The organism is Pseudomonas sp. 2hn, from assembly GCF_019646095.1.
In the GTDB taxonomy this organism is placed as follows: Bacteria; Pseudomonadota; Gammaproteobacteria; order Pseudomonadales; family Pseudomonadaceae; genus Aquipseudomonas; species Aquipseudomonas peradeniyensis.
Genome location: NZ_CP081016.1, coordinates 4,882,998 through 4,998,340, shown reverse-complemented (window position 1 = coordinate 4,998,340; position 115,343 = coordinate 4,882,998). Strand labels below are relative to the sequence as shown.

The 115,343-nt window shown below is 64.8% G+C and carries 94 protein-coding genes, 1 tRNA gene, 4 pseudogenes and 1 riboswitch (2 of these 100 cut by a window edge); of the genes and pseudogenes, 51 read left to right on the top strand and 48 right to left on the bottom strand.

The features are described 5' to 3' along the window. The 10 genes from K2O50_RS22535 to K2O50_RS22490 form a co-directional block, all read right to left on the bottom strand. On the bottom strand, positions 1-643 hold the 5' portion of the coding sequence (locus K2O50_RS22535; RefSeq protein WP_050703723.1) for a DUF2586 domain-containing protein. Its footprint begins 473 nt before the window's first position; only the first 643 of its 1,116 coding nucleotides appear in the window; it begins with the start codon at positions 641-643; its stop codon lies beyond the left edge, outside the window. A gap of 92 nt (positions 644-735) precedes the next feature. After that, positions 736-1,200: a phage tail protein gene (locus tag K2O50_RS22530; protein ID WP_050703726.1), complete on the bottom strand. Its 465-nt coding sequence runs from the start codon at positions 1,198-1,200 to the stop codon at positions 736-738. Positions 1,201-1,705: 505 nt separating this feature from the next. Next, on the bottom strand, positions 1,706-2,806 hold the full coding sequence (gene ychF / locus K2O50_RS22525) for a redox-regulated ATPase YchF (protein WP_016713314.1): 1,101 nt from the start codon (positions 2,804-2,806) through the stop codon (positions 1,706-1,708). Between the two features lie 23 nt (positions 2,807-2,829). Then, a complete protein-coding gene (pth, locus tag K2O50_RS22520) occupies positions 2,830-3,414 on the bottom strand; it encodes an aminoacyl-tRNA hydrolase (RefSeq protein ID WP_050703727.1) in 585 nt (194 codons plus the stop codon). Positions 3,415-3,493: 79 nt separating this feature from the next. Continuing rightward, positions 3,494-4,090 carry a 50S ribosomal protein L25/general stress protein Ctc gene (locus K2O50_RS22515; protein ID WP_011532196.1) on the bottom strand — a complete coding sequence of 199 codons (597 nt, stop codon included), beginning with the start codon at positions 4,088-4,090 and terminating at the stop codon, positions 3,494-3,496. A gap of 123 nt (positions 4,091-4,213) precedes the next feature. Further along, positions 4,214-5,155, bottom strand: a complete 942-nt coding sequence (locus K2O50_RS22510) for a ribose-phosphate pyrophosphokinase (protein WP_016391678.1) — start codon at positions 5,153-5,155, stop codon at positions 4,214-4,216. A 45-nt stretch (positions 5,156-5,200) separates the two neighbouring features. After that, positions 5,201-5,275 (bottom strand) — tRNA-Gln (locus tag K2O50_RS22505). 20 nt (positions 5,276-5,295) lie between these two features. Beyond that, the gene (ispE, locus tag K2O50_RS22500; protein ID WP_050703728.1) at positions 5,296-6,156 is read right to left on the bottom strand and encodes a 4-(cytidine 5'-diphospho)-2-C-methyl-D-erythritol kinase; all 861 of its coding nucleotides are present in this window, start codon (positions 6,154-6,156) and stop codon (positions 5,296-5,298) included. Positions 6,157-6,160: 4 nt separating this feature from the next. Further along, positions 6,161-6,778, bottom strand: a complete 618-nt coding sequence (gene lolB / locus K2O50_RS22495) for a lipoprotein insertase outer membrane protein LolB (protein WP_050703729.1) — start codon at positions 6,776-6,778, stop codon at positions 6,161-6,163. Positions 6,779-6,781: 3 nt separating this feature from the next. Further along, entirely contained in the window at positions 6,782-8,503 is a 1,722-nt protein-coding gene (locus tag K2O50_RS22490) for a tetratricopeptide repeat protein (RefSeq protein ID WP_050703730.1), read from the bottom strand. An 851-nt stretch (positions 8,504-9,354) separates the two neighbouring features. Between K2O50_RS22490 and hemA the strand changes: the two genes are divergently transcribed. Genes hemA through murI form a run of 5 tightly spaced genes read left to right on the top strand, consistent with a single transcriptional unit; the run spans position 9,355 to position 14,081 of the window. Beyond that, entirely contained in the window at positions 9,355-10,632 is a 1,278-nt protein-coding gene (gene hemA / locus K2O50_RS22485) for a glutamyl-tRNA reductase (RefSeq protein ID WP_050703731.1), read from the top strand. Continuing rightward, positions 10,629-11,711, top strand: a complete 1,083-nt coding sequence (gene prfA, locus K2O50_RS22480) for a peptide chain release factor 1 (RefSeq protein WP_028691144.1) — start codon at positions 10,629-10,631, stop codon at positions 11,709-11,711. The genes hemA and prfA overlap by 4 nt, the downstream gene beginning before the upstream one ends. Beyond that, positions 11,712-12,542 carry a peptide chain release factor N(5)-glutamine methyltransferase gene (prmC, locus tag K2O50_RS22475; RefSeq protein WP_220689941.1) on the top strand — a complete coding sequence of 277 codons (831 nt, stop codon included), beginning with the start codon at positions 11,712-11,714 and terminating at the stop codon, positions 12,540-12,542. After that, positions 12,536-13,291: a molybdopterin-synthase adenylyltransferase MoeB gene (locus K2O50_RS22470; RefSeq protein ID WP_050703732.1), complete on the top strand. Its 756-nt coding sequence runs from the start codon at positions 12,536-12,538 to the stop codon at positions 13,289-13,291. Before prmC ends, K2O50_RS22470 begins: the two co-directional genes overlap by 7 nt. Further along, the gene (murI, locus tag K2O50_RS22465) at positions 13,284-14,081 is read left to right on the top strand and encodes a glutamate racemase (protein WP_050703733.1); all 798 of its coding nucleotides are present in this window, start codon (positions 13,284-13,286) and stop codon (positions 14,079-14,081) included. The genes K2O50_RS22470 and murI overlap by 8 nt, the downstream gene beginning before the upstream one ends. Positions 14,082-14,090: 9 nt before the next feature. On the opposite strand, the gene K2O50_RS22460 is transcribed toward murI, so the two are convergent. The 5 genes from K2O50_RS22460 to K2O50_RS22440 all read right to left on the bottom strand — a co-directional run bounded on the left by K2O50_RS22460 (position 14,091) and on the right by K2O50_RS22440 (position 19,149). After that, positions 14,091-14,771, bottom strand: a complete 681-nt coding sequence (locus K2O50_RS22460) for an SDR family oxidoreductase (RefSeq protein ID WP_050703734.1) — start codon at positions 14,769-14,771, stop codon at positions 14,091-14,093. A gap of 3 nt (positions 14,772-14,774) precedes the next feature. Next, entirely contained in the window at positions 14,775-16,211 is a 1,437-nt protein-coding gene (gene phrB, locus K2O50_RS22455) for a deoxyribodipyrimidine photo-lyase (RefSeq protein ID WP_050703735.1), read from the bottom strand. 11 nt (positions 16,212-16,222) lie between these two features. Next, positions 16,223-17,098 (bottom strand): MerR family transcriptional regulator, encoded by an 876-nt coding sequence (locus K2O50_RS22450; protein WP_050703736.1) that lies wholly within the window; start codon positions 17,096-17,098, stop codon positions 16,223-16,225. Further along, positions 17,088-18,056: a DUF523 and DUF1722 domain-containing protein gene (locus tag K2O50_RS22445; RefSeq protein ID WP_050703737.1), complete on the bottom strand. Its 969-nt coding sequence runs from the start codon at positions 18,054-18,056 to the stop codon at positions 17,088-17,090. Before K2O50_RS22445 ends, K2O50_RS22450 begins: the two co-directional genes overlap by 11 nt. 106 nt (positions 18,057-18,162) lie before the next feature. Further along, positions 18,163-19,149, bottom strand: coding sequence for an NAD(P)/FAD-dependent oxidoreductase (locus tag K2O50_RS22440; protein ID WP_050703738.1), 987 nt, complete (start codon positions 19,147-19,149; stop codon positions 18,163-18,165). 186 nt (positions 19,150-19,335) lie between these two features. On the opposite strand from K2O50_RS22440, the gene K2O50_RS22435 reads away from it, so the two are divergent. Together K2O50_RS22435 and hemH are read left to right on the top strand one after the other, a co-directional pair. Next, positions 19,336-20,241 carry a TIGR01777 family oxidoreductase gene (locus K2O50_RS22435; RefSeq protein WP_050703739.1) on the top strand — a complete coding sequence of 302 codons (906 nt, stop codon included), beginning with the start codon at positions 19,336-19,338 and terminating at the stop codon, positions 20,239-20,241. Between the two features lie 13 nt (positions 20,242-20,254). Then, entirely contained in the window at positions 20,255-21,268 is a 1,014-nt protein-coding gene (hemH, locus tag K2O50_RS22430) for a ferrochelatase (protein WP_050703740.1), read from the top strand. Positions 21,269-21,380: 112 nt separating this feature from the next. On the opposite strand, the gene K2O50_RS22425 is transcribed toward hemH, so the two are convergent. Then, a complete protein-coding gene (locus K2O50_RS22425; RefSeq protein WP_050703741.1) occupies positions 21,381-22,655 on the bottom strand; it encodes a uracil-xanthine permease family protein in 1,275 nt (424 codons plus the stop codon). A 2-nt stretch (positions 22,656-22,657) separates the two neighbouring features. Further along, entirely contained in the window at positions 22,658-23,296 is a 639-nt protein-coding gene (gene upp / locus K2O50_RS22420; RefSeq protein WP_028691132.1) for a uracil phosphoribosyltransferase, read from the bottom strand. 165 nt (positions 23,297-23,461) lie between these two features. Here upp and K2O50_RS22415 point away from each other — a divergent pair, with 165 nt between their 5' ends. The 4 genes from K2O50_RS22415 (at position 23,462) to K2O50_RS22400 (ending at position 25,426) form a co-directional block, all read left to right on the top strand. Beyond that, complete coding sequence (locus K2O50_RS22415) at positions 23,462-24,019, top strand: hypoxanthine-guanine phosphoribosyltransferase (protein WP_050703742.1); 558 nt, start codon at positions 23,462-23,464, stop codon at positions 24,017-24,019. A gap of 2 nt (positions 24,020-24,021) precedes the next feature. After that, on the top strand, positions 24,022-24,495 hold the full coding sequence (locus K2O50_RS22410) for a WbuC family cupin fold metalloprotein (RefSeq protein ID WP_050703743.1): 474 nt from the start codon (positions 24,022-24,024) through the stop codon (positions 24,493-24,495). Between the two features lie 99 nt (positions 24,496-24,594). After that, positions 24,595-25,065: a hypothetical protein gene (locus tag K2O50_RS22405; protein WP_050703744.1), complete on the top strand. Its 471-nt coding sequence runs from the start codon at positions 24,595-24,597 to the stop codon at positions 25,063-25,065. Between the two features lie 70 nt (positions 25,066-25,135). Then, the gene (locus K2O50_RS22400) at positions 25,136-25,426 is read left to right on the top strand and encodes a PA4642 family protein (protein ID WP_050703745.1); all 291 of its coding nucleotides are present in this window, start codon (positions 25,136-25,138) and stop codon (positions 25,424-25,426) included. Between the two features lie 164 nt (positions 25,427-25,590). On the opposite strand, the gene mqo is transcribed toward K2O50_RS22400, so the two are convergent. Then, positions 25,591-27,096 (bottom strand): malate dehydrogenase (quinone), encoded by a 1,506-nt coding sequence (gene mqo / locus K2O50_RS22395; RefSeq protein WP_050703746.1) that lies wholly within the window; start codon positions 27,094-27,096, stop codon positions 25,591-25,593. A gap of 605 nt (positions 27,097-27,701) precedes the next feature. Beyond that, positions 27,702-27,935 carry a hypothetical protein gene (locus tag K2O50_RS22390; protein WP_050703747.1) on the bottom strand — a complete coding sequence of 78 codons (234 nt, stop codon included), beginning with the start codon at positions 27,933-27,935 and terminating at the stop codon, positions 27,702-27,704. 139 nt (positions 27,936-28,074) lie between these two features. Here K2O50_RS22390 and K2O50_RS22385 point away from each other — a divergent pair, with 139 nt between their 5' ends. Beyond that, positions 28,075-28,659 carry a YajG family lipoprotein gene (locus K2O50_RS22385; protein ID WP_011532230.1) on the top strand — a complete coding sequence of 195 codons (585 nt, stop codon included), beginning with the start codon at positions 28,075-28,077 and terminating at the stop codon, positions 28,657-28,659. A 145-nt stretch (positions 28,660-28,804) separates the two neighbouring features. Here K2O50_RS22385 and K2O50_RS22380 read toward each other — a convergent pair whose 3' ends face one another. After that, positions 28,805-29,011 (bottom strand): hypothetical protein, encoded by a 207-nt coding sequence (locus K2O50_RS22380; protein ID WP_050703748.1) that lies wholly within the window; start codon positions 29,009-29,011, stop codon positions 28,805-28,807. 158 nt (positions 29,012-29,169) lie between these two features. Between K2O50_RS22380 and K2O50_RS22375 the strand changes: the two genes are divergently transcribed. Next, positions 29,170-29,430: a hypothetical protein gene (locus K2O50_RS22375; RefSeq protein WP_050703749.1), complete on the top strand. Its 261-nt coding sequence runs from the start codon at positions 29,170-29,172 to the stop codon at positions 29,428-29,430. Between the two features lie 115 nt (positions 29,431-29,545). Here the strand turns inward: K2O50_RS22375 and K2O50_RS22370 are convergent, their stop codons facing one another. Further along, the gene (locus K2O50_RS22370) at positions 29,546-30,712 is read right to left on the bottom strand and encodes a 1-acyl-sn-glycerol-3-phosphate acyltransferase (RefSeq protein WP_050703750.1); all 1,167 of its coding nucleotides are present in this window, start codon (positions 30,710-30,712) and stop codon (positions 29,546-29,548) included. Between the two features lie 125 nt (positions 30,713-30,837). Here K2O50_RS22370 and K2O50_RS22365 point away from each other — a divergent pair, with 125 nt between their 5' ends. Genes K2O50_RS22365 through K2O50_RS22355 form a run of 3 tightly spaced genes read left to right on the top strand, consistent with a single transcriptional unit; the run spans position 30,838 to position 31,916 of the window. Then, complete coding sequence (locus K2O50_RS22365) at positions 30,838-31,020, top strand: CPXCG motif-containing cysteine-rich protein (protein WP_010225771.1); 183 nt, start codon at positions 30,838-30,840, stop codon at positions 31,018-31,020. Continuing rightward, complete coding sequence (locus K2O50_RS22360; RefSeq protein WP_050703751.1) at positions 31,020-31,280, top strand: putative signal transducing protein; 261 nt, start codon at positions 31,020-31,022, stop codon at positions 31,278-31,280. The genes K2O50_RS22365 and K2O50_RS22360 overlap by 1 nt, the downstream gene beginning before the upstream one ends. Before the next feature lie 15 nt (positions 31,281-31,295). Further along, entirely contained in the window at positions 31,296-31,916 is a 621-nt protein-coding gene (locus K2O50_RS22355) for an SOS response-associated peptidase (protein WP_050703752.1), read from the top strand. A 151-nt stretch (positions 31,917-32,067) separates the two neighbouring features. Here K2O50_RS22355 and K2O50_RS27010 read toward each other — a convergent pair whose 3' ends face one another. Both K2O50_RS27010 and K2O50_RS27005 read right to left on the bottom strand, forming a co-directional pair. Continuing rightward, positions 32,068-32,772: a methyl-accepting chemotaxis protein gene (locus tag K2O50_RS27010; protein WP_409077834.1), complete on the bottom strand. Its 705-nt coding sequence runs from the start codon at positions 32,770-32,772 to the stop codon at positions 32,068-32,070. A gap of 198 nt (positions 32,773-32,970) precedes the next feature. After that, a pseudogene (locus K2O50_RS27005) lies at positions 32,971-33,030 on the bottom strand (hypothetical protein); the annotation flags it as partial. Between the two features lie 1,331 nt (positions 33,031-34,361). Here K2O50_RS27005 and K2O50_RS22345 point away from each other — a divergent pair. Then, the gene (locus K2O50_RS22345; protein WP_050703754.1) at positions 34,362-35,177 is read left to right on the top strand and encodes a M48 family metallopeptidase; all 816 of its coding nucleotides are present in this window, start codon (positions 34,362-34,364) and stop codon (positions 35,175-35,177) included. Between the two features lie 80 nt (positions 35,178-35,257). Here the strand turns inward: K2O50_RS22345 and K2O50_RS22340 are convergent, their stop codons facing one another. The 3 genes from K2O50_RS22340 to K2O50_RS22330 form a co-directional block, all read right to left on the bottom strand. Further along, on the bottom strand, positions 35,258-35,842 hold the full coding sequence (locus K2O50_RS22340; RefSeq protein WP_177330817.1) for a TMEM165/GDT1 family protein: 585 nt from the start codon (positions 35,840-35,842) through the stop codon (positions 35,258-35,260). A 91-nt stretch (positions 35,843-35,933) separates the two neighbouring features. After that, positions 35,934-36,053, bottom strand: a riboswitch (yybP-ykoY riboswitch). A gap of 39 nt (positions 36,054-36,092) precedes the next feature. Then, a complete protein-coding gene (locus tag K2O50_RS22335; RefSeq protein WP_050703756.1) occupies positions 36,093-37,091 on the bottom strand; it encodes a class I SAM-dependent methyltransferase in 999 nt (332 codons plus the stop codon). A gap of 52 nt (positions 37,092-37,143) precedes the next feature. Then, complete coding sequence (locus K2O50_RS22330; RefSeq protein WP_050703757.1) at positions 37,144-38,109, bottom strand: 2-hydroxyacid dehydrogenase; 966 nt, start codon at positions 38,107-38,109, stop codon at positions 37,144-37,146. Positions 38,110-38,299: 190 nt separating this feature from the next. Here K2O50_RS22330 and K2O50_RS22325 point away from each other — a divergent pair, with 190 nt between their 5' ends. From K2O50_RS22325 to K2O50_RS22300, 6 genes are all read left to right on the top strand, one after another. Then, on the top strand, positions 38,300-39,982 hold the full coding sequence (locus K2O50_RS22325; protein ID WP_050703758.1) for a fatty acid--CoA ligase: 1,683 nt from the start codon (positions 38,300-38,302) through the stop codon (positions 39,980-39,982). Positions 39,983-40,313: 331 nt separating this feature from the next. Further along, entirely contained in the window at positions 40,314-42,236 is a 1,923-nt protein-coding gene (locus K2O50_RS22320; RefSeq protein WP_050703759.1) for a DUF1302 domain-containing protein, read from the top strand. A 25-nt stretch (positions 42,237-42,261) separates the two neighbouring features. Further along, entirely contained in the window at positions 42,262-43,626 is a 1,365-nt protein-coding gene (locus tag K2O50_RS22315) for a DUF1329 domain-containing protein (RefSeq protein WP_050703760.1), read from the top strand. Positions 43,627-43,838: 212 nt separating this feature from the next. Beyond that, complete coding sequence (locus K2O50_RS22310; protein ID WP_050703761.1) at positions 43,839-46,556, top strand: LuxR C-terminal-related transcriptional regulator; 2,718 nt, start codon at positions 43,839-43,841, stop codon at positions 46,554-46,556. 157 nt (positions 46,557-46,713) lie between these two features. After that, positions 46,714-48,321 (top strand): tetratricopeptide repeat protein, encoded by a 1,608-nt coding sequence (locus K2O50_RS22305; protein WP_050703762.1) that lies wholly within the window; start codon positions 46,714-46,716, stop codon positions 48,319-48,321. Beyond that, entirely contained in the window at positions 48,318-49,010 is a 693-nt protein-coding gene (locus K2O50_RS22300; protein WP_050703763.1) for a sensor histidine kinase KdpD, read from the top strand. Before K2O50_RS22305 ends, K2O50_RS22300 begins: the two co-directional genes overlap by 4 nt. Positions 49,011-49,079: 69 nt before the next feature. Here the strand turns inward: K2O50_RS22300 and K2O50_RS22295 are convergent, their stop codons facing one another. Next, positions 49,080-49,343, bottom strand: a complete 264-nt coding sequence (locus K2O50_RS22295) for a YebG family protein (protein ID WP_050703764.1) — start codon at positions 49,341-49,343, stop codon at positions 49,080-49,082. Positions 49,344-49,565: 222 nt separating this feature from the next. On the opposite strand from K2O50_RS22295, the gene K2O50_RS22290 reads away from it, so the two are divergent. Then, on the top strand, positions 49,566-50,036 hold the full coding sequence (locus tag K2O50_RS22290; RefSeq protein ID WP_050703765.1) for a phosphate-starvation-inducible protein PsiE: 471 nt from the start codon (positions 49,566-49,568) through the stop codon (positions 50,034-50,036). 3 nt (positions 50,037-50,039) lie between these two features. Here K2O50_RS22290 and K2O50_RS22285 read toward each other — a convergent pair whose 3' ends face one another. After that, entirely contained in the window at positions 50,040-50,339 is a 300-nt protein-coding gene (locus K2O50_RS22285; RefSeq protein WP_050703766.1) for a DUF3509 domain-containing protein, read from the bottom strand. A gap of 170 nt (positions 50,340-50,509) precedes the next feature. Here K2O50_RS22285 and K2O50_RS22280 point away from each other — a divergent pair, with 170 nt between their 5' ends. Both K2O50_RS22280 and K2O50_RS22275 read left to right on the top strand, forming a co-directional pair. After that, positions 50,510-51,988: an AAA family ATPase gene (locus K2O50_RS22280; protein WP_256205959.1), complete on the top strand. Its 1,479-nt coding sequence runs from the start codon at positions 50,510-50,512 to the stop codon at positions 51,986-51,988. 4 nt (positions 51,989-51,992) lie between these two features. After that, positions 51,993-52,886, top strand: a complete 894-nt coding sequence (locus tag K2O50_RS22275) for a hypothetical protein (protein WP_156329579.1) — start codon at positions 51,993-51,995, stop codon at positions 52,884-52,886. Positions 52,887-52,971: 85 nt separating this feature from the next. On the opposite strand, the gene K2O50_RS22270 is transcribed toward K2O50_RS22275, so the two are convergent. Then, the gene (locus K2O50_RS22270; protein ID WP_050703768.1) at positions 52,972-53,319 is read right to left on the bottom strand and encodes an HPF/RaiA family ribosome-associated protein; all 348 of its coding nucleotides are present in this window, start codon (positions 53,317-53,319) and stop codon (positions 52,972-52,974) included. 251 nt (positions 53,320-53,570) lie between these two features. Between K2O50_RS22270 and K2O50_RS22265 the strand changes: the two genes are divergently transcribed. Then, on the top strand, positions 53,571-54,674 hold the full coding sequence (locus K2O50_RS22265) for an NADH:flavin oxidoreductase (RefSeq protein WP_050703769.1): 1,104 nt from the start codon (positions 53,571-53,573) through the stop codon (positions 54,672-54,674). On the opposite strand, the gene K2O50_RS22260 is transcribed toward K2O50_RS22265, so the two are convergent. Further along, the gene (locus K2O50_RS22260; protein WP_050703770.1) at positions 54,643-55,854 is read right to left on the bottom strand and encodes a glycosyltransferase family 1 protein; all 1,212 of its coding nucleotides are present in this window, start codon (positions 55,852-55,854) and stop codon (positions 54,643-54,645) included. The genes K2O50_RS22265 and K2O50_RS22260 overlap by 32 nt on opposite strands. A 56-nt stretch (positions 55,855-55,910) precedes the next feature. Here K2O50_RS22260 and K2O50_RS27000 point away from each other — a divergent pair. Next, a pseudogene (locus K2O50_RS27000) lies at positions 55,911-56,756 on the top strand (PAS domain-containing protein); the annotation flags it as partial. Positions 56,757-56,918: 162 nt separating this feature from the next. Next, a complete protein-coding gene (locus tag K2O50_RS26995) occupies positions 56,919-57,350 on the top strand; it encodes a methyl-accepting chemotaxis protein (RefSeq protein WP_371923703.1) in 432 nt (143 codons plus the stop codon). A 78-nt stretch (positions 57,351-57,428) separates the two neighbouring features. On the opposite strand, the gene cysZ is transcribed toward K2O50_RS26995, so the two are convergent. After that, positions 57,429-58,157 carry a sulfate transporter CysZ gene (gene cysZ / locus K2O50_RS22250; protein WP_050703772.1) on the bottom strand — a complete coding sequence of 243 codons (729 nt, stop codon included), beginning with the start codon at positions 58,155-58,157 and terminating at the stop codon, positions 57,429-57,431. Between the two features lie 316 nt (positions 58,158-58,473). Here cysZ and trxB point away from each other — a divergent pair, with 316 nt between their 5' ends. Beyond that, positions 58,474-59,430 (top strand): thioredoxin-disulfide reductase, encoded by a 957-nt coding sequence (gene trxB / locus K2O50_RS22245; RefSeq protein ID WP_050703773.1) that lies wholly within the window; start codon positions 58,474-58,476, stop codon positions 59,428-59,430. A gap of 167 nt (positions 59,431-59,597) precedes the next feature. Here trxB and nadC read toward each other — a convergent pair whose 3' ends face one another. After that, positions 59,598-60,446, bottom strand: a complete 849-nt coding sequence (gene nadC / locus K2O50_RS22240; protein WP_050703774.1) for a carboxylating nicotinate-nucleotide diphosphorylase — start codon at positions 60,444-60,446, stop codon at positions 59,598-59,600. Positions 60,447-60,690: 244 nt separating this feature from the next. Between nadC and K2O50_RS22235 the strand changes: the two genes are divergently transcribed. The 5 genes and pseudogenes from K2O50_RS22235 to K2O50_RS26985 all read left to right on the top strand — a co-directional run bounded on the left by K2O50_RS22235 (position 60,691) and on the right by K2O50_RS26985 (position 66,468). Further along, entirely contained in the window at positions 60,691-62,835 is a 2,145-nt protein-coding gene (locus K2O50_RS22235) for a DUF1631 domain-containing protein (RefSeq protein WP_050703775.1), read from the top strand. Positions 62,836-62,929: 94 nt separating this feature from the next. Then, positions 62,930-63,496, top strand: a complete 567-nt coding sequence (ampD, locus tag K2O50_RS22230; protein ID WP_050703776.1) for a 1,6-anhydro-N-acetylmuramyl-L-alanine amidase AmpD — start codon at positions 62,930-62,932, stop codon at positions 63,494-63,496. Next, on the top strand, positions 63,493-64,323 hold the full coding sequence (gene ampE, locus K2O50_RS22225; RefSeq protein WP_050703777.1) for a regulatory signaling modulator protein AmpE: 831 nt from the start codon (positions 63,493-63,495) through the stop codon (positions 64,321-64,323). Before ampD ends, ampE begins: the two co-directional genes overlap by 4 nt. A gap of 165 nt (positions 64,324-64,488) precedes the next feature. Next, positions 64,489-65,562 (top strand): annotated as a pseudogene (locus K2O50_RS26990) (methyl-accepting chemotaxis protein); the annotation flags it as partial. Then, positions 65,539-66,468, top strand: a complete 930-nt coding sequence (locus K2O50_RS26985; RefSeq protein ID WP_409077833.1) for a methyl-accepting chemotaxis protein — start codon at positions 65,539-65,541, stop codon at positions 66,466-66,468. The pseudogene K2O50_RS26990 and the gene K2O50_RS26985, both read left to right, overlap by 24 nt. A gap of 49 nt (positions 66,469-66,517) precedes the next feature. Here the strand turns inward: K2O50_RS26985 and K2O50_RS22215 are convergent, their stop codons facing one another. From K2O50_RS22215 to cra, 4 genes are all read right to left on the bottom strand, one after another. Further along, positions 66,518-66,952, bottom strand: a complete 435-nt coding sequence (locus K2O50_RS22215; RefSeq protein ID WP_082337630.1) for a hypothetical protein — start codon at positions 66,950-66,952, stop codon at positions 66,518-66,520. Then, positions 66,936-67,574, bottom strand: coding sequence for a DUF6036 family nucleotidyltransferase (locus K2O50_RS22210; protein ID WP_050703779.1), 639 nt, complete (start codon positions 67,572-67,574; stop codon positions 66,936-66,938). Before K2O50_RS22210 ends, K2O50_RS22215 begins: the two co-directional genes overlap by 17 nt. Before the next feature lie 156 nt (positions 67,575-67,730). Beyond that, complete coding sequence (locus K2O50_RS22205) at positions 67,731-68,507, bottom strand: TatD family hydrolase (protein WP_050703780.1); 777 nt, start codon at positions 68,505-68,507, stop codon at positions 67,731-67,733. Positions 68,508-68,509: 2 nt separating this feature from the next. Then, the gene (cra, locus tag K2O50_RS22200; protein WP_028689822.1) at positions 68,510-69,505 is read right to left on the bottom strand and encodes a catabolite repressor/activator; all 996 of its coding nucleotides are present in this window, start codon (positions 69,503-69,505) and stop codon (positions 68,510-68,512) included. 296 nt (positions 69,506-69,801) lie between these two features. Between cra and ptsP the strand changes: the two genes are divergently transcribed. The 3 genes from ptsP to K2O50_RS22185 are packed head-to-tail and all read left to right on the top strand — an operon-like array spanning position 69,802 to position 75,319. Continuing rightward, a complete protein-coding gene (gene ptsP, locus K2O50_RS22195; RefSeq protein ID WP_050703781.1) occupies positions 69,802-72,651 on the top strand; it encodes a phosphoenolpyruvate--protein phosphotransferase in 2,850 nt (949 codons plus the stop codon). After that, the gene (pfkB, locus tag K2O50_RS22190; protein WP_050703782.1) at positions 72,651-73,598 is read left to right on the top strand and encodes a 1-phosphofructokinase; all 948 of its coding nucleotides are present in this window, start codon (positions 72,651-72,653) and stop codon (positions 73,596-73,598) included. The genes ptsP and pfkB overlap by 1 nt, the downstream gene beginning before the upstream one ends. Further along, a complete protein-coding gene (locus K2O50_RS22185) occupies positions 73,598-75,319 on the top strand; it encodes a PTS fructose-like transporter subunit IIB (RefSeq protein WP_050703783.1) in 1,722 nt (573 codons plus the stop codon). The genes pfkB and K2O50_RS22185 overlap by 1 nt, the downstream gene beginning before the upstream one ends. Before the next feature lie 143 nt (positions 75,320-75,462). Here the strand turns inward: K2O50_RS22185 and K2O50_RS22180 are convergent, their stop codons facing one another. Continuing rightward, a complete protein-coding gene (locus K2O50_RS22180) occupies positions 75,463-75,684 on the bottom strand; it encodes a DUF3820 family protein (RefSeq protein WP_050703784.1) in 222 nt (73 codons plus the stop codon). Positions 75,685-75,888: 204 nt separating this feature from the next. Here K2O50_RS22180 and K2O50_RS22175 point away from each other — a divergent pair, with 204 nt between their 5' ends. Further along, the gene (locus K2O50_RS22175; protein WP_050703785.1) at positions 75,889-76,365 is read left to right on the top strand and encodes a PA2169 family four-helix-bundle protein; all 477 of its coding nucleotides are present in this window, start codon (positions 75,889-75,891) and stop codon (positions 76,363-76,365) included. Positions 76,366-76,518: 153 nt separating this feature from the next. Here K2O50_RS22175 and K2O50_RS22170 read toward each other — a convergent pair whose 3' ends face one another. From K2O50_RS22170 to K2O50_RS22140, 7 genes and pseudogenes are all read right to left on the bottom strand, one after another. Beyond that, the gene (locus K2O50_RS22170; RefSeq protein WP_050703812.1) at positions 76,519-78,015 is read right to left on the bottom strand and encodes a diguanylate cyclase; all 1,497 of its coding nucleotides are present in this window, start codon (positions 78,013-78,015) and stop codon (positions 76,519-76,521) included. A 212-nt stretch (positions 78,016-78,227) separates the two neighbouring features. Continuing rightward, positions 78,228-79,538, bottom strand: a complete 1,311-nt coding sequence (locus K2O50_RS22165; RefSeq protein ID WP_050703786.1) for an OprD family porin — start codon at positions 79,536-79,538, stop codon at positions 78,228-78,230. Positions 79,539-79,742: 204 nt separating this feature from the next. Continuing rightward, positions 79,743-79,967, bottom strand: a complete 225-nt coding sequence (locus K2O50_RS22160) for a hypothetical protein (protein WP_050703787.1) — start codon at positions 79,965-79,967, stop codon at positions 79,743-79,745. Positions 79,968-80,097: 130 nt separating this feature from the next. Continuing rightward, on the bottom strand, positions 80,098-81,513 hold the full coding sequence (locus tag K2O50_RS22155; RefSeq protein ID WP_050703788.1) for a heavy metal sensor histidine kinase: 1,416 nt from the start codon (positions 81,511-81,513) through the stop codon (positions 80,098-80,100). 141 nt (positions 81,514-81,654) lie between these two features. Then, the gene (locus K2O50_RS22150; protein ID WP_050703789.1) at positions 81,655-82,326 is read right to left on the bottom strand and encodes a heavy metal response regulator transcription factor; all 672 of its coding nucleotides are present in this window, start codon (positions 82,324-82,326) and stop codon (positions 81,655-81,657) included. Positions 82,327-82,335: 9 nt separating this feature from the next. Then, positions 82,336-85,428, bottom strand: a complete 3,093-nt coding sequence (locus K2O50_RS22145; RefSeq protein WP_050703790.1) for a multidrug efflux RND transporter permease subunit — start codon at positions 85,426-85,428, stop codon at positions 82,336-82,338. Positions 85,429-85,568: 140 nt separating this feature from the next. Then, positions 85,569-86,690 (bottom strand): annotated as a pseudogene (locus K2O50_RS22140) (efflux RND transporter periplasmic adaptor subunit); the annotation flags it as partial. 222 nt (positions 86,691-86,912) lie between these two features. Here K2O50_RS22140 and K2O50_RS22135 point away from each other — a divergent pair. After that, on the top strand, positions 86,913-88,496 hold the full coding sequence (locus K2O50_RS22135; RefSeq protein ID WP_050703791.1) for a PAS domain-containing methyl-accepting chemotaxis protein: 1,584 nt from the start codon (positions 86,913-86,915) through the stop codon (positions 88,494-88,496). A gap of 132 nt (positions 88,497-88,628) precedes the next feature. Here K2O50_RS22135 and K2O50_RS22130 read toward each other — a convergent pair whose 3' ends face one another. Continuing rightward, positions 88,629-89,363, bottom strand: a complete 735-nt coding sequence (locus tag K2O50_RS22130) for a YkgJ family cysteine cluster protein (RefSeq protein ID WP_050703792.1) — start codon at positions 89,361-89,363, stop codon at positions 88,629-88,631. Further along, positions 89,360-89,665, bottom strand: coding sequence for a hypothetical protein (locus K2O50_RS22125; RefSeq protein ID WP_050703793.1), 306 nt, complete (start codon positions 89,663-89,665; stop codon positions 89,360-89,362). Before K2O50_RS22125 ends, K2O50_RS22130 begins: the two co-directional genes overlap by 4 nt. 182 nt (positions 89,666-89,847) lie before the next feature. Between K2O50_RS22125 and K2O50_RS22120 the strand changes: the two genes are divergently transcribed. Continuing rightward, on the top strand, positions 89,848-91,575 hold the full coding sequence (locus K2O50_RS22120) for an anti-phage dCTP deaminase (RefSeq protein ID WP_082337631.1): 1,728 nt from the start codon (positions 89,848-89,850) through the stop codon (positions 91,573-91,575). 381 nt (positions 91,576-91,956) lie between these two features. Here the strand turns inward: K2O50_RS22120 and K2O50_RS22115 are convergent, their stop codons facing one another. Then, positions 91,957-92,856, bottom strand: coding sequence for a chemotaxis protein (locus K2O50_RS22115; protein WP_050703794.1), 900 nt, complete (start codon positions 92,854-92,856; stop codon positions 91,957-91,959). 240 nt (positions 92,857-93,096) lie between these two features. Further along, positions 93,097-94,647 (bottom strand): nitric oxide reductase transcriptional regulator NorR, encoded by a 1,551-nt coding sequence (gene norR, locus K2O50_RS22110; protein ID WP_050703795.1) that lies wholly within the window; start codon positions 94,645-94,647, stop codon positions 93,097-93,099. Between the two features lie 154 nt (positions 94,648-94,801). On the opposite strand from norR, the gene hmpA reads away from it, so the two are divergent. From hmpA to K2O50_RS22060, 10 genes are all read left to right on the top strand, one after another. Then, positions 94,802-95,980 (top strand): NO-inducible flavohemoprotein, encoded by a 1,179-nt coding sequence (gene hmpA / locus K2O50_RS22105; RefSeq protein ID WP_050703796.1) that lies wholly within the window; start codon positions 94,802-94,804, stop codon positions 95,978-95,980. 516 nt (positions 95,981-96,496) lie between these two features. Beyond that, positions 96,497-97,003: a disulfide bond formation protein B gene (locus tag K2O50_RS22100; protein ID WP_050703797.1), complete on the top strand. Its 507-nt coding sequence runs from the start codon at positions 96,497-96,499 to the stop codon at positions 97,001-97,003. Between the two features lie 559 nt (positions 97,004-97,562). Then, a complete protein-coding gene (gene cyoA, locus K2O50_RS22095; protein ID WP_028689802.1) occupies positions 97,563-98,507 on the top strand; it encodes a ubiquinol oxidase subunit II in 945 nt (314 codons plus the stop codon). A 3-nt stretch (positions 98,508-98,510) separates the two neighbouring features. Continuing rightward, complete coding sequence (gene cyoB, locus K2O50_RS22090; RefSeq protein ID WP_050703798.1) at positions 98,511-100,529, top strand: cytochrome o ubiquinol oxidase subunit I; 2,019 nt, start codon at positions 98,511-98,513, stop codon at positions 100,527-100,529. A 3-nt stretch (positions 100,530-100,532) separates the two neighbouring features. After that, positions 100,533-101,156 (top strand): cytochrome o ubiquinol oxidase subunit III, encoded by a 624-nt coding sequence (locus tag K2O50_RS22085; protein ID WP_023629875.1) that lies wholly within the window; start codon positions 100,533-100,535, stop codon positions 101,154-101,156. Then, positions 101,156-101,488, top strand: coding sequence for a cytochrome o ubiquinol oxidase subunit IV (gene cyoD, locus K2O50_RS22080; RefSeq protein WP_023629876.1), 333 nt, complete (start codon positions 101,156-101,158; stop codon positions 101,486-101,488). Before K2O50_RS22085 ends, cyoD begins: the two co-directional genes overlap by 1 nt. Positions 101,489-101,499: 11 nt before the next feature. Next, a complete protein-coding gene (gene cyoE / locus K2O50_RS22075) occupies positions 101,500-102,387 on the top strand; it encodes a heme o synthase (protein ID WP_028689798.1) in 888 nt (295 codons plus the stop codon). Positions 102,388-102,704: 317 nt separating this feature from the next. Next, positions 102,705-103,913 (top strand): alanine transaminase, encoded by a 1,209-nt coding sequence (alaC, locus tag K2O50_RS22070; protein ID WP_050703799.1) that lies wholly within the window; start codon positions 102,705-102,707, stop codon positions 103,911-103,913. 284 nt (positions 103,914-104,197) lie between these two features. Further along, a complete protein-coding gene (locus K2O50_RS22065; RefSeq protein ID WP_050703800.1) occupies positions 104,198-104,581 on the top strand; it encodes a YkgJ family cysteine cluster protein in 384 nt (127 codons plus the stop codon). Positions 104,582-104,958: 377 nt separating this feature from the next. After that, positions 104,959-115,343, top strand: partial view of an autotransporter-associated beta strand repeat-containing protein gene (locus tag K2O50_RS22060; RefSeq protein WP_262974256.1) — the 5' portion only. It continues 4,900 nt past the right edge of the window; the window shows 10,385 of its 15,285 coding nt (coding positions 1-10,385); its start codon is at positions 104,959-104,961; the stop codon falls past the right edge of the window.

The following is a 115,343-nucleotide window of genomic DNA, read 5'->3' as shown; positions in this document are numbered from 1 at the left end:
CCTTGTCCGCGGGCACCGTGCCCAGGCCCAGGACAGGGCCGCTGGCGACGCGCATCGGGGTATCGGCGATGCTCCAGGCGGCGTTGGCCAAGCGCCCGGCGAGCACGCCCAGGTCGTTGCCGTGCAGCTGCGGCACCACCACGACACGTGGCGCGGCGATACCGTCGGTGAGCGCCTTCTGCTCGAGCAGGTAATCCGACCAGGTCACGGTCGGCAGGATGCCGGCGGACGCGGCCAGGACGAACGAACGTCGGCCATAGCGGGCGTTCAGCTGTTCGGCGGCGGTGTGCATGGCCAGCAGTTCCGCGCCAGCGGTCGCCGGCTTGGTGATGACGATGCCTTCGACCGAGTAGCCGTGTTGCTGGGCGTACTCCAGGGCGCTTGCCCAGTCGCCTTCGGCGCCGATCGGCGCGGCCAGGCAGGCCCAGCGGTCGCCACCGTTGGCCCGGGCGGCGATCAGTTGGGTCTTCAGGTCGCTGGCGGTCACGCCCAGCTCGTTGTCCAGGTCGCTGTCCGTGTTCAGGGTCAACAGCTTGCCGACGTTCTTGGCGGCGGGGCCGATGAAGAGGAAGTAGCGTTCGATCTCGGTCACGGCACCCTGGCCGAGGTTGAGATTGTTCACGCTGATTTTACCGAGTGCCATAGGTTGCCTCGTTAGCGGGGTGATTGAAGGGGTGTGCCAGGACCTGCCGATCAGGTTGCTGGCGGGGCGGGCGTTACAGCCCGGGTAATGGGTCAGGGGAGGGGGCTGCCCGGCAGGGCGATATCGCCTTGCTCGGCGACCCACAGGTCGTAGGGCTGGAATGACCAGGTCTTGCCGAACACCTCGATCTCGCCGGCCGTGTCCTCGGTCAGGTAAAGCGGCTCGACGAACTCCAGGACCAGCGACACATCGAGCAGGTCGCTGCCCGGGACCTTCTGCTTGACGGCGAGGGCCGGTGCCGGCAGGGCGAACAGGTGACGCCCGGGGTCGTTGGCTTCCAGCCAGCTGCCGGCGAGCGCCATCAGCCGCCCGGGATGACCGCTGAAGTCGTCGAAGTCGAACAGGGCGCGGTAGCGCAGGTTGCCCATGTGCAGGCCCAGTTCGGTTTGCGTCCAGGCCAGTTGCAGGTCCAGCTGCTGGGCCCAGGCGTGCAGTTGCCCGGCAGGCACCAGCTTGCGTTCGAGCAGATAGGTGGTGAGTGCTTTCAACTGGTTCATGGGGAGGCCTCCTTACAGGGCGAGGTGGCTGAGAAATGCATCGTTGAGTACGTGGGGGGATTGCCCGCTTCCACAGGGTTCGGAGAACCGCCGAAGTCATGCTCGGCATTCCAAAAAGCCCGCCATGCAGGCTTTTCAGTAATGCGTTGTCCAACCGCTGGCCACGACTGGTGACGCCATGCGGTTGCGCTTCGAATTGGTGACTCCGACCGCGGCCGTCTGCCCGCCGGAAAACTGATCGTGGTGCTTTACGCTGCACACCCGGGCCAGTTGCCAACCCTCTGAACAGTCGAGGCCTGTTCATCGCTGCCTGTGTAACAACCGGTTGCTGTCCGGCTCGAGACACAGGTTATGCATGTATGCATATGCAGTCAATGCATTTGTGGAAATATTTGGGCATGCAAATTTGCCGATATGCATGTCGGTCTTTGCTGGCGCGGGGTGTAGGGCTTTTCTGCAGGCGAAAAAAAACCCGCCGGAGCGGGTTTTTTTCAGGAGCGGGGCATCAGACGTTGAAGCGGAAGTGCATCACGTCACCGTCCTTGACGATGTAGTCCTTGCCTTCCAGGCGCCACTTGCCGGCTTCCTTGGCGCCGCTCTCACCCTTGAACTGGATGAAGTCGTCGTAGGCCACCACTTCGGCGCGGATGAAGCCTTTCTCGAAGTCGGTGTGGATCACGCCGGCTGCCTGTGGGGCGGTGGCGCCCACGCGCACGGTCCAGGCACGTACTTCCTGCACGCCAGCAGTGAAGTAGGTCTGCAGGTTGAGCAGCTCGTAACCGGCGCGGATCACGCGGTTCAGGCCAGGTTCTTCCAGGCCCAGGGCCTCGAGGAACATGTCTTTCTCTTCACCGTCGTCCAGCTCGGCGATCTCGGCTTCGATCTTGTTGCACACCGGCACCACCACCGCGCCTTCTTCCTCGGCAATGGCCTTGACCACGTCCAGGTGCGGGTTGTTGTCGAAGCCGTCTTCGGCGACGTTGGCGATGTACATGACCGGTTTGCTGGTCAGCAGGTGGAAGCCGCGGATCACCGCCTTGTCTTCGGCGCTCATGTTCTTCATCAGGCTGCGCGCAGGCTTGCCTTCGGTGAAGTGGGGGATGAGCTGCTCGAGGATGGCCTTCTGTGCCAGGGCTTCCTTGTCGCCGCCCTTGGCGTTGCGGGCGACCTTCTGCAGTTGCTTCTCGCAGCTGTCGAGGTCGGCGAAGATCAGTTCGAGGTCGATGATCTCGATGTCGCGCTTGGGGTCGACGCTGTTGGAGACGTGGATCACGTTCTCGTCTTCGAAGCAGCGCACCACGTGGGCGATGGCGTCGGTCTCGCGGATGTTGGCGAGGAACTTGTTGCCCAGGCCTTCACCCTTGGAGGCACCGGCGACCAGGCCGGCGATGTCGACGAACTCCATGGTGGTCGGCAGGATGCGGTTCGGCTTGACGATCTCGGCCAGGGCGTTGAGGCGCGCGTCGGGCATCGGCACGATGCCGCTGTTCGGCTCGATGGTGCAGAAGGGGAAGTTCTCCGCCGCGATGCCAGACTTGGTCAGGGCGTTGAACAGGGTGGACTTGCCGACGTTGGGCAGGCCGACGATGCCGCAATTGAAACCCATGGGTATTCCCCTTTCGTAAAGTGTCAGGCCTTCTGGCTGTGCAGTTCGCGCATGGCCTTGGCGAAGTCGCCGGCCAGCACGTCGGGCATCACGCCGAGGGCAAAATCGATGCTGGCGTCGAGCTTCTCCTGCTCGGCGCGTGGCGCCCGGCCCAGGACGAAGTTGGAGACCAGTTTGGCGTCGCCCGGGTGGCCGATGCCAAGCCGCAGGCGGTGGAAGTCGTTCTGGTTGCCGAGCTGCGCGATGATGTCGCGCAGGCCGTTGTGCCCGCCGTGGCCGCCGCCCTTCTTGAGCTTGGCGACGCCGGGAGGCAGGTCGAGTTCGTCGTGGGCCACCAGGATCGCTTCCGGCTTGATGCGGAAGAAATTGGCCAGAGCCGCCACGGACTGGCCGCTACGGTTCATGTAGGTGGTGGGGATCAACAGGCGAACATCGTTGCCCTGATGGCTGAACTTAGCCGTCAGGCCGAAATACTTTTTGTCAGCGGACAGCGAAACACGCTGGGCGCTGGCGAGGCGTTCAACGAAAAGAGCCCCTGCGTTATGCCGGGTCTGTTCGTATTCGGGGCCGGGGTTACCCAGGCCGACGATCAACTGGATGGCGGTCACGTCAGGGGCTCTTCCTTGGAGTTGGTGGGTTACGGTGCGCGCGGCACTGTAACCCGATCAACGCCGGCGTGCGAGTGGATTACTCGGCAGCGCCTTCAGCAGCTTCAGCGGCAACGCGCGGGGCGTGGACGTTGGCAACAGCTTTGTCATCACCGTGGGCCAGAGCGACGAACTCTACGCCTTTCGGAGCTTTCAGGTCCGACAGGTGGATGATGGTGCCGACTTCGGCCTTGGACAGGTCGACTTCGATGAACTCAGGCAGGTCCTTGGCTTCGCAGGACACTTCGATCTCGGAAACGACGTGCGAGATTTCGCCGCCTTTCTTGATCGGGGCTTCTTCACCGACGAAGTGAACTGGAACCTTGGCGGTCAGCTTCTGGCCAGCAACGACGCGAACGAAGTCGGCGTGCATGATGAAGCCTTTGGCTGGGTGACGCTGCATGGCCTTGACCACGACGTTTTGCTTGGCGCCGTCGACGTTCAGTTCGATCACGTGGCTGAAGGCAGCTTCGTTTTCGAACAGCTTGGCGATTTCCTTGGCCACGATGGTCAGGGATTGGGCTTCTTTATCGCCACCGTAGACAACGGCAGGGATGTTGGCGGAGTGACGCAGGCGGCGGCTCGCACCTTTCCCCAGGTCAGTACGCGCTTGGGCGTTCAGGATGAAGTCAGTCATTTTGTTTCTCCAAATTAGCCTCCCGAAAGGCGTTTGCGACCAGCGCCAGACGGGGACGGCAAAAAAGCCCCGCCCCAACAACCAGTGTTGGGGCGGGGCGCTTTTCGTCAGCGAGTGTTCCGCTTAGCGGAACATCGCGCTGATCGATTCTTCGTTGCTGATGCGGCGGACCGCTTCAGCGACAACCGGTGCGATATCCAGCTGGCGGATACGGTCACAGGCTTGAGCAGCGGCGGACAGCGGCACGGTGTTGGTCACCACCAGCTCGTCCAGTACCGACTTCTCGATGTTCTCGATCGCGCGGCCCGACAGGACAGGGTGCGTGCAGTAGGCGTAGACCTTGGCGGCACCGTGTTCTTTCAGGGCCTTGGCCGCGTGGCACAGGGTGCCGGCGGTGTCGACCATGTCGTCTACCAGGATGCAGGTGCGTCCTTCGACGTCGCCGATGATGTGCATAACCTCGGAGTGGTTAGCCTTTTCGCGGCGCTTGTCGATGATCCCGAGATCGACGCCCAGGGACTTGGCGACGGCGCGAGCACGCACCACACCACCGATGTCCGGGGAAACGATCATCAGGTTCTCGAAACGCTGGTCCTCGATGTCGTCGACCAGTACGGGCGAGCCGTAGATGTTGTCGACGGGGATATCGAAGAAACCCTGGATCTGGTCAGCGTGCAGGTCGACGGTGAGAACACGGTCGATACCCACGACAGTGAGCATGTCAGCGACGACTTTGGCGCTGATGGCTACACGTGCCGAACGCGGACGGCGGTCCTGGCGGGCGTATCCGAAGTAGGGAATCACGGCGGTGATTCGCGACGCTGAGGAGCGGCGGAAGGCATCTGCCATCACGACCAGTTCCATCAGATTGTCGTTGGTTGGAGCACAGGTGGGCTGAATGATGAAGACGTCCTTACCGCGGACATTTTCATTGATTTCAGCACTGATTTCGCCGTCGGAGAACTTACCGACAGAAACATCACCCAGTGGAATATGCAGCTGACGTACGACACGCCGAGCCAGATCGGGGTTGGCATTCCCCGTGAAGACCATCATCTTGGACACGCGCAGTACCTGAAGGCTGAGGGTAACCTGGATGAGTATAAGAAATGGCAGGGGCGGCTGGATTCGAACCAACGCATGGCAGGATCAAAACCTGCTGCCTTACCGCTTGGCGACGCCCCTGTATCTGTTGCTGCGAATTCTTATGAACTCGACTTCTTGATCAGAACTTGCAGCTTGCGATGCAACATCGAAACATTGCTTCCTTTCGCCACAAACCCTGTTTGGGTCTCTGAAAGAAGGGCCAGAACTCTATCAGCTTCGGCTTTGCTTGGGAAGGCCCCAAACACACAACTTCCAGTGCCGGTCATTCGTGCTTCGGTGAATTTACCCAGTGAAATCAGCGCATTGCGAACTTCAGGATACCGTTGCTCTACTACCGGTTGGCAGTCATTTCGACTGTTTCCCTCGGGAACGGGGCGCATCTTAAGGGGGAGGGAATCACGTGTCAACTCCGGATGCGAAAAAATTTCCGCTGTGCTGACAGACACTTGCGGCACCAGCACGACATACCAGGGTTCCTCGGGGTCGACCGGGGTCAGCTGCTCGCCGACACCCTGGGCGAAGGCCGCGTGACCACGGACGAACACCGGCACATCGGCGCCGAGTGACAGGCCCAGGCTGGCCAGGCGGTCTTCATCCCAGTCCAGCTGCCACAGATGGGCGAGCGCCAGCAGGGTGGTGGCAGCGTCGGAGCTGCCGCCACCGATGCCGCCGCCCATGGGCAATACCTTGTGCAGCCAGATGTCGGCGCCGAGCGGGGTGCCGGACTGTGCCTGCAGCAGGCGCGCGGCGCGGACGATCAGGTTGCTGTCGTGGGGCACGCCTTCAATTTCAGTCTGCAGGCGGATCTGGCCGTCCTCGCGCAGGGCGAAGCTCAGTTCGTCGCCGTGCTCGAGGAACTGGAACACGGTTTCCAGCTCGTGGTAGCCGTCGGCGCGGCGGCCGGTGATGTGCAGCCAGAGGTTGAGCTTGGCCGGGGCGGGCAGGGTCAGTTTCTGCATTGTATTAATGCCCCAGCTGGCGTGGCTGCCAGTCCTTGACCACCAGGGTCACGTCGATGTTCTCGCCGTGCAGCTTGAGGCGCTCGGGCAGCCAGTAGCCGTTCTGCTCCACATAGCTCAGGTACTCGACCTGCCAGCCATCCTGGTGAAGGCTGGCCAGGCGACTGTCGCCGTCGAGGGTCAGCTGGCTCTTGCTGTCCGGAGCGGGCAGGCCGCGCACCCACCAGACCAGGTGCGACACCGGCAGGCGCCAGCCCAGTTGTTCTTCCAGCAGCGCCTCGGGGTTGGCGGCCTCGTAGCGGCCCTGGTTGGCCACTTCCAGTATCACGCCGCCGGGGCGCCCGGTCAGGCGCGCCGCACCGCGGCCCAGGGGGCCGGCCAGGCGGATGTCGTAGTAGTCCTGGCGTTGCAGCCAGAACAAGGTGCCGCTGCCGGAGTCGCGTGGGGCGCGGATGCCGACCTTGCCGTTGATCTGCCAGCCGTCGAGGCTGCCGAGCTGCTGTTTGTGCTCGCGCCACAGCTGCGGGTTGCCCTGGCCTTGTACGGCTTCCTTGCTGCCGAAACCGGCGCAACCGGCGAGCAGGGCGATGAGGGTAAAGGTAATGCAATGACGCAGGAACATGGTTTACAGGCTCTCGGATCCGGTCAGGCGCAGCAGGGTCTTGCGCAGGATGGGGCTGTCGGCCTGGGCTTCGAAGCCCTTGGCCCAGACTTGGCGGGCTTCGCGGCGTTTGCCGTTGGCCCAGAGGACTTCGCCCAGGTGGGCGGCGACTTCATGGTCGGGGAAGCGCTCGAAGGCCAGGCGCAGCTGGCGTTCGGCTTCCTCGAGGTTGCCCATGCGATAGGCCACCCAGCCCAGGCTGTCGAGCACCGCCGGGTCGTCGGGGGTGAGCTGGTGGGCCTTGTCGATCAGGGCCTTGGCCTCGCTGTAGCGGGTGGTGCGATCGGCCAGGGTGTAGCCCAGGGCGTTGAGGGCCATGGCGTTTTCCGGCTCGCGGGCAAGGATCGCGCGCAGGTCTTTCTCCATCTGCGCCAGGTCGTTGCGCTTCTCGGCGAGCATGGCGCGGGTATAGAGCAGGTTGAGGTCGTCCGGGTAGCGCTTGATCGCCTGCGCCAGCACTTGACCGGCCTGGGCCTCCTTGCCGTTGTTGCCCAGGCTTTCGGCTTCGATCAGGTACAGCTGGATGGCGTAGTCCGGCTGGGCCTCGCGGGCTTCGGCGAGTATCCGCGAGGCTTCGGCGCTGCGGCCGTTGGCGATGAGGATATCGGCCTGGCGCAGTTGCGCCGGCAGGTAGTCCGGGCCGGGGCCGACCAGGGCGTATTCGCGCAGGGCGGCGGCCGGCTGGCTGCGCTCTTCGCGGATGCGGCCCAGGTTGAGGTGGGCGGCGTCGACGTTGGCGTCACGCTCGACCAGTTCCTGCAGGTAGCCCTCTGCTTCGTCCCAGTGTTTGGTTTCCAGGCACACCAGGGCCAGCGAGTAGCGGATTTCGTCGTCTTCGGGGTACTGCTGCAGCAGGCTTTCGAATTCGGCCTTGGCGTCGTCGATGCGATCCTGCTCGACCAGGGTGCGGGCGTAGGTCAGGCGCAGGCGCTTGTCCTCGGGGTTGTCGCGGATCGCTCCACGCAGCAGTGGCAGGGCCTCGGGGCCACGGTCCAGGGCTTGCAGCAGACGGGCGCGCAGTAGTACCGGGGCGATTTCGCCGTTCTTCGGCGGATGGGCTTCGAGCAGGTCGAGGGCCTGTTGCGGCTTGTCGTCCTGGTTGAGCAGCAGGGCCTTGCCGAACACCAGCTGGCCGTTGTCGGGGTATTTCACCAGCAGGCGGTCGAAGCTCTGCAGCAGGCCGTCACGGGTGCTCTGGTCGGTCTCGGCGGCCGCCAGGGCGAGGAAATCGAAGTGGGTGTCGCCCTGGCCCTGCAGCACCTTTTCCATGTAGGTCATGGAATCGTCGTAGCGTCCGGCGCGGGCCAGCTGGATGGCCGCGGCGCGCTGGGCGTCGAGGTTCTGCGGATCGTTGCGGGCCCAGATCATCGCGGTGTCCAGGGCTGGCTCGTCGGCGCCGAGGTATTCGGCGATGCGATAGGCGCGCTCGGAGACGGCCGGATCCTGGGTCTTTTCGGCCTGGTCGACGTAGTTGGCCAGGGCGATGTCGAAGCGGTTGCGCTGGCCGGCCAGTTCCGCCACCAGCAGGCTGTACAGGGTGTCCTGCTTGAACGATCCGTACACCACGGGCTTTTCCGCGCTCTTGCCGGCGTCGACGGCGGGCGACTGGGCGTCCGTCTTCGGGGCCAGGCTTTGGCAGCCTTGAAGCAGGGCGAGGGCAAGCAGCAATGCGTAGGATTTGTTCATAGAGGCTTATTAAAGAGGCTAAACCGGCGGTCGGAGCATGATGACACAAGCGTGAGGGCAAACCCACCTGCGAAGGTCGTGGTGTGCAGCGGTGCTTCGGAGTATAGGGACAATGAGCCGGAGCGGTGGTTCGCAACCACTCACGGCATCCTGCCCTTGCCCTTGCCCTTGCCCTTGCCCTTGCCCTTGCCCTTGCCGTTGCCCTTGCCGTTGCTTTTGCTTTGCTTCTAAGCGCGCGGTAGTTCAGGCAACGCCAATTGCGACTTCAGGAGGCCGAACGCAGGTCTTGCGGAGGGAGGTGACGGGCATGGATGCCCGTCAAGCGCTGCGCCCCAGGATGGGGCGTTCAGCGCGGTCCTCCCGGGAGCAAGACCGGAGTGAGGGGACCCCGGAGCGAAGCGTAGGGGCCGGATGAACGGAGCGAGGATTTTTTGGTTCCTTTTTGATCCTTCAAAAAGGGACCCGCCGTAAGGGCGGAAAGGTGACTATGCGTCGCCATCGCCAATGAATGAACGTATAACTTTCAAAACCCACGCTCTGAAAATCAAAGTCAAAATCGGTCGGCGCAGGTTTCTACAGGTGCAAGCGCATTCATTTACGATGTCGACGCATAGTCACCTTTTCGCCCTTACGGCAAGTCACTTTTTGTCAAGCGCGTCTGTAGAGACCGGACACATCGCTGACACATGTGCGCATACATGGTTGACACATTATGGTCCGTAATCAGGTTTATTCACGTTGAGGGTGCGGGGCGATAGGCACGCCGCATCGCCACAATAGCGAACGGTGGTTGTTCTAAAACCTGCGAAGTAGGACAATTATCGGCTTCACGTCCCAACCAGCGACCTTGCATGGCCTTTCTTGCACTTGGTATCAACCATAAGACTGCCTCGGTAGACGTACGCGAGCGCGTGGCGTTTACGCCCGAGCAGCTGGTCGATGCCCTGCAGCAGCTCTGCCGACTGACCGCCAGCCGCGAGGCGGCGATCCTGTCCACCTGCAACCGCAGCGAACTGTATATAGAGCAGGACCACCTCGCCGCCGACGCCGTGCTGCAATGGCTGGCCGACTACCACCAGCTGAGCCTCGACGAACTGCGCGCCAGCGCTTACGTCCACGAGGAGCACGATGCGGTCCGGCACATGATGCGCGTGGCCTCAGGCCTCGACTCGCTGGTGCTCGGCGAGCCGCAGATCCTCGGCCAGATGAAGTCGGCCTACGCCGTGGCCCGTGAGGCCGGCACCGTCGGGCCGCTGCTGGGGCGCCTGTTCCAGGCCACCTTCAGCGCCGCCAAGCAGGTGCGCACCGACACCGCCATCGGCGAGAACCCGGTCTCGGTGGCATTTGCCGCAGTCAGCCTGGCCAAGCAGATCTTCTCCGACCTGGGCCGCAGCCAGGCGCTGCTGATCGGTGCCGGCGAGACCATCACCCTGGTCGCCCGCCACCTGCACGAGCAGGGCGTGCGCCGCATCGTCGTCGCCAACCGCACCCTTGAGCGCGCCAGCATCCTCGCCGAGCAGTTCGGCGCCCATGCCGTGCTGCTCTCGGACATCCCGCAGGAACTGGCCAACAGCGACATCGTCATCAGCTCCACCGCCAGCCAGTTGCCGATCCTCGGCAAGGGCGCGGTGGAAAGTGCGCTGAAGCAGCGCCGGCACAAGCCGATCTTCATGGTCGACATCGCCGTGCCGCGTGACATCGAGCCGCAGGTCGGTGAACTGGACGACGTCTATCTCTATACCGTCGACGACCTCCACGAAGTGGTCGCGGAAAACCTCAAGAGCCGCCAGGGCGCGGCCCAGGCCGCCGAAGAGCTGGTCTCGGCCGGCGCCGACGACTTCATGGTGCGCCTGCGCGAGCTGGCGGCGGTGGATGTGCTCAAGGCCTATCGCCAGCAAAGCGAGCGCCTGCGCGACGAAGAATTGCAAAAGGCCCTGCGCCTGCTGGGCAACGGCGGCAACCCCGAGGACGTGCTGATGCAACTGGCCCGGGGCCTGACCAACAAACTCCTGCACGCCCCCAGCGTGCAACTGAAAAAGCTCTCCGCCGAAGGCCGCCTCGATGCGCTGGCCATGGCCCAGGAACTCTTCGCCCTCCACGAGGGCTCGACGGACAAAACCCCGCAATGAAAGCGTCGCTGCTGAACAAACTGGACACGCTCCAGGATCGCTTCGAGGAACTCACCGCGCTGCTCGGTGACGCCGAAGTCATTTCCGACCAGACGCGTTTTCGCGCCTACTCCCGCGAGTACGCCGAAGTCGAGCCGGTGATCGCTTGCTATCAAGGCTGGCGCAAGGTCCAGGACGACCTCGAGGGCGCCCAGGCGCTGCTCAAGGACGCCGACCCCGACCTGCGCGAGATGGCGGTCGAGGAGGTGCGGGAAGCGAAAGAGCAGTTGGTGGGCCTGGAGTCGCAACTGCAGCGCATGCTGCTGCCCAAGGACCCCAACGACGGGCGCAACGTGTTCCTGGAAATCCGCGCCGGCACCGGTGGCGACGAGGCGGCGATCTTCTCCGGCGACCTGTTCCGCATGTACTCGCGCTACGCCGAGAAACGCGGCTGGCGCCTGGAGATCCTCTCCGAGAACGAAGGCGAGCATGGCGGCTACAAGGAAATCATCGCCCGGGTCGAAGGCGACAGCGTGTATGGCAAGCTCAAGTTCGAGTCCGGCGCGCACCGCGTGCAGCGGGTGCCGGAAACCGAATCCCAGGGCCGCATCCACACTTCGGCCTGCACCGTGGCGGTGCTGCCCGAACCCGACGAGCAGGTGGCCATCGAGATCAACCCGGCCGACCTGCGCGTGGACACCTACCGCGCCTCCGGCGCCGGCGGCCAGCACGTCAACAAGACCGATTCGGCGATCCGCATCACCCACTTGCCCACCGGCATCGTGGTCGAGTGCCAGGAAGAGCGTTCGCAGCACAAGAACCGTGCCCGCGCCATGTCCTGGCTGTCGGCGAAGCTCAACGACATGCAGACCAGCGCCGCGCAGAACGCCATCGCCAGCGAGCGCAAGCTGCTGGTGGGCTCGGGCGATCGCTCCGAGCGCATCCGCACCTACAACTATCCACAGGGCCGGGTCACCGACCACCGTATCAACCTCACCCTCTACTCCCTGGACGATATCCTCGCCGGTGGCGTGGAGGCCGTGATCGAGCCGTTGCTGGCCGAATACCAGGCCGATCAGCTGGCCGCCCTGGGGGATTGAATGACCATCATCGCCAGCCTGCTGCGCAACGCGCAGTTGCCAGACTCGCCGACCGAACGGCTGGACGCCGAACTGCTCCTGGCCGCGGCCCTGGGCAAGTCGCGCAGCTTCCTGCACACCTGGCCTGAGCGCATCGTCAGCAGCGAGGCGGCGCAGGTGTTCGCCGATTACCTCGAACGGCGTCGCGCCGGTGAGCCGGTGGCCTATATCCTCGGCCAGCAGGGGTTCTGGAAGCTGGACCTGGAAGTCGCGCCACATACGTTGATCCCGCGCCCGGACACCGAGCTGCTGGTGGAAACCGCGCTCGAGCTCGTGCCGCCCACGCCTGCCCGGGTCCTCGACCTGGGCACCGGCACCGGGGCCATCGCCCTGGCCCTGGCCAATGAGTGCCCGGGGTGGCAGGTCACGGCGGTGGACCGCATCGACGAGGCCGTGGCCCTGGCCGAGCGCAACCGCCAGCGCCTGGGCCTGGGCAATATCCAGGTGCGCGCCAGCCACTGGTTCGATGCCCTTGTGGGTGAGCGTTTCAACCTGATTCTCAGCAACCCGCCCTATATCCGCGCCGCCGATCCGCACCTGGTGGCCGGTGACGTGCGCTTCGAACCCAGCAGCGCCCTGGTGGCCGGCGAGGACGGGCTGGACGACCTACGGGTGATCGTCGCCCAGGCCCCGGCACACCTGCTGCCCGGAGGTTGGCTGTTGCTCGAGCACGGCTATGACCAGGCGCCCGCCGTACGCGACCTGCTGGCGGCGGCCGGCTTCATCGACGTCGCCAGCCGTGTCGACCTGGGCGGCCACGAACGTATCAGCCTGGGGCGCCTGCCATGCTGAGCGACCAGGAGCTGTTGCGCTACAGCCGACAGATCCTCCTGTCGCAGGTGGATATCGACGGCCAGTTGCGCCTGAAGCACGGCAAGGCCCTGGTCATCGGCTTGGGCGGGCTGGGCTCGCCGGTGGCGCTGTACCTTGCCGCGGCGGGTGTCGGTGAGCTGCACCTGGCCGATTTCGACAGCGTCGACCTGACCAACCTGCAACGCCAGGTGATCCACGACAGCGACAGCGTCGGCATGAGCAAGGTCGATTCGGCGATCAAGCGTCTGCGGGCGATCAACCCGGAAATCAGCCTGGTCGCCCATCGCCGGGCGTTGGACGAGGATTCGTTGGCCGCGGCGGTGGCGGCGGTCGATGTGGTGCTCGACTGCTCCGACAATTTCGGTACCCGCGAGGCGGTCAATGCCGCCTGCGTGGCTGCGGGCAAACCATTGGTCAGCGGCGCGGCAATCCGCCTCGAAGGTCAGTTGTCGGTGTTCGACGCCCGCCGCGACACCAGCCCCTGCTACCACTGCCTCTATGGCCATGGCAGCGAGGCCGAGCTGACCTGTAGCGAGGCTGGGGTGATCGGCCCGCTGGTGGGGCTGGTCGGCAGCCTGCAGGCCCTGGAAGCGCTGAAATTGCTGGCCGGTTTCGGCGAGCCGCTGGTCGGCCGCCTGCTGCTGATCGACGCCCTGGGCACCCGCATGCGCGAGCTGCGGGTCAAGCGCGACCCTGCCTGCACCGTGTGTGGCAATCGCCATGGCTGAGCGTTCGGCGCCGGTGGGCGTGATGGATTCCGGCGTCGGCGGGTTGTCGGTGCTGGCCGAGATCCAGCGTCTGCTGCCCAACGAATCCTTGCTCTACCTGGCCGACAGCGGCCATGTGCCCTATGGCGAGAAGTCCCCGGACTACATTCGCCAGCGTCTGCGGCTGATCGCCAGGTTCTACCATGAGCAGGGCGCCAAGGCATTGGTCCTGGCCTGCAACACGGCCACGGTGGCCGCGGTGGCCGACTTGCGCGAGCTCTACCCGGACTGGCCGCTGGTTGGGATGGAGCCTGCGGTCAAGCCGGCGGCTGCGGCAACCCGCTCCGGCGTGGTCGGCGTGCTGGCCACCACCGGTACCCTGCAGAGCGCCAAGTTCGCCGCCTTGCTCGACCGCTTCGCCAGTGATGTGCGGGTGATCACCCAGCCGTGCCCTGGGCTGGTCGAGCGTATCGAGGCGGGTGACCTGGTCAGCGAGCAACTGCGCCAGTTGCTGTCGGGCTATGTCAAGCCGCTGCTTGCGGCCGGTTGCGACACCCTGATCCTGGGCTGCACCCATTACCCGTTCCTGCGGCCCATGCTGGCCGAAATGGTGCCGGCGGATGTGGCGATCATCGACACCGGCGCTGCCGTGGCGCGCCAACTGCAACGCCTGCTGGGCGCCCGTGGGCTGCTCAGTGACGGACCGGCGCAGCCAACGGCGTTCTGGAGCAGTGGCGAGCCGGAGTGCTTGCGCAAGGTGCTGCCGCTGCTGTGGAACCAATCCGGCAGCGTGCAGCGCTTCCTGCCCTGAAGCCTAGGGTCAGCTGTTCTTTGGCAGCGGCCACAGTTCGCTTGGGTTGAGCACCTCCAGCACCAGATCGGCTTGGCGCTCCTCCAGGCGCGCCAGCAACTCCTGCGCCGCGCTTTGCGCCGTCCAGGGCTCCGGAATGGCCTGCACCGAGGTCACCGGGGCCTTCAGCGACTGGGGCGCCACCACTGTCAGGTCAATGCCCAGCGTGTGTAGGACGTTGCGCTGCTCTTTCAGCCACGTCGGCAGGCTGTTGCCGCCGTTGAGCGGCTGGTTCGGTTCGAACAGCTGCAATGCCGAGTAGCGGCTGATAATGGCCATGACCTGCGGCCTCTGGCCCTTGGCCAACAACGGCAGCGCGGCGTTCAGGCTCTGGTGCGTGGCTTGAAGGTTGCTGCTGACGATCTGTTCGAACAGGTCAGCATTCGCCATATTGTCCGGCAGGTAGTCGCAGCTCCCGGCATTTACCAGCAGACAATCCAGCGCCCCCCAGGCGGCCTGAAGCCGCTGGCCGGCATCCTGCAAGGGGCCGAAAAGCCGCTGCAAGCGTGCTCCGTGAAGCTCCCCCAATCTGTCGAGTTCCTGGCTATCCCTGCCACTGGCGGCCACCGTGTGCCCTTGTGCGAGCAACTGTTCCACCAAGGCCAGGCCGAGTCCGTGGCTGGCTCCTGTAACCCAGAAACGACGTGTCATGCTCTATGCCCCCTGATCCTGCCAGCTGGTCAAGCTTTTGAAGGCTTCCAATGCGCGTTGGCGACTACTATCGAGATCGACTATCGGGCCCGAGTAATTATTAGTAGCAAATAGGTCGGCGGATTTCACCGGGTAGTGAATCGATTTATCGTCTTTTCCCTCCAGTTCCGGCAACCACTGGCGGATGAACACCCCTTTCGGATCGAAGCGCTGCGACTGAGTGATGGGATTGAAGATCCGAAAATAGGGCACCGCATCGGTACCGGTCGAAGCGCTCCATTGCCAGCCACCGTTGTTGGCGGCCAGGTCACCGTCTATCAGGTGACGCATGAAATGCCGTTCGCCGTGCCGCCAGTCGATCAGCAGGTTCTTGCTGAGGAACATGGCGACGATCATGCGCAGGCGGTTGTGCATCCAGCCGGTGTGCAGCAGTTGGCGCATGGCGGCATCGATGAGAGGGAATCCGGTGCGGCCCTCCTTCCAGGCCTGCAGGTCGGCGGGCGCGTCGCGCCAGGGCAGCGCTTCGGTCTGCGGGCGGAAGGCGCGGTGCCGGGAGACCCGCGGGTAGCCCACCAGCGTGTGCTTGTAGAACTCGCGCCACAGCAGCTCGTTGACCCAGGTCTGTACGCCGACGCTGCCACTGTCGAATTCGCCTCGGTTGCTGGCCAGTGCCGCGTGCAGGCACTGGCGTGGCGAAATCACGCCGGCGGCGAGGTAGGGGGACAGCTGGCTGGTGCCGGCCTTGGCAGGCAGGTCGCGCAGCTGTGCGTAGTCGTCGATGGTTTCGTCGACGAAGCGCTGCAGCCGCCGCCGGCCTTCATCCTCGCCTGCCGGCCAGTGTTGGCGCAGGGTTTCGCAAGGGGGCGCGAATCCTTCGATCTGCTGGGGGACGGCGTCGCTGCCGATCCCGAGGGACTGCTGGGCCTGTACCGGTTGAGCCAGCGACGGGAGGCTGCGGTGCAGGTGTTCCAGACAGACACGTTTGAACTGGCTGAATACCTGGAAATACTGGCCGGTGCGGGTCAGCACGCTGCCGGGCCTGAACAGCAGCTGGTCGAGGTGGCCGGTGGCGGTGATTCCGGCTTGCTGCAATGCGTCATGGGTTGCCTGGTCTCGCCGGGCCTCGTTGATGCCGTATTCGTCGTTCCAGTGCACGGCCTCGATGCGATGTTGGCGGCAGACCTCGAGCATGCATTCAGGGACGTCGGCCCAGGTGTCGGTGGTGCGAATCAGCAGCGGAATGTTCAATGCCGCCAGCGACTGTTGCAACAGTCGCAGGTTGCGCAGCCAGAAGTCGACCTTGCAGGGCGCATCGTCGTGGGCCTGCCACTGCCCGGGGCTGGCAATCCACAGGGCCACGGTCGGGCCGCGCTGGCGGGCGGCCGCGAGGGCGGTGTTGTCGTCAATGCGCAGGTCGCTGCGCAGCCAGATCAGTTGCATGGGTAACAGGCTCAAGGTCGGGGTTGCTGGAGGCGGCGCAAGGCGGCCTGGGGGCTGTCGAACAGGTGCAGGTCAGGCAGTGACAGTGCGTGCAGTTCCGTCTCATGCAGGCTGACGGTATTACCACCCAGGAGTTTCAGTGTGTTGACGTCCTGCAATGCTCGACCGAGCACGGCGAGGTCGGGGCGACGACCGAGGTGCAGCAGCAGCGCTTGTGGCTGCAGTTGCTCGACGGCCAGCCGCAATTGGCGGGGTTCAACGGACCACTCGAGGATCTCCAGTGGGTAGCCGTTGCTGCTCAGCAGCCAGGCACAGAGCCAGAACTCGGCATCGAAGGCGCAATCGTCGGAGCGGGCGAGCAGCACGCAAGGGCCGCCTAGCGAGTGGCTGTCGTGATAGACCCGCGCCCCCAGCTTGCTGCGCAGCCAGCCCTGAAAGAACACCTGTTCCAGTCGGGCGTCGAAATGCGTTTGCCAGCGCTGTTCGAGGGCCTCGAGCAGCGGCAGCAGCAAGCGCTCGCAGACGGTCACGGCGGGGTAGAGGGCCATCACCTGGTTGATCAACTGGTCCAGTGGGCGTTGAGCAAGGCGAGCGATGGCCGCCATCAGCTGTTCGATGCGTTCGCCCCATTCGCCCTGGATCGGCGCCGTGGCGTGCGCGGTATTGTCCAGCAGTTCGCGCACTTGGCTTACCGCGGCGCCGCGCTCCAGCCAGCGCAGCACGGCCTGGACCCGCTGCACCTGGTCCTGTGGATAAAGGCGATGTCCCTTGGGTGTGCGCTGCGGCTTGATCAGGCCGTAGCGGCGTTCCCAGGCGCGCAGGGTGACCGGGTTGACACCGGTCAGGCGGGCCACTTCGCCGATGGGCAGCAATGGGTCAGATGGCATTGCGCAGTCCGAGGTCTTCCGGATGGGGTTGCAGGTAGGCCTGTTGCAGCAGGTAGGGATCGGGATGGCGGCGCAGGTGGTGCTTGAGCAGGGTCAAGGGTACCACCAGTGGCACCACGCCTTTCTGGTACTGGCCGATGACCTGCTGCAACTCGGCCTTGTCCGCCTGGCCCAGGTCGTTGCGCAGGTAGCCGCTCAGGTGCTGCAGCACGTTGCCGTGGGTGCCGCGGCTGGCGCAGCGGCGCAGGGCCTGCATCAGCTGGCTGAAGTAGCGCGGGCCGAGTTGCATCGGGTCGTCGTCGCGGCTCATGTTGCCGAGCAGGCGGCCGAGGCTGCGATAGGCCTGGGGGTTGTGTGCCATCAGCAGGTACTTGTAGCGGGCATGGAAGCGGATCAGCGCGCCGCGGCTCAGGCCCTGGCGCAGCAGTTGTCGCCAGTCGGCGTAGGCGTAGACGCGGGCGATGAAGTTTTCCCGCAGCACCGGATCGTGCAGGCGGCCTTCCTCCTCGACCGGCAGGTCCGGGCGTCGCTCGCAGAATGCCGCGGCGTAGGCGCCCCGGCCACCTTGGTGGGCCGGACGGCCGTCTTCCTGGTAGACCTTGACCCGTTCGAGGCCGCAGGACGGTGACTTCTGCATGAAGATGTAGCCGCAGATATCGTCGAGTTCGTCGGCCATCTGTGCGCCGTAGGCACGCAGCGGGCCGGCGAAATCGGTGGCGCTGTTGCGCGTGCCGGTGACGGCCGGATGCTCGGGGTCGCCTACCAGGCGGATGGGTTCACGGGGCGTGCCCAGGCCGATGGCGACCTCGGGGCACAGGGGGACCCAGTCGAAATGCTTGCCGAGCAGCTCGAGGCACAGGCTGGAGGCTTTGTGGCCGGCGTTGTAGCGCACGTTGCGGCCGGTCAGGCAGGCACTGATGGCCAGGCGAGGCTTGCCACTGTGTGGGGAAGCGTTCATCGCGGTCTCCGGAATGACTTGTACAGGCTGCACGGTTTGTACAAGTCTATTCCAGCACAGATGAAAACTTATACAAGTATAATTTTTTGTATATATTTTCCGTCGATTATTCCAGATGCTCCAGCAGGCGCCGGGCGGCTTCCTGGCCGCTGAGCCAGGCCCCTTCGACCCGGCCGGACAGGCACCAGTCGCCACAGGCGTACAGGCCCAGGTCGGCATCGGCCAGCGTGCCCCACTCGTGATTGACGGCAGGGCGCGCGTACAGCCAGCGGTGGGCGAGGGCGAAGGTCGGTGCGGGAACGACGCAGCCGACCAGTTCGGCAAATTCTCCCCACAGCTGCTCGATCACTTCCTCCTTGGGCAGGTCGATGTGCTGTTTGCTCCAGCTGGAGGTGGCATGCAGCACCCAGGTGTCGAGGTGTTCGTCGCGGCCCGGCTTGCTGCGGTTGCGGGCCAGCCAGTCGAGCGGGTTATCCTGCACGAAGCAGCCCTGCATCGGGGTTTCCAGCGGTGCCTGGAAGCCCAGGGCAATGGCCCAGGTCGGCTCCATCTGCACCCCGGCGGCAACCGCCGCGAGCTTGGGCGCGGCGGCCAGCAACGGGGTGGCCTGGGGCGCCGGTACGGCGATCACCACCTGGCTGAACGGCCCATGGCTGCAGCCTTCGGTGTCCTGCAGGTGCCAGTACTGCTTGCCGCGGAATACCTCGGTGATGCGACAGCCGAAGTTCACCGTGACATCCTTGAGCAGGCCGCGGGTGATGGCACTCATGCGCGGCACGCCGACCCAGCGGGTCTGTTCGTCGGGGGAGGGGGTCAGTTCGCCATCGCGGTAGTTGTACAGCTGCGGCTTCCACTGCGCGGCCCAGCCGTTGGCCACCCAGTGCTGGACCTGCTCGACGAAGCGCCGGTCGCGGGCGGTGAAGTACTGGGCGCCGAGGTCCAGGGCGCCGGCATCGCTGCGCTTGCTGGCCATGCGTCCGCCGCTGCCGTGGCCCTTGTCGAACAAATGAACGGTCTGCCCGGCCTTCTGCAAGGCCTGGGCGGCGGACAGGCCGGCGATTCCGGCACCGATGATGGCAATAGGTACTGTCATGATGGCCTCTTCGAACCTAGCTATACGCAGCCTACGCTGCCAGGCAAACCTGTACAATGCACAATGTTTGTATAAGGTTATTCCGCTCGATAGGCAGGTTGGCCTATGTTTATCCGAGAGCGTTCGGTCAAAAAAGTGCCTTGATCTTAAAAATAGACCACGGCCGCCCAGTGTGAGGACACAGCCATGCATATATTGCTGACCGGCGGTACCGGCCTGATCGGCCAACACCTCTGCCAGATGTGGCGCCAGCAAGGGCATCGCCTGACGGTCTGGAGCCGCCGCCCCGAACAGGTGGCGAAAATCTGCGGTACCGGCGTGCGAGGCGTGGCCCGACTGGAGGACATTGCCGATGACGACGAGGTCGACGCGGTGGTCAACCTGGCCGGCGCGCCGATCGCCGACCGGCCCTGGACCGCGACGCGGCGCAATCTGCTCTGGGCCAGCCGGGTGACCCTCACCGAGCAGTTGCTGGCCTGGCTGGAGCGCCTTGAGCGCCGCCCGCAAGTGCTGATTTCCGGCTCTGCGGTGGGCTGGTACGGCGACGGTGGCGAGCGTGAGCTCACCGAGGCTTCGCAGCCGGTGAAGGAGGACTTCGCCAGCCAGCTGTGCATCGCCTGGGAGGAAACCGCCCAGCGTGCCGAGGCCCTGGGGATCCGCGTGGTGCTGGTGCGCACCGGCCTGGTACTGGCCGCCGATGGCGGCTTTTTGTCGCGCCTGCGCCTGCCGTACAAGCTGGGCCTGGGCGGGCCGCTGGGCAATGGTCGGCAGTGGATGCCCTGGGTGCATATCGACGACCAAATCGCCCTGATTGATTTTCTCTTGCGGCACAACGAAGCCAGCGGTCCCTATAATGCCTGCGCGCCGGAGCCAGTGCGCAACCGCGAGTTCGCCAAGCGCCTGGGCCGCGCCCTGCATCGCCCGGCGTTCATGCCGATGCCGGCGCTGTTGCTCAAGGCTGGGCTCGGCGAGCTGTCGACGCTGCTGCTCGGCGGCCAGCGCGCGCGCCCGGTGCGCCTGCTGGCGGCGGGCTTCACGTTCCGCTTCAACGATCTGCAATCGGCCCTGGACAACCTGTCCAGCCGCCTCTGACATAGGACGCTGCATGACCGATCACGCCCTGCTGCTGGTCAACCTGGGTTCGCCGGCCTCCACCTCGGTGGCCGACGTGCGCCGTTACCTCAACCAGTTCCTCATGGACCCGTACGTGATCGACCTGCCCTGGCCGGTGCGGCGGTTGCTGGTGTCGCTGATCCTGATCAAGCGCCCCGAGCAGTCGGCCCATGCCTACGCCTCGATCTGGTGGGACGAGGGCTCGCCGCTGGTGGTGCTGACCCGCCGTCTGCAGCAGGCGATGATGGCCCATTGGCCCCATGGGCCGGTGGAGATCGCCATGCGCTATGGCGAGCCGGCTTTGCCGGAGGTCCTGGAGCGCCTGGCTGCACAAGGGGTGCGCAAGGTGACGCTGGCGCCGCTCTATCCACAGTTCGCCGACAGCACCGTGACCACCGTGGTGGAGTTGGCGAAGCAGACCATCGCCGAGCGCAAGCTGCCCTTGCAGACCCGCATTCTCCAGCCGTTCTACGATCACCCTGAGTACATCGATGCATTGGTGGCCAGCGCCCGCCCGTACCTGGAGCAGGATTACGATCACCTGCTGCTGAGCTTCCATGGTTTGCCTGAGCGGCACCTGAAAAAGCTCGACCCCACCGGCAACCACGACTTCCAGGCCGCCGACTGCTGCAAGGACGCCAGCGCCGAGATGCGTGCGGTGTGCTATCGCGGCCAGTGCCTGGCCACGGCCAGGGCATTCGCCGAGAAGATGGGCATCCCGGACGGCAAGTGGTCGGTGTCGTTCCAGTCGCGCCTGGGCCGGGCCAAGTGGATCGAGCCCTACACCGAGACGCGCCTGGACGAGCTGGGCAAGGCGGGGGTGAAAAAGTTGCTGGTGATGTGCCCGGCGTTTGTCGCCGATTGCATCGAGACGCTGGAGGAGATCGGCGATCGGGGCAAGGAGCAGTTCATCGAGGCGGGCGGGAAGGAGCTGGTGCTGGTGCCGTGCCTGAATGATCACCCGGAGTGGGTGAGGGTGTTGGCGGGGATGTGCGAGAAGGCTTGAGCGTGAGTCCGTGGTGCTTCGTGGGAGCGGGCTTGCCCCGCGATGGCGATGGCCTGGGCTGGCGTCATCGCGGGGCAAGCCCGCTCCCACAAAGGTGCTTCTACCTAGTCATTCAAGGCAGCTGATCATCCAGCTTCTTGTTCTTCCAGCCATCGTTGCCCGGCAGGATCAGGTTCAGGGCAATGGCCACCACGGCGCACAGGGCGATGCCTTTCAGGCCCCAGTCGTCCGGGCCGTCGCCGCTGCCGATCAGCACGCCGCCGATACCGAACACCAGGGTCACCGAAACGATCACCAGGTTGCGCGCCTCGGCCAGGTCGATCTTGTGGCGGATCATGGTGTTCATGCCCACCGCCGCGATCGAGCCGAACAGCAGGCAGAGAATGCCGCCCATCACCGGTACCGGAATGCTCTGCAGCAGCGCGCCGAACTTGCCGATGAAGGCCAGGGTGATGGCGAATATCGCCGCCCAGGTCATGATCTTCGGGTTGTAGTTCTTGGTCAGCATCACCGCGCCGGTCACTTCGGCATAGGTGGTGTTGGGCGGGCCGCCGAACAGGCCGGCGGCGGTGGTGGCCAGGCCGTCACCCAGCAGGGTGCGGTGCAGGCCGGGCTTTTTCAGGTAGTCGCGGCCGGTCACGCTGCCTACCGCGATCACCCCGCCGATGTGTTCGATCGCCGGGGCCAGGGCCACCGGTACGATGAACAGGATGGCCTGCCAGTTGAAGGCCGGCGCGGTGAAGTTCGGCAGTTCCAGCCAGGGGGCTGCGGCGATCTTGGCGGTGTCGACCACGCCAAAGGCGAACGACAGGGCGAAACCCACCAGCACGCCGGCAATGATCGGCACCAGGCGGAAGATGCCCTTGCCGAACACGGCGACGATCAGCGTGGTCAGCAGTGCCGGCATGGAGATCAGCATGGCGGTCTTGTACGGCATCAGCGCGGCACCATCACCACCCTTGCCCATCGCCATGTTGGCGGCGATCGGCGCCATGGCCAGGCCGATGGAGATGATCACCGGGCCGATCACCACCGGCGGCAGCATGCGGTCGATGAAACCGGTGCCCTTGATCTTCACCATCAGGCCCATGAAGGTGTACACGAAGCCTGCGGCCATGACGCCGCCCATGGTCTCGGCCAGGCCGAACTGGCCCTTGGCGAGGATGATCGGGGTGATGAAGGCGAAGCTCGAAGCCAGGAATACCGGGACCTGACGGCCCGTGACCAGCTGGAACAGCAGGGTGCCGATGCCGGCGGTGAACAGTGCCACGTTCGGATCGAGGCCGGTGATCAGCGGCATCAGCACCAGCGCGCCGAATGCCACGAAGAGCATCTGCGCGCCCGAGACGACCTGGCGCCAGAGCGGGTCGTTGAAGCCGTCCTGCATGATCAGGCGTCCTTCTGCTTGGTGCCGAAGATCTTGTCGCCGGCATCACCCAGGCCTGGGACGATGTAGCCGTGTTCGTTCAGGCGCTGGTCGATCGAGGCGGTGTAGATCTGCACGTCGGGGTGGGCTTTCTCCACGACGGCGATGCCTTCGGGCGCCGCGACCAGGACCATGGCGCGGATTTCCTTGCAGCCGGCCTTTTTCAGCAGGTCGATGGTGGCGACCATCGAACCGCCGGTGGCCAGCATCGGGTCGATGATCAGGGCCAGGCGCTGGTTGATGTCCGGCGCGAGTTTCTCGAGGTAGGTGTGGGCCTCGAGGGTTTCCTCGTTGCGGGCAACGCCCACGGCACTTACCTTGGCCCCTGGGACCAGGCTGAGCACGCCGTCGAGCATGCCGATGCCCGCGCGCAGGATCGGCACGACGGTGATCTTCTTGCCGGCGATCTTCTCGACTTGCACCTTGCCGCACCAGCCGTCGATCTCGTAGGTTTCGAGCGGCAGGTCCTGGGTGGCTTCATAGGTCAGCAGTGCACCGACTTCCTGGGCGAGTTCGCGAAAATTCTTGGTGCTGATATCGGCACGGCGCATCAGGCCGAGCTTGTGGCGGATCAGCGGATGGCGGATCTCACGAGTAGGCATAGGGGGAGGGCTCCGGGAGGCGGGCAAAAAAACCGCGCTAGATTAATCTATTCAGTCCTTGATGTCGTGCAGTCATTGTGCACGTTAGTCCATAAAGGCTTGATCTGGGACGAGCGGATGCGTACCTTTGCCCGCTTTTCCAAAACGCACCCCCTGGAGAGCGCCATGTCCGCCGATCTCGAGCATATCCGTCAAGTGATGCACGAGGCTGATTGCCTGTACAACGAAGCCGAGGTCGAGGCCGCCATCGCCGAGGTCGGCAAACAGATCTGCCAGGACCTGCACGACAAGAACCCGGTGGTCTTCTGCGTGATGAACGGCGGCCTGATCTTCTCCGGCAAGCTGCTCACCCACCTGCAGTTCCCGCTGGAGGCCTCGTACCTGCACGCCACCCGCTACCGCAACACCACCAGTGGCGGCGAACTGTTCTGGAAGGCCAAGCCGGAAGTGTCGTTCATCGACCGCGACGTGCTGATCGTCGACGACATCCTCGACGAGGGCCACACCCTCAGCGCCATCATCGAGTTCTGCAAGCACGCCGGTGCCCGCGCGGTGCACACCGCCGTGCTGATCGACAAGGACCACGACCGCAAGGCCAGCCCGGACCTGAAGGCCACCTACACCGGCCTGCCATGCATCGACCGCTACATCTTCGGCTATGGCATGGACTACAAGGGCTACTGGCGCAACGCCAACGGCATCTTCGCGGTCAAGGGGCTGTAATCATGCGCCAGCCCGGATTCCTCGATCAGTCGTTGTTCGCCGGGCTGGCAGAGCGGGCCACCGCCAGTCCGCGCGGTCGGCAGAACCACAACTTCCACGAGATGGAGGAGCCGTGCCACCGCATGGCCGTGGGGCTGCAGCCGCGGACCTACATCCAGCCGCACCGTCATCTGAGCGACGACAAGGCCGAAACGCTGATCGTGCTCAAGGGGCGCCTTGGCCTGCTGATTTTCGATGACCAGGGCGCGCTGACCGACAAGCGTGTGCTCGAGGCCGGTGGCGACTGCCTGGGCGTCGACCTGGTGCCGGGGGTCTACCATGGCCTGGTGGTGCTGGAGGACGACAGCATCATGTTCGAGTGCAAGGCCGGGCCGTACCGTGCGGTGGGCGAGGGTGAGCTGGCCGAGTGGGCGCCACGCGAGGGTGAAGCGGGCGTTGCCGAGTATCACGCCTGGATGCGCGCGCAGTTCGATTGAGCCTGCGCCCCTTGTCGTGGGGGGGGGCGGTTCGCCGCTGCGACTTGCCCCGCGACAGGGCCTGTGCGTAGAGTGCCTGCTCATGCCAAGGAGCCCCACATGCGTGCGATCGTCCCCCTCCTGCTGGCGGTGAGCCTGCCGCTTTCCGCTGCGCCGCTGCACAGCCAGTTCCTCCCGCCCGACGACCTCTCCCTGCGCCAGGAGGCTCCGGCCAGCCAGCAACTGCTGCAGGTCACCGACTACAGCGTGGTGGTGGGCACCCAGCGCCAGTCCGACCAGCAACCGATTCCGATCACCTCGTCCCTGCAGATGCGCCTGAAGGGCAAGCCGTTGAGCAAGGGTTCTACCATCGCCCAGGTGTTGCTCAACTTCGACGGCGAAGGCGGCAAGAGCTTGAAAAAGCCGGCCTATGACGACAAGAGCCGTACCCTGACCCTCAACTACCCGATGGCCGACTACCGGGTGATCATGGACTTGCTGCGCAACGAAACCCTGTACGTGCAGTTCCTTACCTACGCCAATGGCCACATCTGGGCCGACCTGCACACCGGTACCGTACGTACGCGTTGAGGGCCGCAGGTTTCGGGGGGTAAACTGCCGGCCTTCGAAAATGTCCGTGATGGTCCAGTTGGAGTCGGCGATGCGTAAAGACAAGAAACAAGTGATTGGTGACGAGATCAGCGACGAGTACATCAAGACGTTCCTGCAGTTCGAGCCGGCCGATGGCCTTACCTCGCCGTCGCATCACAAGCTGATCAAGGGTTATCGTGGCCTGCGCATCGATGATTTCGAGCGTTATGTGGGCTTCTTCGTCGCGGCTGGTTATGACCTGGACGGCAAGGACGAGCACGGCAAGACCTTCGTCGAGGTGATCGCCGACCAGCGCAATGCGCCGGAGTACATCGAGATCATCAATAAGGCCCGAGTTTGATCCGGAGCGTTGCGCGGGAGCGGGCTTGCCCCGCGATAACAGTGGTACAGCCATGGAGATGATCCGGTCTGCACCGGCCAGATCGCGGGGCAAGCCCGCTCCCACGAGGGATCTGCCCGCAAACAAAAAAACGCCCCGAGGGGCGTTTTTTCGTTTCAGCCGGATCAGGCGTAATGCTTGGCCGGGCTGCTTTCCACCAGCTCCAGCGCCACATCGTTGTCGGCGCTGATCTTGTGGTACAGCGCGGCATCGGTAGCCAGGACCTTCTCGCGGGCCGGAAAGATCTCCTTGAGCTTGGCGGCCCAGGCGCCCTTGGCCTGCTCGGGGAAGCAGCGTTCGATCAGCTCGAGCATGATCGACACGGTCACCGAGGCGCCCGGCGATGCACCGAGCAGCGCGGCCAGGCTGCCGTCCTGGGCCGAGACCAGCTCGGTGCCGAACTGCAGGATGCCGCCTTTCTTCGGATCCTTCTTGATGATCTGCACGCGCTGACCGGCCACTTCCAGGCGCCAGTCCTCGGCTTTCGCCTCGGGGTAGAAGCGGCGCAGCGATTCCAGGCGCTGTTCCATCGACTGCATCACTTCGCTGACCAGGTACTTGGTCAGGTCCATGTTGTCGCGGGCCACGGCCAGCATCGGGCCGAGGTTGCCTGCACGCACCGACAGCGGCAGGTCCAGGAGCGAGCCGTGCTTGAGGAACTTGGTGGTGAAGCCGGCGTACGGGCCGAACAGCAGCGACGTCTTGCCATCGACCACGCGGGTGTCCAGGTGTGGTACCGACATCGGTGGGGCGCCGACCGCGGCCTGGCTGTAGACCTTGGCCTGGTGCTGCTTGACGATTTCCGGGTTGTCGCAGCGCAGCCACTGGCCGCTGACCGGGAAGCCGCCGAAGCCCTTGCTCTCCGGGATGCCGGACATCTGCAGCAACGGCAGGGCCGCGCCGCCAGCGCCGAGGAAGACGAAGCGGGCGTCGACTTCACGGCTGCCGCCGCTGTTGACGTCCTTGATGCTCACGGTCCAGCCGCTGCCGTTGCGGCGCAGGCCGACGACCTTCTTGCTGTACTTGACCTGGGCGTCCGGGCTGTTGCCCAGCTGCTTGAGCAGCTTGTTGGTCAGGGCGCCGAAGTTGACGTCGGTGCCCTTCATCACGCGGGTTGCGGCGATGCGCTGGTCGGCCGGACGACCTGGCATCATCAGCGGCATCCACTCCTTCATCACCGCCTGGTCTTCGGTGTATTCCATCTCGGCGAAGGCGTGGTGCTGCTTGAGCAGCTCGAAGCGCTTCTTGAGGAAGGCAATGCCCTTGTCACCCTCGACGTAGCTCAGGTGCGGTACCGGGTTGATGAAGGCGCGCGGCGAGCCGAAGCCGCTCTTGCGGCTCAGGTAGGCCCAGAACTGGCGCGAGACCTCGAACTGGGTGTTGATGTGCACGGCCTTCTTGATGTCGATGCTGCCATCGGCGGCCTGCGGGGTGTAATTGAGCTCGCACAGGCCGGCATGGCCGGTACCGGCGTTGTTCCAGGGGTTGGAACTCTCCGCGGCCCCGGAGTCCATCGCCTCGACGACCTCAAGCTTCAGGGTCGGGTCGAGCTCCTTGAGCAGTACGGCCAGGGTGGCACTCATGATGCCCGCGCCTACCAGTACCACATCAACCGATTCGTTCTGCGCCATTAACGCGTCTCCACAATCTACAGCACCTAATTGACAGCATAGGATCCGTGGGGTGGCCCGGATCGCCATGTCCGACTCTTCGCAGTTCTTGCAACTTCCGCGGATACCGCCAATCAGTCTTGGGTGTTCGGCTATTGAACGCCCTTTGCCACGGGTGCGGCAATTCGACTTATGGTCAAGTGCTCCGTCGTGCGTTATGGACCGGCCTCAGAGGCTCATCGGGGATGAGCGCTTTTGCCGTCTGTTCAGGGCTGTTCGGGACACATCTGCCGCTCTTGCACATGCCAGACTGTTCATTTGCTCGCCACACTCTCGTGAAGTTGTGAAAAACCGTTTTTTCACGCTCTTTTGGAGTCGTGAACCTCAAAAGTGGACTGCGCGATGGCAACCCGCAGGTTCATGCGAAGCAGAAGGCCGGAAACAGCAGGCACGACAGCCAATGCAAGACCTGAGTGGAAGGCTCTCTGTGGGCGAAGCGTCGAGGGTGCCGGGGTGAAGCGGCGAATGCGGGGCCCGATCAGGAGACGTCCTTATAATCGGGGGGAGATTATAACGATGTCGCGGGCGGAAAGGGCGTACTTGTTGGGTTTTTATTGCAGCGTTTGTCAGGCGGACAGGGTGCGTTGCTGCCAACGCTGCGTTGCACGGGCGCAAATCCGGGCGCTGGCTGGCAGCGGGCGACCGAGCCAGGCCAGTTGCGCCTCGTTCACCTGTACCCAGCCGCCGTTACCCGGTGGCGTGGCGCAGTGCTTGAAACCGAGGCAGATGCCGTCGCTGTCGAGGCGGGCGTAGGTGGCGTGGCGCGGGCGGTGGAAGAGCAGGGTCCAGAGCGAGGCCATGGTGGTCAGTCCTGTGTGTGAGGGCTGGCGCCAGAGTAACCGGGGGGCATGAAACGATTGTGACACAGGGGCAGTTGCTGTTTGTGGCTTGCCGCTGGGTATACTGTGGGCCTTTGCCGCTTTTTCTGGAGAAACGCGCATGTTGCAACGTCTGTTGGTCGGTTTGTTCGCGGTGGCCAGCCTGAGCCTGGCCGGTTGTGCCCACAGCCCGCAGCAACTCAGCCCGCAACCCAAGCTTACCCAGCAACTGGCCCCGGTCGGCCACGGCCAGCCGGTGGTGGTCAAGGTCGTCGACGGGCGCGCCTCGCAGTCGCTCGGCACTCGCGGTGGCATGTACCCCGAGACCAGCACCATCACCGTCAATGGCAACGATGTCGTGCCCAAGCTGCAGGCCCAGGCCGAGGCGGCGGTGCGCCTGCTCGGCTTCACCCCGACGCCCAACGCCTACAACGCGCCGCAGTTGACCGTGACCCTGGCCGAGCTCAAGTACCAGTCGCCCAAGGACAAAATGTACGTGACCGAGGCGACCATCGGCGCCACCTTCCGTGCCGACGTTTCCAACGCCAACCGCCGCTACAGCGGCCGCTACGGTGCTTCGCTGGACCAGCGCTTCGGCATGGCGCCGAACCAGGAAACCAACACCAAGCTGGTGAGCGATGTGCTCAGCGATGCGCTGACCCGCCTGTTCAAGGACCCGACCGTCGGTCAGGTGCTGGGCGAGTAAGGCGTTTGCGATGAAGAAAACCCGCTGCCTGTGATCAGGCAGCGGGTTTTTTATTGTCTGTACTGGCCTATCGCGGGGCAAGCCCGCTCCCACGCACGTTGGGGGCTCTGTGGAGCGGGTTTACCCGCGAAGCAGGCAACGTAGATCAGGCAGCCTGCACATTGAAGTCCAGCAGGCTGATCCCGGTGTGCGGGTCGACTTCCGGCAGGTCCTGGTGGGCATGCCCGCCCAACGCGCAGTACACCAGCCACTGGCGGTCCTGGACATTGATCGCGAAGCCATCGATCAGCGCCTGCTGCTCGTCGCTCTGGGCGACAAGGTAGAGGCGGTCCTGGTTTTCGGCGTGCAGCATGACAAGCTCCGGTTCGGTAGAGGCCGACAGGGTGGCCTGCCTGGATGACGAGCGTGTGACAGATGAAATTAAATGACAGCTGGTCGCAAAGTGGCGGTACCAACCCCGAGCTTGGGTAGAATGCCGGGCTTTGCCGCACGTGATACCGAGGTCGCGCAATGTCGTTGCAAGTGTTCTGGGGCTTCCTGGCCGCCCATCCGGCCAAGCTGATCAACCTGCTGGCCCTGCTCATTACCTGCCCTGGCGGGCTGCTGCTGCACAGCGCCCGGCGTCGCGAGGCGCTGAGGCGGGAAAGCCTGGCGGTGGATGAAGGCGTGGTGGATGCGCTGGAGCAGCGAATACCGCGCTATTACTACATCCTGGGCTTCTGCTGCCTGGCGATGGCCTTGCTTTTGTCCTGGTTCAGTACCTGGATCTGAAGGCGATACTTGCTCTGTGTAGGAGCGGGCTTGCCCCGCGAAGGCGTCATATCAGATCACATCATTGCTTGATCTGACGCCTTCGCGGGGCAAGCCCGCTCCTACAGGTGCGTTGTCAGGCTGAGGTGGGCTGACGCTTCACCTGATACTGGTTACGCACCGGCGTCGCATACTGCTGCACCAGATACGGCTGATGCTCGACCGGGCACGCGTCCAGGCGGCGCTGCCACTCTTCCTTCGCCTTGGCCAGCTCGTCGGCCGGGAACAGTTTCTCCGCGCTGGGCACCTCGAGCGCCGCGTCTTTTTCCGCCCACATCGCATAGGCCAGGTAATGCACCGGGAACAGCCGGTAGCCGCCGAGGATCTGCCGATCGATGGCCTGCGCCAGTTGCTTGGTGTCCTCGTGGTAGTCGGTCACCGGTGGCGCGAAGTTGATGTGCACCCGCCCTTTGTAGCCGGTGATGCCCTGGGCGATGCTGTTGTCGTCCTCGCCTGGAGCCTTGGTGTAGCTGCCGGTGGTGGCGCGGATGTACAGCTCGCGGGCCTTGGCCTGGTCGCAAGGGTCATATTCGTAGCTGATCGACACCGGGGTCAGGTTCAGGCTCTGGACCACCGCGCCGAACGGCTCGTCCTTGCGGCTCATGTGGAACATCTTGAGGATTGCCGAGTCGGTACGGTCGTCACCGTCCTTGGCGCGGCCTTCGGCCTGGGCGATCCAGATCGACACGCAATCGTTGCGGATCGAGTGGTTGATGTAGGCCGAGAGCAACTGGTAGGCGGCCAGCTTCTCGCGGCGGCCGCTGATCGAGCGGTGCACGATGAAGCTCTTGTTCAGGCGCATCATGTCGCTGACGAACGGCTTTTGCAGCAGGTTGTCGCCGATGGCGATGCGTGGCGTCGGCAGGCCGGCGTGGTACACCGCGTAGTTGACGAAGGCCGGGTCCATCACGATATCGCGGTGGTTGGCCAGGAACAGGTAAGCGGTACCCGACTTGAGCTGTTCGACGCCGGTATAGGTGACGCCATCGGTGGCGCGGTCGATGGTGCGGTCGACGTAGTACTCGACCTTGTCCTGCAGCGTGGACACGCAGCTTACGCCGGCGAATTCCTTGCGCAGGCGCCGGGCGATCAGCGGTTTGAGCAGCCAGCCGAAGGCGCCAGCCGCGCGCGGGAAGCGGAAGTGGGTGAGGATATCGAGGAATGCCGGGTCGCTGAGCAGGCGTGCCAGAACGGCAGGGACCTCAGCGTCGTCGTACGGTCGGATGGCATCGAATTCGCCCATCATGCTCTCTTGTTGGAAACGGCTAGGGTAATTAGGTAGGGGCGGGCTCCGAAAAACGGCTCGGACGCACACTGGCCCTGTAAACAGACCGGCAATTATACGCACAAGTCACTCCGGAGGCCGCGATGCTGGAAACTGCGATCTACGATTGCCCTTATTGTGGCGAAGAAGTCGAAACCACGGTGGACCTGTCCGGCGGCGACCAGGAGTACATCGAGGACTGCCAGGTGTGCTGCAAGCCTATCCGCTTCGTGCTGCAGGTGCATGGCGAGGAGTGGATGCTCGATGTCTATGGCGAGAACGATTGATGCAAAGGATCTATGAACCGGAAAGCCTGCTGGAGGCGCAGATGCTGGTGGGCATGCTGGCCAGCGAGGGCATCGACGTGCACCTGGTCGGGCGTGACCTGATGGGCGCCGTGGGCGAGTTGCCGATGCACGGGTTGCTCGGCCTGGCGGTACCGGACGAGCAGGCTGGGTACGCACGGCAGTTGATCGATGCGTACAATGCTGCCCAGCCGCTTGCCGGCGACGAACCGGAAAGTTATCCCGGAACCCTGATCTGCTAGGTTTTGATTTCGCCCATGTGTGGACGCTACGCCCTGTTTCGCTGGTCCCAGAGCTTCGCCGGCCTGCCGGGCTTCCCCCCGGGCCAGCAGGCCCAATGGAACATCTCGCCCGGTGCCACGGTGCTGATCCAGCGCCAGCTCGACGGCCAGCTGCAGCTCGCCGCTGCACGCTGGGGGCTGACCCCGGCCTGGCTCACCGACCTGTCCCGCACCCCGGCCCAGGCTCGCGCCGAGACCCTCGCCGAGCAGCCGATGTTCCGCGAGCCCTTGCGCCAGCGGCGCTGCCTGATGCCGGCCAACGGCTTCTACGAATGGCGCGGCACGGCGCGCAAGCGCCCGTACTGGGTGACGCCGGGGGAGGGCGCGTCGCTGTTCTTCGCCGCGCTGTGGGAGGTCTACCCGGTGCAGGAACAGCAATGGCTGAGTTGCGCGGTGGTGACGCAAGCGGCGATGAACCAGCGTCGGCCGCTGATCCTCGACGAGGCCGAGCAGGCGCTGTGGCTGGACCCTGAAACACCGATGGCCAGATTGCACGAGTTGCTGGCCAAGCCGCCGACGGCATTGCGTGAGCGGGCGCTGGCAAACTTCGTCAACGATCCGAAGCTCAATGGGCCGGAGTGCCTGACCCCGGCCTAGGTGGCGCAGGCTACCCCTGTAGGAGCGGCCTTGTGCCGCGAAAGGGCCGCATAGCGGCCCCAGCGATTTCAGCATCTGCGTCCAGATCCAGGGTCCGCTTTGCGGCCCTTTCGCGGCACAAGGCCGCTCCTACAGGGGCGCGCGTGCAGGTCTACACCCTGAATTGATTGATCAACCGCCGCTGCTGCTCGGCCAGCTTGGTCAGCTCGGCGCTGGCCTGGCTCGACTCGTCGGCGCCGCCGGCCACCTCGCCGGCCACCTGGCCGATGTTGATCACGTTGCGGTTGATGTCCTCGGCCACGGCGCTCTGTTCCTCGGCGGCGCTGGCGATCTGCGTGTTCATGTCGTTGATCACCGACACCGCCTGGGTGATGCTCGCCAGCGACTCGGCCGCGCGGCTGGCCTGCTGCACGCTGATGTCGGTCTTGCCCTGGCTGTCTTCCATCACCTTGACCACTTCGCGGGTGCCCAGCTGCAGTTGCTGGATCATCTGCTGGATTTCCTGGGTGGCCTGCTGGGTTTTCTGCGCCAGGTTGCGCACCTCGTCGGCGACCACCGCGAAACCGCGGCCCTGCTCGCCGGCCCGGGCCGCCTCGATGGCGGCGTTGAGCGCCAGCAGGTTGGTCTGCTCGGCAATGGCGCGGATGGTCACCAGGATGGCGTTGATGTTCTCGCTGTCGCGGGCCAGGTCCTGGACCACGGTCACGGCGCGACCGATCTCGGCGGCCAGCTCGCTGATCGAGTGCGAGGTATCGCGGACGATGTCCAGGCCCTGGTTGGCGGCGCGGTCGGCTTCACTGGCGGCCTGGGCCGCTTGCGTGGCGTTGCGCGCCACATCCTGGGCGGTGGCGGTCATTTCATGCACGGCGGTGGCCACCTGGTCGATCTCGGCCATCTGCTTGTGCACGCCCTGGTTGGTGCGGATGGCGATGTCGGCGGTGTGCTCGGACGAGTCACTGACTTTCTGTACCGAGCTGACCACCTGGCTGATCATCGCCTGCAACTTGGCCAGGAAGGTGTTGAAGCCCTTGGCGATGGCGCCCAGCTCGTCGGCCCGGTCGCTCTGCAGGCGCCGGGTCAGGTCGCCTTCGCCCTGGGCGATGTCGTCGAGCATGCTCACCATCTGCTTGAGCGGGCGGGCGATGCCCAGGGCCAGCAGCCAGATCACCAGCAGGCCGAGGGCGGCGATGCCCAGGCCGACCACGGTCATGCCGGCGATATCGGTGCGGCGCTGTTCGGCCAGGTCCTGCTGCAGGCGGTTGACGTCGGCCATGACCGTGCTCAGCGGCAGTTCCAGCAGCAGGGTCCAGCGTGCGTCGGTGCCGGCGATCTTGAACGGCAGGTACAGCTCGATGCGGTCCTTGGCGGCGTCCACTTCATAGTGCAGCGCCTCGCCGCTCAGGTTCTTGAGGGTGTTGGCTTCGTCGCTGTCCAGCACGTCGCCGGCCTTTTCGCCGAACTTGGCCGGATCGCGGGTGTAGGCCACCAGGCGGCCGTTGCTGGAGACCAGCGCCAGTTCGCCGGCGCCGTCGTAGAGCTGGCGGTCGGCGGCATTGAGCAGGTCCTGGATGAAGTTCACCGACAGGTCGGCACCGGCCATGCCCTGGAACTGGCCGTCGATCATGATCGGCTCGACGAACGAGGCGAGCATGACCATCTTGTCGCCCACCTTATAAGGTGCGGGATCGATCACGCAGGCCTTCTTCGACTCCTTGGGGCACAGGTAGTATTCACTGGCGCGCACACCGGTGGCGAGCACCGTGCGGTCGTCGACATCGGCCAGCTTGTCCTGGCCGAGGCTGCCGTCACCATTGCGGAACCACCAGGGCAGGAAGCGCCCGCTGGCGCTGTCGATGCCCACCAGGTGGCTGCCGACGTAACGGCCATCGGCATGGTCGAGGGCGTTCGGTTCCCAACCCAGGTAGGCGCCCAGCACGCTCGGGTTGACCTCCACGGTGCGCTTGAGCTGGTTGATCAGGTGTTCGCGATCGACGCGCATCAGTGGCTGGCCGTCGGCGCCCTGCATGCCGAGCATGGCGTTGCCGGTGGCCAGGCCGCGGGCGATCGCCAGGGGCGCTTCCAGGCCACGCTGGATCTCGCTGACCTGGGTGCGGGCCAGGGCCGAGAGGCGCTGCTCGATGACGGTCTCGAACTGCTGTTGCGTGCGCTGTTGCACCAGTGCCTGGGTCCGCTGCCCGGAGTACACGGCATACAGCACCAACGCCGCGACAATGCTCAGCACGATGGCACCGGCCAGGGCGGCCACGGAAAACTGGATCGACTTGAACTTCATGGCAAAGCTCCGCGCGCAAGGAGGTCGTTACCGAGGGTTATCGGCGGGCTAATACCAAAGCATGAGGGGCTTGTCAGAAATCTTACCTGTGGCTCTGGCAGGCACGGGCGTCAGGGCCTAGGATACGCGGCACGTAAATAGGGAGTGTTTTCATGCGTAAGTCATTCGTTGTCAGCATGCTGACGGCCAGCGTCCTGCTCGGCGGCTGCCAGGCGGTCAATACCACCAGTGGTGGTGCCGTGGGCGTCCAGCGCCAGCAGTACATGTTCAGCATGCTCTCGACCGATGAGGTCAACCAGATGTATGCCCAGTCCTACCAGCAGACCCTCGGCGAGGCGTCGAGCAAGGGCGTGTTGGACAAGAGCAGCAATGATGCCAAGCGCGTGCAGGCCATCGCCAAGCGCCTGATTGCCCAGGCACCGCAGTTCCGGCCGGATGCCGCGCAGTGGAATTGGGAAGTCAACGTGATCAAGAGTGACGAGCTCAACGCCAACTGCGGTCCGGGCGGCAAGATCATCGTCTATACCGGCCTGATCGATCAGCTCAAGCTGACCGACGCCGAGATCGCCGCGGTGGTGGGTCACGAGATCGCCCACGCCCTGCGCGAGCACAGCCGTGAAGCGATGTCCAAGGCCTACGGCGTGGAAATGGCCCGACAGGGCGCCGGCGCGATCTTCGGCCTGGGCCAGGACAGCATGGCCATGGCCGATACCGTGGTGAACTACGCCATGACCCTGCCCAACAGCCGGGCCAACGAGAACGAAGCCGACCTGATCGGCCTCGAGCTGTCGGCCCGCGCCGGCTACGACCCGAACGCCGCGATCACCCTGTGGAACAAGATGAGCCAGGCGTCCGAAGGCGCGCCGCCGGAGTTCATGAGCACCCACCCGGCGTCTAGCAGCCGGATCGCCTCGTTGCAGGCGGCAATTCCGAAGGTGATGCCGTTGTATCAGGCGGCCAAGAAGTAAAAGCAGCTTCAAGCTTCAAGCGGCAAGTAAGGACGCATCTGCTCTTTCTTGCCGCTTGTAGCTTGCCACTTGCCGCTGCTTCACCCTATCCAGCCACTGGTCTTCATCGCCGAATACACCGCGACGATGGCCAGCACGATGAACGCGGTCGCCGCCAGGCGGCGGATCAGCGTCAGCGGCAGTTTCTCCGCCGCGAAGTTGCCCGCCAGGACCACCGGCACGTTGGCGATCAGCATGCCCAGGGTAGTGCCGATGATGACCATGATCAGGTGCGGATACTGGGCGGCCAGCATCACCGTGGCCACCTGGGTCTTGTCGCCGATCTCGGCGAGGAAGAAGGCGATCAGGGTGGTGACGAACGGCCCGAAACGGCGTGCGTTGCTGGTTTCGTCATCGTCCATCTTGTCCGGTACCAGGGTCCATAGCGCCGTGGCGGTAAAGCTCGCGGCAAGAATCCAGTGCAGCACCGACTCGCTGAAGAAACCGCTGACCCAGGCGCCCACGGCACCGGCGGCGGCATGGTTGGCCAGGGTCGCGGCGACGATCCCGGCAATGATCGGCCAAGGCTTGCGAAAGCGTGCAGCGAGGATGAGCGCAAGCAATTGCGTCTTGTCGCCGATTTCGGCGAGGGCAACGATGGCGGTGGGGACGAGTAACGATTCCAGCATCAGGATTCCTACGGGGGCGGGTCGACACGGCTATGACACGTACAGCCTTCCCGCCCCGGGTAAGGTGTGCGTGTCATAGGTCTTGTCAAACCCTGGACCTGTCTGCGCAGATCGTGGGTCGCACGCGCCATGGCCTGTGGGCCAAGTGTGTTGACGCGTGCCGGGCGAGCAGGGCGCTCGCGGGAGACTACTCCCCTAGGACGGAGCGGATTCTGCCTAGGCGAAACGCTTTCGGCAAGCCCTGTTTTTAGCCACGGGTCGCTCGGTAGATGCGAAAGCCTTGTGCCTCGGCGCGGATTTCGCAGTTGCCCAGGGCGCCTTCGATCAGCGGTTGGTAGCGCAGGAAGCTGTTGGCAACCAGCCGCATTTCGCCACCTTTTCGCAGATGTTCGCCTGATTTTTTCAGCAGGTTTTCCGATGCCTGGTAGTCGGTGTGCACACCGGTGTGGAACGGCGGATTGCTCAGGATCAGGTCCAGCCCGGACGGCGCGGCATCGATGCCGTCGCCGCTGATCACCTCGCCTTCCAGGCCGTTGGCCGCCAGGGTCAGGCGGCTGGCCGCGACCGCGAAGGCATCGACATCGAGCAAGGTGACCCGGCTCTGCGGATAACGTCGCTTGATCGTGGCGCCAAGCACGCCGGCGCCGCAGCCGAAGTCCAGGACATGACCGCCGGGCAGGCCGTCAAGGTGTTCCAGCAGCAGCGCGGTGCCCTTGTCCAGGCGCCCATGGCTGAACACCCCGGGCAGGCTGATGACCTGCAGCGGACCATCTTCAAGCGGCAGTTCGAAGCGCTCGGCCAGGCTTTGCAGCGGTGTGGCTTCGGGGGCGTTGTCCACGGTCACCTGCCACAGCTGGCAGTGCCTGGCGCTGTCGAGCTTGCGCGGTTTGCCGAACGCCTGCAGAAGCTTGGCCGCGCCTTCGATGCCGCCGCGCTTTTCCCCCACCAGGTACAGCTCGCGACCGCCCAGGCGCGAGGCCAGGGCGTTGAGCAGGTAGGCAGCCAGCTCGCGGGACTTGGGCAGGAACAGCACGGCGGCGTCGAACGCCACCTCGGGCACCTCGACACCATAGTGGCTGCGCCCGGCGAAACGGCCTTGCAGCAGCGCCTGATCGCCGGCATGCCAGGTCCAGCCATGGGCGCCGGGCAGTTGGCCGAGCAGGCCGTCGGCCTGGGCGCCGGCGATCAGCAGCGGGCCTTGGAACAGTTCCGCCTGGCGGAGCAACACTTCACTGCGCGGGTCCATGGACGACGCCTCCTGAAAAAAAGTGGCGCAGTGTACCAGAGGCGTCGGCGGATCAGCCGACCACCCGCCGCGGCTGGCCGGTGAAGTAGGCCTGGGCGTTCTCGGCCAGCTGGCCAACGATGCGCTGGCGCGACTCCACCGCGCCCCAGGCGCTGTGTGGAGTGATGATCAGGCGCGGGATGTCCGCTGCCAGCAGCGGGTTGCCCTTGGCCGGCGGCTCGACGCTCAGCACATCGGTGGCGGCGCCGCCCAGGTGGCCACGGCGCAGGGCGTCGGCCAGGGCCTGTTCGTCGATCAGTCCGCCGCGGGCGGTGTTGACCACCAGCGCCCCCGGCTTGAGCAGGGCCAGCTCGTTGGCGCCGATCATGTGCCGGGTCTGCTCGTTGAGCGGGCAGTGCAGGGTCAGGGCATCGACCTGCGGCAGCAGCTCGTCCAGCGGCAGGCGATCGGCCCGCGGCGGCCGGCCGGGGATCTGCCCGCTCAGCACGCGCATGCCGAACGCCTCGGCCAGGTGCGCCACCGCGCCACCCAGCTCGCCGTGACCGAGCAGGCCGAGGGTCTTGCCTTCCAGCTCGACGATGGGGAAGTCCAGCAGGCAGAACTGGCTGGCCTTGGCCCATTGTCCGGCCTTCACCGCCTGGTTGTAGTCGCACAGGCGCGTGGCCAGGGCCAGCAGCAGGGCCAGGGTGTGCTGGGCCACCGACGGCGTGCCGTAACCTTGGCAGTTGCACACGGTGATGCCCTGGGCGCGGGCGGCGGCCAGGTCGACATTGTTGGTGCCGGTGGCGGCCACCAGGATCAGCTTGAGGTCGGTGGCGGCGGCCAGCGTGGCGGCATCGAGCATCACCTTGTTGCTGATCACCGCCGTGGCGCCTTGCAGGCGTTCGGCGACCTGATCGGCAGTGGTAGCGGCGTGCAACTGCAGTTCATCGAACTGCGCCTGCAGCGGTGAAAGGTCGAGGTCACCGAGGTCCAGTGACTGGTGATCGAGAAACACGGCACGACGTGGGCTGGGCATCAGGGGCTCCGGTGATTGGGCGGCAGGGCATCGACGCAGTGTCTGGTCCGCCGGCGCCATTCGTCAACGGTGCCGTCCGCACTCATACCTCGCGGGCGCAAATCATTCCTTCGGCTGATTTGACCGGTGCGTCACCGAACTACAGTGGATTACTGAACCGTTCTGCCCGTATTGAAGAAAAGGGATACCCATGTTGCAGACTCGCATCATCAAGCCCGCCGAGGGCGCCTACGAATACCCGTTGCTGATCAAGCGCCTGCTGATGTCCGGCAGCCGCTACGAGAAGACCCGCGAGATCGTCTACCGCGACCAGATCCGCCTCACCTACCCGCAGCTCAACGAGCGCATCGCCCGCCTGGCCAACGTGTTGACCGCGGCCGGTGTGAAGGCCGGTGACACCGTGGCGGTGATGGACTGGGACAGTCACCGTTACCTGGAGTGCATGTTCGCCATCCCGATGATCGGCGCGGTGGTGCACACCATCAACGTACGCCTGTCGCCCGAGCAGATCCTCTACACCATGAACCACGCCGAAGACCGCTTCGTGCTGGTCAACAGCGATTTCATCGGCCTCTACCACGCCATTGCCGGGCAGCTGACCACGGTCGACAAGACCCTGCTGCTGACCGACGGCCCGGACAAGACCGCCGACCTGCCGAACCTGGTGGGCGAGTACGAGCAACTGCTGGCCGCGGCCAGCCCGCAGTACGACTTCCCCGATTTCGACGAGAACTCGGTGGCCACCACCTTCTATACCACCGGCACCACCGGCAACCCCAAGGGGGTGTACTTCACCCATCGCCAGCTGGTGCTGCACACCCTGGCCGAAACCTCGGTACTGGGCAGCCTGGACAGCGTGAGGCTGCTGAGCAGCAACGACGTCTACATGCCGATCACGCCGATGTTCCACGTGCACGCCTGGGGCATCCCCTACGCGGCGACCATGATGGGCATCAAGCAGGTCTACCCGGGGCGCTACGAGCCGGACATGCTGATCAGGCTGTGGCGCGAGGAAAAGGTCACCTTCTCCCACTGCGTGCCGACCATCCTGCAGATGCTGCTCAACTGCCCGTCGGCGGCAGGCCAGGATTTCGGCGGCTGGAAGATCATCATCGGCGGCAGCGCGCTCAACCGCGCCCTCTACCAGGCGGCGCTGGCCCGGGGCATCCAGCTCACCGCCGCCTACGGCATGTCCGAGACTTGCCCGTTGATCAGCGCCGCGCACCTGAACGACGAGTTGCAGGCCGGCAGCGAAGATGAGCGCACCAGCTACCGGATCAAGGCCGGCGTGCCGGTGCCATTGGTCGAGGCCGCCATCGTCGATGGCAATGGCAACTTCCTGCCCGCCGATGGCGAAACCCAGGGCGAGCTGGTGCTGCGCGCGCCCTGGCTGACCATGGGCTACTTCCGTGAACCGGAAAAGGGCGAGGAGCTCTGGCAGGGCGGCTGGCTGCATACCGGCGATGTCGCCACGCTGGACGGCATGGGCTTCATCGACATCCGCGACCGCATCAAGGATGTGATCAAGACCGGTGGCGAATGGATCTCCTCGCTCGACCTCGAAGACCTGGTCAGCCGCCATCCGGCGGTGCGCGAGGTCGCGGTGGTCGGGGTGCCCGATCCGCAGTGGGGCGAGCGCCCGTTCGCATTGCTGGTGGTGCGCGAGGGGCAGAGCATCGATGCGCGTGCGCTCAAGGAACACCTCAAGCCTTTCGTCGAGCAAGGGCACATCAACAAGTGGGCGATTCCCAGCCAGATCGCCCTTGTTACTGAAATTCCCAAGACCAGCGTCGGCAAGCTCGACAAGAAGCGCATCCGCGTGGACATCAGCCAATGGCAGGCCAGTAACAGCGCTTTCCTTTCCACCCTGTAACCCGGGCGCGGGTCGCGCTTTTTCAAGCGCGACCCCGCAGGCTAGACAGGATCGTGCCTTGTCAAACGGCAGAATTGAGCCATGCTTGAGCACTGCCAGCGCGCAGGCCGGCCGATCGGGGTGGGCCGCAAGCAGGACGCGCAAATCACACTTTAGAGGGATCAAGCACCTGTGACCGCTGGCTATAGTCGGGTCAGGGGATTTTCAGGAATGGGGGAGGGCACCACGCGGCAACGCGCGGCGCCACGGGCAGGAGCCTGCTTCACCAGGCGCTCGAGCCGTTTCTGAAAGGACTCACTGCCATAACAAAAAAGTACATGGAGTAGCGTCGATGACATCTGCAAACCTGTTCTGGCGCCGGGCGAAACTGCCCCTGGCCGTCAGCCTCGCTTCCACGCTCGCAAGTCCTGCTTTCGCTGTCAGCTTCAACATCGGTGAAATCGAAGGCCAGTTCGACTCCTCGCTCTCCGTTGGCGCCAGCTGGTCGACTGCCAACCCCAACAAGAACCTCATCGGGGCCAACAACGGCGGCAGGGGGCTGTCGCAGACCTCCGACGATGGCCACCTGAACTTCAAGAAAGGCGAGACCTTCTCGAAGATCTTCAAGGGTATCCACGACCTGGAGCTCAAGTACGGCGACACCGGCGTGTTCGTCCGCGGCAAGTACTGGTACGACTTCGAGCTCAAGGATGAAAACCGCGAGTTCAAGGACATCAGCGACTCCAACCGCAAGGAAGGCGCCAAGTCCTCGGGCGCGGAACTGCTCGACGCCTTCGTCTACCACAACTACAGCATCGCCGACCTGCCAGGCACCGTGCGCCTGGGCAAGCAGGTGGTGAGCTGGGGTGAAAGTACCTTCATCGGGGGTGGCATAAACTCCATCAACCCCATCGACGTCTCGGCGTTCCGCCGCCCGGGTGCGGAGATCAAGGAAGGCCTGATTCCGGTCAACATGTTCTACCTGTCGCAGAGCGTGACCGACAACCTGACCGCCGAAGGCTTCTACCAGATCGAGTGGGACCAGACCGTTGTCGACAACTGCGGCACCTTCTTCTCCCAGCCCGACGTGATCGCCGATGGCTGCAACAACAACCTGGCGGTGCTGGCCAAGCAGGCCAACGTGGCGGGGCGGTTGGGGCCGATTGCCGCGCCGACCATGCGTGCCCTTGCCGCCCAGGGCGTCTCCTGGGGCTCGCCTGACGAAGGTGTGATCGTGCGCCGCGGCCCCGATCGCGACGCCCGTGACGGCGGTCAGTTCGGCTTGGCACTGCGCTACATGTACGAGCCGTTGAACACCGAGTTCGGTGGCTACTTCATGAACTACCACAGCCGTGCGCCGATCTTCAGCGGCCGTGGGGCCAATGCCCGTTTCTACAACCCGAACAACCTGGCCGCCGCACTGGTGGGGGCTGGCGTACCGGGCGGCGCGATCAGCCCGGCCTTGCTCCAGCAACTCATGCCGCTGTATGTGGCGGGCAATTCCAGCTACTACGTGGAGTACCCCGAGGACATCCGTCTCTACGGCCTGAGCTTCTCCACCACCTTGCCTACCGGCACGGCCTGGAGCGGTGAGATCAGCTACCGCCCGAATGCGCCGGTGCAGTTGAACACCACCGATATCCTGTACTCGGGGCTGACGCCGCTTGACCCCAATGCCTCGGTCCTGCGAGGCACGCCGGATACCGATCAGCCAGGCTATCGCCGCAAGGAGATTACCCAGCTGCAGACCACGTTCACCCACTTCTTCGACCAGGTCATGGGCGCCGAGCGTCTGACCATGGTCGGTGAAGTTGGCTGGACGCACGTCGGTGGCCTGGAAAGCACCTCCAAGGCGCGTTATGGCCGCGACCCGGTCTACGGTCCCGGCCCGCTGCCCAACGGCCGCTGCCAAAGCCTCAACGCCACCACGCTGGCAGGCGTCGAGCAGAACAACCTGTCGCGCTACTGCGAAAACGACGGCTTCACCACCTCCGACTCCTGGGGTTATCGCGTCCGTGCCATCTGGGACTACAACAACGTCTTCGCCGGTGTGAACCTGCGTCCGAGCGTGGCCTGGTCGCATGACGTCGACGGTTACTCCCCGGGCCCAGGCGGCAACTTCGAGGAAGGCCGCAAGGCGGTCAGCCTTGGCCTGGACGCCGAGTACCAGAACACCTACACGGCGAGCCTGTCCTACACCAACTTCTTCGATGGCAAGTACACCACCGTGGATGATCGCGACTTCGTCGCCCTCAGCTTCGGCGTGAACTTCTAAGAAATCTGATCCAGGACGACACACAATGAAAATGACCACACGTCTGCTGCAGGCCGGTGTACTGGGCATGTCCCTGCTGGCAACCAGCGTCATGGCTGCGGTTTCCGCCACCGAAGCGGCCAAGCTGGGTTCCACGCTGACCCCGATGGGCGCGGAGAAGGCCGGTAACGCCGATGGCTCGATCGGCCCGTGGGAGCCGCTGTCCAAGAGCGCCGGCAGTGCCGACGCCAAGGGCTTCCTGTCCGACCCCTTCGCCAGTGAGAAACCGCTGTTCACCATCACCGCGCAGAACGCCGACCAGTACAAGGACAAGCTCTCGCCTGGCCAACTGGCGATGCTCAAGCGCTATCCGGACAGCTACAAGATCCCGGTGTACAAGACCCACCGCGGCTCCACGGTGCCGGACGACGTGTTCGCCGCGATCAAGGAAAACGCCACCAAGACCACCCTGGTCGCGGGCGGCAACGGCCTTGAGAACTTCCGCACCGCCGTGCCGTTCCCAATTCCCAAGGACGGCCTGGAGGTGATCTGGAACCACATCACCCGCTACCGTGGCGGCAGCGTGACCCGCCTGGTCACCCAGGCCACCCCGCAGCAGAACGGCTCGTACAGCCTGGTGTACTTCCAGGACCAGTTCGTGTTCCGCGACAAGATGAAGGACTACGATCCGGCCAACCCGGGCAACATCCTGTTCTACTTCAAGCAGGAAGTGACCGCCCCGGCGCGACTGGCCGGGACCGTGCTGCTGGTCCACGAGACCCTCGACCAGGTCAAGGAACCGCGCAAGGCGTGGATCTACAACGCTGGCCAGCGCCGCGTGCGCCAGGCGCCGCAAGTGTCGTACGATGGCCCGGGTACCGCCGCCGACGGCCTGCGCACCTCCGACAACCTGGACATGTACAACGGCGCGCCGGATCGTTACGACTGGAAGCTCGAAGGCAAGAAGGAGATGTACATCGCCTCCAACGCCTACAAGCTGGACGATCCGAAGCTCAAGTACAGCGACATCATCAAGGCCGGGCACATCAACCAGGACCTGGCGCGCTACGAGCTGCGCCGCGTCTGGCACGTGGTCGCCACCCTCAAGCCGGGCCAGCGCCACATCTATGCCAAGCGTGACTTCTACATCGACGAGGACACCTGGCAGGCCGCGGTGATCGACCAGTACGACGGTCGCAACCAGCTGTGGCGCATTTCCGAGGCCCACGCCCAGCCGTACTACAACGTGCAGGTGCCGTGGTACACCCTTGAGGCCATCTACGACCTGCAGTCGGGCCGCTACCTGGCCCTGGGCATGAAGAACGAAGAGAAGAGTGCCTACAACTTCGGCTTCAGCGCCAGCAAGGCCGACTTCCAGCCGGCAGCCCTGCGTCAGGCAGGTGTGCGTTGAGCTGACAGTCGTTACAACTCCGTTTGATCTCCCAGAACGCCCCGGCTTGCCGGGGCGTTTCTGTTCCAGAGGCGCCTGTCCATCAGCATTGTTTCTTTTTGTTGTAGTCTTTTTCGCTCGATGCGTTTCCATCATCTTCAAATGCGCCGCGTTTGCCGCTAGTCTCGCAACCATCCGTACTGCCGCATTACTCCAATCAGAACGAGCCGGCCATGACAGATTTGTCCCGTACGCATGGAGTCGCCAGCCAGGCCCTGGGCCTGCTGGACGGGCGTTTCTTCCGTCCACCCCTGCCGGAGGCTCACGTCCCCCGAGCGCGCTTGTGCCAGCGCTTGCAAGGCGGGCTGGGCGGGCGTCTGCTGTTGGTGAACGCCCCGGCCGGGTTCGGCAAGAGCTCGCTCGCCATCGAGTTCTGCCAGGAGCTGCCCAGCCATTGGCGCAGCCTCTGGCTTGGGTTGAGCCAGCGCGATGCCGACCCGGGCCGCTTTCTCGAGCGCCTGCTCGAAGGGCTGCAGCAGTTCTGCCCGGCGCTCGGCGGGCAGGCCATGGGCCTGTTGAAGATGCGCCAGCGTCATCAGCCCTTCGCCTTCGAGGAATGGCTCGATGGGCTCCTTGATGAGCTCGCGCTCTATCTGCAGCCGGACACTCCCCTGCTGCTGGTCCTGGATGACTACCACCTGGCCCAGGGGCCGGTGCTCGATCGTTGTCTGCAGTTCTTCCTCAACCATCTGCCGGCCGGGTTGGTCCTGCTGGTCACCAGCCGCCAGCGGCCCGACTGGCACCTGGCGCGCCTGCGCCTGTCACGGCAACTGGTCGAGCTCAACGAGCAGGACCTGCGCCTGACCCCCGATGAAGCGCTGGCGGTGATCGGCCGTCAGCCCACCGGCTTGCGCGGCCAGGCCCTGGATAACCTGATCCAGCGCAGCGACGGTTGGGTGGCAGGGCTGCGTTTCTGGCAACTGGCGGCCAGCGAGTCCGGCGAGGACCACGCCTTGCCCCAGGCGCTGCATGGCGGCGAAGGGCTTATCCGCGACTACCTGCTGGAGGAAGTCATCGACATCCTGCCGGCCCCCGTGCAGGCGTTTCTCTACGAGACTGCCTGTCAGGAGCGTTTCTGCGCCGAATTATGCGACGCCCTGCGCGAGCGCCATGACAGCGGCGAAATCCTGAGCTACCTGCAGGCCCACCAAGTGTTCCTGGTGCCGCTCGACGAGCATGGACTGTGGTTCCGCTATCATCACCTGTTCTCCGACCTGCTGCGCAGCCGGCAGGCCAGCGAGCCGCTGGCGGGGCTGCACCTGCGCGCCTGCCGTTGGTTCGAAGGGCAGGGCCTGCTGGACGAGGCGGTGGAGCAGGCCCTGCGCGCGGGCCATCTGGACGTGGCGGCGGACCTGGTGCAGAGCCTGTCCGAGGAGCAACTGCTGGCGGAGCAGAATGTCGGCATGTTGCTGCGCTGGAAGATGGACCTGCCCGACAGCCTGTTGATCAGCACGCCCAGGCTGATCGTCCTGTACAGTTGGGCCCTGGGGTTGGCCTGCCAACTGGACGCCGCCGAGGAGCTGGCGGCCTACCTGAGCCGCTTCCTGCCCGCACCGTCGGCCACGGCGCAGAAGTCGATGCTGGCCCAGTGGCTGGCCCTGAGCGGGGTCATCGCCCGTGGCCGCGGTGATCGCGAGCGGACACTCGCCTACTGTGGCGAGGCGCTGCAGAGCCTGCCGAACAAACGCTACGGTCAGCGCCTGGTGTGCCTGTCGACGCTCTCGAACCTGGCCATCGCCGATGGCGATTTCTGGCGGGCGCGGGGCTGGAACCGCGAGGCCCTGGAGCTGGCGCAACGGGTCGGCAACCCGCTGTTCGAGGCCCTGGCCCATTACGATCGGGCGAGGGTACTGCACGCCCGCGGCGAAGTACTGCGCGCCCTGGACGAAGTGCACCAGGGATTGCAGCGGTTGCAGGGCCTTTCGGGGCAGCGCCTGTATGCCGTGCGCGCGCGCCTGACCTTGTACGAGGGCTACTTGCTGGCGGCCCGACTGCACTGTGCCCAGGGCCGTGCGCGCTTGCGCGCCGGGCTCAGCGAGGCGCGCAGCTGCCGCGACATCAGCGTCCTGATCGGGCATTGCGTAATCGCCTCGCTGGACGGCCGCGAAGGGCGTTTTGCCGAGGCGTTCTCGGAACTGGCCGAGGCGGAGCGGCTGATGCATATCTGGGACGTGCCGCCGATCTTCTACCTGGCCATGATTACCCTGGTGAAGTGCGAGCTCTGGTTAGCCCAGGGGCGGACGGACCTGGCCGAGTCCTGGCTGCTGCGCCTGGGGCAGACCTACGGTGGCGAGCAGCCTGCGGCCGCGCCGGAGTTCCACCCGTTGTTGCCGCTGCACATCGAATTGCAGCAGGCCTTGCTGGAACGGGTGCTGGCCCGCCCCGGCGATGCCGAAGCGCGGTTGCGCACGCTGGTCGAGCGGGGCCAGGCCAGCGGTGGCATGACGCTGGTGGTCAGCGCGCAGTGCCAATTGATTGCCCTGCTGCTGGCCGAGGGGCGTGACGCCGAAGCGGCCAGGTTGCTCACACCTGCTCTGCAGGCGGCGCAGGGTGGTGCCCTGCAGGCCTTCCAACGCTTGATCGAAGAGCAGCCACACTGGCTGCGCGAGCAGTTGACGGGACGTGTGGCCTGCCCGGCGCAGAGCGATCTGCTGGCCCATCTGCCGCAGGCCCTGGCCACCGGCGGCAGTGCCGCCGAGGCCCTGAGCAGCCGTGAGTTCGCCGTGCTGGAACTGATCGCCCAAGGCTGTTCAAACCAGCAGATCAGTGAGCGCCTGTTCATCTCCCTGCACACGGTCAAGACCCACGCCAGCCATATCAACAGCAAGCTCGGTGTCGAGCGCCGCACCCAGGCGGTGGCCAGGGCCAAGTCCCTTGGCTTGCTGGTCTAGTGGCTTGGGGCGAGGACGGCCGTTAAGATAGCGGCTTTAGGCCATCATTCGGCGTTACCTTTCCGGGCTCATCTTTTCTGAACCGCTGCCGATACAGACCTCGGCGGTATGCATCGCCACGCGCCACTTCCCCACTTTTTCAATACAGGTCGTGTTGATGCTGCAGTATGGGCAAAAAAGCTTTCTGATCGTCGACGACTTCACCGACTTCCGCACCTCGACCCGCTCGATGCTTCGCGAGCTGGGCGTGCGCGACGTCGACACCGCCGACAGTGGCGAACAGGCGCTGCGCATGTGCGGGCAGAAGCGCTATGACTTCATCCTCCAGGATTTCCACCTGGGCGACGGCAAGAAGAACGGCCAGCAGGTGCTCGAGGACCTGATCCTCGACAAGCTGATCAGCCATGAATGCGTGTTCATCATGGTTACCGCCGAAAGCAGCCAGTCGATCGTGCTCAGTGCCATCGAACACGAGCCCGATGCTTACCTGACCAAACCCTTCAACCGGGTCGGCCTGGCCCAGCGCCTGGAGAAGCTGACCCAGCGCAAGACGCTGCTCAAGCCCATTCTCCAAGCCCTTGATCGCGGGCGCCCGGCCGAAGTGCTCGCCGCTTGCGCCGAGCTGTGCAAGAAGGACCCGCGCTTCGCCCCTCTGTGCCTGCGCTATCGCGCCGACGCCCTGCGCGACCTCAACCGTTTCGAGGAGCTGGAGAAGTTCCTCAAGAACATCCTCGCCAGCCGCCCGCAGCCCTGGGTCTACGCCGCGCTCGGCAGCCTGTTGCACAAGCGCGGGCAGAATGCCCAGGCCCAGGGTGTCTACGAGCAGGCCCTCAAGGCCTTCCCGATCATGCCCAACCTGTACGATGGCATGGCCGAGGTGCTGGTGGCCCAGGGCGAGACCCGGCGTGCTCAGCACATGCTCGAGGAAGCGGTGCGCCTGTCGCCGCTCGCCGTGCGCCGCCAGGCCGCGCTGGGCAAGCTGGCGCTGGACAACGCCGACTTCGAGAGTGCCTCCAAGGCCTTTCGTCATGCGGTCAACCAGGGGCAGAGTTCGCGCTACAAGGACGCCGAGAGCAACCTGGGGCTGGTCCAGGCGTTGATGAACAAGAACAGCGGCAACGGTCTCGATGCCCGTACCCGGGTCGAGATCAACACCGTGCTCAGCGAGGTGGCCAAGGAAAACGTCGAGGACCAGGGCCTGCAAGTACGCGCGCGGTTGATGAAGGCTGCCAGCCTGCAACAGGCCGGCGATCCGGAGACCGCCGCCAAGCTCACCGAGCAGGCCATGCAGCGCCTGGAGAAGATGGACCAGTTCTTCTCCGTGGAGGCGGCGCTGACGGTGGCCAAGCAGTTGCAGCAACTTGGCCAGGATGCGGCCGGTACCTCGATTCTCAAGGGCTGCGTGGAAACCTACGGCGACGACCCCAAGGTCATGCAGAGCGTCGCCAAGCTCACCGACGACCCGCTGGTGCTGGGGGCGGTGACCGAAGCCGTGGACCTCAACCGCCAGGGCGTGCGCAGCTACCAGGGTGGCCAGCTCAACGAAGCGCTGGGCATGTTCCGCAAGGCGTTGTCGTTGCAGCCGAAGAACATCAGCATCGCCCTGAACACCGCCCAGGCACTGCTGCGCATCGGCGGCGAGACGCCACCGCCGGCGCTGATGCAGGAGTGTCGCGATTGCCTCACCAGCGTGGCCGGCATTCCCGCCAGCGACAGTCGCTATGACCGTTACCGCAAACTGCACATCCGGGTCTTCGGCGCATGAACCAGGACAACCAGGGGCTGGATTTCTCCACGGTGATCGCCTCCACCGTGCACGACCTGAAAAACTCCCTTTCGGCGCTCACCCATGCTCACAGCCAGTGGCTGGCGCGCCTGCCCGAAGAGTTGCGCGGCGGTGTCGAGCAGGGCGTGGTGGAGCATGAGCTCAGCCACTTGAACGGCATGCTCGTGCAGTTGCTGGGGCTGTACAAGCTTGGCGTCAACCAGCTACCCATTTGCCCCGACTACCACGAGCTGGACGACTTCATCGAGGCCCAGCTGGCGGCCCAGGAAGATGTGATCAAGCACCGCGACATCCTTGCCACCTGGCGTATCGAGACCGAAAGCCCGCTGGGTTTCTTCGACCGTGAGCTGGTCGCCTCGGTGGTGGCCAACGTGCTTACCAACGCCATCCGTTATGCCGGCCACGCCCTGTTGATCAGCATCGAGGAGGAGGGCGAGCAGTTGGTGATCAGCGTCAACGACGACGGTGCCGGTTATCCACAGCGCATGCTCGAGCGCCAGCACGACTACGTGCAGGGCATCGATTCGCAGAGCGGCAGTACCGGGCTGGGGTTGTACTTCGCCGCGCGAATTGCCGCGCTGCATGAGCGCAACGGTGTGCGCGGGCGGATCGAGATCACCAATGGCGGTACGCTGGGGGGCGGCTTGTTCCGCTTGTACCTGCCTTGAATCGCGGCACGGCGTTGGCCGCCGTGCCGCCTCAGGCGCGAAGGGGCCGCGAAATGGCCGGTGCAGCCGTCACTCGGCTGCCGCGCCTTCGAGCAGTTCGGCCAGCGCATCCGGCTGGCTCTTGAACGCCCGGGCGAACACGTCGCGGTTCTTGGCCATGTAGATACCGGCTTCCTCGACTTGCTGTTCGCTCAGCGACGGTACGGCTTTTTGCAGTACCTCGGCCAGGCGTTCGGCCAGCTCGAGCATCTTGTCGTGACGGTCTGCTTCGGCCTTATCCATGAACAAGCGCTCCGGGTCGCGGCTGCTGCGGTACACCACTTCGACGGCCATTCATCACCTCTGTGCCTTTTTGCTGATGGGGTTGCGGGTAACTGTATTTTTATACAGTACATCGCCAGGCCATCACCCTGCAACCGCAATGATGGCCCGGCAAACTGAAAATCAGCGTAGCCCACAGGTGCCCTGCGGCAATCGGCCGCCTTCCAAGACAGGGGCCGTGGCCCTTTAACTGCATGGCACAAGACCTTCAGCCGTATCTAGGAATCGAACATCGTGAACATCAAATGGGCAGAAAGACTGCGCAAGGGCCTGCACGGCTCCGCCGACTCGCTGGGCAACCTGTGCGTGGAAGCCTTCCACTACCTGGCGCTGTTCGGCATCGGCGCGATCACCGCCTATGCGGCGGTGGTGACCTTCCTGGACATGCTGGGCAAGGGCGGGGTCAGCGTCGATGACATCCTGCTGCTGTTCATCTACCTGGAGCTGGGGGCGATGGTGGGGATCTACTTCAAGACCAACCACATGCCGATCCGCTTCCTGCTCTACGTGGCGATCACCGCATTGACCCGCCTGCTGATCGGCGATGTCTCGCACCACAAGGCGCCGGATGTCGGGCTGCTGTACGTGTGCGGCGGCATCCTGCTGCTGGCCTTCGCCATCCTGGTGGTGCGCTACGCCTCCTACCGCTACCCGTCGACCAAGGCGCTGGATGCCAGTGGCAAGGAAGTGGACGAGAGCAAGTAGCCCTCAGTTGGCAATGCCGGCGGCGGGAAAGCGCTGTTCGCCATGCCAGGTGCGGGTCAGGGCCGCCAGCACCTCAAGTGGGTTCTGCCCCAGCTCGATGGCCAGGCCCAGGCGGATGCTGTCGATGACCCGCTGCAGGCGCACCGGATCGTTGCGCTGGGCCTGGCTGATCAGGCGCCTGGCGACCACGCCGCTGTCGTCGGACAGGGTAAGCATGATGCTGCCGTCCAGGCGCTCGATGCTCAGGTTGACCCGGTACTCGGGGGCGAAGGCGGCGCTGATGTGATCGAAAGGGTTGTTCATGGTGAAACTCTGTCGTTGCTAGTTGAAGAGTCGACCTGGCGGGCATCGCGTTAGTTCACTGCCACTGGTCAATATCCGCGCAAGGCGGTACTCACAAGGATAATTTCACTCTTGCACATACTGCGATAACCTAGCAAACGCTGACGCGCATAACGAATACAAGGATGGAGATGAATATGCGATTCATAGTTGGAAACCCCAATACTTACAGCGGTGGTGACGCGATTGTTCTATTGCCGAATACGGGCTGGAATGACTACCGATTTGTAACAACTTTTTATGCTTATTTGGTGCGGCGTAATGTTTCGGTACGACTGGGAGAAGTCAAGATCGGCTTTGTGCAGCAGGATCCAAGCGTGGCGACTTATAAGGAGCTCGAACCATCATTTACTGCTTTGGGTGAACGTTATTTTTCGCTCGGACAAAATCCGGAGTATTATGAAAACGTTCGCAGGAAGTTAGGGGCGCAGCAGGATGAATTTTTTATTGCGATGAGAGATGTGGCCTATAATGAGCGCGTAGTGCCACAGGTCTATGAGCAGCGTGTTTTTATTGAGTCGTTGTCGAGATTTGTTAGTGAGTCAAGCATAAAAGGTCACTTTAAGAATATCATTGACGCTGGTGTCCAGCCCAGAGATTATGGTTTTATCTATCATCATGACCAACAGGCATACTTGAAGTTCAGCGTCTCTAGTCAGTCGAAACCTCCGAGTAACGTGCATGCTTTGATAGGGCGCAATGGTGTTGGTAAAAGCCATGTGCTGAAAAGGATTGCCCGCTCTATTGATATGTCCGATGGCGTAGTTACCAGCATGGATGGTCGAGATGTCACATCTTCCGACTTTGGGTTGCTGTTGTACTTTTCGCTCGGAATATTTGGTAACCCGCTGGGGGTCGCTGAGTTTGGTGATGATAGGCTAAAACAGGGGAGAACTAAGAAGCGCTATATTGGTATTTATAAGGAGGATGGCTCTTTAAAACGGGTAGATGAAGAGATGGGTATGGAGCTGTCGGAGTCTATCGCGACCTGTGTGTTAGGTTCGGACGTGAAAAAGAGAAAGTGGTTCAGTGCGGTTAGTAGGTTGCAGGTTGGTGTTGATTTCGGTGATTTGGATGTTGCCGCGCTGGTAGATGTTGAAGATAAAAATGAATTGATTCGGCGTGCAATGGAGATGTTCTCCCTGCTGAGTTCGGGGCATGCGACAGTTCTTTTTTACATGACCAAAGTGGTGGAGTTGGTAGAAGATAAAACCATCTGTCTCTTTGATGAACCTGAAAATCACCTTCACCCTCCTCTTTTAGCAGGGTTCATCAGGGTGCTGTCTGAGTTTCTTTCTGAAAGCAACGGTATCGCTATTCTTGCTACTCACTCTCCGGTAGTGTTGCAAGAGATCCCACGTGGTTGTGTGTGGAGAATCGATGGTGTCGGGCAGTTCATGCGGCCGCACATCGAAACGTTTGGCGAGAGTGTGGGGGACATTACAATGGACGTGTTTGACCTCGATAGGCGGCACTCAGGATTCTATGCGCTTTTAAAACAAGATGCTCAAGAGGTTGGCGACTACGAAGGTGTTATGAGTATATATAAAGGCCAGGTAGGTACTGAGGGGCGTTCGGTTGTGCTGTCGTCCTTGCCGCGGGAGCGGTAGCACCATGAAGAAGCATAGTTTCTACGATGTGTTCGAGGCCTGTGTGAACGGTAAGCGATACCGCAACAGGCCGTTGAGCCATAATGATATGCAAATGTATCGTTTCTTGCGGGCCGCTCAGGAAGTTTTTAAGATTCACTATTATTATGGTGGCGCTTATACTTACAAGGATGAAAGTCTCACGTTTGGCTGGCAGAAGAGTCGATTTGTGGCGCTGTATGAGGAGCAACTCTCCAATAAAAGGGCAGCAGGGCGAAAGTATTATGATGTACTGGTAAGGCTGGCGCCTGATAATAAGTGTCAGGTCTGCTTGCTCGGAAAAGTAGAGAGTTTGGATCATTTTTTGCCCAAGGAATCATATCCTTCGCTATCGATCTCACCCTATAATCTGGTCCCCTGTTGTCTTGGTTGTAATGGTGTGAAGTCGACCTTTAAACCATCCTCGCCAAAGAGGCAAGCTATACATTATAAGTTTGACGATATTTTCAGCTCGGACTGGCTGCAGGGTGAGTATGACTGCGTCAATAGAAAGGTTGTTTTCAGTCCCAATACCTGCTTGTACCCAGAGGGTTCGGTAGCTCACGCTAGAATTGCAACGCATATGGAGGTTCACGGGTTGCACTCGGTGTACGAACTTGAGGCGCTGAGGAAAACTCGAGAAATGGTGGCGTATGCCAAGGTAGAGGGCATTAGCTTGGAGGAACATATCCATTCCGAATTGAGCAAGCTCGCAGATAATGCCAGGTTTTACCCGCGTGCGCGGCATACGTTCGATCATTGGAAATGGGTGACATGTAAAGCGCTTCTAGCGTCTTCAGTGTTTATGCAGAGTGACTATCAATGGTTCGAGAATATGAAGAGATACTACCTTCCTAGTGAAGGTTTTGAGGGGCTGTGACACACTTTGCCCTGTATGTTTTTAGCAGAGACCAGTGTGTTAAACGCCCGGCAATTGGCCGGGCGTTGTTCACCCTTCGGCGTTCTCAGGCATCGGGGTCAGCTAACTCCAGGGCACCGCGCTTGCTGCGCAACTTACCGTAGAAATGCTCCAGGGCGTGGTTCAGTTTGCTGGCGGCGCCATCGACGGCATGTTCCAGCGAGGTGGCGGTGTGGGTCACTGAAATCGGCTGGTGGCCTTTCGGGCGAGCCTCCATCTGGCAGCGTTTGTCGTGGGGACCGGGCTTGGCGCCGTTTTCGTCACGCAGGTGGACTTCAATGCGGGTGAGGTCGTCCTCGTAACGTTCGAGGCTGCTTTGCAGGGTACTGCGGACCCATTGGTCGAGACGGATGTTGCCTTCGATGTGGTTGCTGCTGTTGACCTGGATTTGCATGATTCAATCCTTATTCAGCTTGCTCGCGAGAGGCGTGCCTAGGCCACTGAGGACGTTGGGTTTTCTGCGCCTCTTGACTCTAAAGTCAGGCAACCGCCGGACGAATTCAAGCCCTTTTGCAAAATAAATTTCCTGTTGCAAATCGGCCCGCCCGCAGCGATACCTGCCGATCACTGCAATCAATGATGCTGTGACACTCACCTGGCGGCCCCTAAGCTCGGGCGCATCACTTCATCCCTCGGGAGCGCCGCATGTCCAGCAACCCTCTGTTCCAGCCCTTCACCCTCGGCTCCCTCGACCTGCCGACCCGCGTGGTCATGGCGCCGATGACCCGTACCTTCTGCCCCGGCGGCGTGCCCCACGACGGTGTGGTCGAGTACTACCGCCGCCGCGCCGCCGCCGGTGTCGGCCTGATCATCACCGAGGGCACCACGGTCGGGCACAAGGCCGCCAACGGCTATCCCAACGTGCCGCGCTTCCACGGTGAGGACGCCCTGGCCGGCTGGAAGCGCGTGGTCGAGGCCGTGCATGCCGAGGGCGGGCGCATCGTGCCGCAGTTGTGGCATGTGGGCAGTGTGCGCCGCCTGGGTACCGAGCCGGACGCCAGCGTTCCGGGTTATGGCCCGAGCGGCAAGGAAAAGGACGGCCAGGTGCTGGTCCACGGCATGAGCCGGGAGGATATCCGCGAGGTGATCGCCGCCTTCGCCCAGGCGGCGCGCGACGCCCAGGCCATCGGCATGGACGGCGTGGAGATCCATGGCGCCCACGGCTACCTGATCGACCAGTTCTTCTGGGACGCCAGCAATCGTCGCGATGACGAGTACGGCGGTGACCTGGCAGGGCGCTCGCGCTTCGCCATCGAACTGATCCAGGCCGTGCGCGCAGCCGTCGGCCCGGATTTCCCGATCATCCTGCGTTTCTCGCAATGGAAGCAGCAGGACTACAGCGCGCGCCTGGTGCAAACCCCCGAGGCCCTGGCGGCCTTCCTCAAGCCCCTGTCCGAGGCGGGCGTGGATATCTTCCACTGCTCCACCCGGCGCTTCTGGGAACCGGAGTTCGAGGGCAGCGAGCTTAACCTCGCCGGCTGGACCCGCCAGCTCACCGGCAAGCCGACCATCACCGTGGGCAGTGTCGGCCTGGACGGCGAGTTCCTGCAGTTCATGGTCGCCACCGACAAGGTGGCCAAGCCCGCCAGCCTCGAAGGACTGCTGCGCCGCTTGCAGGACCAGGAGTTCGACCTGGTGGCCGTCGGCCGCGCCCTGCTGGTGGACGCCGAGTGGGCGCGCAAAGTGCGGGAGGGGCGTGAGGACGCCGTGCTGCCGTTCAGCCGTGAGGCGCTGACGACCCTGGCTTGATCACCAGTGGCGGGACCTGTTCGCGGGCGGCCTGCGGCTCGCGGCAGGCACTGTACAGGTAGCCCTCGAACTGCTCGACGATCGCCGGCCAGCCCTGACGGCTGGCGTGCTGGCGGGCGTTCAGGCGCACCCGGCGCAGGGTTTCGCCTTCTTCCAGCAACCAGCAGGCGGCGTCGATGAACGCCGCCTGGTCCCCCGGCATGGCCAGGGCGCCGCTGTGGCCGTGGCGGATATGCTGGGCGGCGGCGGCCTCGTCGTAGGCCACCACGGCCAGTCCCGAGGCGAGCGCCTCGAGCACGACGTTGCCGAAGGTTTCGGTCAGGCTCGGGAACAGGAACAGGTCGCCGCTGGCGTAGTGCTCGGCCAGCACCTCGCCGCGTTGCGCGCCACAGAACACGGCATCGGGCAGTTGCTGTTCGAGCTGGCCACGCATCGGGCCGTCGCCGACGATCACCAGGCGCAGCCGCCGCTGCGGATAGGCCTTGCCCAGCGCCTCCATGCACGGGCGCAGCAGGGCCAGGTTCTTCTCCGCGGCCAGGCGCCCGACATGCAGCACGGCAATGTCATCCACACCCAGCCCCCACTGCTCGCGCAGGGCCTGACTGCGCCGTGCCGGATTGAACAGGCTGGCGTCGACCCCGCGGGCCATCAGGCCGAGCCGTTCGAAGCCGCGGCGCTCCAGCTCCAGGCGCTGGCTGGCGCTGGGCACCAGGGTGATGGCGGTGCGCCGATGGAACCAGCGCAGGTAGTGGGTGAGCAGCCGCGACAGCAGGCCCAGGCCATATTGTCCCGAGTACTGCGGGAAGTTGGTGTGAAAGCCGCTGACCACCGCCACGCCCAGGCGCCGGGCGGCGCGCAGGGCGCTCAGGCCCAACGGGCCTTCGGTGGCGATGTACAGCACGTCCGGGCGTTGCCGACGCCAGCGGCGCCACAGCTTGTGCATCGACACCTCGCCCCATTGCAGGCCAGGGTAGCCCGGCAATGGCCAACCCCTGCACAGCAGCAGGGCCTCGTCGTTGCCGACCCCGTTGTCGGTGGCCTGGCGCGGGCGGATCAGCTCCACCTGGTGGCCGCGCAGGCGCAGCCCTTCGCTGAGGCGGCCAAGGGTGTTGGCCACGCCATTGATCTCGGGTGGGAAGGTTTCGCTGACCAGGGTGATACGCAGGGACGGTGTGCTCATGGGAAAAAGTCTGGGCCGCCCCCGTTGCGCCCATGTGACGCCTTTGTGACGTGCGCATGACGCCTGATTTCCGGCACTGGCACCCGTTTGAATATTTCCTTGCAGCGCACTCAAGAACCCTCGTCACGCAGCCGATGCAGAGGCATTCGACTACAGGAATTCGCTCCGGGAGAGCGGCCATGTTCAACAGCAAACTGAAGAAAGAAATCCAGCAACTGCGCGAAGAACTGATGTCCATCGAGCAGGTCAAGAACAGCCTCGACAGCGAGATGCTGGTGCTCCAGCTCGACCCCCAGGGACGCATCGAGTCGGTCAACAGCAACTTCGAGGCCGAGATGGGCTACCGCGCCGAGCAACTGATCGGTCGCAACATCGAAGAGATCGTGCCGACGCATGTGAAGAAGCTCGATTTCTACCAGCGCATGAAGCACGCCATCACCCGTGGCGAGCACCTCAATGGCGCCTTCCGTCTGCTGCGCGGCAACGGTGACGAGGCCTGGCTACGTTCGATCCTGCAGCCGGTCAAGGACAGCCAGGGGCGTATCAAGTACTTCTCCCTGCACTCCAGCGACCTGACCCGCACCATCGAGACCTCCCGCGAGCACGAGAGCCTGATCAAGGCGCTGATGCGCTCCACCGCGGTGATCGAGTTCAACCTCGAAGGCCAGGTGCTGACCGCCAACGACCGCTTCCTGCAGACCATGGGCTACAGCCTGGAACAGATCCGTGGCAAGTATCACCGGATTTTCTGCGAGCCGGAGGAGGCCAACTCTGCGGCCTACCAGGAATTCTGGAACCGGCTGCGCCGTGGCGAGTTCGTCGCCGAGCGTTTCAAGCGCATCGACGCCCATGGCCGCGTGGTCTGGCTGGAAGCCTCGTACAACCCGATCATCGACGCCCATGACGTGCTGTACAAGGTGGTCAAGTTCGCCACCGTGATCACCGATCAGGTCAACCAGGAACTGGCCGTGGCCCAGGCCGCCGACATCGCCTACACCACCTCGCTGGAGACCGACGACAGTGCACGCAAGGCCACCGATGTGGTGACCCAGACCGTCGAGGTGATGCGTGGCCTGGAAGGTTCGATGCAGGACGCCGCCGATGGCATCCAGGCGCTGGACAAGCAGTCGAAGGTGATCGGCGCGATCATCAAGACCATCAGCGACATCGCCGGGCAGACCAACCTGCTGGCGCTCAACGCCGCCATCGAGGCGGCCCGCGCCGGCGAGCAGGGGCGTGGCTTTGCCGTGGTCGCCGACGAAGTGCGCCAGCTGGCCTCGCGCACCAGCAGCGCCACCGAGGAGATCGCCAAGGTGGTGCAGCAGAACGAACAGTTGGCCCAGGCTGCGGTGGACATCATCGACACCAGCAAGCGCCAGGCCGAGCAGGGCCTGGCCCTGGCCGCCGATACCGGAGGGGTGATCGTCGAGATCCAGGAAGGTGCGAAGAAGGTGGTGGATGCGGTGGGGCAGTTTTCCAGTCAGTTGAGCCACTGACCGAGCTTAAGCCATCGCGGGGCAAGCCCGCTCCCACGCATTCCGCGTGGGAGCAGGCTTGCCCCGCGATGGCTTCATTCAGGTACGCTCACGCACCCAGAACAACGTCGCCCCGGCCACCGCCGCCGGCATCATCAGCACGTTGACTCCCGGAATCATCAGCGCCAGGTAGGTGATCCCGCCAAAGCCCATCGATTGCCAGCGCTTCTGGCGCAACCAGGCCAGCATGTCCTGCCAGCTCATCTTGTTGTTGTCCGCCGGGTAGTCGATGTACTGGATGGCCATCATCCAGATACCGAACACCAGCCACAGCGGCGCGGCGATCACGTTCACCACCGGGATGAACGAGAGGATGAACAAGCCGATGGCCCGCGGCAGGAAGTAGCCCAGTTTGCGCATCTCGCGGCTGAAGGTGCGTGGCACCATGGCCACCAGCTCGGCCCAGCTGAACGGCGGGAAGGTGTCCTGGCCGCGCACCACCACCTCGACCTTTTCCGCCAGGAAGCCGTTGAACGGCGCGGCGATGACGTTGGCCAGCAGGGTGAAGGTGAAGAACACCATCAACAGCACCAGGGCGACGAACAGCGGCCACAGGATGTAGGTGAGAAAGCTTAGCCAGTCGGGCAGGGTGGGCATCAGCGCATCGACCCACAGGCTGAACTGATGGCCGGCGAAGTAGATCAGGCCGCCGAACAGCAGCAGGTTGACCGCCAGGGGCAGCAGCACGAACAGGCGCAGGCTCGGGCTCAGGACCAGTTTCAGGCCCTCGCGCAGGTACTGGGGGCCGGACAGGACGGGGGCTTGCATCGGAATGCTCCGCTTGAGGAAAACGCGCTGACCTTACCGAGTTTGGCGCGCCGACGAAAGGCACCGCGCATCTGGGAAACGGCGTGTAACAAAGCATTGGCACAATGGCTGGCGGATAGAGACTGTCTATAAGGTGGATTGTCGAAGGATATTTCCTTAATCTCTGCGGCCTCGCTACAGTGCGCTCAACTTTTTCGGTTTTGGACCAACGCGTTGTAGCCTTCCCCAAGTGCTGCGTGGGTCCCTTTTAATTCCAGCTGGCGCAACCGGCACCTATGATGCCGGCCCCGTGCGGCCCGCTCGACAGGAGTTCGACATGTCTGAAGTACGTCATTCGCGCGTCATCATTCTCGGTTCCGGCCCTGCCGGTTACAGCGCCGCGGTGTACGCCGCCCGCGCCAACCTCAAGCCGCTGCTGATCACCGGCATGCAGGCCGGTGGCCAGCTGACCACCACCACCGAAGTCGACAACTGGCCGGGCGACCCCCACGGCCTGACCGGCCCGGCCCTGATGCAGCGCATGCAGGAGCACGCCGAGCGCTTCGAGACCGAGATCGTCTTCGACCATATCAACGCCGTCGACCTGGCCAACAAGCCGTTCACCCTGCAGGGTGACAGCGGCACCTACACCTGCGACGCGCTGATCGTCGCCACCGGCGCCAGCGCCCGCTACCTGGGCCTGCCGTCGGAAGAGACTTTCATGGGCAAGGGCGTGTCGGCCTGCGCCACCTGCGACGGTTTCTTCTACCGCAACAAGCCGGTCGCCGTGGTCGGTGGCGGCAACACCGCCGTGGAAGAAGCACTGTACCTGGCCAACATCGCCAGCAAGGTGACCCTGGTACACCGCCGCGACACCTTCCGCGCCGAGAAGATCCTGATCGACAAGCTGCACGCCCGTGTCGCCGAAGGCAAGATCGAGCTCAAGCTCAACGCCACCCTGGACGAAGTGCTGGGTGACAACATGGGCGTGACCGGTGCGCGCCTGAAGAATAACGACGGCAGCTTCGACGAAATCAAGGTCGACGGCGTGTTCATCGCCATCGGCCACACCCCGAACACCTCGCTGTTCGAAGGCCAGCTGACCCTGAAGGACGGCTACCTGGTGGTCCACGGCGGCCGTGAAGGCAACGCCACCGCCACCAACGTCGAGGGCGTGTTCGCCGCCGGCGACGTGGCCGACCACGTCTACCGCCAGGCCATCACCTCGGCTGGCGCCGGCTGCATGGCGGCCCTGGACGTCGAGCGTTACCTGGACGGCCTGGCCAACGCCTGAGTCGGTACCACAGCATGAAAAAACCGGCCCTTTGGCCGGTTTTTTCATGCCTTGAATCTGCTGTGCCTTTACTGGCCTCTTCGCGGGTAAACCCGCTCCCACAGGGGCACCGCGCTTCTGTGGGAGCGGGTTTACCCGCGAAGAGGCCAGTAAAGGCGCCAAGTCTCTTAAAGGCTCAGGCGCATCGACAGGTCCACCGCCTTCACATCCTTGGTCATCGCGCCGATCGAGATGTAGTCGACGCCGGTCTCGGCGATCACCCGCAGGGTGGTCTCGTTGACGCCGCCGCTGGCCTCCAGCTTGGCCTTGCCGGCGGTGATGCGCACCGCTTCGCGCATCTCGTCCAGGGTCAGCTCGTCGAGCATGACGATATCGGCCCCGGCCGCCAGCGCCTGGCGCAGTTCGTCCAGGCTTTCCACTTCGATTTCGACCGGCTTGCCCGGGGCGATGCGGTGCGCCGCCGTCACGGCCTCGGCCACGCCACCGCTGGCGGCGATATGGTTTTCCTTGATCAGGAAGGCGTCGTACAGGCCGATGCGGTGGTTGTGGCAGCCGCCGCAGGTGACCGCGTACTTCTGCGCCAGGCGCAGGCCGGGCAGGGTCTTGCGGGTGTCGAGCAGACGCACCTGGGTGCCTTCCACCAGGTCGGCCAGGAAGCGCGCGCGGGTGGCCACGCCCGAAAGCATCTGCAGGAAGTTCAGCGCCGTGCGCTCGCCGCTGAGCAGCGAGCGCGCCGGGCCTTCGAGGTGGAACAGCACCTGGTTGGCCGTGGCCCGCTCGCCGTCGGCCACCTGCCAGTGCACCGCCACCCGTGGGTCGAGCTGGCGGAATACCGTATCGACCCAGGCGGTGCCGGCGATCACGCAGTCCTCGCGGGTGATGATGGTCGCCTTGGCCAGGCGCTCGGCCGGGATCAGCTGGGCGGTGATGTCGCCGCTGCCGATGTCCTCGAGCAGCGCGCGGCGCACGTTGGCTTCGATTTCGGCGGTCAGGTCGGCGAGGCGTAGGTTCGGCATGGTCGGCTCCACAAGCTAGGTGCCGGCGATTATAGGGCAGGGGGGCTTCGTGTACAGCCGTCGGTCCGATGACCTTTGGTCAGGCGGTTTGAGCATTCTTGCGAACGCACTGTCAGTTGAGGCGTGCGAAAGGCGTGCTGGCAGCTATCAGTGTTTTCACTGATAATAGCGCCCAGTATTTGGCGTCATAGCTTTGACGATTCCCTTCCAGTCGAACAACGTAACATCCAGCAAGGAGTCCGGGATGCATGATGAAGGCAAGGTGGTGCCCCTGGCGGCCGCCATCGACCGGGGTGCGCGCGCGCCCTCGCCATGCCTTCCCGTGCTGCTCCTGCAGGTGCGCGACAAGGCCGCCCTGCAATTGCGCCAGGGCTTGCAGGCGCTGTTCGACAATGCCGATGACACCCTGTTCGAAATGGCCGACAAGGCCAGTGGTCGCCTCGACCAGAACCTGTATTTCGAAGCCATGCGCGACCTGCGCCTCAAGCGCAAGAGCATCGAGCGGGGTTTCCTCGACACCTTCTACGAGGCCTTCGCCCGCATCGGCCAGGGCGACGGGCTCGAGTCCCTGGTCAGGGCGCAGACGCTGGACAAGCCGTCGCTGGAGCGCTCGGTGGCCGTGCAGGCCATGGTCGACCGGGTGCTGTCCCGCGACGGCTTTTTGCTGGAGCAACTGAACCTGCGCTTCACCACGCTGCTGGAGCTGCCGCTGACCAGCGCAGGCAATCCCCTGGGCCCCGGCAACCTGTGTGGCTACTTCCTGGACGCCGGGCGCAACCTCGGGGTCGGCGCCAGCGTCAAGATGGTGCTGCTCAAGCTGTTCGAGCGCTACGTGCTGCGCGACCTCGACCTGCTCTACGGCGAAGCCAGCCAGTTGCTCGCCAGCGCCGGTGTGCTGCCGGAGCTGATGCCCGCCCCGCGGCGCCGCGCCGAGGACCGGCGCAGCATCGCCCGGCGCGTCCCGGCCAGCCCGGCGCTGGGCGGCATGTCCGACTCCGCCGGCCAGGCCTTCTTCGCCTCGGTGCAGACGCTGCTGGCGCCGGTGCGCGGGCGTGTCGCGCCGCGGCTGCAGGCGGCCGGATCCGCGCAGCCGACCAGCACCGGCGACCTGCTGCGCCTGCTCACCCACCTGCAGCACTATGTACCGGCCCCCGGCGAGCCGGATGACTTCAACCTCGGCCAGCAGCTGGAGCAGTTGTTGCTGCGGGTCAGCGTGCGCAGCGGCACGCGGCGACGGATCGCCACCGACGACGAGGACACGATCAACCTGGTCGACCTGCTGTTCGCCTACATCCAGGGCGACGACAACCTGCCGGCCAGCCTGCGGGCGCTGATCGCCCGCCTGCATATCCCGGTGCTCAAGGTCGCGCTGATCGACAAGGGCATGTTCAGCCGCGCCAGCCACCCGGCGCGGCGCCTGCTCAACGAGATCGCTGCCGTGGCCATCGGCTGGGAGAGCGATGCCGAGGGGCTGCGCGACAGCCTGCACCTGCGGGTCGAGCGTATCGTCCAGCGCCTGCTCAATGACTTTTCCGACGACTGCGCGGTGTTCAACGAGCTGCTCGATGAGTTTCTCGCCTTCAGCCAGGACGAGCGCCGACGCAACGAACTGCTCGAGCAGCGCACCCGCGATGCCGAGGAGGGCCGTGCCCGTACCCTGCAAGCCCGCCAGCGGGTACAGCAGGAGTTGAACGACCGCCTGCATGGCCGGGTGCTGCCGCAGGTGGTGGTGCAGATGCTTGTGCAGTCCTGGAGCCAGGTGCTGCTGCTGGCCTGGCTGAAGCAGGGCGAGGCCTCGGCGGCCTGGGCCGACGCCCTGGCGACAGTGGACGACCTGCTGGTCAGCATTGCCCCGTACCGTGAGCCACAGCGCCTGCTGGAGCAGGTGCCGGGCCTGCTCAAGGCGCTGCGCGACGGCCTGGCGGGGGTGGCGCTGGACTCCGCCGCCACGCGTGATTTCTTCCTGCAACTGGAGAAACTGCACCTGCGTGCCTGTGGTGGCACGCCGGAGCCGGACGCCGCATTGGATGAAGTGTGGCTGGAGGAGGCTATCGTGCTGGCGGTCAGCGACGAGTCCGCCCTTGCCCCTGGCCTGCCGCTCGACGACCAGGAGCCGGCATTGCGCCAGGTGCAGCGCCTGCAGGTCGGCAACTGGGTCGAAGTGATGGACGACGACGAGCCACTGCGCTGCAAGCTGGTGGCGCGCATCGACAGCAATGATCGCCTGGTCTTCACCAACCGCACCGGCATGAAGGTACGCGAATGGAACCGCATGGGCCTGGCCCTCGCCCTGCGCCGTGGCGAGGTGCGCCTGCTGGACGACGGCCTGCTGTTCGAGCGGGCGCTGGAAGCGGTGTTGGAGCAGCTGCGTGGGCAGCAGGCGCAGTAACGCTGACTTTCCCTGCACAATCATTTACATGCAAGCGCCGCCCGCCCACGGCATACTGGGCACCTGTCTCGGGCGTCATTTCAGGATCTGCACCATGCAATTGGACCGTGCGACCGGCTGGTTCACCGGCGTCAGCCACTGCCCCTCGCCGAACTTCAACGCCCGCCCCGAGGGCGAGGCCATCGCGCTGCTGGTCATCCACAACATCAGCCTGCCACCGGCCTGCTTCGGCACCGGCAAGGTGCAGCAGTTCTTCCAGAACCGCCTGGACCCGAACGAGCACCCTTACTTCGCCACCATCAACCACCTGACCGTCTCGGCGCACCTGTTCGTCGAGCGCGATGGCGCGGTGACCCAGTTCGTTTCGTTGCTCGACCGCGCCTGGCATGCCGGCGTGTCGCGCTTCGGCGAGCGCGAGGGCTGCAACGATTTTTCCATCGGCATCGAACTGGAAGGCACCGACGAGCTGCCCTACACCGATGCCCAGTACGCCACCCTGGAGCGGCTGACCCGCGAGATCCGCGCGGCATGGCCTGTGATCGACGCCCAGCGCATCTGTGGCCACAGCGATATCGCCCCGCAGCGCAAGACCGATCCGGGGCCGGCCTTCGACTGGCCGCGCTACCGGGCCGCGCTGCAACGCAACGAGGACAAGGCATGAGTTTTCTGGTGTTGGTGCTGGCGCTGTGGGTCGAGAAGTTCTCGGCCCTGCGCCAGCGGTTGCAACGCGATGGCTTCTACCTGGGCGAGCTGGTGCGCCTGGAGCGCAGCGGCAAGGTCCATCCCTGGTGGACGCTGGGCATCCTGGTCCTGGCGCCGGTGGCGCTGCTCGCGCTGCTGCTGCATGTGCTGGAGCCGGTGGCCTACGGCCTGCTGGCGTTGCCGGTGCACCTGCTGGTGCTGGTCTACAGCCTGGGTCGCGGCGATGTGAAGGCGGCGCTCGGGCCGTTTCGCGACGCCTGGCGCCGTGGTGACGACCAGGCTGCGCTGCATGTGGCCGAACGCGACCTGGGCCTGGCCGCCGACGATGCCCAGAGCCTGATCACGCGGGTCCAGGGCCACCTGCTGTGGCAGGCCTACCAGAGCTTCTTCGCGGTGATCTTCTGGTACTTCCTGCTCGGCCCGGGCGCGGCGCTGGCCTACCGCCTGCTGGCGCTGACCATGGACCACAGCCGCCAGCCGGCGTTGCAGACCCTGGCCGGGCAATTGCGCCATGCCATGGACTGGCTGCCGGTGCGGGTGATGACGGTGAGCTTCGCCCTGGTCGGCAACTTCGTCGCGGTGACCCGGGTGATGTTGCACGAGTTGCTCGACTGGCACGTCAGCGCCGGGCACCTGGTGGCCAAGGTCGGTCGGGTGGCCGACGACATTCCCGAGGAGGAGGACCGCCAGCGAGGCCTGGAGCGCCTGGACAGCCTGTGGGAGCTGCTGCTGCGCTGCGCCGTGTTGTGGTATGCCTGCTTCGCCCTGTGGACCGTGCTGGTCTGAGCCGTTCATCAACGCGTTGGTTGCTTAACCATAAGTTACAAACCTTGATTCCAATCTGCGCTATACAAAGCCACTGGCCCTAGATGGCCTTGTGCTACCCCGCAGAACAACAAGAATTCAAGGAGGTGACCTGTGAAGCGTCTGCTCTATCCGGCCATCGCACTGATGAACCGGCTGAGCTTCGGCATGAAGTTCAGCCTGATCAGCGTCCTGTTCTTCCTGCCCATGCTGGTCACCAGCTTTTACCTGGTCCGCGACGCCTACAACCAGCTGCAGGCCACCCGCGGCGAACTCCAGGGGCTGGCGCCGCTGTCCGAGAGCCTGGCCCTGCGCGGGGACCTGGAGACCCTGGGCAACCTGCTGCAGATCAACGCCGTATTAGGCCAATCGGGTCAGGCCGGCGATGTGGAAAGCCGCATCGCCGGTCTGCAGGACAAGGTCCAGGCCCGGCTCGACGGCCTCAAGGGCAATGATCCGGCGCTCGAGGCCAAGCGTGTCGAGCTGGCCGAGGCCTTTGCCCGCGCCCGTGAGGAAAGCTCGCTGCAGAACAAGGCGGCGCTGTTCGACAAGCTGCTGGCCCAGGCCCAGGTGCTGGGCAAGCTGGTCGCCAGCCAGTCGGGCTTGAACCAGGACAGCCAGGCCTCGGTGCGTCAGCTGAGCGAGCTGGTCGGCAACGCCACGGCGCAGGTCACCCAGGCCCTGGGCGAGGGCCGGGCGATGGGCGCGGTGGCCCTCGGCCGCGGCTTCATGGATTCCTCGGGCAGCGCGCGCTTCGAAGACTTGCTGCAGCGTCTGGAGCGGCTGTCCGCCGACTATGCCATCCGCCTGGATGACGTCCTGGCCAGCGATGCCGGGCTCAAGGCCGCGCTGAACAGCGACGCCCAGGCCAGCCAGGCCACGGTCAAGCAGGCCGCGACCCTGTTCGAGGACCAGGTGGTGGTAGCCGAGACCCTGGATGCGCCTTGGGCAGGTTTCTACCAGCAGACCAGCGACCTGATGGCGCAAACCTACCGCTTCAACGACGCCGTCCTCGCCCACCTGCACGGCCAACTGGAAGAGCGCCTGGGCGAGCACCGCCTGCGCACGATCGCGCTGGTCGCGGCCCTGGCCACGGTGTTCGCGCTGATCGTCTACCTCTACGGTGGCTTCTACGTCTCCACCCGGGAAACCCTCGGCAACCTGGGCAACGCCATGGACAAGGTCGCCGCCGGCGACATGACCATCAGCTTCAAGGCCAACAGCCAGGACGAGCTCGGCGAGTTGGGGCGTGGCTTCAACGAGACGGTGCGGCGTATCCGCGGGTTGATCGAGCAGGTCGGCAAGACCGTGACCACGGTCGAGGAACAGGCCGGGCAGGTGCTGTCGGTGTCGAGCCGCAGCAACCAGGCGGTCAGTGGCCAGCGCGAGCAGATCGAGCAGGTGGCCACGGCGATGAACCAGATGAGCGCCACCGCGCAGGAGGTCGCCCGCAGCGCCGCCCTGGCCGCCGAAGGCGCGCAACGGGTCAACCACGAGAGCGCTTCGGGCCGCGACCTGGTGGAAAGCCAGCAGGGCAGCATCGCCCGCCTGGCCGGCGAGATCGACCAGAGCGTGGCGGCGGTGAACCAGCTGGCGGGCGACAGCCAGGCCATCGGCCGGGTGCTGGAAGTGATCCGCAGCATCGCTGAGCAGACCAACCTGCTGGCCCTCAACGCCGCCATCGAGGCAGCCCGGGCCGGCGAGCAGGGCAGGGGCTTCGCCGTGGTCGCCGACGAAGTGCGGACCTTGGCCAGGCGCACCCAGGACTCCACCGAAGAGATTGCGCAGATGATCCAGCGCCTGCAGGATGGCGTGGGCGCGGCGGTGCGGGTGATGGGCAGCAGCCACCAGATGGCTGCCGGCACCGTGGACGAGGCGCGTCAGGTGCAACAGGCCCTGGGCAATATCCTCGGCGCGGTGGGCGGGATCGTCGAGCAGAACCAGCAGATCGCCGCCGCCGTCGAGCAGCAGACCGCCGTAGCCCACGACATCGACCAGAACATCGTTGCGATCAACCGCGCGGCACAGGACACCACCGAGGGCGCCTGCCAGACCGAAGACGCCAGCCGGGCGTTGTCGGCGCAGGTGGTGGAGCTCAAGCGGTTGATCGGGGCGTTTCGGGTCTAAGCAGTGGCATTGAAAAACCGACGCAAGTCGGTTTTTCGTTTGGGGTGTCTCAGGGGGAGGATTGGCGGGCTTCGTAATGACGGGTCTGGTAAGGCAGCAGGGCTTGCGCTTTCAAACCGAGCCCTTCATCAAGTCCCCAGGATGCTGCCAATTCATCACGGCGCTTGCGTACAGCACTCTGTGGCTGGGCAATTGGCATGGCATAAGGAAACAGCTCAAGTGCATGGCGGGTATCCATGACTCGGTGAACTGACGCACAGGAAAAACGCGTCAGCTTTTCCAGCAAGTAACCCACTCGACGGACCTGAAGCTCATCGGGGTGGCGGCTAAGAAATACTCGGGCAGCGCCGACCAGGTCGACATCCGAATACCAGACAGCCTGTGCCACACGGACAAGGGTCGAATCATCCGCTTGACTCAGAGGGAACCTGGCAAGCTTGTTCAGGGCGGATGTAAAGAGGTTGTCGTCAAGACGCTTCGCCATCTTCGGGCTCCAGGAAGTCTCGCAAGAGATGGGTCAATACGGTAGTCGGTGGCTCCTTGGAACCAACATACACATCGATTGCCTCCAGTGCCAGCCGCCGTAGCTCAGTGGTCAGGATCAGGCCAGACCGCAATAGCGCGTGAATGTCGCTCAGGTCCTGTTCGGTCGCCCTGGCCAGCTTTGATATGGCGATGTCGACCGGAGCTGCGATACGAACATGCAAGGGGGAGGTTTCCGGGAACTCTGCCAATGGCAGGCTGCGATCCAGGTAGTCTTCGTGGATCGGCCCGAAAGTGGTGGTGTAATGCAGGTCGTAGTGCAGTTCCAGCACTCGTCCGGACTGGACGTCGAAGAAAGCCTGGGGCACCTCGGCAAGCAGAGCTTGCAGGTCGAAGTGCTCGGCAAGGCTGGTCTCGTAACATTCGCCATCGACATCCATGGACACGCGATGATGGGTGTAGAGATGGACGGCACACCCACCGAAGATGATGATTTTCAATGCGCCTGGCCCGGCTTGCTCTTGTGCCAGTTCCGCCTCTACTGACTTGAACATGGAAATCAGGGCTTGTCCCAGATCGCTGTGGGTGTTCGGGCGTGGAGGCATCAAATCCAGGCTGTCCATTGGCAACTTTGGTTTCCTGTTGATCAGCACAAAGCCTTGCCTGAGCGATGTGCACTCAAGCGCATTTAATGCATCAATCTATTGGGTAGGCCGAGGTACCGGAAACAGGAGAGTGGCTTCTGGATGTTGCCAACGGGCAGGCTTGAACAGCGGTGGTTACCAGCCAAATAGTGCGCAGGCGTTGTGGCTGCTGGCCTCGGCCAATTGCTCGACATCAACGCCGATAACTTCAGCCAGGGCCTGTGCAATTTCTGGTAAATATTCCGGACTGTTGCGCTGCCCTGGGAACATCGCCGGCGCCATGTCCGGCGCGTCGGTCTCCAGCACCACGCTGTCCAGTGGCAGCCGTGGCAGGGTCTTGCGCAGGCGCAATGCCTGGGGCCAGGTGCCGGCGCCGCCGAGTCCCAGCTTGAAGCCGAGCTTGATGTACTCCCGCGCCTCCTCGTAGCTGCCGGCAAAGGCATGGATGATCCCCGCCCGCGCCGGCTTGTAGCGCTTGAGCGTGGCGATCACCTGGGCGTGGCTGCGGCGTACGTGCAACAGCGACGGCAGCTCGAAGTCGCAGGCCAGTTGCAGCTGGGCCTCGAACAACGCCTGCTGGCGCGTTGGGTCCAGCTCGGGCAGGTAGAAGTCCAGGCCGAACTCACCCACCGCGCACAGCCGCGGATCGCCGCGCAGGCGTTCCAGCCAGTCGCGCAGCTGCACCAGGTGTTCAGGGCGGTGCTGCTCGAGGTAGATCGGGTGCAGCCCCAGCGCCGCGTACACGCCTTCGTTGGCGCAGGCCAGGTCCCAGACCCGCTGGAAATTGTCCTGGTGCACCCCCAGCACCACCATGCGCTCCACCCCGCGCGCCGCCGCGTTGGCCAGCAGGCGCGGGCGGTCGGCGTCGAAATCGGGGAAGTCGAGGTGGGTGTGGGTGTCGATCAGGCGCATGTTCAGGCCTTGGCGATCCGTTGCTTGAAGGTACGGCCAATGGCGTGCACACCGGGCTCGTAGCGCTTGTCCTCGATGGCGGCCAGGGCCAGTTCCAATGCGGTGGCGGCGATCAGGCCGTGCTGCTGGGCCATGGCGTTGACCGGCAGCGGCAGGAAATCGAGCAACTGGTTGTCGCCGAAGGTGCCCAGTTGCAGCTCGCGCGAATCCTCCGGGCGCGCCTGGAGCGTGTCGAACACGCCCTGCAGCAGCACGTAGGAGGTGGTCACCAGGGCATCCGGCAGACCGCCCAGTTCATCGATCAGTTGCTGCATCAGGCGCTGGCCGCATTCACGGCTGAAGGCCTCGCCCTGGTAGCGCCGCACGTCGCCGTCGAAGCCTTGCAGGGCCTCGTCGAAGCCACCGGCGCGGGCTTGGCTCACCGACAGCTCGGGGCGGGCGCCGATCAGGGCGATGCTGCGTGGGCGGGTTTTCAGCAGGCTTTGAGCCAGCTGGCGGCTGGCGTCACGATCGTCGCTGATCACCGAGCAGAAATGCGCCGGGTCCAGGCGTCGGTCGATGGCGATCACCGGCAGACCCTTGGCCTGCAGCTCGCGGTAGCTGTCGTCCTCCGGCGGCAGGCAGCTGGCGACGAACAGCGCATCGCAGCGTCGGGCGCGGAACAGCTGCTGCAACTGGCGTTCGCTGTCGGGCTGGTCGTCGCTGCTGGCGATCAGCAGCTGGTAGCCACGGGCACGGGCGCCTTGCTCCAGTTGCTTGGCGATGCGGGCGTAGCTGGGGTTCTCCAGATCCGGGAGAATGAAGCCCAGGGTGCGCGTGTGGCGGCTGCGCAGGCCGGCGGCCTGGGGGTTGGGCGTGAAGCCGTGGGCCTCGACCACCGCACGCACGCGCTCGACGGTGCTGTTGCTGATGCGCTGCTGTTCGGCCTTGCCATTGATGACGTAGCTGGCGGTGGTCACGGACACACCGGCCAGACGGGCGATATCGCTGAGTTTCACCGAATTTTCCTTATTGTTTCCGGGACTGGCCACGGGGCTGGACCGGCTAGTTTCACCCATCCACGGACCCGCGCGCAGACGACCATTGTCGCAATTGTCCGACAGGATGGGGCTTTTTCGTTGGCAGATTATCGAGTAACGTGGCCACTTGGTCAGATTAAACGTTTCAGCAAAACGAAATTTCCTGCCTGGAAATGCGCATTCGCCCGTTGCGCTGATCGTTTTGGCGGCTTTTGCCGTCGAATTCCACAACAATACCTCGGTAGCCGACGGGGCTGCCGCAAAAGGAGAGGGTCATGCTCGAGCTTGCCGTGGAGCAGATTGCCATGGGCCAGCGTGCCGCCGACAAGGGCGAGGCACTGGCGTTGCTGGCCGAACGACTGGTTGCCGATGGCCTGGTCGCCGAGGGCTACCTGGCAGGGCTGCAGGCCCGGGAGGCGCAGGGCTCGACCTTCCTCGGCCAGGGCATCGCCATCCCCCACGGCACGCCGCAGACCCGCGAGCTGGTGCACGCCACCGGTGTGCGCCTGCTGCAGTTCCCCGACGGCGTGGACTGGGGCGACGGGCAGATCGTCTACCTGGCCATCGGCATCGCCGCCCGCTCCGACGAACACCTGCGCCTGCTGCAACTGCTGACCCGCGCCCTGGGCGAAACCGACCTGGCCGAGGCGCTGCGTCGCGCCGGCAGCGCCGAGGCGCTGCTCAAGCTGCTGCAGGGCGCGCCGCGCGAGCTGGCGCTGGATGCCCAGCTGGTCGGCCTCAACCTGGCTGCGGAAGACTTCGATGAACTGGCCTGGCGCGGCGCTCGGCTGCTGCAACGCGGCGGCTGTGCCGACAGCGGCTTTGCCGCCGTGCTGCAGCAGACCGAGCCGCTGCCGCTGGGCGAAGGCCTGTGGTGGCTGCACAGTGAGCGCGAGGTGCGCCAGCCGGGCCTGGCCTTCGTCACCCCACAGCAGCCACTGCGCTACCGCGACCAGCCGCTCAATGGCCTGTTCTGCCTGGCCAGCCTCGGCGCCGCCCACCAGGCCTTGCTCGAGCGCCTGTGCGAGGTGCTGATCGAGGGCCGTGGGCAGATGCTCTACCAGGCCACCAGCAGCCGCGCCGTGCTCGAAGTGCTTGGCGGCGAGGCGCCCGCCGACTGGCCCAGTGTCCGGGTGATGCTGGCCAACGCCCATGGCCTGCATGCGCGTCCGGCCAAGGTGCTGGCGCAGTTGGCCAAGGGCTTCGAGGGCGAGATCCGCATCCGCCTGCAAGACAGCGCCCAGCCCGCCGTCTCGGTGAAGAGCCTGAGCAAGCTGCTGAGCCTGGGCGCTCGCCGTGGCCAGGTGCTGGAACTGATCGCCGAACCGGGCGTTGCCGCCGATGCCTTGCCGGTGCTGCTGGCCGCCATCGAGCAGGGGCTGGGCGAGGAGGTCGAGCCCTTGCCGCAAACGGCAGCAGTGGAGCAGCCGCAGGTCGAAACCCACCAGGCCCCGGCGCCCGGCAGCACCCTGCAGGGTGTCGCGGCCGCGCCGGGCATCGCCAGCGGCCCGGCCCATGTGTGCGTCGAACGCGAGATCGACTACCCGCTGCGCGGCCAGTCGCCCGGCCAGGAGCGCGCCAGGTTGCGAGCGGCCATCGACAAGGTGCACGCCGACCTGCAGGCCCTGGTGCAACGCAGCGACAAGGCCATCGGCGAAATCTTCGTCACTCACCAGGAAATGCTCGCCGATCCGGCCCTGACCGACGACGTCGAGCTGCGCCTGGCCCAGGGCGAGAGCGCCGCCGCCGCGTGGATGGCGGTGATCGAGAGCGCCGCCCGCCAGCAGGAAGCGCTGCACGATGCACTGCTGGCCGAGCGCGCCGCCGACCTGCGGGATATCGGTCGCCGTGTGCTGGCCCAGTTGTGTGGCGTGCAGGCGCTGGTCGAGCCCGAGCAGCCCTACGTGCTGGTGATGGCCGAGGTGGGCCCGTCCGATGTGGCGCGCCTGGACCCGGCGCGGGTCGCCGGCATCGTCACCGCCCAGGGCGGCGCCACGGCCCACAGCGCCATCGTCGCACGGGCCCTGGGCATCCCGGCGGTGGTCGGTGCCGGGGCGGCAGTGCTGCTGCTGGAGAGCGGCACGCCTTTGTTGCTCGATGGCCAGCGCGGGCAGGTCGAGGTCGCGCCGCCCGAGGCCCGCTTGCAACGGGCGCTGGCCGAGCGCGATGCCCGTGAGCGGCGCCTGCAGATCGCCTGGGCCAATCGCCATGAGCCGGCGCAGACCCGCGACGGCCATGCCATCGAAGTGTTCGCCAACATCGGCGAAAGCAGTGGCATCGACAAGGTAGTGGAGCAGGGCGCCGAAGGCGTCGGCCTGCTGCGCACCGAGCTGATTTTCATGGCCCACCCGCAACTGCCCGATGTGGCCACCCAGGAGGCCGAGTACCGCCGGGTGCTCGACGGCCTGGGCGGGCGCCCGCTGGTGGTGCGTACCCTTGATGTGGGCGGCGACAAGCCCTTGCCGTACTGGCCGATCGCCGCTGAAGAAAACCCGTTCCTCGGCGTGCGCGGCGTGCGTCTGACCCTGCAACGCCCGCAGGTGATGGAAGACCAGCTGCGGGCCCTGCTGCGCGCAGCGGACGATCGCCCGCTGCGCATCATGTTCCCCATGGTCGGCCAGCTCCATGAATGGCGCGCCGCCAAGGCCATGGTCGAGCGCCTGCGCCAGGAAATTCCGGTGGCCGACCTGCAGGTGGGCATCATGGTCGAGGTACCGTCGGCCGCGTTGCTGGCGCCGCAGCTGGCCCGCGAGGTGGACTTCTTCAGCATCGGCACCAACGACCTGACCCAGTACACCCTGGCCATCGACCGTGGCCACCCGAGCCTCTCGGCCCAGGCCGATGGCCTGCACCCGGCGGTGCTCAACCTGATCGACATGACCGTGCGCGCCGCCCATGCCCAGGGCAAGTGGGTGGGCGTGTGCGGCGAACTGGCGGCCGATCCGCAGGCCGTCGCCGTGCTGCTGGGCCTGGACGTGGACGAACTGAGCGTCGCCGCCCGCAGCATCCCTGAAGTCAAGGCACTGGTGCGCCAGGCCGACCTTTCGACGGCCCGCGCCCTGGCGCGCGAGGCCCTGCAACAAGACAGCGCCGAGGCAGTCCGGGCGCTGGTGGAGCGTTACTGATGGCCAAGATCCTCACCCTCACCCTCAACCCGGCGCTGGATATCACCATCAGCCTCGATCGCCTGCACCCCGGCGCGGTCAACCGCAGCCAGGCCCAGCACAGCCATGCCGCCGGCAAGGGGCTGAACGTCGCCCAGGTGCTGGCCGACCTGGGCCACAGCGTGACCGTCGGCGGTTTTCTCGGGCTCGACAACCTGGCGCCGTTCGAGGCGCTGATCGCCTGGCGTGGGTTCGCCGATTGCTTCGTCCGCGTGCCCGGCGAGACCCGCAGCAACATCAAGCTGGTCGAGGCCGATGGCCAGGTCACTGATATCAACGGACCGGGACCTGAAGTCGACGAGGCCGCCCGCGATGCCTTGCTGCGCCGCCTGGCCGAGGTGGCGCCGGGGCATGATGCCGTGGTGGTGGCCGGCAGCCTGCCGCGAGGGATCAGCCCCGAGTGGCTGCGCGAGCTGCTGCTGATGCTCAAGTCGCAGGGCCTGAAGGTGGCCCTGGACAGCAGCGGCGAAGCCTTGCGCGCCGGTCTCGAGGCCGCGCCCTGGCTGGTCAAGCCCAATACCGAGGAACTGGGCGAGGTGCTCGGACAGCCCGTGCTTGACCCGGCCGGCCAGCGCGCCGCCGCGCAGCGCTTGCTGGCCAGCGGCGTCGAGCATGTGGTGGTGTCCCAGGGCGAGCAGGGCGTGACCTGGTTCGCCGCCGGTCTGGCGCTGCATGCGCAACCGTCGAAGGTGCGCATCGCCAGCACCGTCGGCGCCGGTGATTCGCTGGTCGCAGGCATGGTCCATGGCCTGCTCCAGGCCGAGGCGCCCGCCGCCACCTTGCGCCGTGCCACCGCCATCGCCGCCCAGGCGGTCACCCAGGTCGGCTTCGGCATCCAGGACCGCGAGCAACTGGCCCGCCTGGAAGCCGCCGTGCACCTGGCAGAACAACAAGAAGAGGGCTGCTGATGAACATTGCCATTGTCACCGCCTGCCCCAACGGGCAGGTGTCCAGCGTGCTCAGCGCCCGCCTGTTGGCCGCCGCGGCCCAGCGTCGGGGCTGGAGCACCAGTGTCGAGGTGCAGGATGCCGAGCACCCCGAGCGTCGCCTGACCACGGCGCAGATTGCCGAGGCCGACTGGGTGCTGGTGGTCAGCACCGGGCCGGTGGACCTGGCGCGCTTCGCGGGCAAGCGCCTGTACCAGAGCACGCCGGCCCAGGCACTGGCAGATCGTGAGGAGTTTCTTGACGTAGCGGCCGCAGGGGCTCGGGTACACGAGTCGTCACCAGCACCGCAGGGCAGCGCGCCGAAAATCGTCGCGGTGACCGCCTGCCCGACCGGCGTGGCCCACACCTTCATGGCCGCCGAAGCGCTGCAACAGGCAGCGCAGGCCATGGGCTACCAGCTCACCGTGGAGACCCAGGGTTCGGTCGGGGCGCGCAATCCGCTGCCGGCCGAGGCCATCGCCGAGGCCGACGTGGTGCTGCTGGCCGCCGATATCGAAGTGCCGGCTGCGCGTTTCGCCGGCAAGCGCATCTACCGCTGCGGTACCGGCATCGCCCTCAAACAGGCCCGTGCCACGCTGGACAGGGCACTGGCCGAGGGCAAGGTGGAGGCTGCGGGGGATGCGCCTGGCGCGGTGCAGCAGGCCGAGAAGGCCGGCGTCTACAAGCACCTGCTGACCGGGGTGTCGTTCATGCTGCCGATGGTGGTGGCCGGCGGCTTGCTGATTGCCTTGTCGTTCGTGTTCGGCATCGAGGCCTACAAGGAGGCCGGCACGCTACCCGCCGCGCTGATGCAGATCGGCGGAGAGGCGGCGTTCAAGCTGATGGTGCCGCTGCTCGCCGGCTACATCGCCTGGTCCATCGCCGACCGTCCGGGGCTGGCGCCCGGGATGATCGGTGGCTTGCTGGCGAGCACGCTGGGGGCGGGCTTCATTGGTGGTATCGTCGCCGGCTTCCTGGCCGGCTACAGCGCCAAGGCCATCGCCCGCTGGGTGCGCCTGCCCAGCAGCCTCGACGCGCTCAAGCCGATCCTCATCATCCCGCTGCTGGCCAGCCTGTTCACTGGCCTGGTGATGATCTATGTGGTCGGCCAGCCCGTGGCCGCCATGCTCGAAGGGCTGACCCACTTCCTCGACAGCATGGGCACTACCAACGCCATCCTGCTCGGGCTGCTGCTCGGCGGCATGATGTGCGTGGACTTGGGCGGCCCGATCAACAAGGCCGCCTATGCGTTCTCGGTGGGGCTGCTGGCGTCGTCGAGCTATGCGCCGATGGCCGCGACCATGGCCGCCGGCATGGTGCCGCCGATAGGCCTGGGCATCGCCACCTTCCTGGCCCGGCGCAAGTTCGCCCAGAGCGAGCGCGAGGCCGGCAAGGCCGCGCTGGCGCTGGGGCTGTGCTTCATCTCCGAAGGGGCGATCCCGTTCGCCGCCAAGGACCCGTTGCGGGTGATCCCGGCGAGCATCGCCGGTGGCGCGTTGACCGGGGCCTTGTCGATGTACTTCGGCTGCAAGCTGATGGCGCCCCATGGCGGGCTGTTCGTGCTGCTGATCCCCAATGCGATCAACCATGCGCTGCTGTACCTGCTGGCGATCGTGGCCGGCAGCCTGCTGACGGCAGTGGTGTATGCCGTGATCAAGAAGAGCGAACAGGTGGAGATGGTGGTGGCGCCGGCCAAGGGCTAGCCAGGCCCGGCGCAATCCCTGTAGGAGCGGCCTTGTGCCGCGAAAGGGGCGCGGAGCGGCCCCAGGATTTCAGAGTCATACACAGTGAATGGGGCTGCTTTGCAGCCCTTTCGCGGCACAAGGCCGCTCCTACAGAGGTGCCGTCACCCCCGGGGCTTGCCCCGCAATGGCTTCAACAGATCGCCCAGCCCGTTGTGGTCGATCTCATGCATCAACGCCAGCAACCCACCCAGCTCTCCGGGCGGGAAGCCCTTGCGGGCAAACCATGCCAGGTAATCGCCAGGCAGGTCGGCGATGATCCGCCCCTGGTACTTGCCGAAGGGCATGGTGCGGGTGACCAGCAGTTGCAGGGATTCGGGTTTCATCGGGCATCGGCCTGTGGCAGGTGAAGCGCCGACCATACTGCAAACTGCACGACGACCCAAGCGGCGATCATGCAGAACGCCATTCCAAGACTTTGTTTATTTAATTACAAGTTATTGATTTTAATAAGTAAATTTATATTCATTGGCCTGGCACGAAGCTTGCTCCGGTAAAGGTGACTATCACCTGCCAAGGAGTTTGTTGCCATGAGCAATCCCAACAAAGACACGATCGACGTACTCAACGACCTGATCGAGTACAGCAAGGATGGTGAGAAAGGCTTCAAGACCTCTGCCGAGGATGTGAAGAATCCCCAGCTCAAAGCTTTCTTCGTGCAGCGCGCCAGCGAGTGCGCCAGTGCCGCGGCCGAGCTGCAGAGCGAAGTGCGCCGGCTGGGTGGCGATCCGGAAACCAGCACCAGTATCAGTGGCGACCTGCACCGTGGTTGGGTCAACCTCAAGTCGATGGTCACCGGCAAGGATGAAGAGGCGGTGCTCAACGAGGTGGAGCGCGGTGAAGACCATGCGCTCAAGGCCTACAAAGAGGCCCGTGAGAAGCTGGTCAAGCTGGGGCGCTCGGCCAATGACCAGAGCTATACGCTGGTGGAGAAGCAGCTGCAGGGAGTGCAGCGCAATCATGACCAGGTGAAAGCGCTGCGCAACGCGGCTCGCGCCCGGTCTTGAGATCTTTGGGGCCGCTCTGCGGCCCTTTTCTGATTTGCCTCGAACATCGTGGGAGCGGGCTTGCCCCGCGATGCAGTGTATGGCACCGGCTTCGCCAGTGATCGCGGGGCGAGCCCGCTCCCACGCTAACCCAGTTGGATCAAAGAATTACATTCAGGCCTGAGGCCCTTCCACCCGATTCCTGCCATTGGCCTTGGCGCGGTACAACGCCTCGTCCGCATCGGCCAACAGCGCCGACAGATCCTGCGCGGTGCCCGGTACATGCAGGCCGATCCCCACGCTGACCGTCACCGACCGCTCATCATCGCCAAACGGCGGCATCGCCTCGACGCTGGCGCGAATGCGCTCGGCCAGCAGCCGGGCGCCGGTCAGTTCAGTCTCCGGCAGCACCACCTGGAACTCCTCCCCGCCATAGCGCGCCGCCAGGTCAGCCGGGCGCCGGATGCACAGCTCCAGGGTCGTGGCCACCTCACGCAGCACATGATCGCCGCCGGCATGGCCATGGCGTTGGTTGAACGCCTTGAAGTGGTCCACATCCACCATCAGTACCGCCAGCGGCTTGCGGTTGCGCTGGGCGCGTGCCCATTCCTGGCGCAACACCTGGTCCAGGCGGCGGCGGTTGGCAAGGCCCGTGAGGCTGTCGGTGGCGGCAAGCGTGGCCAGGCCTTGCTCGGCATCGTGGCGGCGGCGCAATTCACGGCCCAGCAGCAGGGTCAGCCAGAGGATGCCGATGCACAGCACGCCGGTGGCCACGCTGACCACGATCGCGGTGCGGCGCCACGACTGGAACACCTCGTCGGCCGAGTGCGCCACCAGCACGATCAGCGGCAGGTCGGCGACCCGGGCGAAGGTATAGAGGCGCTGGCCCTCGTAGGCCGTCGAGCGGGCGGTGAAGCTGCCGCTGCGCTCCTCGAGGATGCGCTTGAAGTTGGGGCGCTCGCTGAAACTGGTGCCGATCATCGGGTCCTGCGGCCGGGTCGGCTGGCGCGCCAGCAGTTGGCCGTCGGTGTTGAGCAGGTTGATGCTGCTGTCCACGCCGATGTCCAGGCGCTGGAACAGTTCGTTGAAGTAGGACAGGCGCAGGGCCCCGGCGGCCAGGCCCTGGAATTCGCCGTTGGCGCCGGAGATGCGGCGGCTGAAGCTGATGCACCAGTCCAGGTCGCCCAGCCGCGCCTTGAACGGCGGGCTGATCAGCAGGCCCAGGCCCGGGCGGTCGCGGTGGGCCTGGAAGGCCACGGTGTCGGCGAAGTTGGCCTGGCGCGGCACTGCGCTGGTGGAGTCGCCAAGCACGTCGCCCTTGGCGTCGAGCCAGAGGATGTCGCCGCGCACCGGGGCGGAGAAGGCCTGGTTGAAGAGGATCTGCTGGCGCAGCTTGGCGGGCACGTTGAGCAGCTCAGGGTGCTGCACGGCCCAGATCAGGCCCTTGAGCGACTGGTCGTAGAGTTCGACGTTGCGCAGGATATCGCTTTCGATCAACTGCACGATGTTGCTCGAAGAGCGCATTTCCGATTGCTCGACGCTGTCGCGCTCGCGGGCCAGCAGGTAGCTGACGATGGCCACGATGGCGAGCACGGCAAGGCAGCTGCCCAGGTTGAGGACCAGCTCGGGGTGCGACTTGTACAGGGCGGATCGTGGTGATCGGGTGGGCAACGTCATGCTCGCAACTGCATAAGCCCCGGGATCCATGGGGAGTGGGCCGGAAAGCGGCGGCAGTATTTTAGGCAAGGCGGGATTGTCGGACAAGATCAAAGCTGATTTGGCCGACGGAAATGATTCAGTAGGCCCATCGCGGGGCAAGCCCGCTCCCACGCCTGATAAGCCACCTGGCGTGGGAGCGGGCTTGCCCCGCGATCGGTTTCAGATCAGAACACGTTCAACGGGTAATCCACGATCACGCGGAATTCGTCATTGTCCTGGATGTTCGAGTACGCCGCGTTGGCCCGGTGCGTGGCATAGCGCAGCAGCACCGACAGGTCCTTCAGCTGGCCTTGCTGGAACACGTACTTCACGTCGAAGTCGCGCTCCCAGTGCCGGGCATTCTCGCCGTCGGCGTTATAGAAGGCGTAGTACTGGGTGTCCTGGCTGGCCTTGGTCAGGTCGGCCTTGCCGCGCGAGTACGACAGCGAGGTGCTCAGGCCCGGCATGCCGATGCCGGCGAAGTCATAGTCGTACTGCAGCTTCCAGGAACGCTCGTTCGGCGCGTTGAAGTCCGAGTACATGCGCGAGTTGTCGAGGAAGATGCTGTCGCCCAGGTTGATGTAGTCGAACGGCGTGTCGCCGTTGACCCGCTGGTAGGCGGCGGTGACGCTGTGGTACCCAGCGGCCACGGTGAAGTGCACGCTCCAGGTGTTGTTGTCGATGTCGCCCAGCTTCGACTGGCCGGTGTCCTGGGTGTGGTAGAAGTGCACGCCCGGGTTCAGGCTGACCAGGTCGTTGACCTGGTAGGTGTAGTCGAAGTCGGCGTAGTACTGGTTCCAGATGTCCTTCAACTCGGCGGCGTAGACGTTGGCGGTAACGCCTTCGGTGCCGCTCCAGGAGGCGCCGGCCCAGCTCAGGTTCTGGCTGTCCTGCTCGCGCGTCTGGTTGCTGTAGTAGGTGTTGATGCGGCGGTGGCCGCTCTGGTTGTACGGCTTGGTGAAGCTGACCTTGCCGCCTTCGAGCATCAGCCCGTCGATGCTGCGGTTGGTCACGGCGACGCCGCGGAAGGTCTGCGGCAGCATGCGGCTTTCGCCACCGGCGATCACCGGGTTGGTGAGGAACAGGTCACCGGCCTTGAACTCGGTGTCGAAGCCCTTGAGCTTGATCGCGCCGCCGGCGGTGGAGAAGGCGTGGCGTGCCTTGTCTTCCGGCGCGCTCGGCAGGATCGAGGTGCCTGCGCGGCCGCCGCCGCCGTCCAGCTTCAGGCCGACCATGGCGTGGGCGTCGAGGCCGAAGCCGATCACGCCGGGCGTGTAGCCGGACTCGAAGCGCGCCACGGCGCCCTGGCCCCACTCGCGCTTATCCTTGATCGAGGCATTCTTCTCGTTGCGGTTGAAGTAGGCATTTCTGAAGTGCAGGTTCAGCGTGGAACCCTCGATGAAGCCATCAGCCTTGTCTTCATCGGCCTGTGCGGCCACGGGCATCGTTGCGGCCAATGCAACGAACAACGGGGTGAAACGAAACGCAAAAGACACCGGTACAAACTCCTTTGGTCAAGCGATGGGGCAGTTTTTTATTGTCGTGTCTGCAAGTTCTTATTAGAGACGTAACAGCCAGGCTGATATTTTCGACGCATAAAAAAAGCCGCTGAAAGGCAGCGGCTTTGAAAGGCTAACATATCGTCACGGGCACTGCCCATGGTGTAGCCAAGGGAAAACTGGAAACTGGAGTGGGGCCGATCAGCTGTCGGCATCGGTGTCGACAGAGACTTTGGAAGCGGTCTGCCGTGCGTCTTTTACCGCATCGGCCTGTTGCGCGGCGTAGGCTTCGCGAGCCTCCTGGTGAACCGCGGCAAATTCTGCGTTACGGGCGACGAAGGCCGGGGATTCTTCCGCCATGGCCAGGGGCGACAACAACAGGGAAGACAGGACGAACACGCTGGCAATACCCATACTGTTGGACATTTGATGCAACCTTCTTGCGGGGCAAGTGCTAATGGAGACAGGGCTAAAGTTAGTCCTGTAAACAGCGGGGAAACAGAGGCTGTTCAGATAAGCACTGTTGCGCAAAAAGTAATGATCGCGGCAAAAACACTCAGACTTTTACCGCAAACCCGCGTAGTTGAGCGTTCGGCAAGTTGATACCGAAGGTATTGGCCCCGGCTTCGCTGTGCACGAAAACACTGCCGCCGTGCATCAGGGCGATCGCCTTGACGATGGCCAGGCCCAGTCCGTGGTTGCCGCCGCCGCTGTTAGCGCGGGCCGCATCCACCCGGTAGAAGCGCTCGAACAGCATCGGCAGGTGCTCGTCGGCAATTGCCGGCCCCGGGTTGCTCACCGCGATGCTGACCTGTTCCTCGCCCGCCTCGATGCGCACCTGGATCACCTGGTGCGGCGCGGTGTGCTGCACGGCGTTGTTGAGCAAGTTGATCAGCGCCCGGCGTAGCTGGGCCTTTTCGAAACAGGCCTGGGCGTCGCCGCTGACGCTGACGCTGACCTGGGCGTCCTCGAGGATGTAGTCGAGGTAGTCGAGGGTGGTGGCCACTTCCTCGGCCAGTGAGGCGCTGGTCAGCGAGGTGGCCTTGCTGCCCTGGTCGGCACTGGCCAGGAACAGCATGTCGTTGATGATGCTGCGCAGCCGCTCCAGCTCCTCGAGGTTCGATTGCAGCACCTCGAAGTAGTGCTCGGCGCTGCGCCCACGGGTCAGGGCGACCTGGGTCTGGCCGATCAGGTTGGTCAGTGGCGAGCGCAGTTCGTGGGCGACGTCGGCGTTGAAGGCTTCAAGCTGTGAATAGGCCTGGCTGACCCGGTCGAGGGCGGCGTTGAAGGCGCCGGCGAACTGCGCCAGCTCCGGCGGCAGGTCGCGGGTCTGCAGGCGGCCGTCCAGGCGTGGCGGGGCCAGAGCCTGGGCCTCGTCCGACAGCGCCAGCAGGGGCTTGAGGCCGATGCGCGCGACCCAGTAGCCGAGCAGCGAGGCCAGCAGCACGCCGAAGGCGGCCAGGCCGACGATGGCCACCAGCAGGCTGTGCTGGGCCTGCCAGAAGGTCTCGGTGTCGATGCCGATCAGAAAGCGCAGCGGCGGGCGCTCACCCAGCGCCGGCAGTTCGCTGACCAGCACCTTGTACGGGTAGGGGCTGTCGCTCAGGCGCAGGTCGCGCATGCCCGGCGCGCCCTCGGCGAAGCCGCGCACCTGTTCGGTGGGATGGCCGTATTCGAAGGCCGGGTTGCTGCTCACCACCCAGAAGCGGATGCGCCGGTCTTCCTCGCTGAGCAGGTTGAGCTTGTTGTTGATCTTGGCCCAGTGTTCGGGGGTGCCGTAGCGGTTGAGGGTGGATTCGAGCACGCTGAAGCGCGCGTCCAGTTCGGCGGCTGGCAGCAGGTCGAGGCTGCGGTCGACCTGGCGGTACAGGGCGCTGCCGATCAGCACGAACACGGCCAGGGCCACCAGGGTGAACAGGGCCGAGAGGCGCAGGGCGATGGAGTTGCCGGGTTTGGCACGCAAGAGGTTCATGTCCGATTGCCCGTCGGAGGTTCGTGGGAGCGGGCTTGCCCCGCGAGCACCGGCCAAGCCGGTGCCATCCACCGCGGCGTCTGCATCGCGGGGCAAGCCCGCTCCCACGCCATGTACGTAGTGAGCGCGATATCGCGCAGCTTATCCACGGTGCTCCAGGACATAACCCATGCCTCGAATGGTATGCAGCAGCTTGTTGTCGAACGGCCCGTCGAGCTTGGCGCGCAGGCGCTTGATGGCCACCTCGACGACATTGGCGTCGCTGTCGAAGTTGATGTCCCAGACCAGCTCGGCGATGGCGGTCTTGGACAGGATCTCGCCCTGGCGCCGGGCCAGCACGCTGAGCAGCGAGAACTCCTTGGCGGTGAGATCCAGACGCGCCCCCGCGCGGGTGGCCTTGCGCGCCATCAGGTCGATCCACAGGTCGGCGACCTGAATCTGCAAGGGCTCGTGAATGGCGCTGCGCCGGGTCAGCGCCTGCAGGCGGGCGACCAGTTCGAGGAACGAGAACGGCTTGCCCAGGTAGTCGTCGGCGCCTTCGCGCAGGCCATGAATACGGTCCTCGACTCGCTCACGGGCGGTGAGCATGATCACCGGCGTCTGCTTGCGCGCCCGCAGTGCGCGCAACACGCCATAGCCATCCAGGCCCGGCAGCATCACGTCGAGCACGATCACCGCGTAGTCGCCTTCCAGGGCCAGGTGCAGGCCGTCGATGCCGTCGCGGGCCAGGTCGACGGTGAAGCCTTGCTCGGTGAGGCCGCGATGCAGGTAGTCGGCGGTTTTCTCTTCGTCTTCGATGATCAGCACACGCATGGTCTTGTCTCAACTGGCGGTCGGCGCGGGGGCGGCAGCGGCCCGGCGGCGGTGGAACAGGCGCTCCAGGGCCAAGTATATGACCGGGGTGGTGAACAGCGTCAGCGCCTGGCTCACCAGCAGGCCGCCGACCACGGCGATGCCCAGCGGCTGGCGCAGTTCGGCGCCGGTGCCGAAGCCGAACATCAGCGGCACCGCGCCGAGCAGCGCGGCCAGGGTGGTCATGATGATCGGACGGAAGCGCACCAGGCATGCCTGGTGGATCGCCTGCTCGGGCGTCATGCCCTGGTGGCGCTGGGCGTCGAGGGCGAAGTCGATGAGCAGGATGCCGTTCTTCTTGACGATGCCGATCAGCAGCACCACGCCGATCAGGCCCATGATGGTGAAGTCCTGGCCCATCAGCCACAGCAGGATCAGCGCGCCCAGGCCCGCCGAGGGCAAGGTGGAGATGATGGTCAGCGGGTGCACGCAGCTCTCGTAGAGCACGCCGAGGATGATGTACACCGCCACCAGCGCGGCGAGGATCAGGTACGGCTGGCTCGACAGCGAGCTCTGGAACGCCTGGGCCGCACCCTGGAAGTTGCCGGCGATCGAGTCGGGCATGCCCAGCTCGCGCTGGGTGCGTTCGAGGATCTGCACCGCGTCGCCCAGGGCCACGCCGGGGGCCAGGTTGAACGACAGGTTGGCCGCCGGGAACAGGCCGTCGTGGCTGATCGACAGGGGACCGGTGCTGGGCGGCGCGACATGGGCCAGGGCCGACAGCGGCACCATCTCGCCGGACAGCGGCGAGCGCAGGTAGAAGTAGTTGAGGCTCTCGGCCTTGCCGCGCTGGCGGGCGTCCAGTTCGAGAATCACCTTGTACTGGTTGGTCTCGGTCTGGAACTCGCTGATCTGGCGCTGGCCGAAGGCGTCGTACAGCGCCTGGTCGACGTCGGTGGTGGTCAGGCCGAAGCGCGCCGCGGCCTGGCGGTCGATGTCGATGCGGGTGACGCTGGCGCCCAGCTGCAGGTCGTTGGACAGGTCGCGGAACGCCGGGTTCTCGCGCAGGCGCTCGGTCAGGCGCTGGGTCCACAGGTTCAGCGCCACCCCGTCATTGCTCTTGAGCACGTACTGGTACTGGGTGCGCGAGGGGCCGGAGCTGAGGTTGATGTCCTGCCCGGCGCGCAGGTAGAGGACGATGCCGGGGATCTGCATCAGTTTCGGGCGCATGCGGTCGATCCATTCACTGGCCGAAACGTCGCGTTCGCCACGGGGCTTGAGGGAGATCCAGAAGCGGCCGTTGGCGATGGTCTGGTTGCTGCCGGTGACGCCGACCGAGTGGGAGAAGGCGCGCACCGCAGGGTCGGCCTCGATGATCTTCGCCAGGGCCTGGTGTTTCTCGATCATCGCCGGGTAGGAGACATCCGCCGCCGCCTCGGTGGTGCCGAGGATGAAACCGGTGTCCTGCAACGGGAAGAAGCCCTTGGGGATGGCCACGTAGCCGGCCACCGCCAGCGCCAGGGTCAGGCCGAACACGCCGAGGGTGATGCGCCGGTGCGCCAGGGCCCGGTCCAGGCCCTTTTCGTACCAGCGCATCAGGCGCTGGCCGAGGCCGCCGTGCTGCTCCTCGGGTGGGCGGCGCATGCACAGCGCAGCCAGGGTCGGTGCCAGGGTCAGCGAGACCACCACCGAAATCAGGATGGTCGCGGTGGCGGTCAGGGCGAACTCCTTGAACAGCCGGCCGACCACGCCGCCCATGAACAGCAGCGGGATGAACGCGGCGATCAGCGAGAAGCTGATCGACACCACGGTGAAGCCGATCTCGCCGGCGCCCTTGAGCGCGGCGGTGCGGCTGTCGTCTCCGGCCTCCAGGTGGCGGTGGATGTTCTCCACCACGACGATGGCGTCATCCACCACGAAGCCCACGGCGATGACGATGGCCACCAGGGTCAGGTTGTTGAGGCTGAAACCGAACACGTACATCAGCGCGCAAGTGGCGATCAGCGACACGCCAAGCACACTGGAGACGATGAAGGTCGCCGACCACTGGCGCAGGAACAGCGCCATCACCCCGATCACCAGGGCCACGGCAATCATCAGGGTCAGCTCCACCTCGTGCAGCGAGGCGCGGATGGTCTGGGTGCGGTCCTGCAGCACCGAGACCTCGACCGCCGCCGGCAGCATCTCCTGCAGGCGCGGCAGGGCGTCGAGCACCCGGTCCACGGTGTCGACGATGTTGGCGCCGGGCTGGCGGAAGATCACCAGGTTGAGCCCCGGCCGGTCGCCGGACCAGGCCTTCACGTAGGCGTTCTCGGCGCCATCGATCACCTTGGCCACATCGGCCAGGTGCACCGGCGCGCCGTTACGGTAGCTGACGATCAGTTTGGCGTAGTCCTCGGGGTGGAACAGCTGGTCGTTGGCGGCAAGGGTCGACACGCTGTGCTCGCCATACAACGCGCCCTTGGCCAGGTTGAGGCTGGTCTGCTGGATGGCCAGGCGGATATCGGCCAGGGTCAGGCCGATGGCGGCGAGCTTCTCGGGCTGGGCCTGCACGCGGATGGCCGGGCGCAGCTGGCCGGTGATGTTGATCAGGCCGACCCCGTCGATCTGGCTGAGCTGGCGGGCCAGCAGGGTCTCGGCGTAGTCGCTCAGCTCGTTGCCGGGCATCTGCGTCGAGCTGACGGTGAGGATCAGCACCGGGCTGTCGGCCGGGTTGACCTTGCGCCAGGTCGGCGGGCTGGGCATGTCCTGGGGCAGGCGCGCGGTGGCGGTGTTGATCGCCGCCTGGACTTCCTGGGCGGCGGTGTCGATGTTCTTGTCGAGGGTGAACTGCAGGATCAGATTGGTCGAGCCCAGGGCGCTGCTGCTGGTCATCTGGGTCATGCCGGGGATGGCGCTGAACTGTACCTCCAGGGGCGTCGCCACTGACGAGGCCATGGTTTCCGGGCTGGCGCCGGGCAGCTGGGCGGTGACCTGGATGGTCGGGAAGTCGGCCTCGGGCAGGGGCGCCACCGGCAGGCGCGGGAAGGCGATGGCGCCCAGCAGCACCAGGGCGAAGGTCAGCAGCAGGGTGGCGATGGGGTGATCGATGCACCAGGCCGAGACGCCATTGCGGGTGTTCATGGCTGGCTTGCCTCGGGTTTGGTGGTGTCGGTGAAGGCCTCATCGCGGGGCAAGCCCGCTCCCACGCCTTGCTGTGGTTGTCGTGGCAGCGGGCTTGCCCCGCGATTGCCATCCGCCAGGCGCTGCGACTGCTTGCACTGTGACTCGCCACTGAGTTCCACGCGGCTCCCCGGCTTGAGCCGCGACTGCCCATCGAGTACCAGGCAATCCCCGTCCTTGACCCCGGCGATGACGTTCAGCGTGCTGTCCTGGTACACCACCTTGACCGGTACGGCGCTGACCTTGTCGCCGTCCAGGCGGTAGACGAAGTGGCCGTCGATGCTGCGTTGCACCACCGGTGGCGGCACCACCAGGGCGTCCTCGTCCACCGCCGTGCGCAGGCGCACGGTGACCAGCTGGCCGGGCCACAGGCGGCCGTCCTTGTTGTCGAACTCGGCCTTGACCCGCACCGTGCCGGTGGTGGCCGAGACCTGGTTGTCGATCAGCATCAGGTGGCCCCTGGCGAGCAGGCTGCGTTCACCGTCGGCGTCCATGTACGCCTCGACCTCGGCGGCGGTGGGCGATTTCAGCAAACCCTGCAGGACCGGGAGCTGCTGCTGAGGCAGGGCGAACTCCACGGCGATCGGGTCGATCTGGGTGACGCTGAACAGGCTCTGGGTGTCGCTGGTGCGCACCAGGTTGCCGGGGTCGACGTTGCGGATGCCGACGCGGCCGGTGACCGGCGAGCGGATCTGCGTGTAGCTGAGCTGTACCGCGGCATTGTCGATGGCAGCCTGGTTGCCCTTGAGGGTTGCCTGCAACTGGTTCACCAGGGCCTGCTGCTGGTCGAGGGTCTGCTTCGACACGCCGTCGTCGGTGCTCAGCAGCTGGTAGCGCTTGAGGTTGACGTTGCCGACCTGCAACTGCGCCTGGGTCTGGCCGAGCTGGGCGCGGGCCTGGTCCAGGTTCGCGCGGATCGCCCGGTCGTCGAGGGTGGCCAGCAGGTCGCCCTGGCTGACCCACTGGCCTTCCTTGACCAGCACCTGGGTCAGCACGCCCTCGACCTGGGGGCGGACCTCGACGCTGTGCAGCGACAGTACCGAGCCGATGGCGCTGAGGTAGCGCGGCACGTCCTGCTGGGTCACCGCGACCACCCGCACCGGGATCGCGCTGGCGGTGCGGCTGGCCGGGGCCTCTTGGCGTACACCCAGCCAAGTGCCGACGGCGGCCAGCAGGACCAGGGCCAGGGCGGCGAGAACGAGGGAGCGGGACGGACGTCGCATCGGGGCGGGCACCTTGGCCAAGGGGCTGGGAAAAAGATTCGGCTATTGCAGGGTTATAGCGCGCCGACCGGGTCGGCAGCGTGACGCCTGGCTGTCACGGCTGTCAGTTTCGGCGGGTTGATGGCCAAGTGCCAATACCCTGTCGTGGATCAATATTGCACCGACGTTTGCCCCTACAGTCGTACGCCCTGCCGATTTCCCGTACAACAACGAGAGCCTCCGATGAAGTGCAATATGCCTGTTACCGGTCGCGAAGTGGATTACCCCGGCGACGCCAACATCCTGTCCACCACCGACCTGGACAGCCGCATCACCTATGCCAACGACGATTTCCTGCGGGTCAGCGGGTTTTCCCGCGAGGAACTGCTGGGCAGTGCCCATCACATCGTCCGCCACCCCGACATGCCGCCCCAGGCCTTCGCCCAGATGTGGCAGGCGCTCAAGGCCGGGCGTTCGTGGATGGGGCTGGTGAAGAACCGCTGCAAGAACGGTGACCACTACTGGGTGAGCGCCTTCGTCTCGCCGATCAGCAGCGGCGGGCAGGCATTGGAGTACCAGTCGGTGCGGACCAAGCCCGGGGCCGAGCAGGTCGCGGCGGCCGAGCGCTGCTATGCGCGTCTGCGCGAAGGCCGGCGTGGCTGGCGCGAGCGCTTGCCGGTGCTGGAGCTGGGTTCGCGTCTGTCGCTGGCGGTCGGAGCCGTGCTGGCGTTGGTGCTGGGGGCCGGGCAGTGGTGGCTGGGGGCGCCGCTGCTGGAGTCGCTGGCAGAAGTGGCCGCGGCGGCAGGTTTGAGCAGCCTGGCGATCCTGGTGCTGTTGCGCCCCTACGAGCGGCTGCGCCAGCAGGCCCAGGCGATCGCCGACAATTCGCTGAGCCAGCAGTTGTACACCGGCCGGCGTGACGGCCTGGGGCAGATCGAGTTCGCCATGCGCATGCTCAAGGCGCAGCTGGGAGCAGTGGTCGGGCGTATCGGCGATACTTCGTCACGCCTGGCCGGACACTCCGGCTCGCTGGTCGAGGCCCTGCACAGCAGTCACGCCAACAGCCTGGAGCAGCAGAGCGAAGCCGACCAGGTGGCCACGGCGATCCACCAGATGAGCGCCAGCGTCGCGCAGGTAGCCAGCAGCGCGCAGATGGCGGCGATGGCCGCCGACCAGGCCGAGGACGAGACCCAGTCCGGCCACCAGTTGGTCGACCGCAACCGCTGCGCGATCCAGGACCTGGCCGGCTCGCTGGTCGAGGCCAGCGAGGTGATCCATCAGCTGGAGAACCACAGCAGCGAGATCTCCGGGGTGCTCGATGTGATTCGCGGCATCGCCGAGCAGACCAACCTGCTGGCGCTCAACGCCGCCATCGAGGCGGCGCGGGCCGGCGACCAGGGGCGTGGCTTCGCGGTGGTCGCCGACGAGGTGCGCGGCCTGGCCCAGCGCACCGCGCAGTCCACCCACGATATCCAGCGCATGATCGCCGCCCTGCAGGACGGCGCCCGTGCGGCTGTGCAGGTGATGCAGCAGAGCAGCGCCCATGCCGGGCAAAGTGTCGAGCAGGCGCAGTTGGCCAGCGACGCGCTGGACAGCATCAGCGTGCGGGTCAACCAGATCAACGAGATGAGCCTGCAGATCGCCGCGGCGGTGGAGCAGCAGAGCCAGGTCAGCGAGAACATCAACCGCAACATCACCAGCATTCGCCAGGCCAGCGAGGCGACGGTCAGCGTCGGGCGACGCAGCCACAGCAGTGCCAGTGACGTGGCGGACCTGGCCAAGGACCTGCGGCGGTTGGCGGATGAGTTCTGGCGGCGGTGTCAGTGATTGACTGAGTTGTCAGTGCCGGCCCTATCGCGGGGCAAGCCCGCTCCCACAATGTTGGCCTCGAAGCCTCGAAGCCTCGAAGCCTCGACGGGGCAGGGCGTGGGAGCGGGCTTGCCCCGCGATAGGGTCTGTCTAGAAACCGATGAACGCGTAGTAGACCGGCGCTTCGCCCGTCACCTGCAGGCGGTGATCCTGTAGCTCGGTCGCAAGCGCTTCGTCCTGCACATGCACCACCCACGGCCCATCGACCGCCATTGGCGCCTGCCCCAGCACCGCCGCGAACGCTGCCATGTCCGGCAACCACGCGGTAAACCCGTTGCCCTTCAGCGCGCTGGTGGTCATCCCCAGCGCCTGGCAGATCGCAACCTTGGCGGCGATATCGTCGCGGTCCGCCTGGCGCGAGGCCTCGATCAAGGCGCGCAGTCCCTCATCCACCGGCAGGCTGCCATGAATCAGCTCAGGCCCTTGTTCCCAAGCCTCGGGCGGGCAGTCCTTGTTTTCCGGTCGCAGCGGCAGGTGCGGGTTGATCTCCGCCGGGTAGATGCGACAGACCAGTGGCCGGCTTTCATAGATGCCGCACAGGTCGTTGTCGTCAAGGTTGCGGCAGCGCCCCGGGTTGAAGGCGGCGAAGGTGACCGATACGTGCAACTGCCCAGCGCCACAGGGCACCGGGAACGCGCGGCGCAGCACATGCTCGCGCTGGTCCGCCGGCATGCCAGGGCCATCGGCAATGAATCCTTCGATCAGCACCACCACCTGGCCGCCGGAGGCCGCCCACTGACGGGCCTCGGCAAGCGTCAGGGGCACATGATGGCCCGTGCAGCATTTGCCGCAGCCGGTGCAGGCGAAGCGAATACTGTCGCTCATCGCTTGCCGGCTTCCCATTCGCTGGTGAAGGCTTGCTGGCGTTGGCGGTCGTAGAGGCACAGCTCGGTACCGGTGCGGTTCTGCATGTGTTTCTGGGGGTAGGTGCCCTCGATCAGCAGCGCGCTGTAACCGACCTGGTCGTCGAACTCGGCGGGTTTGCCCAGGGCGTGGGCATCCTTGAACTGGCTGGCGGCCAGGCAGGCCTTGAGCATGTGCTGGCGCTGGTCGCTCCAGGCTTGTGGCGTCGAAGCTTGGGCGGAAACGGTTAGTAACGAAAGGCTAAGCAGTATCGAACGTAGCATGGGGCATGACCTCAACAAGAGAGGGAATTATGCCTTCCCATTGGCGCAACGCAAATTGCGAATTTTCCTACGTTTTTAGCGGAAGGCTGAAACTTTATTAGCAAGCATTGCTCGCGCTGGAAAGAGGATAATTCGTGGCTAGTATGGATTCGAAAGCCAACGGGCAACGGTGAGGTCATGGAATGCGTTTCGAGGGATCATTCGCGCAGCTGAAGGAGCGCCTGGAAATATTGGCGCAGGTTGGAACATGGAAAGAACTTAATCCGAACCAGTTTGAGTTTCGCACCCATAGCGGTGGTGTGATGGCTTGGTACCCGGGCACGGGTGAACTGAGTTTTCAGGGGAAGCCGGAGTCATCCCAGGAACTGGAGCAATTGGTAAGAAGGATGCTGTCACAGTCCGGTGAAACCCTGTCCGATGCTAGGCCGCTCATGGAGAGCCTTGCGCACGCTCCTGAAGTTATGAATATGTCCTTCCTGGATGATTCCTATGCGGATTCCGAGTTGGTTCTTGGATTTGTCGGGGCACTGGGAACTGACCTGAAAGTGGTGTGCCAAATAGTCGAAGAACGGCTCAAGGCGTTTCGCTATACCTCACACGTCATTCGTATATCCACTGATGTTATTGCAAAGATCGGGAACGTTCCGGATACCCAGGATCGCGCTGAGCGTATCGACAGGTACATGTGTGAAGGTAATCGGTTAAGGGAGGCGTCTGGAGATAATTCGATACTGGCGTTGGGCGCTGCTGTCGCCATCAGCCAATTGAGAGCTCAGGAGAGTCAGGCGGAGCCTGGTCGAAATGCCTATCTGATCAACTCTCTGAAAACACCGTTTGAGGTGCAGCGATTACGTAAGATCTATGCCGGGGGCTTCTTCCTGATCGGGGTGCATGCGGACCATGAACGTAGAAGTCGCTATCTTCTCGATGACTTACGATTGACCGAGGAGCAGGCGGCGGATCTGATTTCACGAGATGAAAACGAAAAGGAGGCCCACGGGCAGCACACCCGCGACACCTATCATTTGTCTGACTTCTTTGTCAGCTATGACGGCAATCTTGATGCCCTCAAGAATCAGGTCTGGCGGATTCTGGATCTGTTGTTCGGAAAACCCTACGTTACCCCCACCTTCGATGAGTATGCGATGTTCATGGCTTTTTCTGCGTCACTGAGGTCCGCTGATCTGTCGCGTCAGGTCGGTGCTGTACTGACCAAGCACGATTGCATCATCGCAACAGGGGCTAACGATGTACCCAAGGCAGGAGGCGGTCTGTACTGGCCGAGCAAGAATGATGCTCATGAAATTGTGGATGAGGAGGATGGAAGGGACTACAAGCGAGGCGAGGATTCCAATGCTATACAAAAAAAGGAAATAATAGAAAATATTATTCGCTCACTGCCCGAGCATTGTCGGGATGAAGTGGCGCCCTTGATAAAAGACAGCGGAATAAAAGATATCACCGAGTATGGCCGGGTTGTCCATGCGGAAATGGAAGCGCTGTTGTCATCTTCACGGGTGGGGGTAAGTGCGGTCGATAGCACGTTGTATTGCACCACCTACCCTTGCCATAACTGCGCGAAGCACATCATCGCGGCGGGTGTTGATCGTGTGGTGTATGTCGAGCCCTATCCAAAGAGTAAAGCGCAGAAATTTCATTCGGACTCGATTTCCCTGGAGCGTTCGCGTAAAGGGGTATTTTTTGATGCCTTCATCGGCGTTGGACCAAGAAGTTTCTTTGATCTGTTTTCCATGAATCTGGGTAGTGGCTACGCTGTCATACGTAAGACCGAGGATGGGCAAGCGGTTGACTGGACGGCAGCAAATGCTAAATTGCGAACCCAGATGCAGCCTTGCTCATATATCGATCGCGAATATATGGCCGGGTATACTTTGTCAACGTACTTGTAGGGTGATTCCGATGAGCGGAAGTAAAGAGGAATTTCTTCGTTATCTCGATGAGTGCCGCGAGAAGGTCCAGCAATGGCCGGTCTGGAAGCGAGAGGCTGTGAAGGCTCCGAACCGAGAGCCAGTTGTTTTCAAGGAGGCTTCGCAGACCCGCCCTCAGTCGACGAATAGCCGCTGAAACCTCAGAGCCATGCACGAGTGTCCTGTCTCGGAAATAAGCTGTTCACTTTTGGCGGCGTCTTGGGCGCCCGGCCGGCGTTGCCACTCCTCGCCATAGCCTTGCTATGACTCGTCGCGGCGCCTTGGCCGAACACCCAAGCCACTCGCCAAAAGAGAACGTATTTCCGAGACAGGACACTAGCATGGCTCTTCACGCTCTGGCTTTCAGCGCTCCTCGAACACCACCGCCCGCGCCGCCGTCACCAGGCAGTTGGTCAGCTCCGGCGAGGAGAACTTGGTCAGGATCGCATTGGCCCCCGCCAGCTTGGCCTTGTCGCCGCTCATCGCACTGTCCAGCGAGGTGTGCAGCAGGATGTACAAGTGCTGGAAATCGGGCGTTTCACGCAAGGTACGGGTGAAGGCGAAGCCATCCATCTCGGACATCTCGATGTCGGAGACGATGATGTTGATCTCCCTGTCGGTGCCTTGCAGCTCCAGTAAAACGTTGATCGCATCCTTGGCACTGCGCGCGGTATGGCATTCGATGCCGAGGTTGCGCAGGGTGTGCACCGACTGCTGCAGCGCGACCTGGCTGTCGTCCACCACCAGGATGTTGGCGGCGGCCAGCAGGCTGGCGTCTTCCTCGCTGACTTCGCCCGGGTGCGGCTCGTGCTGTGGCGGAGCGATGCCGTGGATGACCTTCTCGATATCCAGCACCTGCACCAGGGTGTTGTCGACCCGGGTCACGCCGGTGATGAACGAGCGGTTGCCCGAGCCGTAGGGCGGCGGCTTGATGTCGGTGCTCAGGCAATGGACGATGCGACTCACCGCCTGCACGTGCAGGCCCTGGCGCGAGCGGCTGATCTCGGTGACGATCAGGCAGCCGCCGTCCGGGTCGGCCAGGGGCATTTCGCCGATGGCGCGGGACAGGTCGATCACCGACAGCGAGTTGCCGCGCAGGGTGGCGACGCCTTTGACGTGCGGGTGCGCCTCCGGCAGCTTGGTCAGCGGCGGGCAGGGGATGATCTCGCTGACCTTGAGCAGGTTGATTGCCATCAGCTTGCCGCTGCGCAGGGTGAACAGCAGCAGGGACAACGAGTCCGCGCGGGCTTTTTGCGTGGCCATGGGCAACCTTCGGTTCGAAATGGGGGAGGATGCCGGGTTATCGGCTTTTTGGCGTCAGGCTTTAGCTTAGTTTGCTATTTGCGGTGCATCGCAAAGCTGTAACTGTAGGAGCGGCCTTGTGCCGCGAAAGGGCTGCGCAGCAGCCCCCAGCAATTTTGATGGTGGCTTGGAATCTGGGGCCGCTGCGCAGCCCTTTCGCGGCACAAGGCCGCTCCTACAGGGGCTGCACATGGCCTGACGCTAGCGCAGTCCCAGTCGCTTGGCCAACCGGCTCAGGTTGGCCCGGTCCAGCCCCAGCTCCCGCGCCGCGGCGGCCCAGTTGTCCCCGTGACGATTCAGGCAGGCTTCGACGATCTGCCGCTGATAGTCATCCACCGCCTCGCGCAACCCGCCCTCGGGCAACGGCGCATCGACCGACGGCACCTCGGTTTCTACCTGTAGGGCCGGCGCCAAATTGCGCAGGTCGAGGTCGGCCGCTTCCAAGGTGAGAATCTTCGGCCGCTGCCCGTGTTGCCCCAGCGCCTTGAGCGCCGAACGGCCGATCAGGTGCTCCAGTTCGCGCACGTTGCCCGGCCAGCCATAGGCCAGCAGCGCGGCCTGGGCGTCGGTGGACAAGCGCAGGCTGCCCAGCCCCAGGCGCGAGCGGTTCTGCTCGAGGAAGTAGCCGGCCAGCAGCAGCACATCGCGACCCCGCTCGCGCAGCGGTGGGACTTGCAGTGGATACACGCTCAGGCGGTGATAGAAGTCGGCGCGGAAGTGGCCACTGCGCACTTCCTCGGCCAGGTCGCGGTTGGTCGCGGCGATCAGGCGCACATCCACCCGGTGCTCGCGATCCGAGCCCAGTCGCTGCAGCTGCCCGCTCTGCAGCACCCGCAGCAATTTGGCCTGCACTGCCAGGGGCAGCTCGCCGACCTCGTCGAGGAACAGCGTGCCGCCGTTGGCCAGCTCGAACTTGCCCCGGCGTTCGCCGTGGGCACCGGTGAAGGCACCGCGCACATGGCCGAACAGTTCGCTTTCCACCAGGGTGTCGGGCAGGGCGGCGCAGTTGAGGCTGACCAGCGGTTTGTCGGCGCGCTGGCTGGCGCGGTGCAGGGCCTGGGCCACCAGCTCCTTGCCGACGCCGGTCTCGCCGGTGATCAGCACGGTCAGGTCGCTGCCGCCGACCAGGCGAATCTCCTCGACCAGGCGCTTGTGCGCCTTGCTCTGGCCGATCAGTTCGCGGTCCTGGCCGCTGGCCTGGCGGTACACCTCGGCGCGCTGGTGTTCGTCCTCGGCGCGCAGGGCCAGGTGCTCGATGCGCTCGGCCACGGTCACCGTGGCGGCGGCCAGGCTGGCGAAGGCCTGCAGGGCGTCGAGCTCCAGGCTCTGGAACTGGCCGGGGGTGAGGGCGTCGAGGGTCAGCAGGCCCCAGGGGCGCTCGTCGACCATCAACGGGCAGCCCATGCAGTCGTGGACTTCGAGGTCGACATGCTCGGCATTGACCAGGCCGTCATAAGGGTCGGGTAGTTGGCTGTCGCTGGCGAAGCGGGTCGGTTCCGGGCGACTGAGGAGTATCTGGAAGCGCGGGTGTTCGCTGACCTTGAAGCGCCGCCCCAGGGTGTCCGGCGACAGGCCGTCCACTGCCAGCGGCACCAGCCACTCGCCGTCCAGGCGCAGCAGCGCCGCGGCATCGCAGGGCAGCAGGCCGCGCATGGCGCCGAGCAGGCGGCGGTAGCGCTCCTGGTCGGGCAGGTCGCAGGAGAGGTCGCTGACCAGGGGGAGGAGGGCGGTGAGCAGGGGCTTTGCAGTCATATGGACTCCTGTTGGTCGTAATGACTATACGCCTGAGTGTGTCTTTATGACACTCATGTGCTCAAGACCTTGATTTCATTGGCGTTTAAAGTTGGCACGATTGCTGAAAAGCCTTACGCAACCATTCGAAGCCAAAGGCTCAGGAGTTGTCGCAATGCTCAATGCCGAACAACGTGCAATCATCAAGGCCACTGTCCCTCTGCTGGAAAGCGGTGGCGAGGCCCTGACCACCCACTTCTACAAACTGATGCTCAGCGAGTACCCCGAGGTGCGTCCGCTGTTCAACCAGGCCCACCAGGCCAGCGGCGACCAGCCGCGCGCCCTGGCCAACGGCGTGCTGATGTACGCCCGCCATATCGACCGGCTCGAGCAGCTGGGCGGCCTGGTCGGGCAGATCATCAACAAGCATGTGGCCCTGCAGATTCTCCCTGAACACTATCCGATCGTCGGCAGCTGCCTGCTGCGCGCCATCGAGGAAGTGCTGGGCAAGGACATCGCCACCCCTGAAGTGATCGCCGCCTGGGCGGCCGCCTATGGCCAACTGGCCGACATCCTGATTGGCGCGGAAGAAAACCTCTATAAAGAGAAGGAGCAGGCTGCCGGCGGCTGGCGCGGTACCCGCGAGTTTCGCCTGGCGCGCCGCGAGCAGGAAAGCAGCGAGATCGTTTCGTTCTACTTCGCCCCGGTCGATGGCCAGCCGGTGCTCAAGGCCGAGCCGGGCCAGTACATCGGCCTGCAGCTGTTCATCGATGGCCAGGAGCAGCGCCGCAACTACTCGCTGTCGGCCCTGTGCGACGGCGAGCAGTACCGCATCAGCGTCAAGCGCGAAGCGGGCGGCAAGGTCTCGAACTACCTGCATGACGGGTTGATGGTCGGCGACACCCTGCAACTGTTCCCGCCGTCCGGTGACTTCACCCTGGCCGCCAGCGACAAGCCGCTGGTGCTGATCAGTGGCGGCGTGGGCATTACCCCGACCCTGGCGATGCTCGAGGCGGCGCTCAAGACCGAGCGTCCGGTGCACTTCATCCACTGTGCGCGCAATGGCGCGGTGCATGCGTTCCGCGACTGGATCGACGGCCTGGCGGCGCGTCATCCGCAGCTCAAGCGCTTCTATTGCTACGCCGAGGACGATGGCAGCCAGGCCGCCGACGCCGTGGGCCTGCTGGACCAGGCGCTGCTGGGCGAGTGGCTGCCGCGTGAGCGTGACATCGATGCCTACTTCCTCGGGCCGAAGGGCTTCATGGCCGCGATCAAGCGCCAGCTCAAGGGCCTGGGTGTGCCGGAAGGGCAGAGCCGTTACGAGTTCTTCGGGCCGGCGGCGGCGTTGGAGTGAAACGCTGAGCCCATCGCGGGGCAAGCCTGCTCCCACGTTGAACCAGGTGGTGCTGGCGTGGGAGCGGGCTTGCCCCGCGATTCATCCCAATCGCTGCGGTTCGGCGTTCTGTCGCGCCGACGGCACCCGGATGCTCCCGGCTGTGGGTAATCGAGAACGAAACGGACGATGACATTCGGCGCTATCGGCGTGGCCGAGCGCCGAACCGCAGCGATTGGGCCTATCCCTTCTCTATATAGAAAGAGATGAACGCCTCTACACCCGCGTTCATCTTTAATCCTCCTTTAATCACTGTATCCTTCACTCCCGGGTGTCGAGGGGCCTGCCTCTGTCCGGCGCTCGGGCTGGCGCATTTTTCATGTCGGCCAGTGAACCGAAACCGACCCGCTCGGTCCTAGGTCATCAATGGATAGCCGCGCACGCCCCTCCTCGATGCATTCAAAGGTCATCTCCAGCGTGTAGACTGGGCGCCCCTCGGGCAGCCCGCGCTGCCACTCTCCATCGAAGGAATCGGCAATGAACGAACTCTCATCGCGCCTGAATCGGGAACGGCGCTTTCTGGTGCTCCTCGGCGTGATCTGCCTGGCGCTGATCGGTGGCGCCCTGTACATGCAGGTGGTGCTGGGCGAGGCGCCGTGCCCGCTGTGCATCCTGCAGCGCTATGCCCTGCTGTTCATCGCGATCTTCGCCTTCATCGCCGCGGCCATGCCCGGGCGCCGCAGCCTGACCTTCTTCGAGGCGCTGGTGGTGCTCAGCGCCATCGGCGGGATCGTTGCGGCGGGCAACCATGTGTATATACTCGCCAACCCGATGGTCAGCTGCGGCATCGACACCCTGCAGCCCATCGTCGATGACCTGCCGCTGGCCAAGCTGTGGCCGCTGGCGTTCCAGGTCGACGGTTTCTGCTCCACCCCGTACCCGCCGATCCTCGGCCTGTCGCTGGCGCAATGGGCGCTGGTGGCGTTCGTCCTGACGGCGGTGCTGGTGCCCCTGGGGATCTACCGAAACCGCCGTCGCGGTTAGACCAAAGTCCCGAATTGACCTGGGTCTATTGCGCGGCGAGATAAGCCGCAGTGCGCACCGCACGATTGATCCAGGTCAGCCACCAGCCCTTGCGCGGCAAGGGTTTCAGGGCTACTGGAAGGGGTGCGACAAACTGTCGCGAAGTTGATTTTTTGACCAGCATTGTTACGCATTCTGTAAAAGACTGTTGCTCAATAAGTCATAGTCATCGTTGAACGACCTATCTACAATCGCCCCCAATTTCCGTTCGGCACTGCTTGCAAGTCGCAGGATTGATGGAAGCCGCAGCGCTTTCCATTTGCTGACTTCGTCAAGTTTCGCCCAACGGCGATACCGGGCGGACCCCCCTCCGCGTTTTCCGCACCAAATGGACTTGGTCTGAAGTACAGGCCTGTTGCCTACGAAACCATAAGCACCGCACACCCGCTTGACGCCTAGATCCTGCAGTCGGATCCCTGGCAGGGGCGAGTACGGGCGCCAATTGCCGCACTTGGCAGGACGAAGTGTTGGCTACCAAAACACAAATTGCATTGAAGCAAGCTGATCTAGAGGTCGTGAGATGAGTAAAAAGCGTTACCCCAGACTGTTTGGCATATTGCCCTTTTTAGGCATGCTTTTACTCAGTGGGTGCAACTGGACCCTGCTCGACCCGAAGGGCCAGGTCGGCATTGAGCAGAAGAACCTGATCCTGATCGCCACCGGCCTGATGCTGCTGGTGGTCGTGCCCGTGATCATCATGACCCTGGCGTTCGCCTGGAAGTACCGTGCTTCCAACAAGGCCGCCACCTACACCCCCGACTGGTCGCACTCGACCAAGATCGAGGCCGCGGTGTGGATCATCCCGATCCTGATCATCATCGCCCTGGGTTACTTCACCTACCACTCCACCCACAAGCTGGACCCGTACCGTCCACTGGATTCCGATGTGAAGCCGGTGCAGATCGACGTGGTCGCGCTGGACTGGAAGTGGCTGTTCATCTACCCGGAGCAGGGCATCGCCACGGTCAACAAGATCGTCTTCCCGGCCAACACCCCGGTCAACTTCCGTGTCACCTCCGATGCCGTGATGAACTCCTTCTTCATCCCGGGTCTGGGCGGCCAGATCTACGCCATGGCCGGCATGACCACCAAACTGCACCTGATCGCCAACGAGAACGGTGTGTTTGACGGTATCTCCGCCAACTACAGCGGCGCCGGCTTCACCGGTATGAAATTCAAGGCTGTCGCCACTTCGCAAGCTGACTTCGATGCATGGGTCGCTGAAGTGAAGGCATCGCCGAAGAAACTGGACCAGGCCGAATATGACGCCTTGGCCAAAGCTAGCGAAAACAACCCAGTCGCGCTGTACAGCGAGGCTCCGGCTGACCAGTTCCAGCGCATCGTCGACAAGTACGAAGGCATGAACCGCGGTCGTCCGAACCACGAAGAAGCAGGCAGCAAAGACCTGGCCACCACCAAGGGTGTGGAATCGAGTATGCAACCAGCTGCCGGTGCAGAGGAGTAAGAGATGTTCGGTAAATTAACTCTGGAGGCGATACCGTATCACGAGCCGATAGTCATGGTGACGCTTGCCATGATCGCGCTCGGTGGTATCGCTGTCGTTGGTGCCATCACCTATTTCCGCAAGTGGACCTACTTGTGGACCGAGTGGCTGACCACGGTCGACCACAAGAAGATCGGCGTGATGTACATCATCGTCGCTATGGTCATGCTGCTGCGCGGCTTCGCCGACGCCATCATGATGCGTACCCAGCTGGCTGCCGCCACCGGTGGCTCCGAAGGCTACCTGCCGCCTGAACACTATGACCAGATCTTCACCGCCCACGGTGTGATCATGATCATCTTCATGGCGATGCCGTTCTTCACCGGCCTGATGAACCTCGCTGTTCCTCTGCAGATCGGTGCGCGTGACGTTGCCTTCCCGTTCCTGAACTCCCTGAGCTTCTACCTGCTGCTGGCAGGCGTGCTGCTGGTCAACATCTCGCTGGGCGTTGGTGAATTCGCCAAGACCGGCTGGGTTGCCTATCCGCCGCTTGCGGGTATCCAGTACAGCCCTGGGGTGGGTGTCGACTACTACATCTGGGCGCTACAGCTCTCAGGCTTGGGTACGACACTGACAGGCGTGAACTTCCTCGTCACCGTGATGAAGATGCGCGCCCCTGGCATGAAGCTGATGGACATGCCGATCTTCACCTGGACCTGCACCTGGGCCAACGTGCTGATCGTCGCTTCCTTCCCGATCCTGACCGCCGCACTCGCCCTGCTGACCGTTGACCGTTATCTGGACTTCCACATCTTCACCAACGAGCTTGGTGGGAACCCGATGATGTACGTCAACCTGTTCTGGGCATGGGGTCACCCTGAGGTCTACATCCTGATCCTGCCGGCCTTCGGCGTGTTCTCGGAAGTCACCTCGACCTTCGCAGGCAAGCGCCTGTTCGGTCACCACTCGATGATCTACGCCTCGGGCGCGATCGCCATCCTGGGCTTTGCGGTCTGGCTGCACCACTTCTTCACCATGGGTGCCGGCGCCAGCGTCAACACCTTCTTCGGCCTGGCGACGATGCTGATCTCCATTCCGACCGGTGTGAAGCTGTTCAACTGGCTGTTCACCATCTACCAGGGCCGTCTGCGCTTCACCGCGCCGATCATGTGGACCCTGGGCTTCATGGTCACCTTCTCCATCGGTGGCATGACCGGCGTTCTGCTGGCTGTTCCAGGTGCCGACTTCGTTCTGCACAACAGCTTGTTCGTGATCGCCCACTTCCACAACGTGATCATCGGTGGCGCGGTATTCGGCTACATCGCCGGCTTCGCCTTCTGGTTCCCGAAAGCCTTCGGTTTCACCCTGAACGAGAAGTGGGGCAAGGCTGCCTTCTGGTTCTGGATCTCCGGCTTCTACGTAGCGTTCATGCCGCTGTACGCCCTGGGCTTCATGGGCATGACCCGTCGTCTGAACCACTCCGACAACCCGCTGTGGGAACCCTACCTGTACGTAGCCGTGGTCGGCGCCGTGCTGATCCTGTTCGGTATCGCTTGCCAGCTGATCCAGATCTACGTCTCGGTTCGCGACCGCAAGGACAACATGGACGTCACCGGCGACCCATGGGGCGGCCGTACCCTGGAATGGTCGACTTCGTCGCCACCTCCGTTCTACAACTTCGCGCACATGCCTGAGCATGTTGGCCTGGACGCCTGGCACGAAGCCAAGCAAGCCGGCGCTGCGTACAAGGCCCCTGCCAAGTACGAAGCGATCCACATGCCGAGCAACACCTCCACCGGTCTGTTCATGGGTCTGCTGCTGACCGTGTTCGGTTTCGCCTTCATCTGGCACATCTGGTGGCTGGTGGGCGCGAGCCTGGTTGCAACCATCGCTGTCTTCGTTCGCCACGCCGCGCGTGACGACCAGGGCTACATGGTTCCGGCCGAAGAAGTGGCGCGCATCGAAGGCGAGCGCATGAAAGCGCTGGCCAAAGCAGGTGCTCTGCCTGCCGGCGCACGTGTCGAATCGTTTGAACGGGTGTAATCAATGTCCAGTCAAGTAATCCACGGTGGCGCGCATGGTCATGACCATGCGCACGACGACCACCACCACGACTCGGGCCAGATGACCGTACTCGGTTTCTGGCTCTACCTGATGACCGACTGCATCCTGTTTGCGTCGCTCTTCGCCACCTACGCGGTGCTGTCCGGCGGTTTCGCCGGCGGCCCGTCGGGTCACGACATCTTCCAGCTCGACTTCGTGCTGGTTGAAACCGCGTTCCTGCTGCTGTCCTCGATCACCTTCGGCTTCGCCATGCTGAAGATGTTCGCCGGCAACAAGGCGGGCGTGCTGGGCTGGTTGGCCGTGACCTTCCTGTTCGGTGCCGGCTTCATCGCGATGGAAATCTATGAGTTCCATCACCTGATCGCCGAGGGCTACGGCCCGCAGCGCAGTGGCTTCCTGTCGGCGTTCTTCGCGCTGGTCGGTACCCACGGCCTGCACGTGACTGCCGGCCTGATCTGGATGGCAATCATGATGTACCAGATCAACAAGCACGGCATCACGCCGACCGCCAAGACCCGCATGAGCTGCCTGAGCCTGTTCTGGCACTTCCTGGACGTGGTCTGGATCTGCGTATTCACCGTCGTCTACCTGCTGGGAGTTCTGTAATGGCTAGCGCACACGACACTCATCACGAAGGTAATCACGGTAGCGTGAAGTCGTACATGATCGGCTTCGTACTGTCGATCATCCTGACCGCGATCCCGTTCGGCCTGGTGATGTACCCGAGCCTGCCGAAGAACCTGACCGTCCTGATCGTGGTGGCCATGGCCGTCATCCAGGTGGTTGTACACCTTGTGTACTTCCTGCACATGGACCGCTCGAAAGAGCAGCGTTCCAACGTGTCGACGTTCCTGTTCACCGTCCTGGTAATTGCACTGCTGGTCGGCCTGTCGCTGTGGATCATGTTCAGCATCCACTTCGAAATGTTGGCCAAGTGAGGTAAGACTGCATGTCCGTGAAGCACTTTATCCAAATCACCAAACCGGGGATCATTTTCGGTAACGTGCTTTCCGTGGCAGGCGGTTTCTTCCTTGCCGCTAAGGGGCATGTGGATTTCGCCCTGTTCCTGGCGGTGGTGATCGGTACTTCCCTGGTGGTCGCGTCTGGATGCGTGTTCAACAACTGCATCGACCGTGACATCGACCACAAGATGGAACGTACCAAGAACCGCGTCATGGTCCAGGGCGGCATGTCGCTGCCCCTGGCGCTGATCTACGCCACCCTGCTCGGGGTGGCGGGTTTCAGCCTGCTGTATGTGCAAGCCAACCCGCTGGCGGCGTTCTGCGCCCTGGTCGGTTTCGTCGTCTACGTCGGTTTCTACAGCCTGTGGCTGAAGCGCAAATCGGTGCACGGCACCCTGGTCGGCAGCCTGTCCGGTGCCATGCCTCCGGTGATCGGCTACTGCGCCGTGAGCAACAGCTTCGACCTGGCCGCGGTGACCCTGCTGGTGATGTTCAGCCTGTGGCAGATGCCGCACAGCTTCGCCATCGCCATCTTCCGCTTCAAGGACTACAGCGCCGCCAACATTCCGGTCCTGCCGGTGGCACGCGGTATCCTCGCGGCGAAGAAGCAGATCGTGCTGTACGTGCTGGCCTTCGTGCTCGCCACCCTGATGCTGACCCTCGGCGGCTACGCCGGCCTGGGTTACCTCGCCGTGGCGGCCGCCATGGGCCTGTACTGGCTGTACATGGCCTGGGGTGGCTACAAGGCCGAGGACGACAGCAAGTGGGCCCGCAAGGTGTTCGGCTTCTCCATCCTCACCGTCACCGCCCTGAGCGTGATGATGGGCGTGGACAGCCAGACTGCGGCCGATGTGCTGATGACCTACGCGCGCTGATACTGCAGCCTGTAACACCAAGAACCCCGGCCATGTGCCGGGGTTTTTTATGCCTGTTTTTCCTGTGGCGGTTTTTTCGCGGGTAAACCCGCTCCCACAGGGTTAGCGCGATCCCTGTGGGAGCGGGTTTACCCGCGAAGAGGCCGGTCCTGAAAACGTAAATCTTTGATTTTCAAAAAATACATCTGAAAATATTAGGCAAAGCAGGAAATTATCCTTTGCAGAAATATTGTTTCGGCATTATCTTCTGAAGCAGGTCGCCGCAGCGGCCAGCGTCGCTCGGACGGTTCCGGGCGCTTACGTCTCTCGAGGAACACATGGCCAACCCAGGTTCGCCGCGCCGCTTCGCGCGCATCGATCGTCTCCCCCCGTACGTCTTCAACATCACCGCCGAGCTCAAGATGGCCGCCCGCCGCCGTGGCGAGGACATCATCGACCTGAGCATGGGCAACCCCGATGGCGCCACCCCGCCGCATATCGTCGAGAAGCTGGTGCAGGTCGCCCAGCGCGAGGACACCCACGGCTATTCCACCTCCCGTGGCATCCCACGCCTGCGCCGCGCCATCTCCAACTGGTACAAGGAACGCTACGACGTCGCCATCGACCCGGAAAGCGAGGCCATCGTCACCATCGGCTCGAAAGAGGGCCTGGCGCACCTGATGCTCGGTACCCTCGACCATGGCGATACGGTGCTGGTGCCCAACCCCAGCTACCCGATCCACATCTACGGCGCGGTGATTGCTGGTGCCCAGGTGCGCTCCGTGCCGCTGGTGCCGGGGGTGGACTTCTTCAACGAGCTGGAGCGGGCGATCCGCGAGTCGATCCCCAAGCCGAAGATGATGATCCTCGGCTTTCCGTCCAACCCCACCGCCCAGTGCGTCGAGCTGGACTTCTTCGAGCGCGTGGTGGCCCTGGCCAAGCAGTACGATGTGCTGGTGGTGCACGACCTGGCCTACGCCGACATCGTCTACGACGGCTGGAAGGCGCCGTCGATCATGCAGGTGCCGGGCGCCAAGGACATCGCGGTGGAGTTCTTCACCCTGTCCAAGAGCTACAACATGGCCGGCTGGCGGATCGGCTTCATGGTCGGCAACCCCGAGCTGGTCAGCGCCCTGGCGCGGATCAAGAGCTACCACGACTACGGCACCTTCACCCCGCTGCAGGTGGCCGCCATCGCCGCCCTGGAAGGCGACCAGCAGTGCGTGCGCGATATCGCCGAGCAGTACCGCCAGCGTCGCAACCTGCTGGTCAAGGGCCTGCACGAGCTGGGCTGGATGGTGGAGAACCCCAAGGCCTCGATGTATGTCTGGGCCAAGATTCCCGAGGCCTATGCGCACCTGGGCTCGTTGGAGTTTGCCAAGAAGCTGCTGGCCGAGGCCAAGGTCTGCGTGTCGCCGGGAATCGGCTTCGGTGACTACGGCGACGATCATGTGCGCTTTGCCCTGATCGAGAACCAGGACCGGATTCGCCAGGCCATTCGCGGCATTCGCCAGATGTTCCGGGCCGATGGGCTGACCAGCAAGTAAGCCGCCAGGGCGCTATCGCGGGTGTAGGAGCGGCCTTGTGCCGCGAAAGGGCCGCGAAGCGGCCCCAGGATGTATGCAGCATTGCCAGGAACCTGGGGCTGCTTTGCAGCCCTTTCGCGGCACGAGGCCGCTCCTACACAGACCTGTGCATGCCGCTTACCTCGGAACGCCGATCAGCGGCGATCTTTTTTTGCTTCCCCCCTCTTCTCAGCCGATCGCGCCTGGATTACAAATAGCGCCGCGGGCGCTCGCCCCGATAACAACAACCTCCTTCCCTGGCCATCATGTCCGATCAGAACCCTTGCCTGACCTGCGGCGCCTGCTGCGGCTACTTTCGTGTGTCTTTCTTCTGGGGTGAATGCCAGTCCGCCGGTGGCGTGGTGCCCGACGACCTGGTGGTGCAGATCAACCCGACCCGGGTCGCCATGATCGGCACCGACGCCAAGCCTTGCCGCTGCGTCAGCCTGGGTGGCGAGATCGGCACGCAAGTGGCGTGCTCCATCTACGAGAACCGCTCCAGCCCCTGCCGCGAGTTCGATGCTTCGTGGGAAAACGGCGTGCACAACCCCAGCTGTGACGACGCCCGGGCGGCCTATGGCCTGCCACCGCTGACACCACCCGGCGCCAACGAGCCGCATTGGCCGGATGAGGGGGCGGAGGTCGCCTGAAGGGATTGCTTGGCCTTGCTGACTGCGGACTGCGTGGGAACGCGCTTGCCCCGCGATTGCGGTGCCGGCGTCATCGCGGGGCAAGCACGCTTCCACAAACCGTTTCACATTCTGGCCATTCGCTATGACCGTTCGTCGGTTGGATCCAATGGCCAAGCGGCTGAAACCCGCGAAACACGTGCCGCCTAGACAAAGTATTAACACCATTTGACCGTCCCCTGCGCCGTACCGCCCGCGCCTGAGCGGCTACACATTCCCTCAAAGGAAATTCGTAGCCATAGATCAGGCGTTTCGGCCGTCGCGTGTTCCACTGCTCTTTCCTGCCCGCTGTGCACGCATTCAAGGACTGAATCGCCTGATCCACGAAGGAGCTCTCCGTGGACAGACGTGCCGCCCCCCGTTCACCCGCCCGTTTCTCGCAACTGTCGCTGGCTGTCAGCCTGGCTGTCGGTGCGATGGCATTTGGTCTGTCCAGCGAACAGGCGCTGGCCGTCTGCAGCGCGGCCGGTTCCACGATCACCTGCAGCGGCGCGGCCAACCCGCTGGCGCCCAGCTATACCAATGGCGGCAGTGGCCTCACTGTCAACGTCAACCCGGGCGCGAGCCTGGGCACCTTGCTGGGCGTGGGCGGCACCTCGCTGTCGCTGGCCGGCAACAACAACACCCTGAACAACTCCGGCACCATCGACCCGACGTTGCTCGGGCTGCTGAGCATCCAGTCCTCCGCCGTGCTGATCGGCAACACCGGTACCGGCAGCACCCTCAACATCAACAACAACGCCACGGGCGTGATCAAGGGCACCGGCGCCTTGCTCGGCGCCAACCTGCTGAACCTCACCGGCATGGCGCTGGATGCGCGCAACGGCGCCGCCGGCACCACCACCATCAGCAACGCCGGCAGCATCGGTTCCTCGGCCTTGGCCAGCCTCACGCTGGTGAGCGAGGACACGCCGGTCATCGCCGTGACCGGTGGCAGCACGGTGAACTTCACCAACACCGGCACCATCCTCGGCCGTGCCGCGTTCGAGGCTTCCGCGACAGGCAACACCTTCACCAACGCCGGGACCCTGACCGGCAGCCTGTCGATGGGTGTCAACAGCACCAACCGCTTCAACGCCATCACCGGCTCCAGCGTGGGGGCAGGGCTTGGCGTCGGCGTGGCCTTGCTGGTCACCAGCAACCCGAACCTTGCCTTCGCGGCGGCCGGCAAGATCGACGGTGGTGCCGGTGGCACCAACACCCTGGCACTGCAAAACGCCATTGGCGGCGGCAGTGGGACCAGTGGCAGCGGTACGATCAACGCCACCAACTACATCAACTTCAGCCGCCTGATTGTCGACGCCGGCACCTGGAGCCTGATCGGCCAGGTGCTCAACGGCACCACCCAGACCACCCTCAATGGTGGTCAGCTCAACTTCGACAACGCCAGTGCCTTCGGCAGTGGCGCCATCACTGTCAACGGCGGCGGGCTGGCGGGCACCGTCGGTGGCCTGAGCCTGGCCAACAACTTCACCCTCAACGCCGGCCTGAACGTCGGCGGCGCCACCGACATGGCCCTCAATGGCGTGGTCTCGGGTGTCGGCGGCCTGACCAAGACCGGTACGGGGCTGCTCACCCTCGGCGCCACCAACACCTACAGCGGCGGCACCACCCTGGCCGCCGGCGGTCTCAACCTGGCCAGCGCCGCTGCGCTGGGCAGTGGCGGCCTCACCGTCAGCGGCGCCAGCAGCCTGCAGGGCAGCGTGCCGCTGGTGCTGAACAGCAACGTGGCATTGAACGCGGCGCTGACCCTGCCTGGCAGCAACGCCCTGACCCTCGGCGGTGTGCTCAGCGGCACCGGCTCGCTGGTCAAGAGCGGCAGCGGTGGCTTGACGCTGAACGGCGTCAACACCTACAGCGGCGGCACGACCCTGGGTAGCGGCACCCTCACCCTCGGCAACGCCAGCGCCCTGGGCAGCGGCACGTTGGCACTGAGCGGCAACGGCACCCTGGACACCACGGCGACCATGACCCTCGCCAATGCCATCAACCTGGGCAGCAGTACCCTGACCTTGCCGGGCACCAACGCACTGACGCTCAACGGCGTGATTGGCGGCAGCGGCAACCTGACCAAGAACGGCACCGCCGACCTCACTCTCAACGGCGTCAACACTTACAGCGGCACCACCACCCTGGGCGGTGGCAAGCTCACCGTCGGCAACAGCGCCGCGCTGGGCACCAGCGGCCTGACCCTGGGCGGCAATGCCAGCCTGGACGCCAGCAGCGCGGTCAGCCTGGGCAATGCGATCAACCTGGGGGCCAACACCCTTGACCTGCTGGGCACCAGCGCCACCACCCTGGGCGGTGTCATCAGCGGTACCGGCGCGCTGGTCAAGAATGGTGCCGGCGACCTGACCCTCAATGGCAACAACACCTTCAGCGGCGGCCTGACGCTCAACACCGGCAAGCTCACCGTCGGCCACAGCAATGCGCTGGGCAGCGGTGCGCTGACCCTGGGCGGCAACGTCAGCCTCGACGCCGGCACCGCAGTCAACCTGGGCAACGCGGTCAACCTCGGCGCCAATACCCTCAACCTGCTGGGCACCAGTGCCACCACCCTGGGTGGTGTCATCAGCGGCACCGGCGCGCTGGTCAAGAACGGCAGCGCCGGCCTGACCCTCAACGGCAGCAACACCTTCAGCGGCGGCACCACCCTCAATGGCGGCGTGCTGACCGTGGGCAACAACAATGCCCTGGGCACCGGCGCGCTGTCCCTGGGCGGCAATGCCAGCCTCGATGCGGGCGTGGCGGTCAACCTGGGCAACGCCATCAACCTGGGCGGTAACACCCTGACCCTGCCGGGCACCAGCGCCACCACCCTGGGCGGCGTGATCAGCGGCACCGGGGCGTTGGTCAAGAATGGCAGCAGCAACCTGACCCTGGGTGGCGCCAACACCTTCAGCGGCGGGCTGACCCTCAATGCCGGCACCCTGACCCTGGCCAGCGCCGCAGCCCTGGGCACGGGCGACTTGACCGTCGGCGGGGCCTCGACCCTGGCCAACACGGCGGCGATGACCCTGAACAATGGCATCAACCTTGGCGCCAACCTGACCCTGGCCGGCGCCAACAACCTCACGCTGGCCGGCAACCTCAGTGGCACCGGCGGACTGATCAAGAACGGCAGCGCCAGCCTGACCCTGAGCGGCAACAACACCCAGAACGGCACCACGGCGCTGAACGCCGGCACCCTGGTGCTGGGCAGCAACACCGCGCTGGGCACCGGCGCGCTCAATGCCGCGGCCAACACCACCCTCGACACCAGTATCGCCGGGCTGAACATCGGTAACGCTCTCAACCTGGCCGGCAACCTGAACCTGCCCGGCAGCAACGACCTGACCCTGAGCGGCATAATCGCTGGCGTTGGCGGCATCACCAAGGGCGGCAACACCACCTTGACCCTGACCGGTGCCAACACCAACAGCGGCTCCACCTTCCTCAACGCCGGTACCCTGGTGGTCGGCAACAACACCGCGCTGGGCACCGGTACCCTCAACACCGCCGCCGGCACCCACCTGGACGCCAGCACGGCCGTGAGCCTGGCCAACGACGCCATCATCGCCGGCCCCCTGACCATCGACGGCACCGCCAACCTGGGCCTGAGCGGCGTGCTCAGCGGCATCGGCTCGCTGGTCAAGAACGGCAACGCCAGCCTGACCCTGAGCGGCAACAACGTCTTCACCAACGGCACCCAGCTCAACGCCGGCACGCTGATCCTGGGCAGCAACACCGCATTGGGCATCGGTGGCCTGACCCTGGGAGGCAACGCGAACCTCGACACCAGCACTGCGGTGGCCGCCACCAACACCATCAGCCTCGGCGCCAACACCCTGACCGTGCTGGGCAGCAACGCCACCACCCTGACCGGGCAGATCAGCGGTACCGGCGCGCTGGTCAAGAGCGGCAGCGCCGCCCTGACCCTCAACGGCAACAACACCTACAGCGGCGGTACCACCCTCAACGGTGGGTTGCTGACCCTGGGCAACAACAATGCCCTGGGCACCGGCGCCTTGACCCTGGGTGGCAACGCCAGCCTCGACAGCAGCGGCACCCTCAACCTGGGCAATGCCATCAACCTCGCCGGCAATACCCTGACCCTGGCAGGCAGCAATGCCGCCACCCTCGGCGGCGTGATCAGCGGTACTGGCACGCTGACCAAGAACGGCAGCACCAACCTGACCCTGTCAGGCGCCAACACCTTCAGCGGTGGCCTCAACCTCAATGCCGGCACCTTGACCCTGGCCAGCGCCGCCGCGCTGGGAACCGGTGCGTTGAACGTCGGCGGCGCCGCCACCCTGGCCAACGCCACGGCCATGACCCTGAACAACGCCATCAACCTCGCCGCCGACCTGTCGCTGCCAACCACCAGCAACCTCACCCTGGCCGGCAACCTCAGTGGCACCGGCGGCCTGGTCAAGAGCGGCAGCGCCACCCTGACCCTGAGCGGCAACAACACCCACAGCGGCGCCACCGCGCTCAACGCCGGCACCCTGGTACTCGGCAGCAACACCGCCCTGGGCACTGGCGCGCTGAATGCCGCCAACAACACCACCCTGGACACCAGCGTCGCAGGCCTGAACATCGGCAACGCGCTGAACCTGGCCGGCAACTTCATCCTGCCCGGCAGCAACGACCTGACCCTGAGCGGCACCATCGCCGGCGCCGGCGGCATCACCAAGAACGGTGCCACCAGCCTGACCCTGACCGGCAACAACAGCAACAGCGGCATCACCCGTCTGAACGCCGGTACCCTGGTGCTCGGCAGCAATACCGCGCTGGGCACCGGCACCCTCAACACCCTGGCCGGCACCCACCTGGATGCCAGCACAGCCGTCAGCCTGGCCAACGACGTCACCATCGCCGGCCCCCTGACCATCGACGGCAGTGCCGACCTGGGCCTGAGCGGCGTGGTCAGCGGCATCGGTTCGCTGGTCAAGAACGGCAACGCCAACCTGACCCTGAGCGGCAACAACCTCTACACCAACGGCACCCAGCTCAATGCCGGCACGCTCACCCTCGGCAGCAACACCGCGCTGGGGATCGGCGCCCTGACCCTGGGCGGCAACGCCAACCTCGACGCCAGCACCGCCGTGGCGGTGACCAACGGCATCAGCCTGGGCGGCAACACCCTGACCGTGCTGGGCAGCAACGCCACCACCCTCGGTGGCCTGATCAGCGGCAGCGGCGCGCTGGTCAAGAATGGCAGCGCCGGACTGACCCTCAACGGCAACAACACCTACAGCGGCGGCACCACCCTCAATGCCGGGCTGCTGACCCTGGGCAACAACAACGCCATCGGCAGCGGCGCCCTGAGCGTGGGCGGCAATGCCAGCCTCGACGGCAGCGGCGCGCTCAACCTGGGCAACGCCATCAACCTCGGAGCCGGTGCCACCCTGACCTTGCCGGGCAGCAATACCACCACCCTCGGTGGCGTGATCAGCGGCACTGGCGCGCTGACCAAGAACGGCAGCACCAACCTGACCCTGTCGGGCGCCAACACCTTCAGCGGTGGCCTCAACCTCAACGCCGGCACCCTGACCCTGGCCAATGCCGCCGCGCTGGGAACCGGTGCGCTGAACGTCGGGGGCGCCGCGACCCTGGCCAACAGCGTGGCGATGACCCTGGGCAACGACGTCAACCTCGGCGCCAACCTGACCCTCGGCGGCAGCAGTAACCTGACACTGGGCGGCGTGCTCGCCGGTACCGGCGGCCTGATCAAGAACGGTGTGTCCGACCTGACGCTGACCGGCAACAACACCTTCAGCGGTGCCATCGACCTGCTCGGCGGCAGCATCACCACGGTCGGCACCACGGCCCTGGGCAATACCTCGGCAGTCAGCGTCGGCGCTGGCACCAGTCTCAACCTCGGCGCCAGCGCCACCATCGGTGGCCTGAGCGGCGCCGGTACGGTGAATATTGCCGGCGGCGGCGACCTGACCCTGGGCGGCAACAACCTCAACAGTGTGTTCAGCGGTGCCCTGGCCGGCAGTGGCGGGCTGGTCAAGACCGGCACCGGCAGCTTCGAGCTGTCCGGGGTCAGCACGCTCGGCGGCAACACCACGGTCAATGCCGGCCAGCTCAATGTCACCGGCTCGCTGGCAAGCTCCAGCGTGCAGATCAACAGCGGCGCCAGCCTCGGCGGCACCGGCAGCCTGCTGGGGGCGGTCGACATCGCCAACGGCGCGCACCTGCTGGCCAACAGCGGCGCGACCCTCGGCACCGGCGCGCTTACCCTGCACAGTGGCTCGATCCTCGACTTCGGCCTGGGCTCGCCGGCCACCGGCGGTACGGCGCTGGTCAACGTCAACGGCAACCTGACCCTGGACGGTACCCTCAACGTCACCGACGTCGGCGGCTTCGGCACCGGTATCTACCGGCTGTTCGACTACACCGGCGCGCTGGTCGACAACGGCCTGCTGGTCGGCAACGTGCCGGGCGCCATGTTGCCCGGCGACCTGCAGGTGCAGACTTCCATTGGCAGCCAGGTCAACCTGCTGGTCGGCGGCGCCTCCGGCACCGTGCAGTTCTGGGATGGCGGGCAGAACGTGCCCAATGGCGTGATCGACGGCGGCACCGGTACCTGGAATGGCAGCAACACCAACTGGACCGATGTCAACGGCGTGCTCAACGGCAGTTGGGCCAGCGACTTCGCGGTGTTCCAGGGCACCGCGGGGGATGTCACGGTGGTCGGCACCCAGGCCGCCACCGGGCTGCAATTCGTCACCAACGGCTACCGCCTGATCGGCGCCGGTGGGCTGGACCTGGTCAACGGCAGCAACGGCGCCTTCGCCGTGCGGGTCGACCCCGGCGTCACCGCGACCCTCAACGTCGGCCTCTCGGGCAGCGGCCAGCTGGCCAAGCTCGACAGCGGTACCCTGGTGCTCAATGGCGCCAACAGCTACACCGGCGGCACCCTGTTCAACGGCGGCACGGTCGTGGTCGGCAACAACACCGCTTTTGGTAGCGGCGCTGTCAGCACCGCCAACGGCACCACCCTGGACAGCAACACCGCCGTGGCCCTTGGCAACGCCTTCAATCTCAGCGGCGCCCTGACCGTCGCCGGTTCCGCCGACCTGGGGCTGTCCAACGTAGTCTCCGGCCTTGGCAGCCTGGTCAAGGCTGGCGGCGCCAACCTGACCCTGGGTAACGCCAACACCTACAGTGGCGGCACCAGCCTGGGTGCCGGCACCCTGACTCTCGGCAACGCCCAGGCGCTGGGCACGGGCGGCCTGAGCGTCACCGGCGCCGCCAGCCTGGACACCACCGGTAACTTGGCACTGGGCAATACCGTCGCCCTGAACGCCAACCTCACCCTACCGGGAACAAACGACCTCACCCTCAACGGAGCGCTCAGTGGCACCGGGGGCTTGGTCAAGACAGGTTCCGGCACGCTCACCCTCAACGGCAGCAACAGCCAGCAGGGCGGCACCAGCCTGAACGGCGGCACCCTCGTGGTAGGCAGCAACACCGCGCTGGGCACCGGTGCGCTGAACGCAGTCGGCGGCACCACCCTGAGCAGCAATGCCAACGTCACCCTGGCCAACCAGCTCAACCTGGCCGGCAACCTGACCATTGCCGGGGCACAGAACCTGACCCTGGGCGGCAACGTCAACGGCGTCGGCGGCCTGACCAAGACCGGCAGCGGCACCCTGACCCTGAACGGCACCAATGGCAACCTGGGCAACACCAACCTCAATGCCGGCACCCTGGTGCTCGGCAGCGCAAGCGCCCTTGGCCTCGGCCAGCTCAACGCGGCGGCCGGTACCACGCTGGACAGCAACACCGCTCTGAACATTGGCAACACCGTCAACCTGGGGGGCAACCTCACCATCACCGGCAGCAACGACCTGGGCCTGGGCGGCCTGGTCACGGGGGCCGGCAGCCTGACCAAGAACGGTGCCAGCAACCTTACCCTCAGTGGTGCCAACACCCTGACCGGCGGCGTGACCCTCAATGCCGGCACGCTGACCCTGGGCAACAACCAGGCGCTGGGCACCGGCACCCTGACCGTCGGCGGCGCCAGCAACCTGGCCACCACCGGCGCCCTGACCCTGGCCAACCAGGTGACGCTCAACAACACCCTGAGCCTGACCGGCAACAACAACCTGGCCCTCAATGGCGTGATCAGCGGCACCGGCGGCCTGACCAAGACCGGCAGCGGCAACCTGATCCTTGGCGCGGCCAACACCTACCAGGGCACCACCACCCTGGGCGGCGGCACCCTGACCCTGGGCAACAACACCGCCCTGGGCACGGGCAACCTGGCGGTGACCGGCAACAGCGCCCTGGCCACGATCGGTGTGCTGCAGGTGGCCAACGCCATCGGCCTCGGCGCCGGTACCACCCTCGGCGTCAACAACACCCAGGCCCTGACCCTCGACGGTGTCATCAGCGGTGCCGGGGCAGTGAACAAACTGGGTGCCGGGCAACTGGTGCTCAATGGCAGCAACACCTACGCCGGCGGCACTTCGCTGCAGGCCGGCAGCCTGCTGCTGGGCAATGCCGGCGCCCTGGGCAGCGGTGCCCTGACCGTCAACGGCGCCGCCAGCCTCGATGCCAGCCAGGCGCTGGCGCTGGTGAACGCCGTCAACCTCGCCGGTGGCAACCTGACCCTTGGCGGCAGCCAGGCGCTGACCCTCGACGGCGTGGTCTCCGGCAGCAACGGCCTAGTCAAGAACGGCGCCGCCACCCTGACCCTCAACGGCAACAACACCTACAGCGGCGGCACCACCCTCAACGCCGGCACCCTGGTGGTCGGCAGCAATACCGCGCTGGGCACCGGCGCCCTCAGTACCGGCGCCAACACCAGCCTCGATGCCAGCGGCGCGGGCGTCACCCTGGCCAACGCCGTGCACCTGGGCGGCACGCTTAACGTGCCGGGCAGTGCCGACCTGACCCTCAACGGCGTGGTGGATGGCGTCGGCGGCCTGAACAAGGCCGGCGCCAGCACCCTGACCCTCAACGGCGCCAACAACTACCTGGGCGGCACCACCCTGAATGCCGGCCGGCTGGTGGTCGGCAACGACAACGCGCTGGGGCAGGGCGCCCTGACCGTTGCCGGGGCCTCGACCCTGAGCAGCGGCGCCAGCACCACCCTGGCCAACAACGTCACCCTCAACGCCGGCCTGACCGTCGATGGCGGCAACGACCTGACCCTCAATGGTGTGATCAACGGTACCGCCGGCCTGACCAAGAACGGCAGCGGCAACCTGACCCTCAATGGCAACAACGGCTTCCAGGGCGGCACCCAGCTCAATGCCGGGCGTCTGACCGTAGGCAACAGCGGCGCGCTGGGCACCGGCACCCTGTCGGTTACCGCCGACGCCACCCTGGCCAACAGCGCGCCCATGGCCCTGGGCAACACCATTGCCCTGAGCAACGGTGCCAACCTGACCGTTGAAGCCGCCAACGCGCTGATCCTCAGCGGCGACCTCGGCGGCAGCGGCAACCTGGTCAAGACCGGCGTCGACGACCTGACCCTGGTCGGTGTCAAGACCTTCACCGGCAACGTCGACATCCAGGCTGGCTCCATCACTACCCTCGGCAGCGGTGTGCTGGCCAACGTCGACACCCTCAACGTCGGCGCCAGCGGCCAGCTCAACCTCAATGGCAACGCCAGCCTCGGCAGCCTCACCGGCAGCGGCCAGGTCGATGTCGGCATCGGCAGCGTTCTCAGCCTGGGCGGCAACAACCTCAGCAGCACCTTCGCCGGTGGTCTCAACGGCCTGGGCGGCCTGACCAAGGTCGGCAGCGGCACCCTGACCCTGACCGGCACCGGCAACCTGGCCGACAACACCCAGGTCAACGCCGGTACCTTGAAAGTGGATGGCACCCTGGGCAGCAACCTGCTGACCGTCGCCAGTGGCGCCACCTTGGCGGGTAGCGGCACCGCCAACGCCACGGTGGTGATCAACAACGGCGGCCACCTGGCCGGGCAGAGCGGCGCCACCCTGGGCCTCGGCAGCCTGGTGCTCAACAGCGGCTCGATCGTCGATGTCGGCCTGGCGTCACCGTCCACCGGCGGTACCGCGCTGTTCAACGTCGGCGGCAACCTGACCCTCGACGGCACGCTCAATGTCGGCAGCATCGGCGGCTTCGGCAACGGTGTATACCGCATCTTCGACTACACCGGCTCCCTGACCGACAACGGCCTGGACTTCGGCAGCCTGCCGCTGGGCGTGGGCCTGGGCGACGTGACCCTGCAGACTGCCCTGGCCAACCAGGTCAACCTGCTGGTCAGCGCCGCCGGCCTGAACATCCAGTTCTGGGACGGCAGCCAGAGCGTGCCCAACGGCCAGGTCGATGGCGGCACCGGCGTGTGGAACGCCGGCAACACCAACTGGACCGACCTCAACGGCGTGCTCAATACCACCTGGGGCAGCACCTTCGCGGTGTTCCAGGGCACTGCGGGCGACGTCACCGTCGACGGCAGCCAGACCGTCAATGGCCTGCAGTTCGTCACCAATGGCTACCGCCTGCTGGCAGGTACCGGCGGTGTGCTCGACCTGATCAACGGCAGCGGCGGCGACACCAGCGTGCGGGTCGATCCCGGGGCCACGGCGACCCTCGATGTCGGCCTGACCGGCGTCGGCAAGCTCAACAAACTCGACAGCGGCACCCTGATCCTCAACGGCAGCAACAGCTACAGCGGTGGCACCCTGCTCAGCGGCGGTACCTTGATCGTCGGCAACAACGCGGCCCTGGGCAGCGGCGCGCTGGACACCAC

Coding starts and splice junctions, on each gene's coding strand:
- K2O50_RS27010 (WP_409077834.1), bottom strand. CDS start 32,772: ATGACCGCCACCGCCCAGGATGTGGCGCGCAACGCCACGCAAGCGGCC.
- trxB (WP_050703773.1), top strand. CDS start 58,474: ATGTCTGAAGTACGTCATTCGCGCGTCATCATTCTCGGTTCCGGCCCT.
- hemH (WP_050703740.1), top strand. CDS start 20,255: ATGACCGATCACGCCCTGCTGCTGGTCAACCTGGGTTCGCCGGCCTCC.
- K2O50_RS22385 (WP_011532230.1), top strand. CDS start 28,075: ATGTTGCAACGTCTGTTGGTCGGTTTGTTCGCGGTGGCCAGCCTGAGC.
- cyoD (WP_023629876.1), top strand. CDS start 101,156: ATGGCTAGCGCACACGACACTCATCACGAAGGTAATCACGGTAGCGTG.
- K2O50_RS22445 (WP_050703737.1), bottom strand. CDS start 18,056: ATGAACGCTTCCCCACACAGTGGCAAGCCTCGCCTGGCCATCAGTGCC.
- K2O50_RS22325 (WP_050703758.1), top strand. CDS start 38,300: ATGTTGCAGACTCGCATCATCAAGCCCGCCGAGGGCGCCTACGAATAC.
- alaC (WP_050703799.1), top strand. CDS start 102,705: ATGGCCAACCCAGGTTCGCCGCGCCGCTTCGCGCGCATCGATCGTCTC.
- K2O50_RS22380 (WP_050703748.1), bottom strand. CDS start 29,011: ATGCTGCACGCCGAAAACCAGGACCGCCTCTACCTTGTCGCCCAGAGC.
- K2O50_RS22150 (WP_050703789.1), bottom strand. CDS start 82,326: ATGCGTGTGCTGATCATCGAAGACGAAGAGAAAACCGCCGACTACCTG.
- ispE (WP_050703728.1), bottom strand. CDS start 6,156: ATGCAGAAACTGACCCTGCCCGCCCCGGCCAAGCTCAACCTCTGGCTG.
- K2O50_RS22185 (WP_050703783.1), top strand. CDS start 73,598: ATGAACATTGCCATTGTCACCGCCTGCCCCAACGGGCAGGTGTCCAGC.
- K2O50_RS22125 (WP_050703793.1), bottom strand. CDS start 89,665: ATGCTACGTTCGATACTGCTTAGCCTTTCGTTACTAACCGTTTCCGCC.
- K2O50_RS22260 (WP_050703770.1), bottom strand. CDS start 55,854: ATGAGCACACCGTCCCTGCGTATCACCCTGGTCAGCGAAACCTTCCCA.
- cysZ (WP_050703772.1), bottom strand. CDS start 58,157: ATGCAAGCCCCCGTCCTGTCCGGCCCCCAGTACCTGCGCGAGGGCCTG.
- mqo (WP_050703746.1), bottom strand. CDS start 27,096: ATGGCGCAGAACGAATCGGTTGATGTGGTACTGGTAGGCGCGGGCATC.
- K2O50_RS22415 (WP_050703742.1), top strand. CDS start 23,462: ATGTCCGCCGATCTCGAGCATATCCGTCAAGTGATGCACGAGGCTGAT.
- hemA (WP_050703731.1), top strand. CDS start 9,355: ATGGCCTTTCTTGCACTTGGTATCAACCATAAGACTGCCTCGGTAGAC.
- cyoE (WP_028689798.1), top strand. CDS start 101,500: ATGTCCGTGAAGCACTTTATCCAAATCACCAAACCGGGGATCATTTTC.
- K2O50_RS22310 (WP_050703761.1), top strand. CDS start 43,839: ATGACAGATTTGTCCCGTACGCATGGAGTCGCCAGCCAGGCCCTGGGC.
- K2O50_RS22440 (WP_050703738.1), bottom strand. CDS start 19,149: ATGACAGTACCTATTGCCATCATCGGTGCCGGAATCGCCGGCCTGTCC.
- K2O50_RS22265 (WP_050703769.1), top strand. CDS start 53,571: ATGTCCAGCAACCCTCTGTTCCAGCCCTTCACCCTCGGCTCCCTCGAC.
- K2O50_RS22390 (WP_050703747.1), bottom strand. CDS start 27,935: ATGGCCTCGCTCTGGACCCTGCTCTTCCACCGCCCGCGCCACGCCACC.
- K2O50_RS22155 (WP_050703788.1), bottom strand. CDS start 81,513: ATGAACCTCTTGCGTGCCAAACCCGGCAACTCCATCGCCCTGCGCCTC.
- upp (WP_028691132.1), bottom strand. CDS start 23,296: ATGCCTACTCGTGAGATCCGCCATCCGCTGATCCGCCACAAGCTCGGC.
- murI (WP_050703733.1), top strand. CDS start 13,284: ATGGCTGAGCGTTCGGCGCCGGTGGGCGTGATGGATTCCGGCGTCGGC.
- lolB (WP_050703729.1), bottom strand. CDS start 6,778: ATGTTCCTGCGTCATTGCATTACCTTTACCCTCATCGCCCTGCTCGCC.
- ychF (WP_016713314.1), bottom strand. CDS start 2,806: ATGGGTTTCAATTGCGGCATCGTCGGCCTGCCCAACGTCGGCAAGTCC.
- K2O50_RS22400 (WP_050703745.1), top strand. CDS start 25,136: ATGCGTAAAGACAAGAAACAAGTGATTGGTGACGAGATCAGCGACGAG.
- K2O50_RS22130 (WP_050703792.1), bottom strand. CDS start 89,363: ATGAGCGACAGTATTCGCTTCGCCTGCACCGGCTGCGGCAAATGCTGC.
- K2O50_RS22145 (WP_050703790.1), bottom strand. CDS start 85,428: ATGAACACCCGCAATGGCGTCTCGGCCTGGTGCATCGATCACCCCATC.
- K2O50_RS22360 (WP_050703751.1), top strand. CDS start 31,020: ATGCAAAGGATCTATGAACCGGAAAGCCTGCTGGAGGCGCAGATGCTG.
- K2O50_RS22205 (WP_050703780.1), bottom strand. CDS start 68,507: ATGCGCCTGATCGACACCCACACCCACCTCGACTTCCCCGATTTCGAC.
- K2O50_RS22280 (WP_256205959.1), top strand. CDS start 50,510: ATGAATATGCGATTCATAGTTGGAAACCCCAATACTTACAGCGGTGGT.
- K2O50_RS26995 (WP_371923703.1), top strand. CDS start 56,919: ATGCGTGGCCTGGAAGGTTCGATGCAGGACGCCGCCGATGGCATCCAG.
- K2O50_RS22425 (WP_050703741.1), bottom strand. CDS start 22,655: ATGCAGGACGGCTTCAACGACCCGCTCTGGCGCCAGGTCGTCTCGGGC.
- K2O50_RS22370 (WP_050703750.1), bottom strand. CDS start 30,712: ATGGGCGAATTCGATGCCATCCGACCGTACGACGACGCTGAGGTCCCT.
- K2O50_RS22335 (WP_050703756.1), bottom strand. CDS start 37,091: ATGGACCCGCGCAGTGAAGTGTTGCTCCGCCAGGCGGAACTGTTCCAA.
- K2O50_RS22470 (WP_050703732.1), top strand. CDS start 12,536: ATGCTGAGCGACCAGGAGCTGTTGCGCTACAGCCGACAGATCCTCCTG.
- K2O50_RS22160 (WP_050703787.1), bottom strand. CDS start 79,967: ATGTCCAACAGTATGGGTATTGCCAGCGTGTTCGTCCTGTCTTCCCTG.
- K2O50_RS22115 (WP_050703794.1), bottom strand. CDS start 92,856: ATGGCCACGCAAAAAGCCCGCGCGGACTCGTTGTCCCTGCTGCTGTTC.
- K2O50_RS26985 (WP_409077833.1), top strand. CDS start 65,539: ATGACCATCAGCTTCAAGGCCAACAGCCAGGACGAGCTCGGCGAGTTG.
- prmC (WP_220689941.1), top strand. CDS start 11,712: ATGACCATCATCGCCAGCCTGCTGCGCAACGCGCAGTTGCCAGACTCG.
- K2O50_RS22450 (WP_050703736.1), bottom strand. CDS start 17,098: ATGCCATCTGACCCATTGCTGCCCATCGGCGAAGTGGCCCGCCTGACC.
- ptsP (WP_050703781.1), top strand. CDS start 69,802: ATGCTCGAGCTTGCCGTGGAGCAGATTGCCATGGGCCAGCGTGCCGCC.
- K2O50_RS22515 (WP_011532196.1), bottom strand. CDS start 4,090: ATGACTGACTTCATCCTGAACGCCCAAGCGCGTACTGACCTGGGGAAA.
- K2O50_RS22285 (WP_050703766.1), bottom strand. CDS start 50,339: ATGAACAACCCTTTCGATCACATCAGCGCCGCCTTCGCCCCCGAGTAC.
- K2O50_RS22275 (WP_156329579.1), top strand. CDS start 51,993: ATGAAGAAGCATAGTTTCTACGATGTGTTCGAGGCCTGTGTGAACGGT.
- K2O50_RS22405 (WP_050703744.1), top strand. CDS start 24,595: ATGCGTGCGATCGTCCCCCTCCTGCTGGCGGTGAGCCTGCCGCTTTCC.
- K2O50_RS22100 (WP_050703797.1), top strand. CDS start 96,497: ATGAACGAACTCTCATCGCGCCTGAATCGGGAACGGCGCTTTCTGGTG.
- K2O50_RS22410 (WP_050703743.1), top strand. CDS start 24,022: ATGCGCCAGCCCGGATTCCTCGATCAGTCGTTGTTCGCCGGGCTGGCA.
- K2O50_RS22300 (WP_050703763.1), top strand. CDS start 48,318: ATGAACCAGGACAACCAGGGGCTGGATTTCTCCACGGTGATCGCCTCC.
- norR (WP_050703795.1), bottom strand. CDS start 94,647: ATGACTGCAAAGCCCCTGCTCACCGCCCTCCTCCCCCTGGTCAGCGAC.
- ampD (WP_050703776.1), top strand. CDS start 62,930: ATGCAATTGGACCGTGCGACCGGCTGGTTCACCGGCGTCAGCCACTGC.
- phrB (WP_050703735.1), bottom strand. CDS start 16,211: ATGCAACTGATCTGGCTGCGCAGCGACCTGCGCATTGACGACAACACC.
- K2O50_RS22460 (WP_050703734.1), bottom strand. CDS start 14,771: ATGACACGTCGTTTCTGGGTTACAGGAGCCAGCCACGGACTCGGCCTG.
- K2O50_RS22355 (WP_050703752.1), top strand. CDS start 31,296: ATGTGTGGACGCTACGCCCTGTTTCGCTGGTCCCAGAGCTTCGCCGGC.
- K2O50_RS22295 (WP_050703764.1), bottom strand. CDS start 49,343: ATGGCCGTCGAAGTGGTGTACCGCAGCAGCCGCGACCCGGAGCGCTTG.
- K2O50_RS22085 (WP_023629875.1), top strand. CDS start 100,533: ATGTCCAGTCAAGTAATCCACGGTGGCGCGCATGGTCATGACCATGCG.
- K2O50_RS22270 (WP_050703768.1), bottom strand. CDS start 53,319: ATGCAAATCCAGGTCAACAGCAGCAACCACATCGAAGGCAACATCCGT.
- K2O50_RS22175 (WP_050703785.1), top strand. CDS start 75,889: ATGAGCAATCCCAACAAAGACACGATCGACGTACTCAACGACCTGATC.
- K2O50_RS22530 (WP_050703726.1), bottom strand. CDS start 1,200: ATGAACCAGTTGAAAGCACTCACCACCTATCTGCTCGAACGCAAGCTG.
- K2O50_RS22375 (WP_050703749.1), top strand. CDS start 29,170: ATGTCGTTGCAAGTGTTCTGGGGCTTCCTGGCCGCCCATCCGGCCAAG.
- K2O50_RS22180 (WP_050703784.1), bottom strand. CDS start 75,684: ATGAAACCCGAATCCCTGCAACTGCTGGTCACCCGCACCATGCCCTTC.
- K2O50_RS22210 (WP_050703779.1), bottom strand. CDS start 67,574: ATGGACAGCCTGGATTTGATGCCTCCACGCCCGAACACCCACAGCGAT.
- K2O50_RS22215 (WP_082337630.1), bottom strand. CDS start 66,952: ATGGCGAAGCGTCTTGACGACAACCTCTTTACATCCGCCCTGAACAAG.
- K2O50_RS22345 (WP_050703754.1), top strand. CDS start 34,362: ATGCGTAAGTCATTCGTTGTCAGCATGCTGACGGCCAGCGTCCTGCTC.
- K2O50_RS22305 (WP_050703762.1), top strand. CDS start 46,714: ATGCTGCAGTATGGGCAAAAAAGCTTTCTGATCGTCGACGACTTCACC.
- ampE (WP_050703777.1), top strand. CDS start 63,493: ATGAGTTTTCTGGTGTTGGTGCTGGCGCTGTGGGTCGAGAAGTTCTCG.
- K2O50_RS22320 (WP_050703759.1), top strand. CDS start 40,314: ATGACATCTGCAAACCTGTTCTGGCGCCGGGCGAAACTGCCCCTGGCC.
- K2O50_RS22120 (WP_082337631.1), top strand. CDS start 89,848: ATGCGTTTCGAGGGATCATTCGCGCAGCTGAAGGAGCGCCTGGAAATA.
- cyoB (WP_050703798.1), top strand. CDS start 98,511: ATGTTCGGTAAATTAACTCTGGAGGCGATACCGTATCACGAGCCGATA.
- K2O50_RS22315 (WP_050703760.1), top strand. CDS start 42,262: ATGAAAATGACCACACGTCTGCTGCAGGCCGGTGTACTGGGCATGTCC.
- K2O50_RS22330 (WP_050703757.1), bottom strand. CDS start 38,109: ATGCCCAGCCCACGTCGTGCCGTGTTTCTCGATCACCAGTCACTGGAC.
- K2O50_RS22135 (WP_050703791.1), top strand. CDS start 86,913: ATGAAGTGCAATATGCCTGTTACCGGTCGCGAAGTGGATTACCCCGGC.
- hmpA (WP_050703796.1), top strand. CDS start 94,802: ATGCTCAATGCCGAACAACGTGCAATCATCAAGGCCACTGTCCCTCTG.
- K2O50_RS22065 (WP_050703800.1), top strand. CDS start 104,198: ATGTCCGATCAGAACCCTTGCCTGACCTGCGGCGCCTGCTGCGGCTAC.
- K2O50_RS22235 (WP_050703775.1), top strand. CDS start 60,691: ATGCATGATGAAGGCAAGGTGGTGCCCCTGGCGGCCGCCATCGACCGG.
- pfkB (WP_050703782.1), top strand. CDS start 72,651: ATGGCCAAGATCCTCACCCTCACCCTCAACCCGGCGCTGGATATCACC.
- nadC (WP_050703774.1), bottom strand. CDS start 60,446: ATGCCGAACCTACGCCTCGCCGACCTGACCGCCGAAATCGAAGCCAAC.
- K2O50_RS22365 (WP_010225771.1), top strand. CDS start 30,838: ATGCTGGAAACTGCGATCTACGATTGCCCTTATTGTGGCGAAGAAGTC.
- K2O50_RS22490 (WP_050703730.1), bottom strand. CDS start 8,503: ATGAACAAATCCTACGCATTGCTGCTTGCCCTCGCCCTGCTTCAAGGC.
- cyoA (WP_028689802.1), top strand. CDS start 97,563: ATGAGTAAAAAGCGTTACCCCAGACTGTTTGGCATATTGCCCTTTTTA.
- K2O50_RS22435 (WP_050703739.1), top strand. CDS start 19,336: ATGCATATATTGCTGACCGGCGGTACCGGCCTGATCGGCCAACACCTC.
- prfA (WP_028691144.1), top strand. CDS start 10,629: ATGAAAGCGTCGCTGCTGAACAAACTGGACACGCTCCAGGATCGCTTC.